This window comes from Arthrobacter sp. alpha11c (assembly GCF_054149985.1).
The window spans coordinates 914,584-1,029,926 of sequence record NZ_CP196747.1 but is presented as its reverse complement, the minus strand read 5'-3'; the positions used below and the strand labels follow the sequence as shown (position 1 = coordinate 1,029,926).

The following is a 115,343-nucleotide window of genomic DNA, read 5'->3' as shown; positions in this document are numbered from 1 at the left end:
CAACATCAATATCAGCATGGGCTTGGTCAACACCAATACGACGCCGATGCTGCTTCGCCTTGTCGCCCAACAAAAGCTACCTGCTGGGAAGTTCGCAACCCATCATTTCGCGCTTGACCAGATCATGGACGCGTACGACACGTTCTCAAGGGCGGCCGAGACGGACGCGTTGAAGGTGGTCCTCAGCAGAACCCCGCATGATTAGCGCCACGGCACGGCAAGTAGCGAAGCTTGCGGTGCGCTTTCCTTTGGTAGCGTCCACCGTCCTGACAGGGGTCATCGTTGCGGGATTGGCCGTTGCGGGATATACCGCTGCGGCCCAGGTCACGGCCACCATCTATTCGCTCTCGCTGGCCCTATATCGTACGGTGGCTATGCTCCAAGGCCTCCTTCAGGGGCGGTGGGGCATTGACCTCCTGGCGGTAACGGCGATTGGTTCCACGGTCGCGGTTGGGGAATACGTGGCCTCAATGGTGATCGTCCTCATGCTGACCGGCGGTGAAGCGCTGGAGGACTTTGCGCAGGGCCGGGCTACAAGAGAGCTACGGGCGTTGTTGGAGCGTGCACCCCGGAGCGCCCATCGCGAGGGATCGGATGGCCAGGTGGTGGACGTTGATGTCGATCTCATCCGTCCTGGCGACCTCCTCTTGGTGAAGCCGGCAGAAACGGTCCCCGTCGATGGCAGGATGTTGTCCGACGTCGGGACTCTTGACGAGTCCGCGATCACAGGGGAAAGCCTGCCGGCGGAGCGAGCAAAGGGTGACCTGCTGCTCAGTGGCTCCCTGAACGGAGCCGACGCCATACGCATGGTGGCCACTGCCTCAACGGAGGAGTCCCAGTACAGCCAGATCGTCGCCTTGGTGCGGGAAGCCGCAGCGAGCCGCGCCCCCATGGTGCGCTTGGCTGACAGGTACGCGGTGCCGTTCACACTGGTTGCGTTTCTTCTTGCCGGTACGGCGTGGCTGCTTAGCCAGGATCCCGTACGCTTTGCCCAGGTGCTGGTGGTGGCGACACCCTGCCCTTTGTTGATAGCAGCACCTGTCGCATTTCTTGCCGGCGCCAGCCGCGCAGCCAAAGCCGGAATCATTATCAAGAACGCCGGTACGCTGGAGAAGCTCAGCCGGGTGAAGACGGCTGTGTTCGATAAGACCGGGACACTCACTAAGGGCAGGCCCGTACTGTCCGGGATACGGCTTGCTGCTGGAGGAACCCTGTCCGAGGACAGGCTGCTGCAGCTGGCGGCATCGGCCGAGCAATACTCCTCCCATGTCTTCGCGGCTTCTGTCATTGAAGCGGCTCGCGAGCGTGGCCTACCTCTGTTGCCGGCGTCCGGTGCCAGCGAACACGCCACCAATGGTGTCAGCGCCGCTGTGGGGCCGCAGACGGTTCTCGTAGGAAAGCCTGCGTTCGTCAGCGCAAATACGAACGGGTTCGAACGCACACCCTTGGACGGTGGGCAGCTCGCCGTGTACGTCGGTGTCGATGGGACATATGCCGGAAGCCTGATCATGAGCGATCCGCTGCGCACCAACGCCGTTGATACACTCGCCCTGCTCCGGAAGCTCGGTGTCGTGGAGACGATGCTGCTGACGGGCGACACCGCCAGTACTGCCCGCCACATTGCCGCTGTTGCCGGGATCGGCAACGTCTTGGCGGAATGCCTGCCGGCCGACAAAGTCGCTGCCGTTGCGTCCCTGCCGATGAGGCAAGTCATGATGGTGGGCGACGGCGTCAATGACGCACCCGTCCTGGCTGCGGCCGACGTCGGAGTCGCCATGGGCGCCAAAGGCGCCACCGCAGCCAGCGAGTCGGCTGACGTCGTCATCATGCTCGATGACCTGTCCAGGGTCGCGTCGGCTGTGGACATCGGGGAGTACACGCTGCGGATTGCCCGGCAGAGTATCTGGACCGGCATTCTGTTGAGCCTGGGCCTGATGGTCATGGCATCGTTCGGGGTGATCCCAGCTGTTGCCGGAGCACTGCTGCAGGAACTTGTAGACCTGGCCACGATTCTGAACGCGCTAAGGGCACTTGGACCAATGCAGCATTTCAAGCCCGCACAGCTGGAAACCGTCCAACGCGAGCGGATTCCGCGTCAGTAACGTTCCGGCTCATCCCCAAGTTCAAAGTAACGGCCCTGGATGCTTGTCGGAGTAATTTCGACGTAGGTGTACTTGCGGGTGGCAATCCATGGTTTGAGGGGCAGCTTGTCTGCCTCGTCGATTTCGGTTTGCGACTCAATAACCCTCGCCTTGCCCTTAAGAACTACGCTCCATGCCTCTGCATCTACAATCTCCTCCACTTCGAAGGCCACCTTCTCATTCACCGTCAGTTCGGCCAGCTTCGTTCCCGGGTTGGTTCTTAGGAGCAGCCGATGGTTGTGGGCGATGAAGTTCAGGGGATAGATGTCGGGCTCACCCAAAACGCTGACGGCCAGGCGACCATGCTGGTTGCGTTCGAGGACTTTCCATGAATCGTCCTCAGACAGGACGGTGCCGGGCCGCTCGTCATTTTCCATGATCGTTGTCTCCTGCAGTGGGGGCGGGACAGGCCCGAAGGTTCCTGCCATCTGATGTCGTGATCCTATGGCTGCGGTCGTGCCTGCCAACAGAGTCCAAGGTCCTGCGGCGACCTATCCACCGTGACCTTAGGCTCTGGCGCCATGATTCGTTGTGGGAGATGCTTGGGACCAGTCAAGGCCGGCTCTGAAGGGAGGGCCCATGGTTCAAGGCGTCTACGTTGCCTCGGCGCTACCGGGCTCGGGTAAATCGCTGGTGGCTTTGGGAGTGGTCGACGCCCTTCATCGGCACTCGGGTCGTCTGGGCTTCTACCGCCCGATTGTCAACACTACCGATACGCACCGGGATCCTGTGATCTTCATGCTTCGGCGGCTCTACGAACTGGACGCTGCGCGGTGCCGAAGTGGCGTGTCATTGCCCACGGCCATGGCAGATACGATCGCCGGCCGGAAGGACGAGCTCCTTTCCCTGATGCTCACGGAATATGCGCAGATTGCCAACAATTGCGATGTGGTTGTTGTTGATGGATCGGACCTTCGCGGAAACGCCACGGGCAGGGAGTTCGATCTGAATGCCAGGCTGGCGACCAACCTGGGGCTCCCTGTATTGGCTGTGGTCGGCGCCCGAGGTCTCACGTCGACGCAAACAACGGCGGCCGTGGAAGCAGCCATCAGGCAGTATGACTCTGCGCACTGCCCCCTGTTGGCCGTCGTGGTGAACCGTGCCGAACCAACGTCTGTGGACCAGCTGCATTCGGAACTACAGGCGGCAGTCCGGGCGATGGTGGGTCCCGTTCCCTGCTATGTGATACCCGAAGTCTCTGATATTTCGACCCCGACTGTGGCGGATGTTGTGGCTTCGCTCGGTCTCCACCGTATGTCCGGCAGTGCGGAGCTGGACCGGGATGTGCGCAGCATCAGGCTGGCGGGAATGAACGTGGACAACTTCTTGCGTGTGCTTGAAGCCGGCGATTTGATCATCGTTCCGGGTGACCGTGCAGACATCATCATGACCAGCATTGCGTCGGCGCTGTCGCCCGAGTTTCCCACTCCCGCGGCTGTTATTTTGGCAGACGGACTGTCCCCGGGTCCTCACGTCACATCCTTGTTGTCGCGTGCACCGTTTCCCGTTTTCGATGAAATGGCTGATAGTTACGTCGTGGCCCAAAAAGCCGCTGGCGTCCGCAGCGAAATCCACACTGGAGAGAACCGCAAAGTGGCAGCGGCACTGGGGGTGTGGGCAAGGTACATCGATGAACCCGAACTGCTGGCTCGCTTGGCGCTGCCTCGCCCGGCAATCATGACGCCGTTGCGTTTCCTCAATGAATTGATCGAACGGGCGAGGAAGCAAAAGAGGCGCATCATCCTTGCCGAGGGGAGCGACGTCCGGGTACTTCGTGCCGCAGAGATTCTTCGACGCCGCGACGTCTGCGACGTAACGCTTCTGGGAAATGTGGCCGCGATCCAGGAGCTCTCCGCCGCGCACGGAATCGACGTCGGGGGAGTACGGGTAGTGGATCCTGCAACCTCACCTCTCCGTGAGCGCTACGCCGCCGAGTATGTGCGGCTGCGGGCCCACAAAGGCATGCTTATGGAGCGCGCCAGGGAAATCATGGTTGACGGAGCCTACTTCGGCACGATGATGGTGCAGCTTGGTGATGCAGATGGACTGGTTTCGGGAGCCGCGCACACCACAGCCAACACCATCCGCCCGGCCCTGGAATTCGTTAAGAGCCGGGATGCCGATGGGCTGGTGTCCTCCGTTTTTTTCATGTTGTTCCCCGACCGGATATTGGTTTACGGGGACTGCGCAGTCGTCCCAGATCCAACGGACTCTCAGCTGGCAGCCATCGCCGTCGCCTCCGCAGCCACTGCTGTTCGGTTCGGCGTCGAACCAAGGGTAGCCATGCTCTCCTACTCGACGGGAGGATCAGGATCCGGGACTGCTGTGGAAAAGGTGCGTCGTGCCACGGAATTGGTGAGGAAGGCACGTCCTGACCTTCCTGTGGACGGACCTATCCAATACGACGCGGCGGTGAATGAGGCCATCGCCAGTTCCAAGCTGCCTGCATCCGCAGTGGCCGGAAAGGCGACCGTGTTCATCTTTCCCGACCTCAACACAGGCAACAACACCTATAAGGCTGTTGAACAGTCGTCGGGCGCTATCGCCGTCGGGCCTATCCTTCAAGGCCTGCGCAAGCCGATCAATGATCTTTCCAGGGGATCAACTGTGGAAGACATCATCAACACGGTTGCGATCACGGCAATCCAGGCCCAGAGCCCTGACTAGCTACCGTCCTCCGTTGTGACGACCATAACCGGGCAATGCGAGTGGGCTGCGCAGACCCTGCTGACGGATCCTATGGGCTGGCTGAGGAACCCGCCAGCGCCGCGCCTGCCGACGACGAGCAGCTGCGCGTCACGGCTTTCTTCCACCAGTACCTTGGCAGGTTCCCCGAACTTGACCGTAACGGTAAGCTCCTCTGGGCGGGATGCTCCAAAGGCACGCTCCAACGCTTCGTCGGCCAATCGCCTGGCGGTATCTTCGAGCTGTGAGGTGAAGCGGGTCAATTCGGGCTCAAAGCGGGACGCCATAAAGTAGTCGGACATGCCAACACACGTGACGACGTCGATCGGCGCGTCGAAAACGGCCGCCAGGCGTCCCGCCATCTTCAGGGTATTGGAAGAGAACTCCGAGCCATCCACGCCAACGACGATTCGATGCGACCGTGATTGTGCATTCATGGAACCAGCTTGCCGTTGCGCCGGCAGCCGCGATAGGGCCGAAGGACATGCATCTCTCAGGATTCTTCAAGCGTCGTGGCCTGCCGTTGACGCAGGCGTTTGTACAGCCAATCGACGCCAAGGACGCCCGGGATGGCAAGGAACGCAACCAGCCATCCCACGGCATTCGGGGGTGCTTGTCCCAGCAGTTCGGCCACAGGCCGGACGAACACGAACACGGCCAAGGCGACCAGTTCAGCGGCAACTGCCCAGAGCAGAAGGCGGTTGGTTAGCCAACCTTGTTTCCACGGGGGAGCTGTTGCACTGCGACACGCAAAAGCGGTTGCAAGTTGTCCCAGTACGACGGCGGCAAAGGCGCCCCCTGAAGCGGACATCAGCACGCCCGGATCCAATGGTTCACCCCGTGCCCAGCCGCTTCCGAAGAGGATCGTCGAAAACGCAGCCATGGCGAACAGGGCTTCCGTGGGTCCCATGACGGCAAATACCCTGAACATGAGCCGGCGGTCCAGGAGGTGCCGCTTCTCGGGCGGGCGGTTCAGGACCCGTTTGCCGGGTGGCTCTGCGCCAAGGGCGAGGGCAGGCAGCAGGTCTGTTCCTATGTCGAGGGCCAAAATCTGGAGAACGCCAAGCGCGAGCGGGAATTGGCCGCCGGACAGGGCCCAGATGACGAAAGGAGCCAACTCAGCCACGTTGTCCGTGAGATGGTAGGTCAGGAATCTGTGGATATTCGAGTAGGTTGCCCTGCCCTGTTCGATGGCGGCAACGATGGTGGCGAAGTGGTCATCCAGGAGCACGAGGTCGGCCGCCTCACGGGCGACGTCCGTGCCGCTGAGACCCATTGCCACTCCGATGTCGGCCTGGCGCAGTGCAGGACCGTCGTTCACACCGTCGCCGGTCATCGCCACCACATGGCCGCGCATCTGCAGCGCCTTCGCCACCCGGAGCTTTTGTTCCGGAGAGACCCTGCTGACCACAATTCCATCGCGATCCAGGAGCGCTCCGAGGATCTGCTCGTCCTCGGGAAGCTCGGAGCCTTGGACAACGAGGTTGTCCGGACCCATCAGGCCTACCTCCCTGGCGATTGCACCGGCTGTTGAGGGATGGTCGCCAGTAATCATGGCAATCCGGATTCCAGCTCCCCGGGCAGCCTTGAGCACACTTTGGACGTCAGGTCGTGGTGGGTCATGCAGGCCAATAAGACCCAGTATTTGAAGGTTCTGTTCAGTGTCCTCTGCTGAACGATGTAACCAGTCTGTGGCCATCCCCGGTAATTCCCGCTGTGCTACTGCGATCACACGCAGGCCCCGTGACGCCATGGCCTCCAACGCCTGTGTGAAGCTCGTTGCGGGATCTCCGCACAAAGGAAGAACCGATTCCGGCGCACCTTTCATGCAGAGCGTTGTCCCTGAAATCACGGACTCCCGCCGCCTGTCAGCGTCAAAGGCAAAACGGCGGTTCACGGCGCCGGATTCCCTCCCGCCACCGCTCAGGCGGCGGGCGAGGGCATCGATGGCCGCTTCCATGGGATCCCCCTGCGCTGCCCATTCATCGCCTTGAAGAACGGCCCGTCCTTGGGAAGCGCTGCGTGCGGCCAAAGCAACGCCGAGCGCTGCATCCTTTGCCTCCCCTTCGATGCGGGCATCAGGTCCATAGCCCTCTCCTGCGATTGTCACCGTACCGGCTGTTGTAAAAACCTCGACGGCGTTCATCCGGTTTTGGGTCAAGGTGCCTGTCTTGTCCGTGCAGATGAAGGTGGTGGAACCGAGCGTTTCGACGGCCTCAAGATTGCGCACCAGGGCATGGCGGTCAGCCATGCGCTGTGCTCCCATCGCCAGCGAAAGCGTTACCGTCGGCAAGAGCCCCTCCGGGATGAGGGCGACTGCAACGCCGATCGCGAAAAGAAATGCGTCACGCCAGACGATCCCCACCAACAGGGAGACAATGAAGAACAATCCGGCGACCGTCAATGCCACCAAGGCGACAAGCCGGACTATCCTCCGCAGTTCCAGCGTCAATGGCGTTGGCGGGGACTTTGTGCCACTCGTGAGGGCAGCGATAGCGGCCAGTTTCGTGTTCCCTCCCGTGGCGACCACCAGGCCTTCCGCTTCGCCGTTGACCAGGAACGTTCCACCCCAGGCTGTGTCCTTGGTGGTCTTAGGCACGGCAACGCTTTCACCGGTCAGCATGGATTCGTCCACCGTGCATCCGGAGGCAGAAATGAATCGAATGTCCGCGGGCAGCTTGTCCCCAGCTGCGAGGATTACCACGTCCCCAGGGACAAGTTCACTGGCGTGGACGCTTTGGATCTTGCCGTCACGACGGACGGTCACTTCGGCCGGGAGGAGTCCTTGCAGGCGCTCCGCTGCATGCTGGGCACGTTCCTGCTGGATGTGGGCAAAAACCCCGTTGACGATGACGACAATAACGATAGCCACACATAGCTGCGGCAATCCGCCGATGTAGGCGAGCACCGCCGCAGCCCAGAGCATCAGTGCAAAGAAGTGCGTTAGCTCGCCCAGCAACTTTCGCCACTGGGAGACCTTCTTTGCTCTTGGCAGGACGTTCGGTCCCACGGTTTCCAACAACTTTGCGGCGGCATGGGAACTGAGGCCTTCAGTGCCAGCCGTCTCGGACAGCGGGGCAGGAGGTTGGTTCCCAAGGGACATCGTTACTCCAATGCGGGATGCCTGTTCGATGAAAGGCTCCACCCTGGACCTGGTTGCGTCTAGGGCCAAAGGGCATGGTCACGACAGGACCTTTTGCCCTACACCCGTTTGGCAGGACGCGTTAGGCTCGCGCCATGGAGAACACATCGATGGACCAGGACACCAAAGAGCTCAGCGTTCACGACTGCTGGAAGTATCTTCAGTCCACATCCACCTGCAGGATTGCACTCATCAACGGAAACGTTCCGGAGATCTTTCCGGTGAACTACATTCCCAATTTCGGGACGATCCTGTTCAGGACAGGGCAAGGGACCAAACACAAAGCCCTTCGTGAAGGGACACCGCTTGCCTTGGAGGCTGATGGATTTAATCGTTATGGAACCATCGCGTGGAGTGTCATCATCAAGGGTCATCCAGAGTTCGTAACCCACCCCGAGGAAATTCAGGAAGCCGTAAATGCAGGGTTGTCGCCATGGCAGCCGGGTGCAAAGGACATTCTGGTCAGGGTCACTCCCACGGAAATCAGTGGTCGGCGGTTTGTGATCACGCCGCCGTCGAAATGGTGGCCGCCCCTGGACCCGTCGGCTGCCGTGGACGACACGACGGACGGGGACTCCTCAAAACGGAACGACGACGAAAACGGCTAATTGCCATGCCGCGTGTTTGGCTCGGGCCGGGTCAGGATTGTGGGGCACTGGACATTCAGGAGAACATGCTGCGCCACAGATCCCAAAAGCACGCGCAGTCCGCCACGACCCCTGCATCCCATCACCAGGACCTGGGCTTCCTTTGCAGCAGCGACGAGTGCATCCCCTGGACGGTGGTCCAAGTCCAACTTCTCCCGGACGTTCAGGGCCGGGTAACGTTCTTTGACCCACCGGACAGAGTCGCCCATAACGTCCCTATCCTTGGGCGCCAGGGCCCCTGGACCTGATGCATGAACAATCACCACCTCTTCCCTTAGGCGTGAGGCTTCAGTAGCTGCCATGTCCAAGGCGCACAGCGAATCTGGGGAGCCGTCTACTCCGACCACCACTCCAGAACGTTTCCCTGCAGTAATGTCCGGGACCACAGCGACAGGCGCTTTGCTGGTGACTGCGATCTGGAAACTGACCGAGCCGTACCCCTGCCCTTCGGTACCTGGGCCGCGATCCGTTCCAACCACCACCATCTCCGCTTCCGAGGACAGGGAGGCAATCGTTTCCGCGGGTTCGCCGGAGAATTGTGTGGATTTGATCTCCATCGAGGGAAAGACCCCGGCAAGTCGCGCTGCTTCGCTCTTGAGGAGGTCGTTGGCACGCTCCATCGCCAAGGTACGGTCACCCGGCAGTGGGAATGCCCAATCCGGGGGAACGATGTGGATGAGATTGAGTACCAGACCGAGGGAATCTGCACGGGCGACAGCCCAGTCTGCGACACGGCTGCCCGCCCTGGAACCATCAAGGGCTGCCAGAATCTGCTTTTTCACGTACAGACGTCCCTTCGGTTCATTCCGATAGTGATCGTCTCCACTATCGGCGTGGCGGACCGTCGTGGCAAGGGTCCGAAGCCCCTCCCGCTGATCGGCAGAGTGCGTTAGGGTCCTCAGCAGAGAGTGCTTGACCTTTCACCGAAGATCGACGGGAAGGACATGAGGTGCACGTTCTTGTGCTGAACCCCGGCTCGTCGTCACTGAAGTACCACTTGAGGGACACCACGGTCCCGACCGGAAACAACAGCATCCTGGCTTCCGGACAAGTCAACTGGCCGCCGGATCACCGTTTCGATGCCGCCCGCCTCCACGGCGTTTTTGACGAAATCGTTATGGCTGTGGCCAACAGCCTGGATTCAGGTACTCCGGATTCAGTCGGGCATCGTGTGGTCCACGGAGGCGACCGCTTCAGCACCCCTGCACTTGTCACGCCAGACGTTGTAAGGGTTATTGAAGGGCTCAGCCCGCTGGCGCCGCTTCACAATCCTGCCAGCGCCGCGTGCATGAACACTGCGCAAGAGCGTTGGCCGGGCGTTCCACAGGTGGCCGTCTTCGACACCGCTTTCCACCGGTCCATACCGGAGTTCGCCGCCCGCTATGCCGTTCCGGAAGACAGCTATGTGGAACACCCCATCAGGCGCTTCGGATTTCATGGCATATCCGTGGGGATGGCCTGCCGTGACACTGCGTCCTACCTCGGGGTGGACGGTTCCGCGTTGAATGCGATTGTGGCGCATATCGGAAACGGGGCCTCAGTCACTGCCGTGAGGGGAGGTCAGAGCGTTGACACCTCCATGGGAATGACACCGCTGGAGGGACTCGTCATGGGAACCCGCTCCGGTGATCTGGACCCTTCCATCATCCTGTTGATGCAACGTGCGGGAGCGTCGGCCGACGACGTCGATGAGGTGCTCAACCACAGATCAGGCCTCCGGGCATTGGCCGGGACCGCGGACATGCGTGAGGTCTGCGCGGCTGCAACTAGGGGAGAACCCAAGGCGATTCTCGCCCTCGAAACGGCTGCCTATCGTTTGGCCAAGTACGTAGCGGCGTACTCCATGGTGGTTCAAAAGCCCGACGCTTTGGTATTCACAGGTGGGGTGGGCGAGAACTCCGATGTGTTCAGGTCGCAGGTCCTCTCGTGGCTGGCCCCCTTGGGATTGCGCATCGCGGAGGACAGGAATTCGACCCCAGTGGAAGGCATCCGTGGAGTCAGCTCCGATGACTCGTCATTTCCTGTGCTGGTGGTGCCCAGCGACGAGGAACGGGCGATAGCTGAAGCAACTTCATCACTCCTCGGTAGACATAGCTAGGAAGGAACGCGGCATGACGCAACGCACTCAAGACAGCCACCCAGGTTCGCGGGCGGAAAGCGAAGACTTCGAACTGCTCAACAAGTACTGGGCAGCGGCGAACTACCTGACTGTTGCACAGATCTATCTCCAGGAAAATCCGCTGCTCCGCGAGCCATTGCAAGCCCAGCACATCAAGCCCAGACTTCTGGGCCATTGGGGGACCAGTCCCGGGTTGTCTCTCATTTACGCCCACCTGAATCGCCTCATCCGTCGCACGAGTGCGGAAGTCCTCTTGGTGACGGGCCCCGGTCACGGAGGCCCCGCCGTCGTCGCCAACACATATCTCGAAGGCAGCTATTCCGAGGTCTATCCCGCTGTTGGCAGGGATCTTGCAGGGCTGAGACGACTGGTCAGGCAGTTTTCGACGCCGGGCGGGATCGCGAGCCATGTCGGCCCGGCCACGCCAGGTTCCATTCACGAAGGCGGTGAATTGGGGTATTCGCTGATGCATGCCACAGGTGCGGCAATGGACAACCCCGGCCTGATCGTTGCGTGTGTGGTGGGGGACGGGGAGGCAGAAACCGGGCCATTGGAGGGTTCCTGGAAGGCGCCGTCGTTTCTTAATCCGCTGAGCGACGGCGCTGTGCTTCCGATTCTCCACCTCAACGGCTACAAGATCTCGGGGCCTACTGTCTTGGGACGGCGCTCGAACCTGGAGGTGGCGTCGTTGCTCGAAGCGCATGGCTGGGAGCCTGTGATCGTCGATGGGGATGATCCTGGTCTTGTCCATCCAGCATTGGCATCAGCCATGGACTCGGCCTATGCAGCCATCCGGGCGATACAGTCACATGCCCGCCAGGAAGGCGTTACGGGGCCGGCCCGATGGCCAGCGATTATCCTGCGGACACCCAAAGGCTGGACGGGGCCGGCCACCGTTGATGGGGTCCCCGTCGAAGGTACTTTCCGTTCACATCAGGTCCCTCTTGCCGGAGTGCGGGAAAAGCCGGAGCACCTGGCACAACTGGAAACCTGGATGCGCTCCTACCGGCCCGAGGAACTGTTCGACGCCGATGGCCGGCTTGTCGCCGAACTGTCGGCGCTGGCTCCCGACGGCGATCTGCGCATGGGAGCGCTGCCGGCCAGCCGCGGCGTGGGTGGCACGGATCTCGTGGTTCCGCCGATCGAAAAGTACGCTGTGGAGACCCTTCCCCGAGGCCAAAAAATGTACCAAAGCACAAAGCCGCTGGGGGAGATGCTTCGGGACATCTATATTGACACTGCCGAGGATCCCAAATTCCGGCTTTTCTGTCCGGACGAAACCAACAGCAACAGGCTCGGTGCCGTCTTTGAAGCCACGGACCGTTGCCTTCTGGAGCCGGATGCCAGTGTGGCTGCCCCACCTGGCGGCGACCATGTTTCCGCTAATGGACGCGTCATAGAAGTCCTCTCCGAACATCTCTGCCAAGGATGGCTGGAAGGATACGTCCTTACTGGCAGGTACGGCTTGTTCGCGAGCTACGAGGCGTTTGCAATGGTGAGTGCGTCCATGACAGTCCAGCACGCCAAATGGCTCCAACATTCGCGGGACCTGGAGTGGCGGCAGCCTGTGCCGAGCCTGAATATCCTCCTGACCTCTACCTGCTGGCGGAACGACCACAACGGTTTCAGCCATCAGGGTCCGGGACTCATCGACACGGTCTTGTCGCTGTCCGGCACTGTCATACGAGTCTACCTTCCACCGGATGCCAACACCCTGCTGGTCACAGCGGAACACATGCTCAAAAGCAAGAACTATGTGAACCTTGCTGTCATCGACAAGCAGGACCACCCGCAGTATTTGACCCTCGACGAGGCCAGGAAGCACGCCGCCGTCGGTGCATCCGTATGGGACTGGGCGGGGAACGAAGTGTCCCTGGGGTCTTCGAAGGACGTTGCGAAACCCGACATCATCCTGGCCTGTGCGGGGGATGTTCCGACCCAGGAGACCCTGGCAGCGGCATGGCTGCTCCGGCGCCATGTTCCCGATCTGACTGTCAGGGTGGTCAACGTCATGGACGCCATGGTCCTACCGCCTCCGGACACGCATCCGCATGGGCTTTCCAGTGAGAAATTTGAAGAGATCTTTACTGGTGACGTGGATGTGGTGATGGCATGGCACGGGTATGCACGGGCCCTCCATCAGCTCCTGCATGGTCGCCCGCTGCCTGAGAGGTTCCACGTCCGCGGATACAACGAGCAGGGTACTACGACCACACCGTTTGACATGGTGGTCCTGAACAAAGTCAGCCGCTATCACCTCGTCATGGAATCACTTCGCCGTTCCCGCGGACATTTCGCGGGTGCAGAAGAACTCCTGGAACACTGCCGCAACCAGCTCGACGCCCACGCTGCACATATACGCGAACACTTCGAGGACCTCCCTGAAATCCGCGACTGGGTATGGACGGAGCCGGATTCCTAAAGGAGCTCGATCTCCTCGTGCCGAATGTCCGAATGCAGGGCAGCAGACCCTACGCTGGGTTCATGAGTGAGAGACCGGCTACCTGGCATAGGCAGCATAAAGCAGGTTTGAGCCGGGGCGAGCGCGCAGCGGATATCCTTCGGAATGGCATGGGTAGTTGGATTTTCGTATCGCTGTTCGTTGCATTTATGGCTGCTTGGGCTGCTATCAACACATTTGTCTTTACGTCACATGCATGGGATCCATATCCATTCATCCTTCTGAACCTCTTCCTGTCCATGCTGGCTGGGCTTCAGGGCGCAATATTGCTGATAGCTGCAAAGCGGCAAGACGCCATCGCAGCAGCTATGGCCTTGCATGACTATGAAACGGACGTGCAGGCAAAAACCGAGATCGATCGGCTGATGGCAATCAACAGCCAACAACTGGAACTTCTTGAGGAACTGAGGGCCCTGTTGTTGCGGCCCAGAACGTCGGGAGGCGACGGCGACTGGGAGCCGGGGCAAGCCGCGGAAGAGTAATCTCAATGGCCCCAGCAAGTTGCCGGTATCTCTAGCCGTACCCCACGTTTAGTGTTGGAGGGTGGAAGTACAGGGAGAACTTAAGACTGCTCAAGAGGCCGCCAATGATCCTCGTATCCTGGTTTTCGGGCGTTTGCTTGGTGCTGCTAACCGGCTGGAGTATTTGCTTGGTCGATCCTTGGAGCAGGAGGCGGGGGTCAGTCACTCACTGTTCGAACTCCTTCTCTTAGTGGGCCGTGCTGGTGACACGGGAATGCCTGTGCGCGATATTGCGCAAGCCAGGGTGCTGACCTCGGGTGGTGCTACCCGGCTGGTTCAGCGGGCATCGGCGCAGGGTTTGATCGAGCGCAGGGGTTCCATGGATGATCGTCGCGTCCAGCTGATCCACCTCACCCCTCATGGAGAGCAAGTCCTCCTTCGGGCCGCTGCCCTGCATGCCCGAAACGTGGAACGCTATGTCATCGATCCGTTGCCTGTTGATCAGGCAGAGGTCTTTGCGACAGCTATCCGGACGCTGAGTAAGAACGCCGCGAAAGAACTGCCGACCATGCCGTGATCACCGGTCGGTGCGCGGGAGGGGAATAGCTGACTAGTCAGCTTTGTTACTGGCTATGGGTGGTACCAAGCCGCCTGCCTGGACGTTCCGTGCTGTACACGAGAAGGAGCACCACCCATGTCGCTTAACTTCGAAGTCTTCGATCTGGACTTTCCCGCCGGTTCACCCAATAAGTCAGCCACTCTGGTCACAGGTCCCACCGGAGCGTTGCTTATTGATGCCGGCTTCACCCGGGCAGACGGACACCGGTTGGTGGCCGCCATTCTCGACTCCGGGAAGGTCCTGACCACGGTCTTTGTAAGCCACGCCGACCCGGATTTCTATTTCGGCCTGGAAGCTATCGCTGAGGCGTTTCCCCATGCGGCCATCGTCGCCACTCCGATCGTGATCGAGCACATCCGCGACTCCTTCGAAGGCAAGCTCAAGGCGTGGGCCACGCTGGGAGCGAACCTGCCAACGCGATTGGTCCCGATCACCCCGCTCGTCGGTGATTTCCTTGAGCTGGATGGTTACAGATTCGACGTCAGGGGAGGTTCGACCCTGCTGCCGGACCGGCATTATCTGTGGAACGCCGATTACCAGGCCGTCGTTGGTGGGGTCCTGGTGTTCCAGCAGGAACATGTCTGGACCGCCGATACCGCGACGCCGGAACAGCGGGCTGCCTGGATCGACATGCTCGATGAGATGCAATCGCTGGAGCCTCAGTTGGTCGTCGCCGGACACCGGCTCCCTGGGACCGCAAACGATGCGAGCGGCATTGATTTCACCCGCAAGTATCTGCAGGACTTCGAGCGCATTCTCGACAGTTCCCCCGATGGTGCTTCGGCAACAGCGGCGCTCGTTGAAAGCTATCCGGAATCGGGAATGCTGATCGCGGCACAAATTGGACCCAAGGTGGCCAAAGGTGAGATGACGTGGGGCTGAACGAGACGATGGACCCTGGGACGTCCATGGCGCCGCGTGACGTTGTCCGCCGGCAGTACATTGCCTCAGCGGCCGGTGACCTCGAGGCGCTTCGTGCCACGATGGCGCCCGATGTCGAATGGACTGAAATGGCGGGGTTTCCCCTTGCGGGAACCTATCGCACACCGCAGGGTGTCACGTCCAACGTCATGGAAGTACTCGGACGCGACTGGGACGGTTGGACCGCTCACGATGACAACTACGTCGTCGATGGTGAGAACGTCGTCGTCCTCGCACGATACACAGCAACGCACCGTAAAACCGGGCGGAAGCTCAATGTCCGGGTAGCGCACCACTTCATTGTCCGCGGGGGTCTCATCGTGCGCTTCGAGCAGTTCGTCGACACCGCGAAAGTCGCCGAAGCCGCCAGCGGCGAGGGGGACAATTGACGATTGCGACCGGCAACCGACTAGTCCAGCGGGTCGCCGTCTTCCTTCTACCAGAACAGGCCGTATTGGTCGATGGCGTTGCCATATTAGCCGATGTCGCCCGCTATCCCGAGCCAGGTCACGTTTGATTCATGTCACTTCGTGACGCGCGGATCGACTCCATATTGGGCCGGAACGCCAAGATGTTCGCGCAGGGTTGTGCCGTTATATTCCCGGTGGAATAGCCCGCGATCCTGGAGGATTGGCACGACGCCATCGACGAAGGCGTCAATCCCGTCCTCGTATATGTCCGGCGACACCCAGAAGCCGTCCACAGCTTCTGCTTCGAACCATTTCTGCATGTGGTCAGCGGCTTCGGCGGCCGGTCCGACGACGACGGGGTGGTAGTCGATCACACCGTGCGCGAGCACATCGCGGATCGTCCAGCCTTCACTCGCGATCCTAAGTGCATTAGCCGAGCGAGGGTCGCCCGCTGATGGCCGCGCCTTGGACAGTTGCTCCTGCGATAGTGGCTCGTCTAGCTGGGCCGGATCGAGGCCCAGGCCGAGTATCTGTCCAAGATAGGACGCGCGCTGAGGAAAGATTCGCCCACTCAGCGTAATTCGGCGATCAAGACCTTCGCGCTTGTCCCTGGCGATCGTCGTCATTAGGCCGGCAAAGAACTTGAGCTCGTCCGGATCCCGCCCGGCGCGTTCGGCCGCTTCACGAAACGCGGCGCGCTGCGCACGCGCATCGTTGATGGTGAAAGCTGCGCCGATAACGCCGTTGGCGTAACGGCCGGCGAGTTCGAGGGCGTTCGGACTGCCTCCGGCGTGGAAGATAACGGGCTGCCCTTGCTCGGATGGAGGAATGTACAGCGGACCACGTGAGGCGACGAAATTGCCACCCATATTGATGGGTGCGATCTGGTCGGCGTCCGCGAAGCGGCCCATTGCCTTATCGTGCATCCACGCTGTCTTTCCCCAGCTGCCCCAAAGAGACTGTACTAGCTGGATCGTCTCATGCGCCCTCCCGTAGCGTTCCTGGCTGGATGGAAGTCGTTGGCCATAATTTGCCGCGACATCTTGTCCGCTCGAGGTGACGGCATTCCAACCCGTCCGCCCATGACTCATGACATCCAGCGCCTTGAACTGTCGGGCGAGGTTGAACGGCTCGTTGAACGTCGTCGAGCCGGTGGCGACAAGGCCAATCCGGCTGGTTTCGCGGGCTACAGCTGCCAACGTCACCATGACGTCGAGATTGAAGTGGGGCGGCTCGTTCTCGATATCGCCGACGTGTGTGGGGCCATCCGGTAGGAACAGGAAGTGGAGCTTCCCGCGCTCGGCCGCCTGGGCATGGCGAACCTTCGCGTCAAAACTCGTATAGCTCTTGGGGTCTACTGCCGGGGCGCGCCAGGCCCCAGGCAGGTTGCCGTATCCGTTGCCCAGATGCATGCCGACAATCATTTGTCTGGTCATGATCTCCTCTTTCTGTGCGCAGATTGGGGTCGCCGACGGTCCTGTTCCGGCCCAGTTCGCCAAGGTTCCGGCTATTGCGCGTCCGCAGTATCCGGATGATCGCGAAAAATCCACCTCAGTGTCTCCGGGAGGACTGCGCCACCGTGCAGGAGCGAGTGTCCGCCCTCGCCGTACACGAATTTGGCATCGTAGCGTCGATACTCAAGGGCTGCGAACATGTCGTGGTTGGCGATCGGAATACTGCCGAAGATTACGTCAAGGTCCCGGGCTCCAGTCTGGAGCCACACCCGGATTGGTTTTCGTGGGTTCTGCCGGATTGCCGAGGGATGATTGTGGCCGCCCCGGATATTGATGAAGCTGCCGCAATGGGAGATGACGTTGCCGAAGACGTCAGGACGTGCCCAGGCTGCTGTGAACGCGCAGTTGCCGCCCGAACTGATGCCTACAAGCACTCGATCCTGGGGAACTGTGGAGACATTGAGGTCCCGCAGGACATCCGGAAGGAATTCGTCCGTGAGGAATCTGGCATAGTCGCCGTTGATGGAGTCGTACTCGATGCTGCGGTTGTCAGTTCCACCAAAGTGGGGATATCCCGGGCCTTGCTCGCCTGCTTCAATGAATATGGCCACCGTAACCGGGATCTCGCCCTTGTTGATGAGGTTGTCCAGGACGATATCCGCGCTGGCCTTCGGTGCCAGATACAGATTGGCATCCTGAAAAATGGCAAGGGCGGCGGGCTTGTCCGGGGTGTATTGAGCGGGGACGTAGAGGTAATAGCTCCGTTCCACGCCAGGGTAAACGCTTCGCCCTGTGTGACGTCCCTTTGTCAGCGTGCCTTGAGGGGTCCCTGGCTGTCGCTCGGAATCTGGACCCAGCGAATAGGTCGGCTTGGTGTCGTCGGCGAGGACATAGGCAGAAGCATCCTTGCCAGAGATTGTGAGGTCATCCTGGTAGTCGTTTTCCTGCCGGTAATCAGCATCCGGGGTCTGGCCATTGTCATCAGTCACGCGTGGTTCGGTGTCCGGGGAGTGCGTCATCGTGATCCTTTCAGTGAGAGGTGAACCCGCCGTCGATGACGAGTTCCGTTCCAGTGATGAACTTGGCCTCATCCGATGCGAGGTAGAGCATGCCATACGCGATGTCGGATGCTTCCCCCGCGTGGGGCGGCAAAGGAACGGTTTCAGGGTTGGCCAGCGATTCCCTTGTGAGCCCGTAGCCACGGGTCAGGCCGGTGTCGACCGGACCGGGATGCACTGAATTCACCCGGATGTTGTCCTTTGCAAACCACTGGGCAGTGTGTTTTGTCAGGGAGCGGACTGCCCCCTTCGAAGCGGAGTAGGCTGCACTGCCGCCATCCGAGGCGCCACCCACAATGCCAGCGATCGATGACACGTTCACGATGGAACCGGCCCCCGCGGCCTGCATGGCGGGAATGACGCTCTTCATTCCCAGCCAAGGTCCGGTGACATTGATGGCCATCACCTTATTCCAGTCGTCAAGCTCGGCTTCGAGAACACCCTTCGCCATGGCAATTCCGGCGTTGTTGATCAGGATGTCGATCGTGCCCCACTCGGCGAGTACGTCCTCGACTACACGCTTCCAGTCCTCAGCGGAGGAAACATCGTGCGTGCGTGCAATGGCCTCGCCTCCGTTTTCGGTGACTTCCCGGACGGCCTGTCGCAGTGCCTCTGCGGAGATGTCGGTGGCCGCTACCCGCGCCCCCTCGGCTACGAAGAGCTTGAGGGCGGAGAGGCCCATTCCGCTGGCTGCGCCCGTGATGACGGCGACCTTGCCGGCCAATCGTGACATGTCATCTTCCTTCCCTGATGGTTGATCTGCGAGCAGATATTGCGGACGCGGATATGAGACAGCTCAGGCTTCTCCTGACCGCTTCCGAGACCGTGTGTAGGCGTCCAGCGAGACGGCGGCGAGCACGATCACACCAAGGGCCACCTCTTGTGTTGCCTGCGGAAATGCAAGGATGTCAAAGACGTTGTTGATAGTCCCAAAGATCAGGATGCCGACGAGTGTTCGCCACATGGCGCCTTCTCCGCCGAGCAATGAAGTTCCGCCGATGATGACGATCGCGATCGAGTTAAGCGTGACTCCAACGGCCACGCCTGGCTGTCCGACGCCGATGACCGACCCCAGGACGATCCCCGCGAGGGTTGCCAGCATCGCTGTCAGCACGTAGGTACTGGCCCGGAGGGACACCACGGGCAGTCCGGCCAACCGTGCGGCTTCGTTGTTGCCGCCGATCGCGTAGATGCCCCGGCCGTACACGGTTCTGGAAAGTGCGAACCATCCTGCCGCTACGAGGACAGCAAGCAGCCAGACGGAGAGCGGCGCCCCCAGGAAGTCCTTGTCCGAGAGGAAGTCGTAGCCGCCTGCTGCCATGGGAACCGGTTTGGAGTTCGTGAACAGCAAGGTCAGCCCGCTGAACAATGAGGCTGTAGCGAGAGTAGCGATGAACGCGTTTACTTTCGCTTTTGTGATGAGGAGGGCATTGATCAGGCCAAGAAGGAATCCGATCACCAGCGTGATGAGTATCGCCAGACCCGCAGGCATCATGTGGGACAGCGTTGCGTATGACACTCCGCCGATGGCCAGTACAGCGGCCACCGAAAGGTCGAAACCTCCGGCGATAATAATGAACGTCATCCCTACAGCGATAATGCCGACAGGTGCGTTTTGGGTCAGGATGTTGACGAGGTTTCCTGGGTTGAGGAAGCGAGGATTGAGGCTGATCGCCGTCATCACGAGGATGATGAGCACCCAGACCATCCCGAGGCTCGCTGCTCTCTCCCGCAGATTGACTCTTCTCTTTCTTGTGACAGGGGGAGCAACGGTGTTATCCGGGGTGGTGTCCCTGTCGATGGTGGCGCTCATGCGTTCTCCTTCAATCCGAAAGCAGCTTTCAGTACGTCTTCCATGGCGATCTCTTGATCGCCGTTTCGCTCCAGCAAGCCCATGCTTTGGCCCTTGGCGACGACGAGTACACGGTCCGAAACCGCCAGTACTTCCTCGAGCTCGGATGAGACCACGATGACGCCGACGCCGTCGTCCGCCATTTTGCGCAGGCTCTCAAGCAACTCGCCTTTTGCGCCGATGTCTATACCGCGTGTGGGCTCGTCAGCGAGGAGCACTTTCGGGCGGTCGTACAACCACCGTGCCATCAAGAGCTTCTGTTGGTTGCCGCCGGAAAACCGGTCGCTCCGTTCACCCAGCCGGGCTATCGGGAAGTTCAGCTTTGAGGCAGCCTCGGCAACCATGGCACGCAGTTTCCTTCGCCCAATTACGCCGCCTGATGAGGCTGCGCCAAGATTGGACAGGGCAATGTTGTCCGCGGCATTTCGGGGCATAACCAGGCCCTGGCCCTTACGGTCTTCCGGGATCAGACCGATTCCCAGCTTGCGGGCCGCGCGAACTGTTCGCGGCCAGGGGGACTGGGCCCCCGACAGGCGGATGCTTCCCCGGGCAGTCGATTCCGCGCCGGCAATCGCCCTCAGCAACGTCGAGCGGCCCGAACCTACCAGACCGGCAATGCCGAGTATTTCGCCTGGCTTCACTTCAAGGTCGATGTTCTCGATGACCCCCGGCACAGTAAGACCGACCACTTCAAGGACGGGCGCGAGAGCCGGGTCAATCGATTTCTGGTGGATGCCGGCCGGCTTGTCCATCAGCACCCGGCCAAGGGTTTGGTCACCTCGCTGCTCGCCAAGCATCGCGCGCACGAGTTCGGCGCGCGAACTCTCTCCCCGCCCGCTCGTGACGATGGCCCGGCCATTCCGGAATACCGTGACTCTGTCGGCCAGCCGTTCGATTTCATCGAAGTTGTGACTGACAATCACGATGGTGACGCCGCGCTTGCGCAATCCTTCGATCGCTCTATACAGGGCTTCCCGCTCCTCCACGGCCAGGGACGCGCTCGGCTCATCGAAGAGGATGACGCGAGGATCCACCACCAGCGACCGCATGATCTCAAGCAATTGCTGCTCGGCCACTGACAGGGTGCCGACGGGCACGCCAGCCGGAACGACCTGGACCTCCAGCTGGGCACACAGCTGGACGTATTTGCGTCGCATCTCAGCGGCGGAGAGTACTCCGAACCGGGACAGGACGGAGCCGAGAAAAACGTTCGCTGCTGCATCCATATGCGGGATGATCGTCAGTTCCTGATAGATGGCCGAGACACCGCTCCGGCGTGCAGCGCGAAGGTTCCCCGGTTCAACTTGTTCACCGAAGACTTCGACGACACCCCCGTCATAGTCGACGCGACCGGCGATAGCGCCCAACGCCGTGGACTTGCCCGCTCCGTTCTCGCCGATCAGTGCATGTACCGTTCCTTCATGGATCTCAACGTCCACATCGATTAATGCGCGTGTGGCACCGTAGGTCTTCGACACCGCTTTAAGTGCGACGGCGATAACCGGGTCCGATTTCGAAGGCTCCATTGCCAGTTCTACTTTCTATGTTGGGCTGGGCGGCGTTCGAGCGAACGACGCCCAGCCCCGGGCTGGTGAGCTGCCGCGCTAGCGTAGCTCGGCGGGCAGTTGTGAAATCGTTTCCTTTGTAACTACGAAGGGATTCTTTGCAGTGCCAATGACCGAGTCATCCACAAAGCGTGTGCCGGCGTCCCCGCGTTGCGCAGCGGCAATGGAGTTGAGGTTTGCCTTCATTTGGTTGAAAGGGAACAGCATTGTGGAGAGCTGGACCGTACCGGCCTCCAATTGTTGGATCTGGAACTTGCCGAAGCCGATGTCCACGACGTGAACCTTCTCCGACAGGCCCGCGTCTTTTTCGGCCTGGATGACGCCCTGTGTGAGGTCGGGCGAGGACGCGGACATGATGAGGGTGGTTTCAGGATGGCCCTGCAGGTAGGTCTGGGTCTTGTTGTAGGCGTCGGTCGTCGTCCAGTCCGTGTAGATCGTCTCGACCGAGTAGTCGGGGTTGTCGGCCGTGAGCTTTGCCAGTGCTGCTTCTGTGACGCGGGTCTGGGTGTTGACCGCGGGGCCAAGAACAGCAATGACCTTCTGCTTGCCGGGGTTGGCCTTTGCTGCTGCCGCCAACCAGCCGTCGACATAATCGCGGGTGGTGTTGCTGCCCACGAAGTTCAATGTGCCTGGCGCCCAGACGTCGTCAACGGACTTGCCGGCCTGGTTTTTGCCGTCGTCGCACAGGGGTGAGCCCGAAATGGACGTAAGGATATTGGCCTTTGCGAAGTCATGCGTGAGCAGCTTGCAGGACATCACGCCGTCGAGGGCCATTACTACTGCTGCATCGAAGTTTCCGGAGGTCATCGCAGTCTGCATTTGGTTGAGCTGCTTGTTCGGGTCATAGCCTGCGTCGAACAAGGTCATGTCCATACCAAGTTCCTTGGCGGTCGCGTTCGCTGCCCGCTCCTGCTCCAGCCCGAACTCATTGGCAACACCCGGGATAAAAACGGCGACCTTAAGGCCCTTGCCGGTCTTCAAGTTGACCGTCATGTCATTGCCGACATCGATTGCGACCGTGCCGGCCGGGCCCTGACTGCCCGGTTTACCGGTGTCGTTCCCGGCGCAACCGGCCAAGGCCAGCAGCACCGCCGTAGATCCAGCAGCCCACATGACCAGCGACTTCGTTGTACGCATAATTCTCCTGATTACCTCGTGCCCGGCGCCGAAGACGGCCCGGGTGCATGTGATGTGTCGCGAAGCTTCATTGCTTCGCGCTCTTGATAGGGGCGGCCGGCGTTATGGTGTACGCCCCGACAGCGGTCCTCCAGGCGATCTGCGCGGCTAGCGTAGTTCGGCGGGAAGCTGGGAGATCGTGCCATTCGTGATGGTGAAAGGGCTGCTTGCAGTGCCGATGACCGAGTCATCCACAAAACGAGGGCCCGCATCTCCGCGTTGAGCCGCAGCGATGCTTTCCAGGGATACCTTTATGCCGTTGTAAGGGAAGAACAGCGTTGAGAACTGGATATTTCCCGCCTCAATCTGTTCGATTGAGAAGTCGCCGAAACCCTGGTCAACAATGTGGACCTTTCCAAGAAGGCCTGCGTCTTCTACGGCCTTGACGATTCCCTGTGAAATATCCGGCGTGTACATGGACAGGATGAGGCTGGTGTCCGCGTGGCCTTGCAGGTAAGTCTGGGTCTCATTGAACGTGCCGGTAGTCGTGTAATCGGTGTAGATCTTATCCACCGTGTACTCGGGGTTCTCCTGAGCGAACTTCGCCAGGGCAACCTCAATCACGCGCGTTTGGGCAGCGACCGCAGGACCAAGAACGGCGACGACGTTCTGCTTACCAGGGTTCGCTTTTGCTGCCGCGGAGAACCAACCGTCGATGTAAGCGCGGGTGTTGTTGCTGCCTACAAAGTTCATCGTGCCCGGCGCCCAGACCTCCTCAACTGACTTACCCGTCTGATTTGTACCGTAATCGCATAATGGGGTGACGTTGTTCACCACAAGAATGTTGGCCTTGGGGTAATCCTCGGTGAGGGTTTTGCAGACTACTGTGCCGTCGAGGGCCTGCACGACTGCTGCGTCATAGCCCCCGGATACGAGCGCGGTCTGCATTTGGTTGAGTTGTTGGCTCGGGTTATAGCCGCCGTCGAACAATGTCATGTCCATGCCGAGCTGCTTGGCCGTCTCCTTTGCGGCAAGCTCCTGCGCCTGGCCGTAGGCATTGGCGACGCCCGGGATAAAAACGGCGACCTTGAGGTTGGGGCTTGTCTTCAGGTTGACCTTCATATTGTTGCCGACATCGATTGCGACAGTGTCAGCGGGGCCTTGGCTGCTCGGGCTTTGCCCGCAACCAGCCAGGGCCAGCAGCACCGCCGTCGAGCCTGCAGTCAACATGATTCGCGACTTCATTGTTCGCATATTTCTCCTCGCGTTTTCGTCGCACGCTGTGATGCGTGCGTCCCCCTGGCCTGCTCTTATCTCCCGGCTCCAGCGGTTTCCCACTTGTAGGTCATCCAGACCTCATATCCGTCGACTTTGCTGATCATGCGACGTTGGTACACACCATCGGGGGCCAGCCAAAGGATCTGGTTGTCGATCGTCACGGCGTCAACAAACCCCGTCCGGACAGGCCGGCCATTGATTCTTATTTGCACCGTCTCCCCGGCAAGGGGAAGCCAGTCATCTTGCTTGTGATACGTCATCTGACCTCCGTCCTTGTGATGAGCCGCCTGGAGCACGTGCAGGTTCTGTTAGTGGCTGACAGCATGGACCTTCGTGGGATCGGTCTCTGTGTCGACTGCATGCAGATCAGTGATGCGCTTGGGGGCCAGCACCGCCCAGATGAGTACGAATGCAGCGATAATCACGGCCGATGCAATGTAGATGCCAGCAAAAGTTGCCTGCGGAATGAATCCGTCGGGGCCGGGAACCAGCACGTTCAAGATAATGGCGACGGCAATCATTGCTCCGACGAACTGGATGATGTTTTGCATGCCAACGGTCACCGCCATGTTGTCCTGGCGGCCGGCGGCTGCAACGAGGGTGTACCCGGTGGTCAGGCAGCTGAGGATCGTCAGTGCATAGAGGAAGACCCACAACCATGACAACCACACTTGGCCTTGGGCCAGGGCGAGCCCGAGGAAGACGAGGACCGCAGCTGAACCGGAAATGACCAGAACCGTTTTCGGGCCCAGGCGCCGCAGACCCCACCGGGTCCAGAGGTATCCAAGTGCAGCTCCCGGAATCATGGCGAGCAATACATACGAGGAATCCAATGCAGAGAGTCCGTGGCCGTACCCGGAGGAGGCCGGCGTCTGCAGCCATGCCGGCAGCACGATAAATATGCCCTGTCCTACCAAGCTGATCAAGAGGATTCCGGAGTAACCGATGAGGGTCTGGCGGATATCCATATTGCGGAATGACACCAGGGGCTCCTGGGTGCGTCGCTGCTGAATGATCCAAGCAGCCAATGTCACTGCACTAAGCAGGAATGAACCGAGCACCAGCGGTGAGGTCCAGCCCTGGCCTGGGCCTTCAGCAATTCCAATCAGGAGTGCCGTGACCCAAACGCCCAGCCCCAGCGCGCCGAACCAATCCAACTGCACAACAGCACGGGCGGCGACGGGTGTCTCAGGTGACTTCAGGGCGAGGACCAGCATTACTGCGTACAGAGTGAAGGTCACCCAGAAGACCGTTTCCCAGGGCATACCCAATCCAACGATGAGGCCGCCGGCAATCAGTGCGAGCGGTGTAAAGATTGCCATCACCGTCGAGAGCACGAGTGAGACCAGCCGGATTTGCCGGGCGGTACCCCGTGGACGCAGGAGCCCCCAACTCAGCGGAATCGTGACCGCGAGACCCATGAGGAATCGGCCCGCGACCAGAGGCCAGAAACCGCTGGCTGTTGCGCCCAGGGCACATCCCAACAGTGCCAGGACTATGAGCGTGATGAGAACTTTGCGATGCCCGAAAATGTCACCCATTCGGGCGGTCAGGCTGACGGAGATCACGCTGCCCATCATCAACGCGTTAAGGACCCAGCCGATTTCCGAACCCGTTAGGCCTGACTCGGTCGCAATCACTCCAATGAGCGGAGCGAGGATTCCGTACTGGATGTCAAGTGTTATGCCGCTCAACAGGAGAAGGGCAATTATCGCTGTGCTTTGGCCAGTGCGGGACTCGACCAATGTTGTTTGTGTCATCTTTGACCACCTTGTATATAGCCAGCAGTCGCTGGAGTCGTTCCTGACCGCGGAGAACCCGGCTTCTTTGCCAGGCCTGCGTAGGCTTCAACGGTAAGGTGGGCCGGCCCCGGCCCGGCACGGCAATCAACGCCGTCCACATGGGAATGTACGCCAACGTGTGTCCCGGTTCAGGAGTGGTTCAGGAGGGCGATACGGGCAGCACTAGGCCCTGGAGCTGACATTGTCCTTGTAATGGGAGGCTTCCCGATAGGCCGTTGGTGGCATCCCCTTCCACCGCTTAAAGGCGATGGTGAAGCTGGCGGGCTCGGTATAGCCAAGCCTGCGGGATATCCTCGCTACTGAAAGATCCGTATTCGAGAGTAAATCGGCGGCGAGATCACTCAAGGTCTTGTCCCGGAGTCGGGCGAAGTCGTCCCCAGTGAGTTCGAGCTTGCGTTGCAGGGTGCGGGGGGAAACCCGAAGTGTTGCGGCCACATTTGCCAGTTTGCGGTTGAGCTCGGGTGCAGTTCTTATGGTCTTGGCGACAGTGTCAGCCCAGTCTCCGGTCGCCCTTAGAGTATCCACAATCTGGGTATCCGCCTTGATCCATGCCGCGTGCTGAAAGGCGTTACCGAAGGGAAGTTCCTGTGCAGACGTTACGGGGTCCCACCATAGCCGCAGTGTTTCGGCGCCGCATTCAATGCCGCAGGGGACGTTGCTCGAGAGTTCGGGGGAGGCTTCCGGGAGAGGGAATTCAATCCGGGTGAAGGGGAAAGGGCTGCCATAGAGCCAGGTGAAATTTCGGGCAATGAAACAGAGGTCGCGGTAAACGCTGAATGGGATCAGCTCTTCCGGGGCGTCGGGGTAGGTGAACTCCATCCCGGTTACTGCGCCATCCGGTGTCCTCAGGGAAGTTAGCTCGAACAGGGCAGGGCCGTAATCAGTGGTACTTGCAACTTCAACCCACGCCTCGATGGTCGGCGCAGTAGCGAGGGCCAATCCTCTAACTCCGAAGGAGCCAAGTGAGTAGGCACGTGCGGCCCGCACCCAGAGATCCACACGATCTCCTGTGAGACCAACGAACTGAAGCTGGAAGGCCAACTCCTTCCTGGCGGGAATAGTACCTCCCGGGCGGTTCACCGCGTCGGGGTCTATTTCCGCATTCGCCAGGGCAGTTTGCCAATCCAGATCCGCATCCTCAAGCAACCCACGCAGTATGTGAACGCTGAAGTTTGGTACGCGCAGGTTCTGATAGGTTCCGCCTTTCACGGTCGCCACCGCCTGCCGCAGTCATAATCCGAGTACCGGAAGCCTCGTGAAGTCATGTCAGTAGCTTTGCACCTCGGGTGGCCTTCAAAGCACACGACGTCACGTTTGGCGCGGTTTCCCATCTACTTGGCGTCGCCTGTTATGCCGGTCCAGGGTTGCAGGCTCCTAACGTTGAAGCTAACCAAGGCTCCTCAGTGGAGCCGAACAACGCAACAAAGGAGAGGGAACGAGATGACACGCGAAGAAGCTTTTACACACTGCCCTTCCGACTCTTACGTGGAGCTCTACGGCAACCAGTGGCTCATCGTTCCGTTTGCACCGGTCGCACAGCCACAGTTCTTTATCTGCACACCAGGCCAGCGGAACTCCTCGGCACGCTAATTGAACCTGCCTTCAAAGCCGCAGCCGCAAGGCCCATGGGGATCATCCATCTTGTGATTGAGTGAAGCATGGCTGCGCCCATTGAGGAATATGCGCTCTTTCTGATCTCCACACCGGCCCCCTTGTTTCCCGCCAGGGCAGTGTGGATTGGCTTTGCTTCCCGCGCTTGGACTCGCCCTCGGCCTTCGCTTCGGAACAGTACGCGCGCTCTGGCCGCCGGACTGAGGCCAACAGCCTGATGGGTGCCCTGGTGGGGCTTTCAAATGACCTCGGCCTGCTCAGCGAAGAATATTCCATGAAGGAAAAACGGATGGCCGGAAACTTTCCACAGGCCTACTCCCACCTTGCCCTGATTCGGGCCGCTGACGCAATGCACAGCGAAAGCGTCTAAGCCTTGGAACCCGCGCTGTTCTTGTACCGGGATGCTTCCCTGTAGGCCGTCGGTGGCATCCCATTCCACCGTTTGAAGGCGATGGTGAAGCTCGTCGGGTCTGTATAGCCCAGGGTGCGGGATATCCGTGCCACAGAGTGGTCCGTTTTCGAGAGCAGATCGGCGGCAAGGTCACGCAGGGCTTTGTCCCGCAGTTGGGCAAAGTCGTCACCGGTTAGTTCAAGCTTGCGTTGCAACGTGCGGGAGGAGACCCGAAGTGTTGCTGCCACATTTGCCAGTTTGCGATTGAGCTCGGGCGCGGCCCTAATAATCTTCATGACGGTGTCAGGCCAATCGCCGGTTGCCCTGAGGTCGTCAAGAATCTGGTGATCCGCTTTGAGCCATGCTTCGTGCTGGAAGGCGTTACCGAAGGGGAGCTCGTGGACCGATGTTGCCGGATCCCACCAGAGCCGCAGTGCGTCGGAGCCACAGTCGATGGCGCAGGGGACGTAGGGGAGAACCTCGGGGGAGGCTTCTGCGAGAGGGAATTCGACCTGGGTAAAAGGGAAAGGGCCGCCGTACATCCACGTGAAAGTTCGGGCAACGACGCAGAAATCGCGATAGACGCTGAACGGGATGAGTTCCTCGGGGGTATCGGGGTAGGTGAACTCCATACCGGTCACCGTGCCATCCAATGTCCGAAGAGGCCTGATTTCCATCAGGCCGGGGGCGTAGTCTGTCGAACTGCCAGCTTCTACCCAGGCCTCAATGGTCGGCGCGGTAGCGAGGGCCAGTCCGCGAATACCGAAAGAGCCCAGTGTGTAGGCCTGTGCGGCCTTCACCCAGAGGTCGACGCGATCTTTTGTGAGAGCGACGAATTGCAGTTGGAAGGCCAACTCCTTCTTGGCGGGAATAGTGCCTCCCGGACGGTCTATGGCATCGGGGTCGATTTCTGCGTTTCTGAGCGCAGTTTGCCAATCAAGATCCGCGTCCTTTAACACTGCGCAGAGTCCGTGAACGCTGAAGTTGGGTAACCGCAGATTCTGGTAAGAGCTTAGTTTCACTGCTGACCCCTTTCACCGTTGACGAAGAGGCGCTCCAGCATCTCAGGTCCCAAGGCGAAGGGCCGCAGCGGCGCAGCATGTGAAGCACGTCACCAGCTTTGCATCCCACGCCATGTCTTCACAAGAGCCCTGGCTTGACGCGGTTTCCCATCTGTTTGGCATGTCTTGCCATGCCGCTGACCTCACCTACGCACCTAACGTTGAAGCCCTAAGCCAGGGCCGGCAGTGAAGCCGGCGCACTGATATCAAAGGAGATCCGGTGAGCTTATCCATCACCCAAAGCCTTGAACCTGCAGTCACTGCCGACGAATTCAAGGCGGCATTCCGTAACCATCCGGGCGGCGTCGCTGTCATCACGGCGGACGCAGGCAACGGACCCGTCGGCCTGACGGCAACTTCTGTCATTTCCGCCAGTGCCGAACCCCCGATTCTGGCGTTCTCGGTGTCGGAATTTTCGTCCAGCACCCCGACCATTCTTGCGGCAGAAACCGTCGTCGTGCATCTCCTGGGCGCCGACCAGGTGGACATTGCCAGGCTCTGCGCCACCAGCGGGATCGACCGCTTTGCTGACACCTCTCTCTGGTCCCGTCTCGAGACGGGGGAGCCCTACTTTGTGCAGGCCCACACCTGGATCCGGGGCAGGATCATCAACTCAATGGCCGCCGGTGGATCGTCCATCGTGGCCGTCGAGGCGCTTCAGGCATCGCCGGCGCTCTCAGGTGAGGCGGCACCCGCGGACCCGCTGGTCTATCACAACCGGCGCTGGCACGCCCTTGGGGATGCATCCCAAATCTGAACCGTGACCCCGCGGTCATAGCAATTCCAACCACTTCTACACGCAATTTCAATCTTCCCGAAAGGACGGCGATTATGAGCATCGCATCCAACGAAACTTCAATCGACAGTAGCGTTGATCGCGACTTCGTCGCGGATTACACAGTCGAACGTGACAAAGGCCCGATGGTCGGAGGCGACAACGCTTTCAAGGTCGCAATCTTCGGGGCGAACGTGTCCACGGGCCAAGGCGGCCTGAACTTCGCCGAAAACTCCATCAAGCTCGGCAACTGGGGCGAAGTGCAGCATCTCGCACAGAAGGCGGACCAGTACGGAGTGGACGGATTCATCCCCATCGCGCGCTGGCAGGGGCTCGCCGGTCCCGATCGGCCCTGGGGCCGTCAGTTCGAGACGTTCACCTGGGCGGCGGGGCTCGCCGCGGTGACGCAGAACATTCAGATCATCGCCACCTGCAACGTGCAGTTCATTAACCCCGTGATGGGCGCGAAAATGGTGACCACGATTGACCACATCAGTGGTGGTCGCATGGGGCTGAACGTGACAGCGGGTTACTTCAAGCCCGAGTACGACATCTTCGGCGTCGAACTCCCCGAGCACGACGTGCGATACGAGCTCGCTGACGAATGGATTGAGATCGCCGAGCGCCTGTGGGCGAACGACGAGCAGGAGTTCGACTTCGACGGCAAATTCTTCAATCTGAAGGGCGCGCAGGCGCACCCGAAGCCCATGCAGTCCCCGCGCCCGATGGTGATGAGCGCTGGTTCAAGCCCCGCAGGCCAGGAGTTCGCGTTCAAGCACGCAAACGTCCTGTTCGCATCGGTTGCCAGCGTCGAGCACAGCGGCGAGCTCACGCCGAAACTGCGGCAGAAAGCCGACGCCGCTGGACGCGAAGACCTTGGTCTGTGGGCGGGCGCGCACATCATCGTCAAGGACACCGAGAAGGAAGCACGCGCCTACGCCGACTACGTCACGGAAAACACCGATTGGGAGAGCGCGCTTCGCTATCGCGAGATCATTCGCAGCGGCACGCAGAGCTTCAACTGGGATGAGTACAAGCAGTCCGAGGACTACAAGCGTGACGAGTCCGTGAGGGCCTTTGGCCGCGCTGCGCTCATGCCAATCACTGGTACACCCGAGATGGTGGTCGAGGAGCTGCAAAAGTTGCAGGCCTCGGGCATCACGGGCATCTGCACCGGGCTCGTCGACTATGACGAGGGCCTCGACCGGCTGAACGAGCAAGTCTTCCCGCTGATGCGCGAGGCGGGCCTGCGCGCCTGACCGCGAAGCGTCCATCCACGAAGCGTCCATCCACGAAGGAGTGAACACAGATGACTTTTCCTGATCCCAAAAAATTCCAACTCGTCGTCGCGGGACCGAACGAGGCCGGTGACGCCGACTTCCTCGAAGTCGGCCCGGCAGCCGAGTTCGATTTCCCCGGCGTGGCAGCGGGTGCCTTTTACTGGGCTGTAGACGGGGGCCACAGCAAAACTAACATCGGTGCCCCGCCAAACAGGGTCGCCCTGGCGGGACCCAATGGATCCACCTTAGGTATCAGCAGCTTCCCTGCACACTCTTCCGGGGAGGTGGACGCGGCGACGCTGGACGAAAGCATGAGCGCCACGGAGGACGACGGCGACGCCGGAATGCACGCGAGCGACACCATCGACTACGAGGTGGTCATCTCGGGCAAAGTGGACCTGGTACTCCCCGGGGGAAAGAAGCGCACGCTTGTTCCGGGGGACCTGCTCGTCATGGCCGGCGTCCCCCACGCCTGGAAGAACCCGTACGACGAGGACTGCGTCTACGTCGTGGTAACTGTCGGTTTCAACACCCCCGAGGTCGCATCATGAGTCCGACCTCACCCGGCAAGGCCCTTCGCGCGGTCTTCGACAGTCCCGAGACGGCTCTGGTGCCATTCGGCGCCTTGCCGCTCCACGCGCAGATGGCGCAGCACGCTGGTTTCGGCGCGTTCCAGCTCTCCGGCGGCATGTCTGCCTGGTGGCAGGGTGTCTCGGACACTGGATGGCTCACCCTGACCGAGGTGGTTGAGCACGCAAAGCGCACTGCCCGCGCAGCTGACATCCCGATCTATTGCGACGCCGATACTGGCTTCGGTGCGCCAATCAACGTGCAGCGCACGGTGTCCGAGTTCATTGACGCGGGCGTCGCCGGAATCCACATTGAGGATCAGCGGGAGCCCAAGAAATCAGGCGGTGTAGCCGGGATCGAATTGGTTTCGGACGCCGAGGCTATCGGACGACTGAACGCCGCCGTCGATGCCCGGGACAAATTGGACAGCGATTTCGTGATCGTTGCCCGCACTGACGGCTATGGTGCCGCCGGCGGTGGCGTGGACGAAGCGATCCGCCGCGCGCAGCTCTACAAGGCCGAGACCGGCGCGGACGTCATCTTCTATGAGGGATTCCATACGTGGGAGCAGGCCGAACTCGCGCTGAAGGAGACACCCGGGCCCGCCTACGCCGTCGGAGTTCCGTTGATCGGCCGTAAGACCGTCGCCGAGATGACGACGATCGGCCAAGCCATTCAGCCTGTGGCTTTCGTGCTTCCGGGGGTCAAAGAGGTTTGGCGCTTGCTCATGGAGGTCAAGGAATCAGGCGAGGCCACGCCCATCGGCGAGTACATCGACCACTTGAATGATGATCCCGACAGCATCGGTTGGGGCGCAATGTTCGGTCGGCCCCTCACCGACTACGTGCGTGAAACCGAGGACAGGTTCCTCCCGCAGGAATCTCGCCGCAACTATGACAACAACGTCCATGTTGGAGAGAGCTACTAATGAATGAGGAGCGACTGATGATGAAGGACAAAGCCGGACTCGTCACCGGCGCGGGCTCGGGCATCGGACGGGCAGGTGCTCTGGCGTTCGCGAAGAATGGCGCGCGCGTAGTGGTTTCAGATATCGATGAGGCCTCCGGGCGCGAGACGGCGGAGATGATCACCGAATCCGGTGGAAAGGCTGTCTTCTTCCAGTGCGATGTCAGCGATGAGGAGCAGGTCAAAGGCCTCGTCGACGCGACGGTGTCGAACTTCGGTCAGCTGGATTTCGCTTTCAACAATGCGGGGATGAACGGTGTCTTCGCACCCATTGGGGAGACTGACAGCGCCACCTGGGATCGAGTCATGAAGGTGAATCTCTACAGCACTTTCTACTGCCTCAAGCACGAAGTCAACGCGATGTTGAAGACCGGAGGCGGTGCGATCGTGAACACTGCTTCTGCTGCGGGCTTGATCGGCATCGCCAACAATGCGCCATACACGGCCTCGAAGTTCGGCGTTGTTGGGATGACAAGGAACGCGGCCATGGACTACGGGCCCCTGGGCATCCGCATCAACGCTCTCACGCCGGGGTCGACGACGAGTCCCATGATGAAGAACGCTTTCGAGCAGAACCCCCCGGAATTCCAGGAAAGGATCCTCTCGGCGATTCCGATGCGCGGGCTGGCGGAACCCGAGGACCAGGCAGATGCGGTCGTGTGGCTCTGCTCGGAGCAATCACGCATGGTTACCGGAATCTCCCTGACGGTCGACGGCGGTTGGCTGGCTGGAAAGTAATGGCAACGCCCGCCAGCTTCCACAAGAAATGGAGTAACTGAAAAATGAACGATCTTGATTTCAAGGGCCGGGTGGCAATTGTCACGGGCGCAGGACAGGGAATGGGCCGCGAGCATGCAAAGATGCTTGCCTCCCGCGGGGCGCGGGTGGTCGTCAACGACGTCAACGTGGCGAACGCCGACGAAGCCGTGGCCGAAATTGCCGAAGCCGGCGGCATCGCAGTGGTTGACAGCAATAACGTCGTCACCAATGCGTCTGACATAGTCCAGACGGCACTGAACTCCTTTGGGCAGCTCGACATCGTGGTGAACAACGCCGGAATCAACGCTTTCGGCCGGTTCTGGGAGATGGAGCCCGAGACGTGGTGGCGCATCTTCGATGTGGCCGTCAAGGGCGTGGTCGGAGTCTCGCGTGCTGCCATGCCGCATCTCATTGCCTCGGGCAGTGGCCGGCTGATCAACATCTCCTCGAACGGGGTCATGGGTGTGCCGACCGACTCGGCCTACAACGCTGCCAAGGCCGCGATCTGGGGTCTTGGTATCACCCTCGCGGCCGAGGCTCGTGAGGTGGGAGTTCAAGTCACCACCCTGATGCCGGTTGCCTTGACACCGATGACGGAGGACGCCTTCCCCAATCCCGTCGTCAAGGACGCCATGCGAACCAACGTTCCGGCGAGCTCTGTGTCTGCTTTCGTGACGTGGCTGGCGCACCAGGACACGACAGTCTTCGGCGAAACGTTCGAGATTGCCGGAGTCGCTGCCGGTCGCGTGGCGATTGCCGGCATGCCACGAATGAGGGTCGAATCACCTACGCCCGAGAGTTGGGCCGACAGCGGGGAGGCGCTCATGAAGGACGGGGAGCTGCGGGCATTCCGCAACGCGAGTGAGTCGTTCCGTGACCAAATGGTGTACTTGGCACCCGAATTGGACACGGTGCTCCCGGTCGACGCAGCGGATGTATCTCGGTGACGGTCGCGGCATCAACCACCACGTAGACGCAAGATCAAGGCCAGAACCGGCTCACAAACAAGACAAGGATTCTCATGAAGATCGGCATTCTAGGAGCAGGATCAATCGGCGCAACCCTCGCCCGCAAACTCAGTGGAGCGGGCCATGATGTGAAGGTCGCGAATTCCCGCGGCCCCGAAACCATCAGTTCGGACATTGTGGCGTCGGGAGCCAGGCCCGTAGAGGCCAGCGGCGTCGCCACCGACGTCGATGTCCTCATCACGTCCATCCCGCTCAGCCGGATGCCAGAGGTCAAAACCCTTATCGCCGACCTCCCGGCCAACGCCGTCATCGTCGATACGTCCAACTACTACCCCCTGCGCGATGGGCGGGTGGAAGCCCTGGAAGACGGGATGGTCGAAAGTGTTTGGATTACCGAGCAGCTCGGGCGCCCGGTTGCCAAGGCCTGGAACGCCATCACAGCGGGTTCCTTCGAGGAGAAGGGACGCGAAGCGGGCGATGCCGAACGGATCGCCATTCCAGTGGCAGCGGACAGCGATCGTGACAAGGCGGTAGCCATGGCTCTCGTCGAGGAGACCGGGTTTGACGCGGTCGACGCCGGATCCCTGGCGGACTCCTGGCGTCAGCAGCCCGGAGCGCCCGGCTACTGCACCGACCTTACGCGCCACAAGATACCCAACGCCCTGGCTGCCGCCGAAAAGGCCCGGATCCCACAGCGACGGGACATCGTGCTGACGGCCATTACCGAACGCTTCCCGAACTATTCGGATGTTAGCGCAGAGTACATCGTCCGGCTCAACCGGGCCATCTACAGCTAAACCCGTGACAATTCGCCGTATACGAGCTGCAGCGGACAAACTGCGTGTCCTGGTTGCCAATCAGGAGCTGAACGAGAACATGATTCGCTATTGCCGGGGCATGGACCGCAAGGAACTTGACCTCATGAAGTCCACTTACTGGCCTGAGGCGACTGAGGATCATGGGATGTACGTGGGTCTGTCCCATGACTTCTGTGACTGGGCGTATTCCATGAGGCGGGAGTCCTCCCACAAGGCCAGCCACTACGTCACCAACATGCTCATTGAAATCAATGGCAACCAGGCCAAGCGCGAAACCGCGTTTATCTATCGGACCGTGCCGGCTGACAGCGGCCCTACCGATCTGCTTTTTGGCCGTTACCGGGATCTCTGTGAGCGGCGCCAAGGCCAGTGGAAGGTGCTCGCGAGGACTTGTGTTTGGGACGGGGCTCAACGGCTCGGTCCGGAAGCGGACGTAGCCGAACTGTTCGGCATCCCACCCACGTCCAATTTCGGCGACCGCTATCCCCACGACCCGACCTATGCCACGGATTGGGGAAGTACATCCCCTGTCCAGACCATGAATGCAAAGGAGCATCTCAATGACTAGCGATCGAATCCTCGCTGGAAAGCACATTCTCATTACCGGCGCCGGTCGCGGCCTCGGCGAGGCGTATGCACGCGCCGCCGCAGCGGAAGGTGCCCACGTCGTCGTCTCCGACATTAATGCCGAAAGTGCCGCGGCTGTGGCGGAGTCAATCATTCGGGAGGGCGGCGAAGCGTTGGCGGTCGGTGCCGACGTCACCGACTGGGACAGTTGCCAGCGGCTTGTCGCCACTGCCGTAGAGCGCTTTGGGAAACTTGATGGCCTGGTAAACAACGCCGGCTACTTGGAGACGGTGACTGCCGGGCAGGAGACCCAGGAGCACATCCGCCGTCACGTGGACATTAACGTCTGTGGTACCTACTTCATGTCAGTCCATGGTCTTGCCGCCATGGACGGACGGGGATCGATCATCAACGTGACGTCGGGCGCGGTTGTGGGTCTTCGGATGATGAGTGCCTATGCTGCAGCCAAGGCGGCGATCGCCTCGTTGACTTTCGCCTGGGCAACCGAGTTCGGCGCGGAAGGTGGAGACATCCGGGTAAACGCCATGGCACCCCACGCCGACACACCGATGATGACGGCCGGCACCGAGGCGTACACGAAGTTCTTCGGCGGAAACCCCATCGCGCCGCCGCCGTCCACAAACGCTCCAGTGGTGCTTTATCTCCTGTCCGACCTCAGCAAGGGAGTAAACGGCCAGGTGGTCCGTTTTGCGAACGGGCATGACCTCATGCTGCTTTCGCACCCGGCCGTCGTCGACTCCGCCCTCACCCGCGAGTCATGGACGCCCCTTGATGTCAGCGCTGCGTTCGATGACGTGCTGCGCGCCAGGATGCAGCCGTGCGGCCAACTGACGTACATGGATTCCCGCATCACGGAGCCAGAACTGACGGAGTTTGCAGGAGTCAGCCAGTGAACGAGCGGAATGAACCCGCGAGGCGCAGCGTCGACGTCCTGATTATCGGAGCTGGTCCGGTGGGACTTTCGGCGGCGATCCTCCTGGGACGGTTCGGCGTGGACACACTCGTTGTCGAGCGACGAACCGAGCGCTCGCGCCACCCCAGGTCCCGTGCGGTCAGTTGCCGCACCATGGAGGTTTTCCGCGAACTCGGTCTCACGGAAGAAGTACGGGCTGCGGCGCTTCCTGGCGGACCACGGCGCCTGCTGGGAAGCGATGCCGTATCACCGTGGCGTTCTGTAGTCACCAGCAGCGGTGCTGACGGCCCCGCCGATACCAGCCTCGGTCCGGAGACCCTGGACGTGGTGCTGTGCTCACAGGACGCCCTTGAGCCCATCCTCGTTGACGCGGCCCAGGCAGAGGACACGGTCACGATCGAGTTCGGGAGGACGGTGTCGACGGTAAAGGACACAGGGACAGAAGTCCTCGTGTCCATAGCCGATGATGATGGCTCTGTGGACGTTGCCGCAAAATATGTCATCGCGGCCGACGGCGCCGCCAGTCAGGTGCGCACTGCCCTGGGGATCGGGACTACGGGCGATCAGGACCTGCAGACGGCGGTGAGCGTGCTGTTCCGTTCGCCTGTTATCCAGCGGCGCACGGGCGATCCGTCCAGCTTTATCTATCTCGATAATCCGGACACGATCGGGGCTGTCGTGATCGCTCCCGTGGACGCGACCGATCGGGTCGCGATGCTGGGCCGCCCACTGGTCATGGACAGGGTGCCCTTCGAAGACATTGACTGGACAACGCAAATCCGGGATGCGATCGGCGATCCTCACGAGTCGGTGGAATTAATGGACGCCCGGACCTGGACTGTGGGCGCTTGGGTCGCTGACAGCTACCAGTCGGGCCGGATCCTGCTTGCCGGAGACGCGGTGCACGTCATGCCTCCTTACGGCGGCTTCAACCAAAACACCGGCATTCAGGACGTCCATAACATCGCCTGGAAGCTGGCAGCAGTCCTCAAGGGCTGGGCTGATCCTGCCCTCCTGGCCACCTATGAAGTGGAGCGGCGGCCGGTGGCAGTGTTCAATTTGGCTGAAGCCGTCCGCAACTTCCGATCCATTGTGGGCAACGCCGATGAAGGCCCTCGCTCCTTCCGGCCGGAAAACTTTTTACACCCCGGCCTGGACATTGGATTCCGCTACGACCGTGGAGCAGTAGCAGGACCCACATCGCCCGATGCCGGCTGGCCGGTGGGAACCTTCATCCCAACTGCTGCCGTGGGTGAACGCGCCCCGCATGTCTGGCTCAACGCCGAGGAGACTGTCTCAACGCTTGATTTGTTCGGACGCGAGCTCACCATCCTGGCCCGCTCCGGTTCCGAGCCAGCAAGGGCGGCCGTGCGACGCGCAAACGCCCACGGCATTCCTCACCGTTCGGTGACGTTCGGGCCCTCAGGGGACTTCGTCGCTGCCGAGGCCGAGTGGGCAGCCGCCTACCGTGTCAACGGGGACGAAGCCATCCTTGTGCGGCCGGACGGCCACGTGCTTGGCCGCCTGGACAGCGAGGACCCCGGTGCCGTGGACGAAGCCCTGCTCGCCTACGCCGGGCGGTCACCACGATGATCCATGCAGAACTCGACCTGCCACCGCCGGGAGATCAATGACAGGGTGACCGCGCAATTCCTGAGGCGCATTTTTCAATTCCCACTATTGAGAACTCGCGCTATTTGTATATTAGGTTCGTATTACGAGAGTTTGACAGTGGCTAAGCAAGTAATCGTGTAGCCGCAAACTCATCGCTCAATCACAGAAATAAGGAGATTCACGATGGCGTGGATAACGTTTGATGATTACAAGGACAAGTACCAGCACATCAAATTGGAACGTGACGAGGATGGCATTCTGCTGGTCACGTTCCATACGGATGGAAGCGACGTCGTCTGGGGTGTGGGAGTCCATGACAATGTTTCATCGCTCTGGGATGACATCAGCAGGGACCGGGGGAACCGCGTTGTCATCATCACCGGAGCGGGCGACACCTTCATCGACAAGGAAGCCCCGATTGATAACAAGAACTGGGTAACCCCTGAGATCTGGCTAGGCCTTCATCACGACGCCAAGCGCCTTGTGCTCGGCCACCTCGACATCGAGGTTCCCATGATTGCCGCAGTAAACGGTCCGGCGAGGTATCACAATGAGCAGGCGCTGTTGTGCGACATCGTCATCGCTTCCGAGGATGCCGTGTTCGCCGATCATGCACATTTCTCCCAGGGAAACATTCCCGGCGACGGCATGCAGATCATCTGGCCGCTGGTCATCGGCCTGAACCGGGGCCGGTACTTCCACCTCACCGGCCAGGAGATCACTGCGCAGCAGGCATACGAATGGGGCGCCGTAAACGAAGTCGTGCCCAAGGATCAGGTAGTCACCAGGGCATATGAACTTGCCCGAATGCTTGCCGCGAAGCCTACGCTGACGCTGCGTTCCACGCGGATGCTGATGGTGAACGAGCTCAAAAAGACCATGAATGACGCGGTCAGCCACGGAATGATGACCGAAGGTCTTGTTGCCATGGGCGAAGGCTGGAATCCGACTCCGCTCACGGGACCGGAGCTGGCCGCGGGTGTAAAAACTCCGGCCTGACGCAAATGAAAGCGCCGACGACTTGAGATGTCGTCGGCGCTTTCTGCTCGTGAATCACTTGCAACAAACTGTCAGGAATAACCGAAGTGGCGGGCCTTGCGGGCCCAGGCTGCCGCATCGATTGCTTCCATGATGGGTATGTAAGCGCCGCCTTCTGCTTCGCCCTCGAGCAACTCACCACGCGCGAGGAGGGACAGATTCTCGCGAAAGCCCGCTACGGCACCGTTCACTGTGTTGATGACCAGCAGCATCTTTACACCGGCGTCTTCGAGTTCTTGGCGCTCTTCCAGGGTGGGATTCTTTACGGTCACCATGACGTACTTGCCTGGGACGACTTCTGAGAGCTTGGGCAAGTCGAGAAGGGGGTAGCCGCACGGATAGAGCATGTCTGCGCCGGCAGCAGAATAGGCAGCCATGCGTTCAGCGAGGTTGTCGAAGCCAAAGCGGCTGGCATCCGATCGGGCCACGATCACCATATCCGGGGACGTCCGGGCTTCCACGCAGGCACGGATGATGTCACTCATCTCCTCGACGGTTCGAAGTTTGAGTTGCGGCTTCCAGCGCTCCCCGCCGTCTCTGGGTGTCCAAAAGTGCTTCGTTGCAGGCACCATGTCTTCGACCAGCAGGGCTGCGACGCCGGCTTGCTCGGCAAGTTGGACGCCACGGAACGCTTGAAGGGGTGATCCTCCTGCATCATCAAAGTCGAGAATGAGTGGCAGGTCTGTAACTGCGGTGATGCGCCTGCCGGCCTCGATGAGTTCTCCCTGGGAGATAAAACCGTTATCCGGCACCCCGTAGTGGAAGTTGGAGTAAGTGCCCCCGGCGATAAGCACGACATCGAAGCCGGCTTGCTCAATCAACTTCGCTGAGAGTGCATCGTAGGCTCCCGGCGCGATGATCATTTTGGAATCCGCGAGCAGTTCCCGGAGTCTTTGCGCGGGTTTCATGGTTATTTCCCTTCATTCCGTCCGAAATTGTGGCTAGCACGAGAAAGAAGAAATCCTCGTGGAAAGTAGCAATGTTACTATCATATCACGGTAGTAACATTCACCATTTGAAATAGCGAGATCAGCAATCCGCAGCTCTCTTCCCATCATGACGACCCAAAGGATGAACGATGCAACAAACCCAGCCTCAAGCGGGAGCAAGCAACAAACAGAGTGAGCCAAGCGTTCACGTCAGCAACTCCGGGGGAGTTCGCATCATGACGATCACCCGTCCGCACAAGCGAAATGCCATTGACCGCCCCACAGCACTGGCGCTTGCAGCTGCGTTCGATGCGTTCGACGCCGATGATTCTGCAAGTGTCGCCATCCTCACCGGCGCTGGCGGATACTTCTCGGCAGGCGCTGACCTCGTATCGGTTGCAGCGGGAGACGTCCCGGTCCTTGAAGGACGTGGTTTCGCCGGCATCACCCGTCGGCCGCCCGTGAAACCCGTCATTGCCGCCGTCGAAGGCTACGCCTACGCAGGGGGATTTGAGCTTGCGCTCGCATGCGATTTGATCGTGGCCAGCTCAACGGCCTCGTTTGCCCTTCCTGAGGTAAAGCGGGGACTGATCGCCGCAGGCGGCGGGCTACTCCGCCTACCGGACCGTATGCCGTATCACATCGCGATGGAGCTGGCGCTGCTGGGAGAGCCGATCACTGCGGCCCGCCTCGCCGAGCTCGGCCTCATCAACAGGCTGACGGAGCCGGGCAAAGCACTCGACACAGCACTGGAACTCGCCGGGAAAATCCAGCTCAACGGACCCGTTGCAATGAAGACTGCCAAACGCATAATTTCGGAGTCGCGGTATGCAGCAGCGGAGGCGCGCTTCGCTGCCCAGGAAGAAATCGTTGCTCCGTTGCGAAGCGGACCGGAAGCGCGTGAGGGTGCCCTGGCCTTTGTGGAACGGCGCGACCCCGCGTGGGCAGTCGCTGCGCAGGGCAGCGATAGCCGCTGAGTAAACAAATGGAAGTCTGGCGTGGCTTCCTACGTCATTGGCGTCCTATGCCGTGTCGCTCAGGGGCCGCCCCCTCTTAGCGTTATTTCAGAGCAAAGTTCGGTTGAAATGCCGCAGCACTGACATCCATAAACACGAAAGGCCAAGGCAAGCGATGCCCGAAAATCACCAGAAATTGCACTTCGGACCGGCGCGAACAGAACTGCACGTAGGCGTTGATCTCGAGCGGATGCGCCGAGAGCGCGCTGACCGTATGCGGGCACTGATGCGCTCCAAGGGCATACCTGCGCTGCTGCTCACGGGCGCGGACAATGTGCGTTATCTGACGGGCTTTTGGTGGGGAGAATTCTCGCTCCAGGTGGGCTATGCATTGTTTTTCGCAGATGAGGAACCAATCGTGTTCGCGCCAGCGGGATCCCTCCAGCAAATGCCCGACCAGGCTCCATGGATCACACAGTGGCGCCCAGCCATCTCTTGGCTCGGCGGTGTGGCACCCGGTTCTGCAATTGCCGAACTGTCGGCCGTTTTCGCAGCCCAGATCCGCGATGAACTTGCATCACGATCTCTCCAGGGCGAGCAGTTGGCCGTCAGCGAGATTGATGAGCCCGGTATGAATGCCCTGGCCGATGCGGGTATCCAAACAATTCCGGGGCTCCCTCTCTTGCTCGAATGCTCAACGATCAAGACCGCTGATGAAATCTCCTGCATCTCGATGGCGGCGAGTTTGAGCACTGCAGGGTTTGAGGCTACGCGGGCCGCATTGCGGCCCGGAACCAAGCAGGCCCAGATCGCTTTGATGGCCCGTCGCGCCATTGAAGATGCCGGCGCGGAAGTGGGAGCCGCCCGTCTGCTCTCCGGACCACTGTCGTTCCCCCGCGGGATCAGCGGTGGAGACCGCATCGTTGAGCATGGCGATCTCGCCTACCTCCTCACCTGCGGAACTTCCTACATGGGATACACCGCGTGTCTCTACCGCCAATACGTCGTGGGCCGCGCCCCGACCTCAGCCGAGCGCTCGTCCTATGCAAAGCTGACGGACCGTTTGGATCTGGCGATGTCGCTCATGAAACCCGGCGCGAGCACAGCTGACGTGGCCTCCGTACTCGCACCGGCGGAAGATCTTGGCTTTCCGTCCGAGGCGGAATGTTTCAGCATCGAACTGGGTCACGGGATCGGCCTGGTCAACGCAGGGTCCCGGGCAATCCACTACAACCCGCCCACCATTACGCGCTCGTGGTCGCTTGACCATCCTGAGGAGATCCAGGAAGGCATGGTCATTGCCATCGAAGGTATCGAAGGGCAACACCGCGTCGGAGGCGTACGTCTTGAGAATCTCGTTGTCGTGACGGCAAATGGCGCGGAACTGCTTGACCACTACCCGCGCCTGGACATGGTCCAAACTGCCGGGTGATTATCCCCGGCCAGACCGATTGCGAAAGCGAAACACCGAAGGTTGCCATGACCCTGATAGTTGAGAAGCACGTCCCTGTCGCAATGCGCGACGGCGTTATCCTCTCTGGAGATGTGTATCGGCCAAGTGATGGGGAACCGCGCTCCACAGTTCTGATACGAACGCCCTACTGCAAGGATGACCCCGCGCACGCCAACACGTGGATTAACGTCCTGCGCGCCGTGGAAAGCGGCTGGGCGGTGGTGGTTCAGGATGTACGGGGCCGGTTTCGAAGCGAGGGCGACTTCGTTCCTTTTGTGAATGAAGGCAATGATGGTGTGGACACCATCCAGTGGGTGCGCGGGCAGCCGTGGTCCGACGGCAAAGTGGGCATGGTGGGCGGGTCATACGTAGGTATCAGCCAGTGGTTGGCGGCGGCGAAGAATCCTGAAGGCCTCATTGGCATTGTTCCCGCTGTGACCGCCGACGACGTCCATTCCGGTTGGCTTTACGAGGACGACAACGTCGTGTTGGGATTCCTTGCACACTGGGTTTCGATTCTCCTCGCAAGCGCCGGTATGGATGAAAAAAACCGTCCGCGGATCGCAGGCCTGGAGCGGAGCGTCGCAGAGGGGAAAATCCGTACTTTTCACCAACTCATCGACGAGGCGGGGGAATTCGCGCCGTACCTGCGCGACTGGCGGGATCGTAGCCGTTCGCTGGTGGATCCGGAGCTGGCTGGGCACGTTGTGGTGCCGGCGTTTGTCATCGGAGGCTGGTTCGACATTTTCCTTCCAGGAACGGTTGCCAGTTTTGTCCGACGAGAGGCCATGGGTGCGCGGAATCTCCATGATCGCCTCTTGATAGGGCCCTGGGCGCACGGTCTCATGGGCGGCTGGTTCCCGGCGCGCTTCTTCGGTCCTGCATCATCGTTTGACAGCTTGGACCCGACCTCCCTTCAACTCGGTTGGCTGGAGGAAATACGCGACGGCCGAAACCGCGCTGACCACCCCGTCAGTGTTTTCTCCATGGGAGCTGATGAATGGCGATGCTTCTCAAGCTGGCCACCGGATGACGCCCGCCGAATGCGGCTTCAATTACGCTCCAGCACGCCGGACCGTGCTGAAACGAGTGCGGGTACCTACGGCGTGCTGTCGCTGGAGCCGCCCGTACCGACGATCGGCGGGCGAACATTCTTCCCGGGCTACAAGGTGGGCGCGAATTCAGGTCCGCGAATGGTGGACGCATTGAGTGGGCGCCACGACGTGCAGACCTTCGTTTCAGATCCACTGTTCGAAGACGTCGAGATCCTGGGGACGGTCACCTGCAGGCTCAAGGTGGCGGCCACTGGTCCCACGCCTGTGGTCATCAAGCTGGCAACACTGGATGACAACGGCTCCTCGGAGCTGCTCTGCGAGGGGTCCTCATACAGCAGTGGGGACGGTGGAAGCGGGAAGCCAATCACGGTGGATCTTGGATCCACCGCGATCCGGCTTTCGAAAGGAACCCGCTTGTGCGCTTACCTTGCCAGCTCAGATTTTCCACGGTTGGAGGACGGCCCCCGGACGTCCCTGGAAGTTTTTCATGGGGAAGGGGGGGCGGTACTGGAACTTGACGTACTACGGCTGGGTTGAGTCTCCTTCTTCTTCGTCGAGGCGACGGGCTTCCATCAGGGCATCGAGGCACACCTGGAAGTGCTCCTCGTTGGTAAATCGATGAAGCGGGACCGTAATCGTCAGAGCAGTGCGGGGGCGTTGCGAGCCTTCGAAGAGAGGAACTGCCATGCCGCAGACACCCAGGACGTATTCCTGGTGGTCCAGTGCGTAACCACGCGATCTGGTCACCTCAAGATCGGCCAAGAATTCAGGAAGGGTAGTGATCGTATGCTCGGTTCGCCGCGTGAGTTCACCGTCTACGGACCGGATCCGTTCCAGTTGTGATTCCGGACCGAAGGCGAGGAGGGCCTTGCCTGAGGCGCGAGCATGAATGTCGCCGGAAACGCCAACCCTAAGATCCGCTACCCGAACCGCGTGGCTGCCCTCCTCAACGGCGACCACAGTGACAGTGCCGCCTTGCCACGCGGAAAGGTAGGCGCTTTCGCCGGTAGCATCAACCACCATCTTCAAGAGACGCAGCGCCAGGGGCGAGGGACGCCAGTCGTCTTCCACGCGCGAACTAAGATCCAGGATTTTCCCGGCGGCGAGTTTGTAGGTGCGCTCGTTACGCTCCAGGTAACCGGCATGTACAAGCGTCGCCAGCAAATGGGAGGTCGTCGCAATGTGCAGGTTTACTGCGCTCGCGATGGACTGGGCCCGCATGGGCTCCTTCGACGCCGCAACGACATCAACGATGTTCAGGGCACGGGCAACCGACTGCACCAGGTCCTTCGGAGCTTCGCTGTCGGGGGACGGTTTGTCGACTGCCTTAGTTGTACTTGCCATGCGGAAATCATACGCACATGGCGAAAGGAGAGCTACAGCGCCATGAGAAGGAGTCGGTACCCGGGGACAGCATTTTATCCGTTGACAGCAACTAGAAAGCTAGCGTAGTTATTACATTATGAATGCAACTATCACATCAAGAGAGTTTGAGCGGGATGGCGACGCTGCCAGGCCCGCTGCGGGAGCGGAATCTGTTCAGTTCGTAGCTTCTGCTCCTATAGGAAAAGTGGGGCAGATAGGGATCCTCGTGCCGGACCTGGACGAGGCCATCGACTTGTACGGCCGAGCCTTCGGCATCGACGAGTGGACTTGTTACAGCTATGACCAGGAGTTCATGCCCTGGTCACGCTTTGGCGCCGAGGAAGGCGCTTTTGCCATGAAGCTCGCCATGGGCGGGTCCAATCCCCAGATCGAGCTCATCCAGCCATTGGCCGGTCCAAGTATTTATCACGAGTTCACCGAACAGGGGCGCACCGGCCTGCACCACTTGGGCGTCTTCGTGGACAGCTTGGATGACGCGATCACACTCATGGAAGGGTCCGGATATCGGGTTACACAAACCGCGCGTGGCTATGGCCAGGGCGGCGACGGCGGATTTGCCTACTTCGATACCGAACGTGATCTCGGCGTCGTGGTCGAGGCAATAGAAGTCCCCGCCCGCCGCAGGCCGGGGACCATCCGACGTACTGGAGGAATGTAAATGTTGGATAGCAAGGCCGTTTTGAGCCCGGTGCGCATCGATAACCCTCTGAAGGCAGAGAGTGTGGCGGTGGTTGGCCCCTCCCGGGACGCATGGAAGACCTCAGGACGGACACTGGATTACCTTGCCCGGCTCGGCTTCGAGGGGCGGTATTACGCAGTCAGCAGCGTGCACAAGGAAGTGCTTGGTGTACCCACCGTGGAGAGCCTCTCCGACCTCCCCGAGGTGCCCGACGTTGCCGTCCTCGTGGGACCGGCCGACAGGGTCATCGAGGATCTTCGCGAGTGCGTGGCGCTCGGCGTCCCTTTCGCGGTGGCCTTCGCTGCCGGCTTCGGTGAGACCGGCAGGCACGACCGCGACGAGTTGCTCCGTGCAGAATTGGCCAAGGGCACCACCCGACTTATCGGCCCCAACTGCATCGGCTTTATGCACGTGGGCCGGTCACTGACCGCAACGTTCTCCTCGGTCCTGCAGCGTAGTGCGATTCCGGCAGGTCACGTGGCGATGTTCAGCCAAAGCGGCGGACTGGGAAACGCGCTCATGCAGTCCCTTTCCGCACGCGGCGCGAGCGGCTTGAGTGCATGGGCCAGCTCAGGAAACGAGATTTCTACGGGCTTTACCGACTGGGCGCAGTGGTTGGGCGCTGATCCGGACACGCATGTCCTCACCTGCATCGTCGAGAGCTTCAGCGCAAACGACGACCTCGAAGCCGCTGCAACCGCTGCGGGGGACCGCGGAATCCCGGTCATCGTCCTGAAACTGGGACGGTCCACCCGCGGCGCGATGAGCGCCCAGTCGCATACCGGGAAGCTGGCGGGCAGCGGCCGTGTCGCTCTGAGCGTCCTGCGCCACCGTTTCGGAATGGTGTGTACCTCGCCTGAGCAACTCCTTGATTTGACCGAGACGTTCGACGTCTTCCATGGACGGCTCTCCGGCGGTGACCAGGAACTGACGGTCGTCACGACTTCCGGCGCCCAGGTGGGGCTCTGGAACGACCTGGCCGATGACCGCGGCCTGACTTTCCGGGATCTTGAACCAGATGCGCTCCAATCAATCGGCGATGCGGTTGGCAGCAATCACCTCGGCAACCCCATCGACGTCGGAGTCCAGTCATCCACTGCCGACTACCTGCGCATCCTTGAACGGGTCTTCGCCACGACGTCGGACGGTTGGGTTATCGTGACGGCGACCCGGCTCGCGCACGATTTCGATGAGTTGGCGGCCGGTATCGCCGGGATGAGCATCCCGGCGGGAGTGCGCGTCATGGTGGTCCCGTTGTCCGAGGACGACCGGGTCACGGCCGCCCAGGCCGGGATCCTGCGCAAAGCAGGAGTGCTTTCCCTGCCTACAGCGGGGCGTGCGCTGGATGCCATCGCGGCCGCATCTTCATGGGCCCACGTCCAAAGAACCCGTGCCAACCGCGGAGATCTCGTGGGGAGGGCCCTCAAGACGACGACGACTGACGGGACGTCCAACCTGACGTGGCGTGAGGTGGCTGAATCCTTGGCGGAATCCGGTGTCCCTGTGCCCGCCAGCCGCGCCGTCCGTGATGTCGACGGCGTTGTCCAGGCTGCCGAGGAGATCGGCTTCCCAGTGGCGATCAAAATTGACGACGCCGAGATCCTGCACAAGGCAGACGCCGGCGGCGTTTTCATCGGCGTCAACGACGCCGACAGCGCGCGTGCGGCAGCCACCCAGCTCGCATCCCTCCAGGGGGAGGCCGCGACGATCTCTGTCCAGGCGATGGCACCAGGGAAGACCGAAGTCCTCCTGGGGCTTCGACGCGATCCCGAATTTGGTCCGGTCCTCGTCATCGGCGCCGGCGGCGGGATGACTGAGGCAATCGACGATATAAGTATCCTTCCGCTCCCGGTGTCCCGGTCGGAGGTCCGGCAAGCCATCTCTCACGCGCGCGTTGTGGCCACCAGCCTTCGCGGTGAGGCCGGTGGGAAGACCCTCGAGGCCCTTACGAGCAGTGTGATCGACATAGTTGCCTGGGCCGAACGGCACGGGAACATCCACGAGTTCGAATTCAATCCCATCCTTGCGGACCCGGCGACAGCAACCGTCACGGTCGTCGATGCTGTCGTCTCAGTCCACACCACCTCGATAGGACCAACAACATGACCAGCGCAGCTACCGCCGTACCGGCAAAGCAGATCACCGATGAAGATGTCGCGTACATGAAGAGCTTCATCGGTGAGTCAGCCGTTATTGTGCAATGGAACGAGGAGGCCAGCACCGACTCGATCCGCCACTACGCGTGGGGGATCGGCGACGAGAACCCGCTGTGGCTATCCGACTCGTACGCGCAGACAACGCGGCACGGTACCCGGATTGCACCCCCCACCTTCCTCTACTCTGTGTGTGACGCCGAAGTCGCAATGGGCATGTCAGAGGGCCTCCAGGCCATTCATCTTGGTGCCGACCTCGACTTACGCCGGCCGATCCGGCTGGGGGAGCGGGTGCGGGCCCGCGCCTTCGTCGAGGACGTACGCGAACGGGTTGGCCGCCGGTCGGGCCGCCTCGTGGAGCAGGTGGGGCGCACCGATTACTTCGTCGGCGAAGAGCTGGTCGGGATCGTCCGTAACACGATCGTCTGCGTGGCTCGAAGTTCCAAGGCCCAGCGGATGCACGAACCGCGAGACCCCCATGTCTACACGGACGAGGAGAAGGACCAGATCCGAGCCGCGATCCTTGCTGAGGAGATCCGCGGTCAGCGCACGCGTTTTGCTGAGACGGTATCCGTCGGCGATGTCGTGCCGCAGGTGGTCAAGGGTCCGCTCGACCTCATCACCATGACTGCGTACTACGCGGGCGCAATCGGTACCGCCGGCTACCGCGGCGTCGAGACCCGAGTGCGCCAGCAGGAGCGAGTGAGGAACGGCGACCCAAACGCGCCGACGAACCTCGGTCCCGAGCACTTCCTCTCCGAGCCCTTCCCGAGCTTGGGACACCAGGACGCTGCCATGGCGCATGCGATCGGTATGCCGGGCGCGTACGACAACGGCAACCAGCGCGTGTCGTGGATGTCGCACTGCGTGACCAACTGGATGGGCGACGACGCGGATCTTGTGTCGCTTTCGGTCCGCATTAAGCAGCCGGGTGTCTTCGGTGATACCCAGTGGATCGGAGGCGAGGTCACGCGCGTGTTCCGCGATGAGACCCATGGAGCATGCGCTGAACTCACACTGAAGGCCATTAACCAGTTAGGTGTGGAGACCACGAGCGCCGTAGCGATCGTCGCCTTGGCCGAGACCCGCACGAGTTGACGCTAACCGGGTGGATGACTGGCTGACGCATTTTCCCGCCATATTGGCGTCCATTGCCATGCCGGTCCTGCCCCAGCGGCTCTTAGCGTTATTTGTGAACCGTTATTTGTGAACGAGGATCGGCAAAGAAGCCGACGCACTGACATCAAAGGAGATCCGGTGGGCTTTTCAAACGTACGAAATCAGGCAGACGGGACTGAGGAATATTCCGTCGTCGTGATCGGCGCCGGCATGGGGGGCATCTACGCCCTCCACCGTTTTGCTGATCTGGGGCACGACGTCCACGGCTTTGAGGGAGCAGACGGCGTCGGGGGCGTCTGGTATCACAATGCCTACCCGGGTGCCCGCGTGGACTTGGAGAGTCACAGCTACTCCTTCATGTTTGATCCCGAACTTTACGCGGGATGGGACTGGAGCGAACGGTACGCAGCGCAACCCGAAATTCTCCGCTACCTGAACTACGTTGCGGACCGCCTCGATGTGCGCCGAAACCTTTCGCTAAGCACCTGGGTGACGTCGGCTGAGTGGCAGCCGCATGAGAACAAATACTTGATCAAGACCAATACGGGCCGGACAGTTTGGGCCCGCTACCTGGTCATGGCGACCGGACAGCTGTCAAAACCGCGGAAGCCGGACTTCCCGGGCCTGGATGATTTCCAAGGTGAATGGCATCAAACCGGCCATTGGCCCCAAACCCCGGTCGAGTTCGCCGGCAAGCGCGTCGCAGTCATAGGAACGGGCTCTTCAGGCGTGCAGGCCGCGACTGAGATTGCCAAGACTGCCGGCAAACTCTATGTACTGCAGAGGACCCCGAACTACTCGATCCCTGCACACAACGGCCCAGCGGATAGGAGGAAGAAGGCCCGGCTCAACAAGAAAGTCCTGCAACTGCGTGATGAGTCATACAATTCCCCAGTTGGCTACGTCATGCAGGGCTTTGCGGGCAAGGCTTCAGACTTCTCTGAGGAACAGCAACAGCAGATTCTCGAGTCCAGATGGGCGTTCGGGGGCCAGACTTTGCTCGGAACTTTCTCGGACCAGGGGACGAACATCGACGTTAATAATGTCGTTGCGGAATTTGTCCGCGGCAAGATCCGCGACATGATCGATGATCCGGAGACCGCGGAGAAGCTGATGCCAACCTCCTACCCAATCGGCATACGGCGCCTCTGCATCGACACCGGGTACTACTCGATCTTCAATCAAAGCAACGTCAGTCTGGTTGACTTGAGAAGTGATCCGGTGGAGCGCATCACCAAGACCGGGATCAAGACCCGGAACAATGAGTACGAGGTTGATCTCATCGTTTTTGCCCTCGGCTTCGAGGCCTTTACGGGAGCCCTGGACCAGGCCAACGTCCGCAATGAGCACGGCCAACAGCCCAGCGACCGGTGGAACCATAAGCCGCAGACCCATTTGGGGGTCATGACGCATGGATTCCCCAACCTGTTCATGCTTACCGGCCCGCAGAGCCCCAGTGTGCTTGCAAACTTCTTCGTGGGGAACAACCAACACGTTGATTTTGTGGCGGACATGATTGCTCACGCCGAAAAGAAGGGCGCTGTCCGCATTGAGGCCAGCCTTGAGGCAGAGCGGGAGTGGGGCGAGCACTGCAATGAGATCGCGGAGCCGCTCCTGCGCCGGGCCGTGGACAACTACATGGTCCACGTCAACAAATACGACGGCTCGCGCTATTTCATTCCGTATGCCGGCGGCTTCGACAAGTACGTCAAAAAGGTCCAGGAAGTTGTCTCCGATGACTACCGCGGCTTCGTGTTTTCGAAGGCCTTCGCACCTGGTAATGCAGGACAAACCGGGAATGAAAGCCGGAGCCGCGACGCGGTTCTCTCAGCAAAGTAGATAGACAGCCAACGGGCTCCCCGGAAGCCGGACTGGTCATCCAGTTCAGGCTTCCGGGGAGCCTTTTTGTCCCTGCGGACAGTGTTCGCCAAGGACATATCTTGGCGCAGTTTCCTTCCTTGTTGGCGCCGATGGCCATGCCGTTGCAGCCCCATCCGCTCATAGCGTTGATGGTGGGCAAACTACCAGGACATGAAGGAACAACCATGGACAACATACTCAAAGGCAAGACCGCAATCATTACCGGCGCAGGCTCAGGCATGGGTTTGGCAACCGCCCGCCTGTTTCATCAGCATGGCGCAAACATTGTCCTGGCGGACTTCTCCGGGGCCCAGGAGAAGACAGCAGTCGAGCTGGGAGACCGCACGGTGCCGATCCAGGCTGACATCTCAAACTCGGTAGACGCCAAGGCCATGGTCAGCTTGGCCGTCAGCGAATTCGGTGGACTCGACATCCTGTGCAATATCGCCGGAGCAAATGCCCCAATGGTGCAGCACCATGAGGCGCTGGAATCGGACTTCGACAAGATGATCAACGTGAATCTCCGGGGTGCTTTCCTCACGATGAAGTTTGCCATTCCGGCCATGTTGGAGCGCGGTGGGGGATCGATAGTCAACGTGGCTTCAGCCGCAGCCTTGATGGGAACGCCCTTGTATGGCAGCTACAGCGCCGCCAAGACCGGCCTCCTGGGATTGACCCGCACCATCGCGCTTGAATACGCGGCACAGAATATCCGCGCGAATTCCATCTGCCCAGGCCCCATCAGGACGCCAATGATGGAAGAAGCCCTCGCCGAAAACCCTGCCGCCGCCGACTACCTCATCAATATGGTTCCGGCACGTCGGGTCGGAACCGCAGAAGAAGTAGCGAATGCCGTCCTGTTCCTCGGCAGTGAGCAGTCTTCGTACATTACAGGCGTCGCACTGCCTATTGATGGCGGCCAGACCGCTGCGTAGCGGTTCCGGCGTATTCGGTCCAGGAGTGGTTCAAGAGCGACCGCTCGACACGGGCACCGAGAGGAAGGAAATCATGAGTCAAAAATTTATGACCCGGCCGAAGGTCAGCGCATTCGGCAACGACCCCTTGGTGGTGCGAAGCACGTTCGCGCAGTTTCCCTCCGGCGTTGCAGTGCTGGCGATTGAAGCCGGCAATGAGAAGCATGCACTCGTTGCGTCATCGTTCATGGTTGGAGTCTCGCTGGAACCGTGCCTGGTTGCGGTAGCTGTGCAGAAGTCATCGGAGACGTGGGAACAGATCAAGGACGCTGCCTCGCTCGGGGTTTCGATCTTTGGCAAGGGGCAAGGGCATCTGACCCGCAAGCTCGCAGGCAAGGACCGCGCCGCACGCTTTGAGCAGGTGGCAATCGACGTCGGTGAGGACGGGGCCGTGTTCATAGAAGACGCGGCATTGTGGCTCGAGTGCTCCATCCATGAGGTTTCAGAAGCCGGCGACCACTGGATGGCGCTGCTTGAGGTGAAGAAGCTCGGAGTTGGGGAAAACGAGCCGCTCATCTGGCACGGTGCAAAGTTCCGCGAGCTTGTTAACTCCCGGTCGATCGACGTCGTGTAGCGGCCTGGGCCGGTTGCTGCACGTGGGAGGAAAATATGAGCGCCATTGATGCGGTGTCCAGTGTCGAGTTTCCGTCACTCGCTGCGCATGACATCCCGGCGGACCGTACCGTAATAGCGGCCGTCGTGCAGTGGCGGGACAAAATTGCCCTGTTCAGAAGAAGCGGAAATCTTGGTCACGACTGCGGCCTTTGGCATTGCATCACCGGTTTTATGGAAGCCGGTGCCACGCCTGAACAACAGACCCTTGAAGAGTTATTTGAAGAAACCGGCCTGCAAGACAAAGATCTCCTGGCGCTCCTGCCGGGACCGGACGTGGTGGTGGCCGACGGTTTGGGGAATCCGTGGCTCATCCACACTTTCACCGCTGTGACGTCCCGCCGGCGACTGAAGATCAACTGGGAAAACGACGCCTACCGGTGGACCGCCCCGCACAAAGCCAAGCGGTTCGCCAATCGCGTGGCATGGCTGGATAACGTACTCGATGCAACCGGCCACGTCCCCAATCCACCACTCTCGAAAGAGGAATAGATATGACCACCCTTGGAATTATTGGCACCGGGAACATCGGTGCTGCCATCGCGCGTCTGGCCGTAAATGCCGGGATCCGTGTAGTGCTGTCGAACTCCCGCGGCCCGGAGACCCTAGCCGGCTTCGTCTCAGAGCTGGGACCCCTGGCTTCCGCCGGCACCGTCGAACAGGCCGCAGCGGCCGGAGACGTTGTGGTGCTGTCCGTGCCGCTCACGGCACACACCGCCGTTCCTGCCTCCCTCCTGGAAGGGAAAGCGGTGCTGGACACCACCAACTACTACCCGTTCCGGGATGGAAGGGTGGCTGAGCTCGACGAGGAAAGGCTCACTACGAGCGAGCTCGTCCTGCGGCATTTTCAAGGAGCCGGCCTGACGAAGGCATTTAATAACATCCTGGCGCACCACATTCCGCAGCTGGTGCGTCCCGCCGGCGCCTCCGATCGCACCGCCCTTCCGGTGGCGGGCGATGACATCTCTGCCAAAACCAAGGTAATGGGCGTCATCGAGCAACTGGGCTTCGACGCCGTGGACGCTGGCGCGTTGGCCGAAAGCTGGCGTTTCGAGCCGGAAGCCGCTGCCTACACCAGGCTTTACCTGGCAGACCCCGCAACCCCGGATGAAAGCATGATCGAAGCCCCGGCCGCGCCTGTGTCGGCTGAGCGTCTGGGCGAGGCCCTGAAGCGGGCCGAACCAGTGCGGGTCGCCGCACGCACGTTCTAAAAACCCCAACGAGTGTAGTCAAAGAAGCTGCCTGACGTTTGAAGTAGAAAGTCTGGATATATGTCGCTCACCGATGCTCAACTAACTGAGTTGTATGACAAGCAAGCCCTCCACGACAATCTGATGTTGTACGCGAGGGGCGCGGACCGGCACGACCGTGAGCTGATGAAATCCACCTACTGGCCTGATTCATTCGATGATCACGGCAGCTACGTCGGAAACGGCCATGGGTGGGCCGATGCAGCCATGACCTGGCACGACAAGATCCACAGCTGCAGCCACCATATCTCCAATGTCTTGTCCGAGATCGACGGCAACCGGGCGAAGCGCGAAAGCATGTTCATCTGCGTGGTCCCCTTCAAAGAGCCCGAAGTAACAATGTTCCAGGCAGGCCGCTACCGCGATCTGTGCGAGAAGCGCGACGGCGTGTGGAAGATCCTTCATCGGACCTGCGTCTGGGACTGGATCGACGTCCGGCCCATCAACTCGGATTGGGACGTCGTAAATGTCCCTCGTGTCTCACACTGGGGAGCTTGGCATCCGGAGGACCCGATCTACCTGGACTGGGTGGACAGCCCGCCCACAGACTTCTCGCGGTAGTCACCGCATGTGCCGCGGCTGTCTTCTCTGAACCAACCTTGTCTGGCCCAGCACCAGAGCGCCTGCCGGCTCCCTCTATCGGGGCCGGCAGGCGCTTTTGGTGTGTCTTCCGGCGTTTAGTGGGCGTAGGGGTCGGCGATGCCGATGTATTGGGTGGTGGTGTATTCGTTGATGCCTTCGGAGCCGCCTTCGCGTCCGAGGCCTGATTGCTTGACCCCGCCAAAGGGTGCTGCGGCGTTGGAGATGACGCCGGCGTTGAAGCCGACCATGCCGAACTCGATCTGCTCCGCAACCCGGAGGAGCCGGTTGAAGTTGCGGCTGTAGAGGTAGGACGCGAGCCCGTACTCGGAGGCGTTGGCTAACCGGATGGCGTCCTCTTCGCTAGTGAAGGTGGTGACGGGGGCGACGGGTCCGAAGATCTCCTGGCCCAGAATCGCTGCGTCATTAGGAATATCCGCCAGGACGGTGGGCTGGTAGAAGTAGCCGGGTCCGTCCACGGGCGCACCGCCTGTAACTGCAACGGCTCCGGCGTCGACGGCGGCACTCACCAAGGCGTGGACGTCCTCCCGGGCGCCGGCGTCGATCAGCGGACCGACCTGCGTGCCGGGGTCGGTGCCGCGGCCTGTCACCAAAGCGCCCATAGCGGCGGCGAACTTGGCCGTGAACTCCGCAGCGACTGAGGAATGGACGAGGAACCGGTTCGCGGCGGTGCAGGCTTCGCCCATGTTCCGCATCTTCGCCGCCATCGCGCCTTCCACGGCGGCGTCGAGGTCTGCGTCGTCGAACACGATGAACGGGGCGTTCCCGCCGAGCTCCATCGAGGTGCGGAGGACGTTCTGTGCGGCGTCGGCCATGAGCCGCTTCCCGACGGGGGTGGATCCGGTGAAGGAGACCTTCCGCAGCCGGGAGTCCTTCAGCAGCGGCCCGGAGATCCCGGACGCGCTGGAGGATGCGACGACGTTCAGGACTCCGGCGGGCAGGCCGGCGTCGAGCATGGTCTTCGCGAAGTACTGGGCCGTCAGGGGTGTGAGTTTGGCGGGTTTGAGGACCATGGTGCAGCCGGCCGCGACGGGGGGCGACTTTGCGGGTGGCCATGGCCAGGGGGAAGTTCCAGGGCGTGATGAGCAGGCAGGGTCCGACGGGTTTGTGTTGGACCAGGATCTTGTTTTTGCCTTCGGGGGTGGTGAGGTAGCGGCCGTAGTCGCGGACGGTTTCTTCGGAGAACCAGCGCAGGAACTCGGCCCCGTAGGTGACTTCGCCGCGTGCTTCGGGCAGGGGTTTGCCCATTTCCAGGGTCATCAGCATGGCGAAGTCCTCGGCCCGTTCTGTAACCAAGTCGAAGGCGCGGCGGAGGATCTCGGCCCGGGTCCGGGGCGCGGTCCGTGCCCAGGAGGACTGGGCGGCGTCGGCGGCGTCCAACGCGGCGATCGCGTCGGCACTGGTGGCGGAAGCGAGGGTAGCGAGCACCTCCCCGGTGGCGGGATCGTGCACATCGAACGTGCCGCCGTCGGACGCGTCCCGCCATTGCCCACCAATCAACAAACCGGTAGGCACGGACGCGAGGAGCGCAGCTTCACGTTGAGATGAAACAGCAGGGGAAAGCGCAGAAACAGTCATGAAGGGAAGTCCTTAACGTGAGGGTTGGAGCGGCTCAAGTGAGCCGATGGCTGATGGGTGGCTAGTAGGCTTTGACTCTCTGCTCAACCACCAGATGGATGAGCGCAAATAGGCGGTCCTCGTCTATGGCTTTCAGCGCCGCCTTGATGGCTGCAGGAACGTCAGCATCAAGTTCCACCTTGATCCCGAAGCCGCCGAAGGCCTGCGCCATGAGCGCGAATTCCGGGTTCTTCAACTGGGTCCCTGACACCCGTTCCGGGTAGTGACGTTCCTGGTGGGTGCGGATGGTGCCGTACTCCTGGTTGTCCATGACGATGACCAAGGGAGTGGCGCCGTATTGGGCGGCTGTCGCGAGTTCCTGGCCGTTCATCAGGAATTCGCCGTCACCGGCAATGGTCACCACACGCCGACTTGGGTATTCCAGGGATGCGGCGATAGCGGAGGGGACGGAGTAGCCCATGGAGCCGTTCCGGGCACTGATCATCGAGGCATAACGTTGGGTGGGGAAGTAGCGGTGGGCCCAGTTGGTGTGCTCCCCGGCGCCGAGGGTCACCATGGCGTCAGCAGGTAGCGTGGGGACGAGGTTGGCCATCAGGGTGTCCATCCGTGCCGGACCGGCGGATGGCGTCGCCGAGGGCAGGCTGGCGAAGGCCTCCTGCTCCCTGCGCATTTTCGACGTCCAGTTCACCCATTCATCCTTGACAGGAAGATCGATCTTGGCCAGGTCACGGATAAAGACGTCCGGCTTGGCCAGGATTTGATAGGAAACCGGACCTGAGCGGCCACGGAGCGAGGGATCGATGGTGACAAGGAAGTTCTTTTTTGCCCAGTCCTGGCGGCAGAGGAATCCATTGGTAATAACATCCCCGGGAACCGTGCCCACAAAGATCAGCAGGTCGGTTTCTTCCAGCAGATCATAGGTGGGGCGGGGCCGGCCGTAGCCGATGGGGCCAACGTAGGAGGCCGAATCGAAGGGGATGGTGCCTTCGGTGCGCCATTCGGCCGCGGCCGGGATGTGATGCTTTTCCAGCCAGCGTGTGAGCTGGTCGGCGCCTTCCTGGGTCCAGTCATTCCCACCCGTCACAAACAGTGGCTTGCTGGATGCGGCCAGGGCATCGGCCAGCGCGGACGCGTCCACGGTGGTCATTCCGCCGGTGGCGACAGGAATGGCTGGATGGAGTTCCGCGGGGATCTGCTGGCGGATAACGTCTTCGGGAAGGCCGACGACGACAGGCCCCGGCCGTCCGCTCATCGCCGCGAACAAGGCTTCGGCAACGATTTCGGAAGCGCGTGCCGCGTGGTCCAGGACCATCACACGCTTCGCGCCCGTATCGAACCAGGCTTTGATATCGAATTCCTGGAAGGCCTCGCGGTCCCTATGGGCGAAGGGGATCAGCCCCACGAACAGAACCATGGGCGTTGAGTCCTGCCATGCTGTATGCAGTCCAACATGGGCATTGGCGGCGCCGGGTCCACGGGTAACCATCGCGATCCCGGGCAGCTGGTTCATTTTCCCATCAGCCTCGGCCATGTATGTGGCACCACCCTCATGGCGGCAAACGATGGTTTCGATGGGGGAGCCGTGGAGCCCGTCAAGAACGTCAAGGAAGCTCTCACCCGGCACCACATGCGCCCGCTTGATGCCATGGGCGGCCAGCGTATCAACGATGACGTGGCCAGCGGATTTGAGGGATGGCTGCAGCAGGGCCCCTTGCAATTCGTCTTGCTCGGCTGTTACTTGAGTCATGGATAGGACCTTTTCGCTGGATGCCGCGTCTTTGCGCAACACGATTCAGTTGGTGGATGGGACTACAGGAGAATGCTGAGGGGGTTCTCTATGCGCGCCTTGAATGCTGCCAGCAACTGGGCTGCCACCGCGCCGTCGATAACACGGTGGTCTGCGGAGAGGGTGCAGCTCATGACCGTGGCAACTGTCAACTGGCCGGAGCGCACCACGGCGCGCTGTTCCGCCGCACCGACGGCCAGGATCCCTGCCTGGGGCGGGTTCAGGATGGCCGAGAACTCACGTGTTCCGTACATTCCCAGATTCGTGAGGCTGAAGGACCCGCCGTCGAGTTCTTGCTGCCGGATCCGGCCGGCGGCGGCACGTTCTTTGTAGTCACCCATCAGCCTGCCCACAGAGCCGAGGGAGAGGTTTTCCAGGCCGCGGACCACCGGTGTCAGCAGGCCGTCCGTGGTCGCGATGGCTACAGAGACATCCACTGTGGAATAACGGCGGATGGCTTCACCTTGCCAGGAAGCATTTGCAGCGGGCACATCCACGAGGGCGCCTCCCAGGGCTTTCAGAACGAGGTCGTTGACGGTCGTTTTCTGTCCCTGGGCGGGCATGTCCTGATTGATCTGTTTGCGTAAGGCCAGGAGCGCGTCCATTTCGACGTCAATGGAGACATAGAAATGGGGAACGCTGGTCTTCGACTCGGTCAGCCGCCTGGCGATGGCCTTGCGCATGCCGGAGAGTGGTACGTCCTGGAAGTTTTGCGCTCCCGTTTGCCATGAAGCCATTGGGGGAGCGGGTTCTTCCGCCTCGGGGACGGGCTGTGAGCTCACTGCTTGATGCCTTCCGGCAGCTTCAACGTCCCCTCGCAGGATCCTGCCGTTGGGTCCGGAGCCCTCCAATGCTGAGAGGTCTATCCCCATTTCTTTTTGCGAGCTTTCGGGCCAGGGGTGACCCGAAGATGCGCGAGCCCGGTCCTCGATTCTTGCTGGACGCTTCAGGGCTTGAGTCCGGAGCCCCACGCCGCGGATCCCGGGTTGTTGGGGCTTCAGTGTCCGCCGGAACAAGATGCTCTGAAAGGCTGTGCGAGGCGCCGCCAGCGGAGGCGATCTCATTGTCTATTGACGCCTCGTCTTCCCCGGCTTCCACGAGCACGGCAATGGGCTCACCGACACCCACTGAAGTTCCCGGCTGTACTAACAGCCTTCCGATGGTGCCCGGAAACTCAGCCTGTAGTTCAACAGTGGCCTTTTCAGTCTCGATCTCGGCGATGGGCTGTCCAGCGGCGATGGTGTCGCCTATTTTCACGAGCCAATCCTGGAGGGCTGCTTCGGTGGCGTCTGCGACGACGGCCGGCATGGTGATGATGGTTGCCATGGTGAATATCCTTTGATGGGAGCCGGTTCAGGAACGGCCGAGGTTGCGGGCTATTTCGTCAAAGCCGGCAAGGACGTCGTCGATATCGGCATTGGCGGCAGCCTCAAGGACTTTCGATATGCTCGGCGCCGCTTCCCTGCCCGTAACTCTTTGGACGGGCTGGTCGAGGTAGTCGAAGAATCTGCGCTGGATTTCGTCGGACAGCCAACCGCCGTATGATGTGCCGCGGGCACCCTGCTCGACGATCAGGACGTTGTTGGTTTTCTTTATGGAGGCACCGATGGTTTCCCAGTCCAGGGATGCCCGGTCAAGCCACCGGAGATCAATGATTTCGGGATCGAGATCCATTCGCTGCCCGGCAGCCCGGAGGGAAACGTCCACCATGTTCAGGTAGCTCAGTACGGTGACGCCTTCGCCTGCGCGACGCACGGCAGCCTTGCCAACGGGCAACTGGTAGTCGAGATTTCCAGCGGGTATGTCTCCCTTGGTCCCGTAGAGGTCGACGTGCTCAAGCACAAGCACCGGGTCCTGGAGTTCCAGCGCAGTATTCATCAGGCCGATGTAGTCGTGCGGAGTTGACGGCGCTACGATTCGCCAGCCCGGGTTGTTGGCGAAGATACCTGCCGGGTCCATGGAATGCTGGGAGCCATAGCCAGCTCCCATTGCAACCTTGGAGCGCAGAACCACGGGCATCGCAGACTGGCCGCCGAACATGTGCCGCGCCTTGCCGATCTGATTAAATATCTGGTCAGCCGCGACCCACAGGAAGTCCGAATACATGAACTCAACAACTGGTTTGTAGCGCCCTGTCATGGACAGGCCGCCTGCGAGGCCCGCGAAGGCGTTCTCACTAATGGGTGTACCAAGGACCCGATCGGGGTAGGCGTCCTTCAGCCCGCGGGTGGCCCCGTTGGTGCCCCCCTTGAGCCGGTGAACGTCCTCGCCCAGGACCAGCACACCCGGGTCAACGTCCATCCGGCGCCCCAATACATCTGCAATTGCATCTACGAAGCGGCGCTGCTCGGTGCCGGTTTCGGTGCCTTCTCCGGAGGTTGATCCTGTCAGCACAGGTTCGCTCCTGATGTCCGTGTCCACCCCTGTGGGATCGGGCCAAAGCGTCGGGCGGATGCGGCGGGCGCCTTTGGTGCTTTCCGGGTCCTTCTCCGTAATTCCGTCTACAATCCGGGTGATGTGTTCTGTGATGTGCGAGGTGAGATCGCTCAGTTGTTCATCGGTGAGGAGTCCGCGCCGGGTCATCTCGACGGCCAGCTTGGCCAGCGGGTCGCGATCACGCCACTGCTTCTCCTCCTCCTTGCTCCGGTAGCCGAAGGCACTGCCCGGGAAGGGGCCGTTCTGATGGAAATAGCGGTAGGTTTCCGCCTCGATGAGCGTTGCGCCCTTGCCTGCGCGCATATGATCCACGGCTGCCTTCTGGGCAAGATAGACCGCGAGGGGATCCATCCCGTCCACGCGCCAGGATCTGATTCCGAAGCCAGGGCCACGAGCCGCCAGCCGAGGTTCACCGGTCACGTCGGCAACATGGGTCGAAACGGCATACAGGTTGTTCTCAATGTAGAAGCACAGTGGCAAGCGCCAGGCAGCGGCAAGATTCAGCGTCTCCAATGTCGAGCCTATGTTTGAGGCGCCATCGCCGAAATAGGTCACCGTGACGCCCATGCCGCCTGCCGGCCCGCCGCCGTCGTGGACTTCTGCGTCATGGCGCTGTGCCCAGGCATTGCCTGCGGCAAGCGGCACTCCGCCACCCACGATCGCGTTCGTACCCAGCGCTCCGGCATCAAGCCACTGCAGATGCATTGAGCCGCCCCGACCACCGCTGAAACCGGCTTTGAGACCCAAAATCTCGGACATCGTTCGTCGGATGAACTCCGTGACTTGGTCGTTCTTTATCCCGTCGATGATCGACATGCCGTTCGGGGACAGGTAAGCAAGACCCTTTGCCAGGAATTGGTGATGGCCTCGGTGCGTGCCGTTGACGCCGTCGGCGCCCCTCAGCGCCAGAATGGATCCCACGGCGGCACCCTCCTGACCGATGCTGGAGTGGGCGGGGCCGTGTACGAGGCCCTCACCTGCCAGCTGCAGGACAATTTCTTCGAAAATTCGAATGGTGTGCATCTGCACCAGCATGGATTCGAGCAGCTCCGGAGCTGCTTCATCCCAGTCTTTACGGGTTGTCCGCAGCTCTGTGCACTCTGTCGAGTAGGTCAAAGGCGTGGTGGTTGACATCTATGGCTCCCAGGTGGCGAACGTGAAATGGCTTTGAGGCGTTCGTACAACCATAGAGGGGCGAATGGATCCAATGCAATGCATACGACCACGTTTTTCACGCCAAACATCATCGAATGGATCCATTGCCGCTGAGTCCGTATGCTGTAGCTATGGCCATCGAAGCTGTTCTGTTGAAGAAGTCGGGTGCTGCAAGTCAGCGCATCGCAAACGAATTGAGTCAGAGGATTCTCGACGGCGATCTCGCACCTGGCACGAGGATCCGCCAGGAGCAGATTGCGGAAGAGTTTGGCGTGAGCAGGCTGCCGATTCGGGAAGCGTTGCGCATTCTTGAATCGCATGGTCTCGTCACGCTGGTCGCCTCCTCGGGTGCCTGGGTCAGCTCAATGAACCTCGCTGAGTGCCAGGAGACGTATCTGATTCGCGAACGAATTGAGCCGCTTGCGTTGGGGCAGGCCATTGACAGCGTCAGTGCCGAAACCATGGATCGGCTCAGCGAGCTGGCGGAGCAGATGGAAAATTGCACGGTGGTGGAGGACTTCGTTGAACTCGACCGGGAGTTCCACCTGTTGAGTTTTCAGGATGCGGGCATGCCAACCTTGTTGGAGATGGTCGAGAGACTCTGGAATACCACCCAGCATTATCGGCGCGCGTACGTACAGCTGATCGGTCCCGAGGGGCTCGGAGACACGAATTTGGAGCATCGGCTCCTCGTGGCAGCAATCCGCCGGCGTGACATCCGCTCTGCAGAGGAACTGCTGGCGATGCACGTCCGCAAAACCCGCATTGCGCTGCTTGATCACCCAGAGATATTTGATCGCTAGAGACATACGGCTGGAGAAGTAGATGAACCTGGACGCCGAACAGCAAAACGCCCCCATCGAACGAAGCGGGCTGCCGGGCATCCGTGGGACAGACCACGTTGGATTCACGGTGCCCGACATGGAACAGGCACACGAATTCCTCGTTAAAGTCATTGGATGTCAGCATGTTTACTCCTTGGGGCCCTACCCGCAGGATCCCGTGTTGATGCGGACCAAGCTCAACGTCCATCCGGAGGCAACGCTGGTGGAAATACGCTTCTACCGCTGCTTCAATGGATCCAATTTTGAAGTCTTCAACTATTCCTCGCCGGATCAACGCTTGGACCAGCCCCGCAACAGCGACATCGGAGGTCATCACCTCGCCTTCTACGTAGAGGACCTCGATGTAGCTGTCGACTACCTCAAGGGTCACGGCATCCAGGTGCTTGGGGACCCGACCCTGAGCTCCGGCGCGAGCAAGGGGCAGCGTTGGGTTTACTTCCTGGCCCCGTGGGGGATGCAATTCGAGCTCGTGTCCTTTCCGCAGGGAAAAGCCTACGAGTCGCAAACCCCGCTGCGGCTTTGGATGCCTTAACGAGGGTTTGGGCTACTGCGGTTGGCCACGCTCATCTTCGGAAAACTGCTTTCCCCGAGCTTCAACCCGATTGCAGCACTGCTTGCATCGTTCCGGGCAGAGCTCGGACCAGAAGTTGGTTGGCGCATGTTCGGGGGTTGTTGACGCGGATGGTTATGGCCTGGCGATGCGCCTGGCACTAGCCTTAAACAAGAACGGATCTGTGCGAAAAATTATCGCACTGCCATTAGTTCGCAGAATTCTTCCGTGCGAGCCGCACACGGAGATAAAGGAAATGAGTTTTCATGACGACAGAGAGTTCTGAGGGCGTCGGGTTTCGGTCTCGGCGAGGACCTATCCTCATCGCCTTGATGCTCGCAACGGGTCTGGTGGCGATTGATTCGACGATTGTTGCGACGGCGGTTCCTTCAATTGTGGGTGACGTCGGCGGCTTCACGTCTTTTCCTTGGCTCTTTTCCGCTTACCTGTTGGCGCAGGCTATCTCGGTGCCCGTCTACGCGAAGCTCTCAGACATGGTTGGGCGCAAGCCGATTATCCTTTGCGGCATCGGACTCTTCCTACTCGGGTCAATCCTCTGCGGAGTAGCCTGGAGCATGCCCGCCCTCATAGCATTCCGGGTTCTTCAGGGTCTGGGCGCCGGAGCAGTCCTGCCGATGGCCATGACCATCGTGGGTGATATCTACACCGTGGCCGAACGGTCTAAAGTGCAGGGCTACCTTGCCAGTGTTTGGGCCCTTTCCTCGGTGGTTGGCCCAACCTCCGGAGGCGTGTTCGCGTCGCTGGGCATCTGGCGTGGGATCTTCTTCGTGAACATTCCGCTTTGCCTCTTGGCGGGTTGGATGCTGATTCGCTCGTTCCACGAGAATATTGAGCGGGCCAAGCACCGTGTGGACTTCCTGGGGGCGGGCCTGCTGTCACTTTCCCTGAGCCTGCTCATTCTTGGGGCACTCGGCGGTGGCCAGTCATGGGCCTGGAACTCTCCCATAAGTATCGCGATATTTGCTGCCGGCTCTGTCCTGTTCGCTGCGTTTGTGCTCGCCGAAAGGAGGGCAACGGAGCCGATACTGCCTGCGTGGGTAGTGTCCCGTCGGCTGCTGGCGACGACGGCGATGACCTCTTTTGGCGTCGGTGCGGTCATGTTCGGCCTCACCTCCTACGTTCCCACGTACATTCAAGGAGCCACCTCGACCTCCCCAATCATCGCGGGGCTCGCTTTGGCTGCCCTGACCATCGGTTGGCCGATCAGTGCATCCCAGGCGGGCCGTTTCTATCTCCGCATCGGGTTCCGGAGGACCGCCCTGATTGGTGTCACGATCACGGTCTTGAGTACAGCTGTTCTTGCTCTGACTGCGCCTGCGCCCAACGTTTTTGTGGTGGCTGCGGGCTGCTTCGTCGTCGGGCTTGGCCTGGGGCTGGTGGCGACCCCGAGCCTCATTGCCGCACAGACCAGCGTCGAATGGAATGAGCGAGGCGTAGTTACCGGTACCAATCTTTTTGCACGTTCGATCGGCAGCTCTGTCGGCGTCGCCGTTTTCGGGGCTGTCGCTAACGCGATATACGCGCGTGTTCCCGGCGGAAATTCGGATCCCCAGACAATCGTGACGGCATCTACCGCTGTATTCATCGCCGTGCTGGTCAGCGCCATACTCACTGTGGTCGCCGTTATCGCCATGCCCTCGGTCAACGGCGAAAGCAACACACTCGAGGCATCGGCGGAGGCCAGGGCGGCCTCTTCATCTGGTTAGGAACGAGTCGCCGTATAGACCCGAATCAATTTCTTGCGCTGAGCGCCCGACCCCCCTCGTCGAGGGGGTCTTTGCTTTTAACGTGTACTCCTGATCCTGGGAACCCCAGCGGCAAGGAACGTGCAGGCCGTCCAGGCACTCGACAAATATTATGATTCGATCTACGATACGAACGTACCAAAAAACGTACTCAACAGATCAAGGGTGATCACATTGGACGTAGACCTCTTCACCGATATCAGCGGCCCCTATGTGGACGAAAGTGCGTGTGCTGCCTGGCTTCTCTGCGACCGCCATGATCCGGAGTCAACGGCCTACACGGTAGTCGAAGACAACGGAGCGGCAAAAGCGGTCACTTACGGCGAACTCCACAACGAATCGATCAGGCTTGCCAACGGCTTTCGCGACCTCGGGGTGCAGTCCGGCACCCGCGTCGCCACTCTTCTCCACAAGGGCCCCGAACTTGTGACCACAATGCTTGCGGTATGGCGACTGGGCGCGGTGTACGTGCCGTTGTTTACCGCCTTTGCAGGCAAAGCGGTCGAATTTCGGATCCATACGGCACAGGTAGGCCTGGTTATTACGGACACAGCCCAACGCGGGAAGCTTCCGGACCTCACGGGGAGCCCCATCAAGGTCGTCGTTGTCGATGGAGCCGGCGAGCCCGAAGATGTTGACTACCAAACGTTGCTGGCTAGCGCTTCCACCAAAGACCTGGAGGCTTTTGTTCAGGGTCCCGATGGCCCGCTCGTCCACATGTTCACATCCGGTACAACGGGTTCCCCCAAAGGTGTCATTCATCCGCTGCGACAGGCCGCAGGATGGCACAGCTACCTTAAATACGGGCTCGGAGTCGCCAGCGACGACGTGTATTGGTGCGCAGCGGACCCTGGATGGGCCTACGGCCTTTATGCCGGAATCGTTGCCCCGCTCGCGAATGGGACGGGGGCGATCCTGCAGGCCGGAGCCTTTGAGCCCACTGCTGCATGGAAAATCATCGAGAACCTGGGAGTCACAAACCTGACGGCGGCCCCCACCGTATATCGGGCGCTACGCACTCATTTCCCGGTCCTCCCATCGCGCACCCGTCTGAAGCGCCTGTCAAGCGCGGGTGAACCGCTCACGCCGGAGGTCAACGTATGGGCAGGGGAACAGTTGGGCCTGGAGGTCCACGACCACTTCGGCCAGACAGAAGTTGGTATGGTCTTCGGCAACGTCCACCACCCCGCGATCGCCCGCAAGGTTGTCCCGGGATCCATGGGCTACCCGCTTCCCGGATGGGCGGCGACGGTGCTTGGTGAAGACGAGGCCATGGAACTCGCGCCGGGCGTGATGGGCCGGGTGGCAATCGATGTCGCGAAGAGTCCAGCGATGACATTCCGAAGCTACCAGGACCCCTCGCAGACAGCATCGCGATTCACCCGCGATGGGCGCTTCTATCTCTTGGGCGACCTCGGCCATCGGGACGCTGATGGAGCATTCCATTTCGCATCCCGCGATGACGACGTCATCATCATGGCCGGCTATCGGATCGGCCCGTTTGAGATCGAATCGATGCTCAGCGAACACCCGGCCGTCGCCGAAAGCGCTGCGATCGCCGCTCCCGACGCGGATAGGGGAGAAGTGCTGGAAGCCTACGTCGTACTCAGTGATGGTTGGGAGCCGTCTGACGCCCTTCGGCAGGATCTTCAAGGATTTGTGAAAAGCCATTATGCCGCTCATGCCTACCCCCGATCCATCCACTTCATCCACGAGCTTCCGAAGACACCCAGCGGCAAAATCCAACGCTATGTCTTGAGGCAGCAGCGACGTTCCGAGGTGGAGAAGGCAGGGCAGTTGTGACGTCCCCGCATCTCCAAGTCGAACAACGGGGAGCGGTCCGGTGGCTCTTCCTGAACCGCCCAGCTCAGCGCAACGCTCTCAATGGCGCCTTAGTGAACGCCTTGGCCGCTCAAGTCGACGATATCGCCCATGATCCAGGGACGGCCGTCGTCGTGCTGGCAGGGAAAGGCAAAAGTTTCAGTGCTGGCGGGGATTTCCGGCATTTCCTTGCACTTGAGGACGAAAGCGAAGCGGGCGTGGTGGAATTCCTCGAACGTCTTTCGAACGTCGTCACGACTATAGAGCGAAGCTCCAAGCCCTGGGTTGCAGCTCTCCACGGACACGCAATCGCCGGCGGTCTTGAACTCGCTTTAGCCTGCGACGTCGTCATTGCTGCTGAAGGAACACTGGTCGGCGACGGGCACCTGAACAATAAGCTGACGCCCGGGGCAGGGTCCAGCGTTCGTCTGGAGCGCGCTGTTGGAAAGAGCCCGGCACGGTGGATGCACCTCAGCGGTCAGCCCATGACAGCGGAAGCATTGCGACCAACTGGCTGGCTGCATGACGTGGTGCCATATCAGCAGTTGCACCTGAGGGCCGCCGAGGTCGCCGCCCAGCTCGCCGCCAGGGACTCGCCGGCGCAGCAGAACCTCAAAAACCTGCTTTCGTCGATTGTCGAACTCGACGATTCAGACGCCCTTGATCTGGAACTCGCAGCATTCCAGGCCAATTGGCGTGACAACAATGTTCCAGATGCGCTCCGCCAGTTTCTGGCAGCACGCAGGCTCAACCAGAAGTAGGAGACACACGCCTTGAAAACCCACAAGACCCCGGTGACCGACCGATATATAGGCAGGACCGTGGCGATAACAGGGGCTGCGCAAGGCCTGGGATTGGCTATGGCCAGCCGCTTTGCAGCGGAGGGTGCTTCCTTGGCGCTGGCCGACGTCAACGACGTATTGCTCAGCGAGGCCATGAACCAGATCCAGGTCCACGGCGACGCCACCGTCAGCCAGAATGTGGTTGACGTGACGGACTCGTCCACGGTGAATGGATGGATCTCGGAAGTGGAACAAACCCAGGGAGCAGTCGATGTGCTGGTGAACAACGCTGGGATCATCCGGGACAACCGCATCGAGAAAATCAGCGACGCGGACTGGGACGCCGTGGTGGACGTCAGTCTGAAAGGTGCCTTTTACTGCTCCCGTGCCGTATTCCCGGGGATGCGGAAACGCCGCTATGGCCGGATCATCTCGTTTTCGTCGATGTCCTGGAGAGGTAACTTCGGACAGTCCAACTATGTAGCGGCCAAAGCTGGCGTGGTGGGGCTGACGAGAACGCTTGCCCTGGAAGGGGCACGTGACGGTATAACTGCCAACGCCATCGCTCCCGGGCTCATTGAGACGCCCATGCTTGCATCAATGAACGATGCAGCACGGAACCTCCTCATCAATAAGGTCCCGATGATGCACACGGGTGACCCCTCGGACATCGCGGAAGCAGCAGCCTTTCTGGGCTCCGAGGGAGCGGCATTCATCACAGGTGTAGTTCTCGATGTTGACGGAGGCATCTCGATCGGGTCCTCCATACGTTGAACAGACGCCGATGCAGGGGAAGGTGCTCGCGCACCTTCCCCTGCATACTTATTGGGGCTTAGCCGTCAATCCGTGGATGACGAGTTCGCCGATTTCCGTGAACGCCTCACCGGCAGTCAGTCCGGTCGCCTCCAGGAGCTCGCCGGACTGCACACCGTCAATCAGCAAAGAAATGGCTTGACCAGCCAAGGCTGCATCTGCGGCCCGGAACGCTCCCGAGGCCACACCATCTTCGATCATGCCTTGAACTTTTCGGGCAGCGGCACGGGAATTCAACCGATAGATCGCCGCGGTTGGCTCGTAAGTAATCATGTCGAGGTAGAAGGCGCGCGAATTACGACTCATGGCAGAGCCGACACCCGCAAGATAGCGAATTATCCGGTCTGCGGGATCCTCGACAGCGGTAATTCCAGCCTCTATGGCCTTGGTAGACCGTTCAAAAAAGTGCCTCGTAACCTTTTGGATGATCTGTTCGCGGCTGCTGGCCACTGAGTAGAGCGTAGTTTTGGAGCATCGAAGCCGGCTGCAGAGCTCCTCGATCGTCAAGCTGCTAAAACCCTCTGACAAGAAGAGAGCTTCGAGCTCCACCAGTAATTCCTGGCTCCTGGACCCGTCGTCGCTTTTCCGGGATCGACGGGCACGACCCGTGGCTGAAGTGGCATTTTGAGGCATCATATGACGAGCCCTCCTTGTCTGAACTTACGAGTACGAACGTATCATGTCCCGTACTTCTCAGTTCTTCAGGGGCTGGTAAGCGAACAGCGTTCGCCGAGCGGCCGCCGTCGAACGCTGAATGTTCGACGGCGGCCGGGCTCGGGCGGTTCTTTAGCGGTTGATGACGGGCAGGACGAGCCGGCTGGGGTGTTCGGGTCCGTGCATGATCCGGTTGGTGGCGATGACCGCCTGGTCCACAGACTCCCGGGCGATAAAGCCTCCGGTGTTCGTATTTCGGTCGTAGCGGGGGAAGTTGCTGCTGGAAATATCGAGTCGGATGCGGTGACCGGGCAGGAAGACGTTGGAGGTCACCGCCATCGGTACGGTCACCTCGTACACCTCACCGGGGGTCAGGGGCGCGGGGTTCGACAGGTCGTTCCGGTAGCGCAGACGCAGGATGCCGTCGCAGAGGTTGATTGCGCGTCCGTCGGGGAAGACGTCAACGAGTTTGGCGGTGATATCCGTGTCCACGGCGCTTGAAGAGACGAACACCTTGAGCTCCACGTGCCCGGTCACTTCAATGGGCTCCTCGAGGACGGGTCCGGTGTAGCAAAGGACGTCGGATCGTCCATCCACAACCTTCTGGTCAACTGGGCCCACCAAACCGGGCACGCTCGGAAGAAGGGCGCCACCGGCGGTGGGCAGTGGATCACGTGGATCGTACTGGAATTCGTCGTGGCCCGCCAACGAGGATGCCGCGGACTGGAGGGCACCGTCGCCGTTGCGGGTGTTGGCCGACCCGCCACTATGCAGGTGGTAATCCGTGTAGGACGTGTCGGGGAGCGGCCAATCCTGCTCATCACGCCATTGATCAATGCCCATGACGAAGATCCGCACCCTGGGCGCGGGGGACTCGGGTGCGAGGTTACGAAGCGTCTGGTTGAAGAACGTGATGTGGGCCTCGGTGGCGTCTCCAACGCCAAGTGGCCCGAAGTGCCGATCTGCATACTGCCCGGTGAGCGGCCCGTGTTCCCATGGGCCGATAATCAGGCGGGAGTCCTCACGGGCCGTTTCCGATGCGCCCTGTGTGCGGACCCTGATGAAGTCTGAGACCGTCCCGTTGATCTTGAGGTCATACCAGCCGCCGATGGCCAAGACGGGAACCTCCACCGAGCTGACCAAGGGGGACCAGTCTTGGGCGGCCCAGTAGCCGTCGAAGTCGGGGTGGGCCAGCCAATCGTCGAACCAGCGCCCCTTTCCGATCACCGGCAAATCGGCGACGGGCGTGGCGTCATTGAGTGATAGGACGTTCAGGAATGAGCCGCCGAGCCGTATCAGTGTGGCGGGGTCGCTCGCCCTGCCGCTTGCCAGATCACGTTGTTCTTCGTTGGCGTACATCATGACGTTCCACATGGTGTCAAGGCTCAAGGACAGTGCGCCACCTTTTGAATACCAAAGCTCGGAATACCAGTCGGTCGCTGCCATGGTGGGGGCAATGGCTTTCAGGCCCGGCGTTTCCTTGATCGCCAGGGCCCACTGGGTCATCCCCATGTACGAAGCCCCATACATGCCGATCGTGCCGTCTGACCATGCCTGCCGGGTGATCCAATCCGCCGTGTCCTGACCATCAGCGATCTCGTTGATCTTGGGCTCGAACTCACCTTCCGAGCCAAAAGTGCCTCGCGCGTCCTGAAGGACGACTGCGTACCCCGCGTTCACCAGTCCGATCAGGCTGGGGTGTGGAGTTCCTGGCCCACCGTACATCGTCGGCGTCTGCCTGTTGTACGGAGTTCGTACCAGAAGGGTCGGTGCGGTTCCTTCGAGCGGGCGCCAAATGTCAGCTGCCAGTGTGACTCCGTCCCGCATTGCCATCGTGACGTTAGGTTCATAAACGTGCTTCATGAGTCTCTCCTTTGAGAACTCGAACGATCAGCGCTGGCGTACGCCTCAGCTGTGTCCGCTTGGTCAGCGTTAATGTTTAGCAGTGTGCCTTGGATGAGGCATGGCGTCAGCGGGTGAAGCAGGGGAGATCAATGCAGACGCGAGTACGATATTCGATACGAACTACCCTTAAAAAGTATCACAAAGCATGGGGAGTGCAAGGGGCGATTTGGCTGGCGTGCAGGCAGTTTGCTTACCCCTGTTACACTGAATGATGGAATCATCAATCACGCGGCTCCCATCATGGGGCGAGAGGCAATCATGGATGAATTTTCCGATTTTCGGGCGCCTCTGTATGAGGTGAAGGCCAACCTCTTCAAAGGCTTGGCGCATCCGGTCAGGATCAGGGTCTTGGAGCTGCTGAGCGCGGCTCCAGAGGTATCGGTGACTGACATGCTGGCCGCGACTGGTCTGGAAGCATCCCACCTGTCCCAACACCTGTCCGTGCTGCGCCGCTACCACCTTGTCACCGGTGAACGCCGGGCGTTGCAAATGTTCTATTCGTTGGCCTACCCGCAGGTCGCAGAACTGCTGGCAGTGGCCCGGCAACTGCTACATGACATGCTGGACACCACCCGCGAACAGCTTGAACATTCAACGGCGAACCTTTCTGCGACAGCCCCTTCCGGCGCCCCGCGATGACCGCCCTTCGCGCGGCCCGGGCGCTGCTGCCGTCCTTGCGGGACTATGCGGAACTTCCCCGGTCGTGGAAAGGGGATCTCGTTGCGGGGCTTACCGTTGGAATCGTTGCGCTGCCCTTGGCTCTGGCATTTGGAGTCAGCTCCGGGGCCGGAGCGGCCAGTGGACTGATTACCGCGGTGATCGCCGGAATCGTTGCGGCTGTCTTTGGCGGGTCCAACATTCAGGTTTCCGGCCCGACCGGCGCCATGGTTGTAGTCCTCGGCCCTGTCATCGCAGCTCACGGTATCAGCGCGTTGGCCGCTGTGTCGGTCCTTGCCGGCGCAATGGTCATCGTCGCTGGTGTCCTTAAGCTCGGCCGCGTCGTGACCTTGCTGCCCTGGCCGGTGATCGAAGGATTCACCCTGGGCATCGCGCTGATCATCTTCCTCCAGCAGGTGCCCGCTGCGTTCGGGGTGCACGCCGGGTCAAGCAGCAACGCGGCCGTCTCGGCTTTCCAGGGGCTGGCGACGACGTCGCTGGCCGCTGTATGGGCTCCCGTGGTCCTGGTGGTCCTGGTAGCAGTGATCATGGTCGCCGCACCGCGGATCCATCCGCAGATTCCCGGTTCCCTCCTCGCCATCATCGTGGCCAGCGTCGCTGCCCAGGTTCTGGACCTTCCGGTGGCGAGGATCGGCGCACTTCCTGGCGCGCTGCCGTCCCCAGTCGCCCCCGCCCTTGACTGGGGCACTGTGGCAGCGCTGGCAGCCCCGGCCGCAACGATCGCAGCGCTGGCTGCGATCGAGTCACTGCTTTCTGCACGGGTCGCCGCCTCGATCTCTGACACCGGTCCCTATGATGCAGACCGCGAACTCCTGGGCCAAGGCCTGGCCTCTATCTGCTCCGGGTTTTTCGGCGGTATGCCTGCCACCGGTGCCATCGCCCGCACAGCAGTGAACATCCGCTCTGGCGGCCGGACCAGGCTGTCCGCCGTCATCCACGCCGTAGTCCTGCTGGCCGTTGTCTACCTTGCTACGGGTCCAGTCTCGCGGATTCCGCTCGCTGCTTTGGCCGGTGTCCTGATGATCACCGCCACCCGCATGGTTTCCGTGGCCACCCTGCGCAGTGTGATCGGGTCCACGCGGGCAGATGCTGTCGTTTTCTTTGTCACTGCCGTGATCACCGTGTCCTTTGACCTGATTCAGGCCGTAGCCATCGGCATCGCCGTCGCGTCCTTCTTTGCCCTGCGCACGATGGTCAAGTCCAGCGGGGTGCACCGTGAGGAAATTCCCGGTCCTGTCCAAGACGGGGATGAACACATTGCCGTGTTTCGACTGGATGGGGCGTTGTTCTTCGGCGCCGCCGAGCGTGTTCTGGAACGCGTCAGTGCTATCCGCAACGTTGACGCAGTCATTATCCGCATGTCCCAACTCCAAGTCCTGGATGCTACTGGGGCGAGGGTCATCACCGACATCGTCAATGCACTGGAACGGCGCGGAATCACAGTGTTGATCAAGGGAATCCAGGCCCGGCACCTTGCCTTGGTCACGCGGGTGGGCGTGCTGGAATCCCTACGCCACCACAAACACCTGTTCGAGGACCTGGCCCCGGCCGTCGAGCACGCGCGCAGTCATGTCGCCCGGGCGATGGCCGCCCGCGCCGCGGAGCAAGCCGGCGCACCTCCAGGACGACGGTCCGATCAATGATCAGGAACCCCTTCGCCGGCCTGAGAAGGCCTGTCCACTGAGGATCTATTCGAACGAGGCACGTCGGGCATCATTTGTTTTGGTTTGCCACACGTCGGGTGCGTTGACCTTGAACCGCCGGCCTGTCAGGGCGCGGGGTACCAGTCTGATGTAGTTATCCTTGGGGCCAGGTTGCCATGGTTCAAGTCCCAGCGCATCGACCTTCGCTGTCTCGTCGGGATCTGTCATGAGAATTGTTTCACCGCGGGCGACGACACTCCAGGCTTCCGTTGTCGCGGCATCGTACCCATCGATTTCCAAAACCCCGGGTCTGGACGCCATTGCTCCCCACAGTTTCCGTCCGGGGCTGCTGCGGAAAACGATGTGACGGTCAAAGAGAACGTAATTCACCGGGAAGATTTCGGGGTGGTCATCCACCACCAGGCCAAGGCGGCCTATTGTCGCCGCAGCCAGCAAATTCCAGCACTCGTTAAAGGACAGCGACGAGTCATGACCTTCAGAGGTTCCGTCGTCCAGCGTTGGGGAATCATTCATCTCAGACGTCACATCTTCCTGTGGTTGGTTCCGGAGCTGTCGCTTCCAACAATGCCTTGTGGGCCGGTGCTGTTCAATGGCCAGGTTCCGGCCGTTTAGTGTTCCCGTCCTGTACCGAAGAAAAGTGCGACGGCGGCACTCGCCCGAGTGCCGCCGTCGTCCGGTTCCTTCTAGCTAAGCCAGGACGTCACCGTTTGCTGGTGCGCGTCCACCCACTTTTTGGCTGCGGCCTCGGGCGTCATGCCGCCCTGGATATCCGTCGCTACTGAGTTCTGGTCTTCGTTGGTCCATTTGAAGCCCTTGGCCAGCTTGGCTGCCGGTGAGCCGCTGTCCGCGAACTTCTTGGAAATGACCTTGTTGAGGGTATAGGTCGGGTAATCGCAGGCGACCTTTTCCGCGTCGGTATCGCAGCCCTCGGTCCAGGCCGGCAGGGCGACCTTCTTAAGTGGAACCTGGGACAGGAACCACTGTGGCTCATAGAAGTAGCCCAGCAACGGCGTCTTGTTTTGCTCCGCCGTCCGGAACGACTGAATCAGGGCAGCCTCTGATCCAGAGAACACCACCTTGTAATCCAAGTTCAGATTCTTCACCAAGGCTTCGTCGTTCGTGACGAAAGCGGGGTCGCCGTCCAGGACCTGGCCCTTTCCGCCGGACTCGGAAGTAGTGAACATCGAGGCGTACTTGTTACAGGTTCTTCCCGTCCGTGATGTCCGGGTACTTCTCTGCCATCCATGGTGGTACATACCAGCCGATGTGGCCTTCATTGCCGGTGGCACCGGCGTCTACAGCCACCTTCTGATCCGTAATGTACTGCTTGGTGAGGTCAGCATGGCCCCAGTTTTCCATGATCACGTCCACCTCACCGGAGGCGAAACCCTGCCAGGAAATCTGTTCATTCAGGTCCTTCTGCACCACGGTGCAACCGAGCTGGTTTTTCGCTACGTAGCTGTACACGGCGGCATTGGCCGTATAGCCGACCCAAGCGTTCATCGCGACACTAACAGCTCCGCAGGGTGCATCCCCGCCACTTGCGGGGGCGGCGGCCACCTGGTTCACGGAAGCACCGCCACAGCCTGTCAGCAGCAAAGCGGCCGCGGCGACTCCTGCCATCAGCGGGATAGTTCGTTTCAACAGCGGTGGGACTTTTTTCATTTGTTTGGTCTCCTTGTTGGGGGTGGGAGTATGGCGGGCTGGATTGTTGGTTTGAGCGACTAGGTTGAGGGGGTCTTGGCCGAGGCAATTTTCCGTATCGGGGCTGCCGCTGCAGCCTGGGTCATCCTGTCGAGCAGGATGCCGAGGAACACGATGGCAAGGCCAGCGGCCAGGCCCTTGCCGAACAGGGAACTTTGGACAAAGCCGGCGACGACGTCGTACCCGAGTCCGCCTGCACCGACCAAGGCACCCACGACCACCATGGCAAGGACGTAGATCAACCCTTGGTTGGCGGCGAGGGCCAGGGATTTCCTGGCCATCGGCAGCTGGACCTTGGTGATGACCTGCCATGGCGTCGACCCGCTGGAAATGGCAGCTTCAAGGACGGTGGGGGAGATCGCTGCGATGCCGTCGGCGGTGATTTTGATGGCGACAGGAGCTGCATAGATGATGCCTGCGATGATCGCGGTGAAACGGGTAGCGCCGAATAGTCCCAGGAAAGGAACAAGGTAGACGAACGCGGGCATCGTCTGGCCGGCGTCGAGTATTGGCCGGAGGACTTGGTCCACCCTTTGCGAACGGCCCATCGCGACGCCGAAGACCACACCAAGGACCATGACCAGCACGGTGGCCACCAGCGTTCCTGCGAGGGTGACCATGGAATCGCTCCATAGGCCTAGGTAGATGATGACACCAAGGCAGGCGGTGGTCACGGCGGCGAGCTTCCAGCCGCCCAATGCGTAAGCCGCCAGGGCAATGACGCCCACGAGGATGTAGAAAGGCGTGTCCGTGAGCAGGGACTGGAACGGGTTAAGGATTCCAGTGGTGATTGATTCCCGCAGGGACACCGTGAACAGGGACAGGTTGTTCTGCATCCACTGGCTTGCCGAGCTTACGGCTTGAACGATCGCCGGGCCGATGTTGACGTCTTTGGGGAAAGCCGCGGCCCACAATGAGCTCCTGGACAACTGGACCATGACCAAGGCCAGGACCAGCGTGACGCCCAAGAGTATGTATCGATTCCTGCGGGAGATTCGTCCGTTCCTGGCAGCGCCGGGTTCCGCCCGGCGGCTGGCCGCAGTGGTCACCCGGTCCAGCACGATCGCCAGCAGGACGATGGAGAGGCCGGCATTTACTGCAGTGCCGACGTCGAGCGATTGCAACGCGCGGACAACAACCTGGCCAAGCCCTGGAGCGGCAATAAGTGCCGCAATAGTAACCATGGATAGAGCCGCCATGGTGCTTTGGTTGATTCCCATGACAACCGTCCGCCGGGCCATGGGAAGCTGCAGGGTAAGCAGCCGCTGGAGGCCCGTTGTACCCAGCGAGTCCGAGGCTTCCCGGGTGTTCTCGGGGATGCTCCGGATACCGTGAGCGGTGAGGCGGATGACCGGAGGCGCTGCGTAGATGACGGTAGCAATGACGGCTGAGGCCGGGCCAATGAGGAAGATGAGCGCCAGGGGGGCCAGGTAAACGAACGTTGGCAAAGTCTGCATGAAGTCCAGTACCGGCGTGATCACTGTGGCGACGCGGGTAGAGACGCCGGCGAGGATACCAAGCGGGATACCGACCAGGAGAGTCAGCAGCACCGCGGTCAGGACCAAGGCGAACGTGTAGGTGGCCTCGACGAACAGACCTTGGAAGCCGAAGAAGGTAAAGACGGCTACCGTCAGGAGGGCCACGCGGGCGTTCCCGACAGCGAACGCAATCCAGCCAAGCAGTCCTACGGTTCCAAACCAGCCAATTTCCGGCAGTCGCAGGCCCGTGGAACTTGCGGCAAAGAGCGTGATGAAGAGGTTGGCGACGTTGTCAACTACTGCCCGCAGGGGTGTAAAGACATACAGGAAGACCGGGTTGTCCGCGCGGTTGGCAGCCACCCAGGCGTTGAACTGGTTCAGCGAGCGGTGCAGATCCGTCAGCTCGGAGGCAGGCAAAGTCAGGGTCGACGTCCCGTGCAGGATCAGAAATCCCAGGATCCAGATGACGCCCGCGGCCACCAGCAGAATGGTGCGGCGACTGGGGCGGCGGCGCGGTTCCCTACCAGGGGTCGTTGTTGGCTGGACCTTTTCCTGATCCCTGACAAGCGTAGTCATCAGGCCGCTGCTTCCGCTGGCTGCAACACAGAGAGGATACTGTCACGGTCGATCTGTCCGATGATCCTGCCTGCTTCATCCTCCACGAGGACAGGGCAGGAGGAATGCATCACCGCTGTTATGGCGTCCCGGATGATCATCCCGGAACTGAGGACCGGTGCATCCAGGGGCGTTCCATCCATCAGGGGACGCATAATCCACTTCAAGGTCAGAACGTCCGCGCGGGGAACTTCGGACACAAAATCCTGAATGTACTTATCTGCCGGGGATCCCACCAACTCATCCCCGGTGCCACACTGGACCATCTCGCCATTGCGCATGATCAGGATCCGGTCACCGAGCTTGAGTGCCTCGGAAAGGTCATGGGTGACGAACACCATGGTCTTACCCATTTCCTTGTGGAGACGGATGACCTCGGCCTGCATGTCACGCCTGATGAGGGGATCCAGTGCAGAGAAGGGCTCGTCGAACAGGATGGTGTCCGGATCGCCCGCCAAAGCCCGGCCAAGGCCAACGCGCTGCTGCATCCCGCCGGAAAGTTGATCCGGATAGTGTTGTTCGTACCCCTTCAGGCCGACCAGTTCAATAATTTCCCGAGCCCGGCCGTAGCGTTCGTTCTTAGCCGCCCCGCGGATCTGCAGCCCGTAGGATACGTTGTCCAAAACCGTGCGGTGGGGCAGGAGTCCGAAGTGCTGGAACACCATGGACATTTTCCGCCGGCGCAGTTCCCGCAGCTCCCCAACCCCTGCCTGCAGGACATCCTTGCCATCCACCATTACCTGCCCTGAAGTAGGTTCGATAAGCCGGGTGAGGCAGCGGACAAGGGTCGATTTGCCGGACCCCGAAAGGCCCATGACTACAAAGACCTCACCCTTGGCGACGTCGAAACTCAGGTTGCGGACGGCCGCCACGCAGCCCGAGGCTGCCAACAGTTCAGCAGAGCTAAGGGACGAAAGCTGAGGATCACCAGGGACCTTTTCACCAGCGGCGCCAAAAACCTTCCAGAGGTTCCGTACTGAGATGTCGGGGCTGTTCATTGCTGTACTCCTGCTTATGGCGGCTCGAACCAATGGCCGGGCTTCGAGTGGACGTTTTAATGCTTGTTCTTTCGCCGAAGTCAACCCACTCGGCTTGGGGAAGGCTGGTTACGTCGGTGGAGGCAGCGCTCTCAACGTCATGCTCCAGACGCCCGTGGGCAAATCCTTGCGCGATGTCGCTACGGCACTGTGAATCTTCTTGCTGCGAACGGGCTTGATCTGCATGTGGCTGGTTGTGTATGCATCAACATCACCCGTAATACGCAACAGTGATGTATCTCACTCAACCTGTCAAGGTTTGGAAATAAATAAAAACGATGGCCAACAGCTTCGATGAGTCAGGGCCTCAGAAAGGCCCTGGGGTGCCCGGTGCGGGCGAGACTGTTGGCTGTTTGAACTAAGGCTGCCAGCGAGCAAGGTTTCAACCCGAACGTCCAGCCACCATGAGCGAGGCCTGCGCGGTCAAAATGTTTGGCGGGTTGGATGCTTACCCAAGGGAAAGGTCACCTTGAGGGAAGCTGTTTTGTGACGAAACCATCGCGTCGTATTACGGCAATGACGTAGCGACCAGTGGCCCTTCGGCGACGGCAGCAAAACCGCTGGATGGTGCACCCGTGTCCTGCACGGTAGCGGCTGCGGCTGCGCTCCACGGCTAGGTGTCTTTGGCCAGGTCCTGGACGTCGAAGGTCTCGCGTGCCTGTTCGATGTGGGGCATGTGTGCTGCGGCCCATTCCAGGAGCACGTCGATGGGGTGGCGAAGTGTCTTGCCTAATGGTGTGATGCGGTACTCGATCGCCACGGGGCGCGAGCTGAGCAGCTCGCGTTCGATGATGCCGTTGCGTTCAACGCGACGCAGCGTCGCCGTCAGGGACTTCTGCGAGAGCTGTTGTGGGTCCCCGGACTGCACTGTTGCAGCCAGGGGACCCGCAGCTGTTACTTCTTTCCGGGAAGGAACATCGACTGTTCCATCGGCGTCACGGTCAGCGACTTCAGCTGGGCGGTGCCGCCTTCTGCGAAGAGTGACATCTTGTCGGCTCCGGCGTTCGGGAACACTTGGTCGGTGATGGTCTGCAGGCCGTTACTGGTGAATACCTCTACTGATGAGCGGTCCACGTAGATCCGCAGGGTGACATTGCCCTTATTGTCCAGGGTGACAGGGGCGTCATCCACGGAAGAGAATGCCGAGTGGAAAGCGGTGTTTCCGGACTTTGTTCGGTCAACGAAGATCTTTCCGGTCATGGCATCGTAGCCAATGATGGTGGAGGAGTTGCCGTCGCCCAGTACGGTGATGCCGGACTTCTTCGCCGTGCCGGGGGCGAAGGTGATGTCCACGCGCTGGACCTGGCCCGAAGTCGTCGCCGGCAGCGACGTTGTTCCGGCCGCGACAGCGCGGCCCTTCTTATCGGCGTAGCTCGGCTTTTGCGCGAGGTCGTCCACTTGCTTGACGGCGCTCTGGGTGAGGCGTGGTCCGTCGGGTGTCTGGGTCAGCTGCACCTCGCGGGGCAGTGACATGGCGCTGCGCCACGGGTTGGTAGGGATGTCGTTGGCATAGTCCCAGTTATTCATCCAGCCCAACATGACCCGCTTGTTCTCGGGCATGTTCGCGAAGGAGACAGCCGCGTAGTAGTCGCGTCCATAGTCCAGCCAGTCATACGACTCCAGGCGGGACGTCGCTGCTGTGGAGCTTGCGGTGAACTCGTCCGCGAGTATATGCCCCCAGCCGAACCTGTTGTTATCGACAACCTTGATTTGTGCCTGCTGGCCAACGAATTCCTTGACATTCCATGAGGCCCAATCCAGGGTTTCACTGTCGTTGCCTGTGGCCGTACGGACCACCTGTCCGTTGACTACCAAGTTCACTGTTTCTTCATCAGACCTCAGGACGGCGGCGGTGTCGGTGAGCATGACGTGGTCAAGGGTCAGGTGACCCCACCCGCCGGTAGCTTGGTCAACCACCCGCAGCTGTGCATTCTGGCCCGCGAACTCCGAAACGTCCCAGCCTTTCCAGTTCAGCAGTCCGGCGTTATCACCCGCAAGGGAGCGGACGACGTTGCCGTTGATGAGCAGCTGGACGGCCAGGGTCTGACCGGAGTCCGCCGAGCGGTGGCCGCCCCCAACGAGCATGCTCATGAAGTTCTTCGTGATGGGGAACTCGGGGGATGTCAGGGTACCCTGACGGTCATCACCGGGTACGGTGCCGGTTTCGAACGTGTTGATTCGTTTGGCGCCAAGGTAAAAGTCCCCACCGCTGGTGGCCGGCTGGAAGTTGGGGGTCAGGTCTCCTGTGCCGGTCCAGCCGGCATCGGCCAGCGTTGTGCCATCCGGTACCTCGAAGCCGTCAAACTTGAGTTCTCCTGGGGGCGGGGTGTTGTCCAGCTTGTCGGAGACGCGAGGGTGCTTGCCGCCGCCAATGAGGAAATTCAGGTAGTCGTCCGTCACGGTAAAAGTTGGTGACTGCATGGTACCCAGCGGCCAGTCGCCGTCGTTGAATGAGTTGATCAATCCTGTGCCGCCAAATTGGGTCACCGGATTTTGACCGGGCAGGGAACCGGCCGCGGGAGCGTCGCCGAAAGGGCCGTTCTTCCAGTTGCCGGGTTCGTTGTTGACGGTCCAGCCGTTGTAGGTGCCGTCGTTGAAGCCGGCAAGGACAGTACCGGCCGGTGCCGCTGTGGTTGGTTTCGTGGTTTCGGAGGTGAACGTGGTGCCATCGAAGTTGCCCACGAAGTATTCTCCAGCCGAGCCTCCGGCGACACCGCCGGGGTTGATGTTGACGACCATGACCCACTTGATGTTGTTCGTATCCCCATCCACCGCGAGCGGGAACAAATCAGGGCATTCCCACTGGCCGCCGCTGGCGTTGGCGGGCCCGAACTCGCTCAAGGCAGTCCAGTCCTTGAGATTGCCGGATTTGTAGAGGAGAACCTTGTGATCTTGCGATTCGACTGCGGTCATGACCCAATATCCGCTGCCGGACGGGTTGTCGTACCAGAAGACCTTCGGGTCGCGGAAGTTTGCTGAATTGCGGTTCAGCACAGGATTGCCGGAGTACTTGGTCCAGGTCTGGCCGTCATCCAGGCTGTACGCCAGGGACTGGGCCTGCAGACCCCGGTGCGGGGAGGGCTCCTTGTAGGCGCTGGTGTAGATGGCCACCAGCGGGGGGTTTTCCTTCGTCCCGAAGCCGGTTGTGTTGTCCTTGTCAACCACAATGCTGCCGGAGAACACATCTTCCTGTGCATCGGTTGAGAGGGCGAGGGGCTGCTCCTGCCAGTGAACCAGGTCCTTCGACGTCGCATGTCCCCAGGACATGTTTCCCCACGTGTTGCCGGAAGGGTTGTGCTGGTAGAAGAGGTGGTAGACGCCCTTATGGAAAATCATCCCGTTGGGATCGTTCATCCAATTCTTCGCGGGTGTGTAGTGGTAAGCAGGTCGAAATTGCTCACTTCCCACCTCTGGTTCCGCGGATGCCGGTGTCACACCGGCCATGACGCCCGTAAGCGTCAGCCCCGCCAACGTTAACGCAGATGTTGCCATCCGCATCCTGTTGATCTTGAGTTTTTCCATCATTCTTTTCGGTCGCCCTTCATCGCGGCGTGCCCATCCCCACATAGACAACGTTGTCAGTGCTCTCAGAAGCTACGACAAGTCCAGCGGACAAGTCAACGGTTTTTTCGGCCATGTGCAGGACGATTCATTGCATTCCGAGGATTGAGACATCGTTGTCAGAATGGGCTTGCCAAAACACAAGTAACGCGGGTAACCTAAATCACATTTGCAACTAACTCGTGTTACTAGTCACTACCTAGGCAGCGCGGCGAGACAAGGAGGCTCTGCACATGCAGGACCTCAGTGACGACGTCCGTCATAGGTCTGCAGCAGACCAGGATTTCAGAGATCGTCTTCGGGCCGGGCAGTGAGAATCCGATTGGCGCTTAGCTGCAGGATGCCGAGCGACTCCTGGATCAGGGGCGATGTGATGCTGCCACGCCGCACCGCGGCGACAATGCGGCGCGAGGGCTTACCCCTGCCGGTGATACGGAGGCGAACTACGTTTTCTGCACTACGCAGCGGCGCCAGTCGCGGCAGCAGGCCCACGCCCAGCCCTGCGCCCACGAAGGCGATTTGGGTTTCCCACTCAACGGCCTCATGGGCAATTCGTGGTGTTACCCCGGCCGCGGTGAACGCCGCGGTGAAGAGGGAATGGTAGGTGGAGCCGGCGGCCTCGGTGATCCAGGGTTCTGACGCCAGCTCTTGGAGAGTCACTGTTTCCCGCGATGCCAACGGATGGTCAGAGGGAATGATCACGTCCAGGGGGTCATCGAGCAGGACGGTCTGTTCGAATCGCGGATCGTCCTCAGCGTAAGTGTCGGACTGCATGGCAACAATGACCGCGAGGTCGATTCGCTCGGCAACCAACAAGTCGAAGCAGCGGGCCGGGTTGGCCTCGAGTACCTGCACTTCCAGCTGGGGACGGGTTGAGCGAAGAGTCGCGGCGAGCGGTGCGAGCAACTGGGCGGCCGCCGTCGAGAATCCGCCGAGGCCGAAATGGGACTGCACCTGGTCGCCAGCCTCCATGGCGGCTGCACGCAGGCTCTCCCAGTCGGCAATGAGGGTGTCCGAACCCGCCACGAGAAAGCGGCCAGTGGCGGTCAGTCGCACCCCCCGGCCATCCTTCGTCAGCAGCTGCATTCCAAGCACGCGCTGGAGCTCGCGCAACTGCGCGGAGACGGCGGAGGGAGAATAGCCTGTGAGCTCCGCGGTGGCGCCAATGGTGCCGCAGCGGGCAAACACTCGAAGTGTGATGAGTCTCGCATCGATCATGCACCTATTGTGCATGGTTATCTTCTAAATGTTGCGCTTTTGTTGCAGCTCATTCGTCCCTAATCTCATGACTACAAGGATTTTGAATACAACATCGGTTGCACCCAAGCACCCTTGGTCGCCATGAATCGCACGCTAACCCAGGCCTCCCGGGAGGAAACACATGTCTGCTCCAGTCTTGCCCCTCAATTCACGCGGAAAACTCGCTTCATCTTTGCCTGCAGAGCAGCTGGCAGAGATCAGCGAGTTGTTCGAGTTCCGGCGCAAGGGATATTCCCTCGATGCGCCTTTCTACACCGATGCCACGATCTTCAAGATCGACATGGAAGCCATTTTTGGCCAGCACTGGATCTTTGCCGCCAGCATCGCGGAACTTCCGGAGCCGGGCGACTACGTCACCGTCGACTATGGTCCCTACTCCCTGATCGTGCTGCGCAATGACGACGGCGGCGTGAACGTCCTGCACAACGTGTGCCGCCACCGCGGCGCCCGCGTCTTGACCGAGCCCGCCGGGTCAACAGGCAACCTGGTCTGCGGCTACCACTCTTGGACATACTCCCCGGAGGGCAACCTGATCCATGCCTCGGCGCCGGGGGAGACGAAGTTCGACAAGGGCTGCTTCGGCCTCAAGCGCGCCCACAGCCGCGTGGTTGCCGGACTGATCTTCGTCTGCATTGCGGACGAACCGCCCACCGACTTTGACGAGACCTCCAAGATCTTCGAGCCCTACCTCGCACCCCACGATCTGTCCAAGACGAAAGTCGCTTACCAGCAGAACATCGTTGAAGAGGGCAACTGGAAGCTCGTCATGGAGAACAACCGTGAGTGCTACCACTGCGACGGCCACCCGGAACTCGCTTGTTCCCTCTTCCCCACCTGGGGCCTGACGGAGGGCCTGATCCCGGCCCACCTTGAAGAGGTGTGGGACCGCAACAAGGAAGCACAGGCATCGCTCGAGGAGCGTTGCCGCCGCTATGGCCTTCCCTACGAGGTGGTGGAAGAGCTCGACACCCGAATTGCTGGAATCCGTATCTCCCGGGAATCGTTGGATGGCGACGGCGAATCGTTCTCGCCCGATGGGCACAGGCTCTCCAAGAAGCTGCTCGGCGATTTGCCGGACTTCCGGCTTGGCCGCTGCTCGATGCACCTTCAGCCCAACAGCTGGTTCCACTTCCAGAGCGACCACGTCATCACGTTCGGGGTCTTCCCCATCAACGAGCACCAGTCCCTGGTCCGCACCACGTGGCTGGTAGCCGATGACGCCGTGGAAGGTGTCGACTACGACCTGGAGAAGCTCACCTACACCTGGAAGCAGACCAATCTGCAGGACAAGGCGTTCGTGGAGCTGTGCCAGACGGGCGCCGGCAGCCCTGCCTACGAGCCCGGCCCGTACATGAAGAGCGAATACCAGGTGGAGGCATTCATTAACTGGTACGTGCAGCGTGTCCAGGAGCACCTGGCATGATTGAACTCCTCACTGAGACGGCAGTCCAGGAACCGCAGCGCATTCGCGGTCTTGAGATGCCCTGGAACAGGGTGATGGGAAGCACCGAGGGTCCCGCCAGCGCTGCCCGCGCGTTGGGTCCTTGGCATCCGCAGGAGTTCATGGCCGAATGTGTTGAGGTGGTTCCCGAGGTGGGCGGCATGATGACCTTCGTGTTCCGCCGCTGTGACGGTGCGCCACTGGCGTTCCGTGCGGGGCAGTACGTGAACGTTGCCTTTCCCGTGAACGGCGAGGACCAGGATCCGGTGGACCGCAGCTACTCACTGTCCAGTTCGCCCACTCAGCCGTGGACCTTCAACATCACAGTCAAACGGGACGCCACTGGCCTTGTCTCTCCTTGGGTGCACGAGAACATCAAAGCCGGCACCGTCCTGGACATGCTCGGCCCGGTTGGGGCATTTCACCTGCCCGATGCCGACCGCCGGGCACGCTACCTCTTGTTGGCTGCCGGCGCAGGGATCACCCCCATCATGTCCATGGTGCGGACCATCCACTCCCTGCCCGGGCACGCGGACGTCGTCGTGCTCTATCACGGCGCGGAGGCTGGAGGCTTTGCTTTCCACAAGGAGTTGGCCTACATCGCCTCCGTGGACTCGCGGGTCAAGGTCTTCTACTCCCTTGGCGACCGCAGCAAACCCGAGGGCTGGGAAGGACTCACCGGAAGGCTGACGGCCTCCATGCTGGACGAAGTGGCCCCCGACGCCAACGGCCGCCAGGTCTATGCCTGTGGTCCAGAGGGTTACCTGAACACCGCAACGGAACTCCTTGGGAAGGTCGGCGTCGACGACACCTCCATCTACATGGAATTCTTTTCGGGAGACCGCCAGACGATCCTTGAGTACCAGGCGGAGCTCGCGCTAGCGGCGGACATTGCCGAGGAAATCGCGGAGGAAATCGCCGATTCCGCGGAGGACTACTACGAAAGCCAGCCCACAGCGTTCGGGCTCTACGAGCCAGGCTACGACGCCGAGGGAACCCTGAAGGCCGGGGGACTGCCGCTGGAAACCATCGATCCGGATGCGCCCAGTGCGGAAGCCCTCGACGGCGGTTCGGACACGGCGCCGCAGGCCGCGTCCCCGGATGCTTCAAGCTTCGACACAGTCGGAACGGGAAGCCTCACGCTGTCCTTCATGCGCACCGGAATCAATGTGCGCATCGACCCCACCGAACACATTCTGGGGGCCGCCCAGCGTGCGGGCGTCAGGATCGGGGCGAACTGCAAGGAAGGCATGTGCGGATCGTGCAAGGTCGTCAAGCTTTCCGGTGAGGTGGAAATGAACCACCAGGGCGGGATCCGGGCTAGGGAAATCGATGCAGGCAAGTTCCTGCCCTGCTGCTCCACAGCGCGGACCGACATGGTGATCGATGCCTAGCTTCTTCCGGTCGCGGCGATAGGATTCTCCACCTTTTAAGAGTCCAGCGTTCAGGGCTCGAATCGCCGTTCGGGTCCTACTTCTGGAACTGTTTTGTCCACGGTCAGGGCCTACATGGCCCCTGACCGTGGACAAAACCACTGAAGATGCTAACGCTCCGGGATCAAAACGGGGGGAATTGTCACCGTGAGGTCAGGGAGTTCAGCTGACCAGGCTTCCACCTCGACGAGCGCGTGCTGCGCGGTTGTCGCCTGTGACAGGCTTGAGGACGGCCTGTCGGCTGTGAGGACATTTGGATTCCCGTGCCTGCAAAAGGATGGGTCATTCGGTGCCGGGTCATACCAAGCTCCGGCTGAAAGCTGTACAACGCCGCGCCGTAGAGAAGGACTGATAGCCAAACCGGCTAGACAACTTCCCCGGTCATTCCGCACGAGAACAACCTGTCCGTTTTCAAGGCCGCGGGCTGCCGCGTCATCCGGGTTCATTCGTAGGGGTTCTCGCCCCTGGATCTTGGATTTCTGGCTTGTGGCCCCTACATCGAGTTGACTGTGGAGTTTTGTCTTCGGCTGGTTGGCAATGAGGTGCAGTGGATAGTCGCCTGGGGAGCCAAGCCATTCGTCAGGTTCGATCCACACGGGGTGGCCCGGGCAATCGGCATAGCCAAAACCGGCAATTGTCGAGGAGAATATTTCGATCTTTCCACTCGGTGTTCCGAGCGGGTACTTCCCGGGATCCTGACGGTAGTCCGAGAGCAAAATTTGGCTAGGTTCAATAACGGGGATCTCGATCTTTTCTGAGTCCCAGAATGTGTCGAAATCAACCACGTTGACGCCTCGTTCGCCAAGCTCGCTACTCCATTGTCCGTACAGGTGGCGGAGCCAACCCATCGTGTCACGTTTCTCCGTGAACGCGTCAGCTGTTCCAAGCTTGGCTGCAATTGCGGTGAAAATATCATAATCATCGCGGGCACTGCCGGCAGGTTCAGTCAGTGCATGCATCGGGAAAAACGTGGGGTCACTTCGGCCCGCTCCGTAGTCGTTTCGCTCCATCGACATGGTTGCCGGGAGCACGATGTCGGCATGGCGTGCTGTGCTGGTCCAGAACTGTTCATTCACGATGACAGTAGCTGGTTGGGCCCATGCCTTCCGGAATCGTGCCAAGTCCTGATGGTGATGGAATGGGTTACCGCCGGCCCAGTAAATCAACTCGATCTCTGGCAGGGTGATTCGCTTGCCGTTGAAATCTATCTGGCTTCCCGGATTGAGCAACATGTCGGCTATCCGGGCCACAGGAATATACGAAGTCTCGGGATTCCAGCCCTGGGGAAATGAAGGCGCACCGGCGACACGCAGGGGTAGTCCCACATCTGCGGAGGACCCGTAACCGTGCTGGAATCCTCCACCAGGCAACCCGATCTGTCCTAGCATCGCGGCGAGGGTCACCCCAAGCCATATTGGCTGCTCACCGTGCTGTTGCCGCTGCATGGACCAGCTCAAATTGATCATGGTCCGTGATTCAGCCATGTCACGTGCGAGTTCAGTAATTCGAATCGCCGGAATCCGCGTCCGCTTTTCAGCCCAGCTTGGATTTTTTGGAACACCGTCGACATCCCCACGAAGGTACGGCAGGAATTCACTAAGACCGACACAGTACCGGGCGAGGAACTTCTCGTCGGCGAGTTTTTCATCGTCCAGCACATACGCAAGGGCCAGCATTAGGGCGGCGTCGCTTCCAGGCAGCGGCGCGATCCACTCTGCACCGGCTTCCTTGTAGGTGTCGTCGCCTATCGGCGTCACGTCAATGAAGCGGCACCCGCGAGCTACTGCTTTCCGGATTGCGGCCCTTGCGACATGGCGCCCGACTCCTCCAGGAGCAATTGCGCTGTTCTTCTCGGAAATTCCCCCGAAAGCAATGAAGAGTTCTGTGTTCTCACTCACCACTTCCCAAGAGGTTGCCCCAGCCATGACCTGATAGGGCGAGGCAGCGATGATGTGCGGCAGAAGCACACCCGAGGCACCGTAGCTGTAGTCCGTTACGCCGGAAACATAGCCTCCCAACGAGTTCAAGAATCGGTGGATCTGACTTTGGGCGTGATGAAATCTGCCGGCGCTGGCCCAGCCATATGAACATCCGTACACAGCGGAAGGGCCTTTTTCGGAGTAGACACGCCCCAGTTCTGCACTGGCCAATTCAATTGCACGATCCCAGGAAACTTCAACAAAGGGTTCATTTCCCCGGCCAGACCCGCTTCCGGGCCCACGTTCCAGCCAGCCAGCACGAATGGCAGGGCGCAGGATACGAGTGGGGTGGTGTTGTGCAGAGGCCATGTTGTCCAAGAGGTCACTGGGGTCGGGGTCTTGGGACCAAGGTCTGACAGAGAGCAGAGCTTTCCCGTCACTTTCGGCTTCGAAGGCTCCCCAGTGTGTCAAATGCGTGCGCATGCGGCAGTTTCCCTTGGATGCTGTTCTGATGACCGTTGGCCACTCTTGTGGTCAGCATGTCCGTTTACCGGACCGCTGGTCAAGCGTTCAACTCGATTGGACCAACATGACGGTTCTTCCGGGTCTCACGCAGAACCTGCCTCAGTGTCAGATGAGGGAACGGAAAATGTCCCAACCGGTTCCAATGGTTTCGTCAGTAGGAACGAACCCGCTGTACTTGAGCAGGTCTCCGTCCCGGTTGATGGCAATGGTGTCGTTTCGGGTCACCGTGTGCCCCCAATGGATTGCCTCGCCCAGGTTGTGGGTGTAGCTACCAACACCGATGATCTCGGACATCACCTCCCAGCCAGGGCCCCAGGTACCGGCCCCTTCCCAGCCTCCTTGGCCATTGGAACGGTATTCGTGCATATAGCCGGTGTAATCACGTCCGAGGATGTCGACATTACCGTCACCGCTTAAATCGCCGGGGGAAATGATCTTGTCAAAGACCTGCCACCCAGTGCCCACAACGTGCGGTTGCTTCCAGCCGCCGTCGCCATCGCCTGGGTACAGATGGAGGTCACCTTCAGCGTCGCGGGCGAGCACATCGTTGATGGCGTCTCCGTCGAAATCGCCCGGGCCCACGATGGCGTCGAAAATGTTCCAGCCCGTGCCGACGACAGATCTTTTCAACCAGCCCCCATGGCCATCGCCCGGGTACAGATACAGGTCTCCCCGTGCGTCTCGGGCGACGATGTCGTTATTGCCGTCGCCGTCGAAATCGCCGGGTGAGAACACGATGTTGAAGACGTCCCATCCAATACCAACAAGCCTGGGTTCATCCCATTGCGCTGTCTCGTAGCTTGGGCATGTTCCCGCATCGCAGGCTCCCAGACCATAGGTATAAGTGCGTGGATAGAGGACCAGGTCGCCGTCGTCCGTTCGACCCAGCAGCTCGAAGTTTCCCCGCCCGGTCCAACCCATGGCCCGGTTGGAGGCTGCAATTGGCGCGGTCTCCTTACTGTGCAGCAGGGTGTTTTCATCGCCCCGTAGGGAGTCACCGCATTGTGGCTTTTCCGGAGTCGTGGCGTAGACGTTGAAGGAGAGGCGATTCCCGCGGTCTTCAGGCAGAATTTTGAGCGGTTCGACCTGACGTTCGGGAGGAAGAGGTGTTCCATTACTGAGCCATTCGATCGTGTAGCCGGCAGGCGCTGCCTCAGTCTTATCGCAGCCAGAGAATTCCGCTGGAGCACCCATTCGAAGCTCTGACCCTACGTACGGCATTCCAATCAGGGAGACGATTCCATCCATATCAATATGGTGGAGGGGGAGAGTATCTGCCGCCGCTGCCGGCGCAGCGCCACCACCAGCCGCGGTGGTGACAAACAATGCAGCGGTGACGCCGGCACTCGCCAACGACACCGCCTGCACAGCGGCAAGAACTCGTTTGCTCAGTGATGAGGAGATCATTTCGGCAGCGTAACAGGTAGCGTGGCTACGGCCTTGGACGAAAGACGAGTACTGACTACTCGTGCACCAAGACTGCCTGGTGGTCTTTACTAAATGCAGCGGATCCCAAATAACTGCCAATGACCCCCCAACGTTTGGCGGTTGGTGCCCAAGGGTTCCGTCGGCCTGGACCGGACAACTGCAGCCAATGCAGATGTCCGGCCCTTAGCCTAGCCACGACGGCATTAGACACCGAACTACGAACCGGCCGGGTTGCCACTATCGCAAGGATTTCGCGGACCATGGGAACTACCCTGCTGCCGCATAGCCGAAAAGTGGGAACGACTCCGTGAAGGAGCCTCTGGCCAGGATCACATCGGCCCGGCCGTTGGAGAGTGCATCAACGGTGGCAAACCGCTGGAAGACCCGCACAGGATCGTCAGAGCTGAGCACCGTAACGCCGGATCCAAGCCGGATGCGGGAGGTCTCAACGGATGGTATTTGGATGGGAACGAGCTGGCGCTAAACCGTGGCGCGTCGCGCCACGTTGTAGAAGCGGATGTTCTCGTATTCTTCGAGGCCTTCGGCGCTTCCTTCACGTCCGAGACCTGATTGCTTGACGCCTCCGAAGGGGGCGGCTGCGTTGGAGGGGACGCCTTGGTTGATGCCGACGATTCCTGTCTGGAGACTGTCGGCGACATTAAGGGCACGGTCCAGGTTCTCAGTGAAGACGTAACCGGCGAGGCCGAATTCTGTGGCGTTGGCACGGTCAATTACTTCGGCCTCGGAGCTGAAGCGCTGTATCGCGGCGATGGGGCCGAAAATCTCGGACTGGGCGACGTCGGAATCTTCCGTAACGCGGTCCAGGACGGTCGGGGCGAAGAAGTTGCCTACGGAATCGTATCCGTGGCCGCCGGTGAGCAGTGTGGCGCCCAGGGCCACGGCGTTCTCGGTGTAGCCCTGCATTTGAGCGACCGCACGGTCCTCGATCAGCGCACCGAGTCCTGTCTGCTGTCCGAGGCCGCTTCCCACCGCGACCTGGGCGAAGCGTTCGGTGAGCGCTGCTACAAAGTCATCCGCTATTGCGTCCTGGACGTAGATTCGGTTGGCTCCAATGCAGGACTGGCCGCCATTTCGCAGTTTTGCGGCAAACGTTCCATCCACTGCCCGCTGCAGATCGGCGTCGTTGAAGACGATGAGCGGAGCGTTGCCGCCAAGCTCCATTGAGCTGCGAAGTACGTTCTGGGACGCAAGCTTCAGGAGCTGCCGGCCCACCGGCGTCGATCCTGTGAAAGAAACCTTCCTGACCCTGGGATCGAGGAGGACGGCTTCGCTGAAAGCACCGGACTTTGAGGTGGTGATGACCTGGATCAGTTCTTCAGGCACTCCTGCCTCGACGGCGAGTTGTACGGCAAAGTACGTCGTGAGGGGAGTGAGGGTTGCCGGCTTGATAACTACGGGGCATCCTGCCGCCAAGGCGGGTGCGATTTTTCGGGTAGCCATGGCCAGTGGGAAATTCCATGGCGTGATCAGTACCGCCAGGCCGACGGGGGAGCGGCGTGTCAGCAGGCTCGCGCCACCATCCGGCGTTTCGCGGAAGTTCCCTGCGGGACGCACCGCTTCCTCGGCGTACCAGCGAACAAAGTCGGTGCCGTATTTGACCTCGCCGCGTGCCTCTGCCAGCGGCTTGCCCATTTCGCGGGAAATCAGGTGAGCAAGATCTTCAGTGTGGGCAACGAGCTTGTCGTACCAGGCGTGCAGCACGCTGGCGCGCTGGCGAAGGGTGCTCTTGGACCAGGCCGTTCCAGCCTTGTCCGCCGTAGCAACAGCTTCCAGTGCGGTCTGAACATCGGCGTCGGGGACATGGGCTATGGTTTCGCCTGTCGCAGGGTCCTGGACTGCGATGCCGGAGGTGGGAAGGCTGATGGATTGGATGACGGCATCCGCGTGTTGGAGGCTGGCGGGGTCTCCCGGAATCAGGGATGTAGCGACGTCGGATATGAGGCTCATCGGTTCTCTCTTTCGGTAGTGACGGTTGGCTCCCAGACCCTGGCGTTGGCAAGGACGCGGCGGAGTGGAGCATGCCTGAAGCAAATGTAGCCACGGAAAAGAGTAAACAAAAGCGAATCTTTTTGACGTTTATCTGTAAGCGGTTCTTACATGAGGACAGTCTGCAGCGCTTGGGCTATTGCTTCCCGCACGGCTATCAGGGAAGCGCTGCGCTCAGAGCCGGACCGAACCAGGAACTGGATGCTGCGCTGTTGATCTGCCGGCAGCCAGGAACTAGGCGTAATAAGGCTGCCGGCTTCACGCACCACCATGTCAGGCAGGAAGGCAGCGGCCAGACCCTGTTCAACCATGCGGAGGTGGAAAAGTAGGTCCGAAGAAACATAGGCGATAACCGGCTCGATGCCTAGCTCGCGGCAGACCCGCATGGCCCATTGTGAGGAGGCTGTGTGGAGTGGCTCTGCTACCCAACGTAGCTCCTTGAGATCGTCAAAGTCAGCGAACTCCAGGCCATGGGGGAGGTAGCCGCGGATGGGGTCCTGGCCGATCAGCGTGGTGTGCACTCCTCCGGGCGGAGTCAGTGTAGTCCCAGGAAACGCATCGCTGACCACGGCATCGACCTGCCGCGAGATTAGCTGGACCACCGCCCGCTCGGGATCCTCGCGTCGCAACCTGACGTCGAGACCGGGATAATTTCGGGCAAGCTCCGCCAGCGCAAAAGGCACCACGCTGCGGCTGATAGTGCTGAATGCCGCTATGGTCACAACCCCTTGGGGCCGTTCATGGGAGGTCGCAAGATCAGCCTCAGCGCGCTCCATCGCGGCCAGTATTGCCTCCGTATTGCGCACGAGTTCCTCGCCTGCCGGGGTGAGTCGGACATTGCGCCCCACCCGTTCGAGAAGGACGACACCAGTCTCTTTTTCCAACAAGCCAAGCTGCTGCGAGATGGCGGAGTGGCTGTAGGAAAGTTCGCGGGCGGCGGCACTCATGCTGCCATGCAGCTTGACTTCCCTGAGGAGGGTGAGGCGATGGAGGTCGAGCATGCTGGTACCTGCCTGATTGCTGACGGATGCGTTTAGCGGCGCACAGACCCAGCGGCGCGACTGGGTGTGCTCCCCATCCAATCAAACCAGTTGGGGCGACATTCGAGGATACGAGTAGATGCGGCAGATGGAGATGCCGGAGTGCGCGTGCCCCATCGGAATCGGGAAGAACGCGGTGGACATTGGTTCGCCGTGTGGATGGATCCAGGAAGTGCCGCCTGCTGTCTCATCCCCGTTGAGTAAACGTCCGGATCCGGCCTCAGCCACCCCGGCTATTTCCTGCACGCTTTCCATGCCAACGTTCGATTCCCCGTCGATGGCGGCGAAAGCGATTTTGAACCCGCGGCCAATCGCCGCGAACTCATCGGACCCGAGTTGGCGGATTATCCCGTAAGCGCACGTGCCGGTGGGGTCGGTTCCGATGGCTGTCACACGCGTAGCGGTCATTCGAACATTCGAAAAAACGAGGTCGATCTGCGGCTGTTGATCGGTGAGGAAGAACCCGCGCTGTTGGCCGCCGGAGTGGGCAGTGTCGCTAAGAATCGGATCGGCGCGGGCGAGGAGGTCGTAAGCGTCAGTCAGTGCTTGGAGGTCCTCGGCGCTCCCGGAATCAACGCCGAACGGCGATACGCCGAGGGCGCCGAATTCGCCGATCGCTTCAAAGATCTGCCCGACTCCCGTAACGTCGCGCCGCATTTCCGGGATGAACAATCCCTTGGACGCCGCAAGGAAGTTGCCGAAGATTGTCCTGCTGTCTCCGAAATAGAGATCGGGTGCCAGAAGGTCGATGGAGGGCGCGCACGCCTGCCAGATGTCGGCGACGTGGGGGAGTGGCCCACCACTTGGATAGATGCCGGGACGCTGTCCACCAGCAACAGCAAAACCCGGAAGGTCGACGTCGATATCGCTGTCCAGCCAGGCGTTGACGAACAACGGAAGGGCAGAATGCTGCCGGCCGGCATCAGCGACACGTTCGATGTGGCTTGCGATTCCGTACGCCATGAAGGCCTCGTCAGAGCGGTCGGGAGAGGGAAGTACTTCCGGCCACACGGTGATATCGGCGCCCAGTGCTTCTGTTGGTCGGCCTGCCAGGGCATCAACCACAGACTGTGGCACTGGTTTGGTGAACGCAGCATTGGCCTGACAAGAATGATCCCGTGATGCGCCAAGGAGGCCAACCTCGTTCTCCACCTGCACCATGAGGACGGTTCTGTGATCGCCGTCGATCAGCTCGACGTGGCGCATCAGCATGGCAAACGCCGTGGCATCCAACGACTCCTCGGTAAAGGGAGAAAGCGTGTCAGTGAGACGCCCATCCGCGAGAACGCAACGCGTAAAGCGGGTCCAGTCGCGCTTGACCCAGGCAGGGGCGTAGGTGGAGGCCCCATTCTTCCAGGCCCCGAACCAGAGGATGATCAACCGCAATCCAGCACTGCGGGTGGACTCAATCAAGCTCGTGACGTGGTCCAGTTCAAAGCTGCCCTCGCTGGGCTCGACGGTCTCCCACGACACCGGCGCCAGGACTGTGTTCGCGCCAACACTGCGGGCCGACTCCAGTCCAACCTGGAGTGCTGCACCAGACGAACTGGACGAGTTATGCAGTTCGACGCCGCGGACCAGGAAGGGGGAGCCGTCAACGATGAGTCGTGCCCGTCCAGTCGATCTATCCAGCGCCGGAACATGCGTCGAGCTCAACTTCACGTCGACAAGTACTTCGGTTGACACGATTCGGACCTCCATTGGTGAAATTGTGGCAAGTGCACGGTTTTAGAATAGCAGAGCACGGTAACTTTTCTAAAAATGTAGCGCATGCACTGTTTTTGAGCTAACGTCTTCCTTGTCGGACCTTCGTCCCCATGCAAAGGAGCATCGCAAATGGCAATAACTTCCTCAGCCCCAGGCCAATCCCAGGACGCTGCGGCGGCCCCACGACTAGGGCGACTGGGGCCGCTTCTCTTCCTGGCGCACGCCGGCTGGATGCTTCCGTTCAGTGCCGCCGGTGCGCTTATCCCCGCCCTCATGGCCCAGATAGATCCGGATCAAAAGGTCGCACTCTATGCCACGCTGGCATCGGCTGGCTCGATCGCCAGCATGATAGCGACGATCGTCTTTGGCGCCCTGTCCGATCGGACGCGTACCCGTTTCGGACGGCGAAATCCGTGGATTGCAAGCGGGGGTATCCTCCTCGGCCTTGCCGCCACGATGATGTCGTTCACGAGCGAGTTCGCCGTCCTGGTCATTCTCTGGGTTGTGTTCCAGATCGGGCTTGCTGTCGTCCTCGCGCCGCTGTTCGCTGTGCTGCCCGAGCGGGTGAGCGCCAAGAACCTTGGGAAGGCCTCCACCCTCATCGGACTCGGTCAGCTCCTGGCGCAGAGTCTGGGCGCAATCGTTGGTGGCGCTTACATCACCATGCCGAGGGAGGGACTTCGTTGGCTGCCGTGGCTCATTGCGGTGGCGATGATCGTCTTCGTCCTCCTCTCGCGTGAGAAGGACAACCGCGACGTCGTACGCGAACCTCTGTCCGTCGGCGCACTGTTGCGCGGCTTCGTTCCTCCAAGGGACCGGGATTTCCTCCTTGCCCTGGTCGGTCGCTTCCTTCTTCTCCTGTCGTTCATGATGGTCTTGCTGTACCAGCTCTTCGTCCTCACGGACTACATCGGACTCGATATTGCTGAGGCGGGCGGCGTTATTGGGACAGGCGGCGTGATCATGGCCGTCTCTTCAGGAATCGCCACGCTGATCTCGGGCCCGCTCTCGGATAGGATCAGGCGGCGCAAACCAATCGTCATCGCCGCTTCGTTGGTTTTCGCCGCAGCTGAACTTCCGCTCGTCTTTGCCGCGGACCTTAGTGCCTTCTACCTGTTCCTTGCCGTCGGGGGTTTTGCCTATGGAATGTATATCGCCGTTGACCAGGCATTGCTCGCTGAAGTTCTCCCGGACGCCGAGAACCAAGGCAAGGACATGGGCATTCTGAACATTGCCAATACTGGACCCCAGATCATTGCTCCGATCGTTGCCGGGATAGTCGTATCGATCGCAGGATTCCAGCTGGTGTTCGGGATGGCGGTTGCGCTTGCGGTACTGGCGGCCGTGGTACTGGTTCCGATTCGCCGCGTCCGATGACGACAGACGGGGGGTCTGCCACCTGGTTGACCCCCCGGTCCGCGTAGCATTGCCACGTGACTACTTCCGCTACGCCAACCCCCAAAAGAGCTACGCGCGGCAGCTACGCAAAAACGGAAGCCCGCCGTCGGCAAATCATCGAAGCCGCCACCGTCGAGTTCGCCACCCGCGGTTACACAGGTGGCTCTCTCCGGGAAATCGCAAAGGCCCTTTCGTTAAGCTTCACAGGCTTGATGCACCATTTTCCGAGCAAGGAACTGCTCCTCGAAGCCGTGCTTGAGCACGCGGACCAGTTAGCTGCCAGCGAGTTCGAACGCCGTCGACTTGCCGACGGCCTCCTCGAAGCGATCCTTTGGCTGGCTGAATATAACCTTGGGCATCCCCAGCTACTACGTCTCCTGGCCGTCCTCAGTGCAGAGGCATCATCACCGGGGCACCCAGCGCATGAATGGTTCACAACCCGTTATGCAAACCTCCGCCAGTCTTTCACTGCTCATATTCGCGAGGATCAAGCTAAAGGACTCATCGATACAAGCTGTAACGCTGAGCTCGCCGCTGCCTCCATCGTAGCCAGCTGGGACGGGACCCAGCTTCAGTGGCTTATTGATCCAAGCTTTGACATGATGCCCGCCTTCCGCCACTCAATCCGGAGCGCAGTACACGGCGTGGGGTAAAGCCCATCTCGAGGAATTCCCGAATGGGTCAGCCACTGGTCCCGGTGGCATCATGGGCCGCGCCAACAGGTTTGGACTCCGGCGATCCCCGTTGGCGAAGGTAAATGGAAAGGACCACCATGGATCCCACTGCAAGGAACTCCGACTGCCAGTTCTGCAGGGTACGGTTCCAAAAGTCAGGTGATACCAGGTACTCAGCCCAGGAAAGGGGCTCTTGGAAGTTGCGCAGTTGCTCTTCGTTGAAGGCGACGTGACCTGCGATGGACTGGACCAGCCAGGACAGGATAAAAATCAGTCCCATCGTTCCGGCCAGCGAGTTCGAGAATACCGTCAGGCGCCAATCTTTGGCCTTGGCCCATGCGGGGGACTTGGCGTTGGCGTGCTCACCCACGAGTTGTTCCTGGTCGGATTCCAAGCCGGGCTTGTCCAGCTCTTTTGATTCCGGCGACCCCTTCTGAAGCAGCCAGATGGTGGCTGTGATGTAGAGGAGAAACTGCAGGTACTCGGATTGCCAGTTTTCTGACACGTCAACCGCGAAGCTGGAAGACGTGATGTATTGGACGAAGGTGATTTCATCAAGGCCGGCAGTGAGTTGGTCTTCGTTGAAGATGGCCTGTCCCGTAATGGCCTGACCCGCCAATGCGAGGATGAAGATCAGACCGAAAAATAGACTTAATCCGTTGTTCCTCAAGGCTTTTTTCACGTCGCGCCCTATCCGTGAACCAGTCCAACGGCGGCCAGGTAGGCAAGACCACCGAAGATGAGAATGAGATAGAGAGTAAAGGTGACACGCATTGCTATCTGCCTCCTACTTCACAGGAATACGGGGTTTCCTCCCTTGGAGTGCATCCGGCAGCAGTGACGCGCCAACTTGAGCCGGAAACAGCTACGAAAACGGCATCCCCCTCGAACTGCACCAGTGCTTCCCGCCCATAGGCTTCGGTTTTGACCACTTCTCCGGGGGTTCGAAGATGTACGGACGCCAAGTGGGTCTGGCAGTCGGCGCCGTCCTGCTGTCCAGCCTCTTCCCGGATTGTAGGCTGGAGCAAATCACAAGCAGCAGCCCAGTCTGAGGCATTGACGGCACGATGGAAATCCTCGGCGACCTTCGTTGCGCCGGTTGTATCTACGGCGCAACCTGTCGCAGCCAGGAGGAGAAGGGTGGCGGGGATTATTCTGCGCATGCGCCCCAGCTTAAGAGACTGGACCAGGCAACCGTAGCTTCGACATGCGCCCATGCGTTCCTCCCCGCCACCGACACTAAGCAACCTGATGATCTGGTATGGCTTTAGTGTAAACCCAGGAACTGCTTAGCTACTCGCGGTGCAGGAACTCCACTTCTGCGAGGTTGGTGTTGCCGCCGTGTTCGTCGAGCACCCTGACCTGGGCGTAGTCGGCCCGCTGGGGAAGGGTGAAGGCGTACCAGTCAGCTGCCGCCATTCCAGCAATGGTCAGGAATGTCTGCCACGTGGCGCCGCCATCGTTGGATCCTTGGACAACTGTTCCATTTCCGCGGGCCACAAAACCGGTTCGCGGGTAGACACGGACGATGTCGGCGGTGATGCGTGTCGCGTCGGTGGGCCTTACCGTCACCCAGCCATTCGCCGTCGTGGTGTCCGTGTACGTGGCGGTGTTGTGATCGAACATCTTCCAGGCGTTCCCTTGCGTTGTGCCTGTTCCGGGCCATGCCCGGGTGGAGGCATTCACCCATCCTTGAACTACCGGAACCCGCTGTATTGCGGTGTTCCACAGGGCAAGCCGGCTGTTATCGGTGGTGGCTGTGAGCGTGGTCCCGGTCTTACCGGACACGGTCTGATAGTCCACGGTGAACTGCACGTCGCGGCCGTATCCGACGTCGTTGGGCAGTTGCGCGGTGGCCTTCCAGTTGATCGCATCGGCGGATGTGGCGATCGCAGGTTGTCCCTCGACGACCACCTTCAGCTCGGACAGAGGTTCTTTTGCGACGGCGACGAACGTCACCGTGTCGCCGTTGGTCGCCAGACTCTTATCCGCATTGGAGGTGGAGATGGACAACGAGGAAATAGCCATTGCCATCTCGTGGCGTTCCCCTTGGATATGGAACTCGCTGAAGGAGGAGATGCCGGGGTATGCGGGATCGGTAGCCACGCCGGGGTGGTCCACCTGGACTTTGAAGTAGCGGAAAGTTTGCGCCGCGACATCTACCCGCACAGGAATGGTTTCCATGGCAAAACCACTGGCCGTTGTATCGGTGGTTTCACGTTCGGTCAACAGGGTCCAGGTTCGTCCGTCGCGGGAGCCATAGACATTTGCCCCTTGGGAACGATTGGCGAAGTTGTACCGGGCCTGAAGGCCGAAGGAATTCGCTGAAACCTGGAAGCCTTGTCCGAAGTCGACGGTGAACGGTGCGCGCAGGTCTCCAGTGGTGGTGTCGAAGTTTCCATCCAGCAGGTTCCTGGGCTGAACGGTTGCGGGGTCGGTGGTGACGAGTCCGCGGTAGTCGATGGATCCGTCGCTCGCCAGCCGGGGTGTCAGGAGTTTGAGTGCCTTGACAGCATCCTGGAGACGAACGAGCTGATCGAGGAAGCCGGCGTCGTCGGTCGCGTCCATGGCGGAGCGGACCTCGGCCCGAACCTTTTCAAAGGCCGAAAAGGACGGCGTTTCATAAACGGCATTCCGATCGAAACCCGCTAACGCGGTGTCGACGGCGGCCTGCCGGTTCGCTGCAATGATCACTTTTGCGGGACGCGTGGCTACGGACGTACCGTCATCTGCAGTGACCTGGAACGAGTATTGGCCAGCTGCTGTGATTGGTGTGGCCCACGTGAGTTGGCCTGTGGCGGGATCCAGCCCGGCACCGGCCGGCAGACCGACAGCGGAGTATTGGAGTGCATCGCCGCCAGCATCGGTTGCAGCGAGCGAGCGTGAGAGTTCTGCCCCTGCCAGACCGATGAGGGGAGTGGTGGTGTCCTGTGAAAACTGCGGAATGGTCAGTTGCGTCTTGGCCTCGAGGTTCACGTAGTCAAAGTCGACCTGTGTATCCTCAGCTCCGCTCATCACGGTGAAGTACGCCAGGTTCTCGCCGCCAAGGCTCATGCCAGTAAGCTTCTCAGCGTCAACGTCATAGGTGACGTAGCGCCACTGACCGTGGGTATCGGGAAGGGGCACGGATAAGCGGTTTGCAGGGTCCTTACCGATGGCCAGGGTTGCGGGGCCGTTGGTGCGGAACTGGACGCCCACCGGGCTGTAGCCGCTTCGGCTGACGTACATGAGGGTTCGCACTGCGATGGTGCGGCCTGTGCCGATTGCGTTGACCTGGACATACGTCCGTCCGTCTTCGTTCAGGACCTTGAGCTTCTTACCATCCGTTGCCGAGCTGCGGGTCTCCATCTGAACTTTGGCATCCGTGGCGACGGGCCGGGCCTGGCCGGCAACTGAGGGCGGCAGGGACAGCCAGAACTCGGGGCTGTAGTCGGGGTTGCTTTCCCAGGAGTTGTACGCGCCGACGCCCCAGAAGAACTTTGGCCCGTCTGCCTTGGCGTGCAGTTCGGCGACATAGGGCGCCTCACGTTCAACATCCACTCCGAGCTGGTACTTGTAGACGTTGTAGAGCTCATCAATGGGGTTGTACATGCGGCCGCGGTATGCCTCGGAGAGTCGGCCCGGTCCACCGGTGGTATCGATCCAGGGAGTGTCGTAGCCGAGCATGTAGCCAGTGAAAGCGTTCGCGGCCATGAGCAGGCGGTTACCAAGGAATTTATACGGCGAGACCGCATTGGGAGCGCTGGAGACTGTGCCGGCAGTCGGATCGACTTTCGTGCCCTGGATTGTCAGGAACCGCGCGATTGCACCTGTGGTGTTGATGCCGTCCCAGGCGTGGGCTTGGTCGCGGCCCATCTCCTGGTGCTGAACGAAGGAATAGCCATAGGGATTCAGGGGATCGTCGGCCGATATGAGGGGGAACTGGGCTGCGATGGAGCCGTTCTGCTCCGGACGGGACGTGGAAGCGTTGACCGTGTACCACTCGACGGCCTCGGAGTAGCGATCCCGGTTTCCAGTGAAGATGTATCCCGCGATGGAACCGACCAGGGGATACGTGTGTTGGTTCAGATAGCGCCAGTTGGTGTGCAGGAAAGTTTCCGTCATCGGCACGATGAGATTGCTGCTGAGTTTGCTCGTGTCCTGGTCATGCCAGCTCAGGTCGTAGGCCGTGTAGCTGTCCGGGACACTGCTTGATCGGAAGATCTCGGCTGCCGCGACAAGCCTGTAGAGCGGGACGCCGGAGTGGATATGCGCGTCCGGATAGTAGACGTACTTGGAGGGGTCCATATTGCTCCACGTCCGGATAATGCGCATGCCGTTTTCCCGGTACACGGGATCACCGGTGATGACGTAGAGGGTGGCCTGCGTATACGCCCCGAACGCGTCCCGGATGAGTTTGCTCTGTACACCTTGGGAGTTGAAGGCCGTGGTGCCCGGCTGGTCGATGATGCTGCTGGAATTTGAGGAGCGGAAATCCCGTGCTGCAAAAGACGTCTCTGCCATCGCAGCGTAGTAACTCTTCCACGGCTCAGTGCCCGCCTTAACCATGGAACGGGCGTTGCGCAGGCTATCGGCGCTCACGCCAATTCCAGGGTGGACGAAACCGCTCGCGTCCACGCTTTCGGTAATGGTCACCTCCTGCCCGGAATCGGCAATGGCCGGGGCCGCGCTGCCAAAGACGGGGATGCCGCCAGCCGGTGCAATGAGGGCAACGGCGGCGCCAAGTGCAAGCATGCGCGCCCACCGCCTCACAGTTTGAGGATGCTTCATCGGTCCTCCTGGATCGATAAGTAATGAGAGTGATGTAATGCGGTTCTGGCATAAACTCATTCGCCTTCCACCTGCGGTAGCCCAGGGGAGATGAACGGGCCAGAGGAGTATTCGACTGCGGGCCCGAATTTGCTTGTGGCTGTGGATATCGGCGGGATCCGCAAGTGTCTTCACCACCGTTCCGGCGGCAGTGAGCCTGCCGAAACGGGCCGAATGTGGGCAAGCTTAGCTGGGGAGCGGCATTCAGGCAATCGTTTTCCTGTAGCTACCCTCATGGCACTCCAGAGATCGCCAGGCCCCTTTACGCCCCGTTCACACAGCCTCTTGACAGCCCGTCATTCAGGCCGCAATATTTAGGATAACGTTTTCCTCGCTATTCCTTCCAACCTTCACCAGTACGGAACATGCCATGGCGGCATCGTCTCCCATCACTGTGAGTCATCACCTTCTAGAGTCAAGGGAGTGTGCCATGCAACAGCGCATGACCGCCCACAAAGAGAACACCTCGGACAATGCGGTCGCTGTTCCTAAAGCACGCGCCAAGCTTTCACGAAAACACCGCAGCCGCGGTTCCGGCGTCCTGCTGCTACTGGCGGCGCCGGGAATCGCCTGGTTCCTGATTTTTGCCTATGCTCCGATGGCCGGCCTGATCGTCGCCTTCAAGAATTTCGATGTCAGCAAAGGCATTTTCAACAGTCCGTGGAGCGGGCTGGATAACTTCAAGTACTTCATCGAAAGCGGGGATGCCCCCGCTATTGTGCTGAACACGCTCGTCTTGAATGTTCTGTTCCTTGCGGCAACCTTGGGAGCCGGACTTGCCCTAGCCATCATGCTCAATGAGCTGCGCGCCCGGGTGTTTAAGAAGTTCATGCAGTCTGCGATCTTTTTCCCTTACTTCGTCTCCCCAATAGTGATCAGCATCATCCTTCAGGTCATACTTGCCGGCGCAGGCGGCCACGGGGGAGCAGTCAATGACGCGCTGGGACTGTTCAACCTTCCCGAGATCAGCTGGTACACAGAACCAGGACCCTGGCCTTGGATCCTCACCATCGTGAAGGTCTGGCAGCTGGGCGGCTACATGTCGGTCATTTTCCTGGCAGCCATTACCTCTATTCCCGAGGATGTCTACGAAGCAGCAATGCTCGACGGCGCTACCCGGGCCCGGATGGCATTGTCCATCACACTGCCCCTCTTGAAACCGACCGCCGCCATCTTGATCGTTCTTGGCGTCGGAAGGATCTTCTACGGAGACTTCGGCACCATCTTTGCCATCATCGGCGACAACGGCACGCTGTTCTCCACTACGGACGTCATCGACACCTACGTTTTTCGTTCCCTCAGGACCATCGGTGACTTCGGTACCACCGCTGCGATTGGCCTGTTCCAGTCCGTGGTCGGATTCATCCTCGTTACAGCGGCAGTGCTCATCCAACGCCGCTACTCGAAAGAAAGCAGCATCCTGTGAGCACCTCCACAACACCCGCCGTGACAGCGCACAACAATCCTGTAGAGACCGAAAAGACGCCGAAACGACGACAGTCCATGTTCTCCCGGGCAGTAAACGCAACAAAGGTTTCGCGTGGCCAAGGACCCAAAAAGACCAGGCTTGAGCCCTTCACGGCTATCAGTTACGTGGGTGTCACAATTTTTGGCCTCTTTGCCTTGATCCCGTTGTGGATGATCGTGGCAGGCTCTTTGACGGAAGAGTCCACTCTTGCCCGCAGCGGATACAGCTTCTTTCCCGAACCGTTCTCGTTGGACGCATACGTTGCCATTTTCAGCGGTACGGCCCTCTTCCAAGGCTATGCGGCCACGTTGTTCATTACCTTGGTGGGCACCGCGCTGTCCCTATGTGCCACGGCGTCGTTGTCCTGGGCCATCGCCCGCCGCATGCCCCGGATCAGCAGGCCGCTAACGGTCTTCGCCTACCTTCCCATGCTCTTCTCGGGTGGTCTGGTGCCCCTGTATCTGTTGGTAACGCAGGTGCTGCAGCTTCAGAACAGCTGGTTCGCCGTCATTCTTCCGCACATGATGGCTCCGTTCCTGGTCTTCGTTGCGGTCAGCTTTTTTCGTCAGCTCCCCGAGGAAATCCTCGATTCCGCGAAGGTTGATGGCGCCGGCGAACTGAGGGTCTTCTTTGCGATCGTACTTCCGCTGTCCAAACCCATCCTGGCTGTCATTGGCTTGTTCTATGCCGTGTCCTACTGGAATGAATGGTTCACGGCCATGCTCTTCATCTCGGATCCAGAGAAGTACCCCTTGCAGCTGATGCTGCAGAACCTCATCGCCAATGTCACCAACGCCGCGATGTTGCCCGGGTCCGGCACAGTGGCCCCCATCTACCAACTCCGTCTTGCCCTGACCGTAGTGACCATCGGCCCCATCCTCCTGGCGTATCCGTTCGCGCAGCGCTACTTCGTCAAGGGCCTCACGCTTGGTGCCACCAAAGGCTAAGCAACCCCTCAAACACCATCTCTTCGTTCCAGTCCTTAGCCCCAAAACTCTTCAGCCCCACAAAGTCTCTGGCCCAACGATGCCAGCGTACAAAGGAGTGCATCATATGATCCCCAATACAGCAGTCTCCCGGCGTGGTTTCCTTGGTCTGGCCGGCGGCCTCGGCGTCGCTGCGGCGCTTACCGGCTGCGGTACGCCAGGAGCCTCCTCCACGGGCGGAGCCGTCACAGGCACGTCGGTCGCTGTCCTGCCCAGTACTGCTCCGGCTACGTGGAATGCCGTCCTGGCCAAGGTGAACAGCAAGCTCAAAAGCGATCTCGGTTTCGAGCTGGACGCCCAGTTCATTAACTGGTCCAATTACCAGCAGCAGTCCCTGCTCAAGTTCACGGCGGGGGAGAAATTCGATTCTGCCCTGCAGGCGCTTTGGCTGAACATGGCGCAACTGCAGCAGAGCGGATCGCTGGCAGATCTCACCAACGAAGTGGCCAAATACAAGAACCTCAGTGCAACGCTGCCCAAGAAACTGTTGGACTCCAACAGCTGGGACGGGAAGCTTTGGGGGATCCCGCAGGTCAACAGTGCAGCCCGCGTCCAACACTTCGTCATTCGTCAGGACATAGCCGACTCCGTTGGCTTCTCCACGATCGCAGACTTTGACCAGCTCGAGAAGTTCTTCTATGCCGTGAAGCAGAAAAACGACGGCACAGTGGCTTATGGAGCGGCTTCGAACAGTGGCTACCTTCACGCGCTGCCCGTGCCCACTGGAATGTTCAATGCCTCCTCCTGGGAGAACCCGGACACGATTGCCCGCGCCTTCAGCGGAAAGGGTATGTTCTTCCTGCTCGCCAGGGATGCGGCCAAGACGGGGTCCTCTTCGCCCAAGGCCTTTTGGGACGACGAAGGCATTGTGGACACCCTGCACCGGATCCGCAAGTACTACAACGACGGAATCATCAACGCCGACGCACTGAACACAGACGCAGCCACCCTGAAGAGCCAATGGATCGCCGGTAAGTACGCAGCTGGATGGGCAATGACCGATGGCACTGCCAGTAACTCACTCAGCACCCTGCAAAAGGCCGTCCCCAAGGCAGCGTTGGCCAACATCATGCCCCTCACAGGTGGCTTGTCCGCCAAACCGAACCAGACATTCCAAGCCGACAATCTCGTTGTGGTCAATTCCAAGGGCGGCAACGTGGACCGGACTTTGCAGCTGCAGGACTGGCTCTCCATCAAGGAAAACCACGACCTCATCACGTACGGAATTGAAGGCACAGACTGGGAACCTGCAGACGGCAACAAATTCAAACCCCTGAACGACTACGCGTTTCCGGGTTACGCGCTGTCTTGGCGGTCAAGCCTGGAGCGGAAGTCGTTGTCCATCAGTCCCACGGAAGAGAAGATCTTCGACTGGGCACAGAACTTCGACAACTTCACTCTTGACCCCTTTGCTTCCTTCATTCCGGACACCACACCCGTGAAACAGCAGGTGGCGGCCATGTCGAACGTCATCACGCAGTTTGCCAACCCGCTCTTCTACGGTGTCGTCGACGTCGATGACCAGCTGGACAAACTGAAAAAAGCAGCCGACGGTGCCGGGGTCGCGAAATTGCAGGAAGAGATGGAAAAGCAAGCCAACGCCCATCTCAAAAAGCAAGCCTGACACCCTGACTGAAACACAGATAAAGAGAAAGGCTCCTGATGCTGTCATACCGGTTGGCACTGCCCGAGTCACCGGCCACCGCCGTCGTCATCGCCATCCACGGCTTGATGGAATCTGCGGCGTGCCTTGAAGCTGCCGTTCAGCGCTGGACCACCGGGCAATGGGCAGTCCTGACGTTTGATCTTCGCGGGCACGGCAGTTCGCCGCGCTGGTCAGAACAAGAGCTTCGGGAACACCCCGGGGATGTCATGGTCAGGGATGTCCTGGTCCTCCTTGAGTTGGACGAACTGCAGGACGTGGCACAGCTCCCGGCTCTCTACTATGGGCACTCTGCCGGCGGTGGCGTTGCAGCCGCCGTTGCCGCCAGCGCTTTGGAACGGACACCTGCCCGATTCCGCCCGGTTGGTGTCCTCCTGGAAGATCCATTCTGGAGGCTGCCAGTGACGACTTTGCAGGACCGTGATGTTGCAGAAGCCGCCTACGCTCATCTCGTTGACGTTCAATCCCGCACGCCGGAAGAACGTGTGCAGATTAGGAGACGCGAGTGGCCCAACTGGAGCGAGGCCGAGATTCAGCGTAGTTGCAAGGCGCAGGAGGATTGCGATCCAAACCTGGTGCGCAACGGCAACGTCATTCCGAGCACGCCATGGCCGGAGTTGCTGGCGTCATTCACGGCATCTGGCGTTCCTACGCTGATTATCACTGGCACCGTCAGAACCGGGATCACGCCGCAGCACCAGCAGATCGCCCGAACCGCAGGCACCGCGATTGAGGTATTCGACGGCGCGTCCCATTTCATCCGGCGCGATATGGAAGACAGATTCATGGACACCGCAACCAGCTTTTTCGCGAAGTCCCTGGAGGGGAAGGGCAAGCATCGGGCAAAGCCCGTCGCCATGGCAGTCATGGCACCGCCTGAACTCTTCTCCAAGCTCTTCTCGTCGGCCGCGATGAGCGTCTTGGACCGGTTGGTGGACCTTCGCGGGCCGGTCTTCGAAGACTTCTCGACGTCGGACGCCCGGGCAGCGCTTGCCGGGACTGAAGTCCTCATTACCGGATGGGGTTGCCCGAAAATCGATGGGGACGTCCTTTCCGCAGCCCCCAAACTGCGTGCCATCATCCATGCCGGTGGGGTCATCGCGGGAAACATAGTGCCGCTTCCCGCAGGCAGGAAAATTTCCGGTTCCAATGCTGGTGAGGCGAATGGCCGTCCCGTCGCGGAGTACACGCTGGCCATGATCCTGCTGGCCAACAAACAAGCCTTCGAAAGCGCCCGCATGTACGGGGAACGCCGCACACCGATAGACCGCGAACAGGAATTTCCCCGAGCGGGAAACTACCAGAAAACGGTGGGTCTGGTGGGGGCTTCCCGCATCGGCCGCCAGGTCGCCAAACTGCTCCGGCCGTTCGAACTCGACATAGTGATTCATGACCCCTATCTGGATGAGGCCGAAGCAGCCGCCCTGGGCGTGACGCCGCTTCCACTGCAGGCACTGATGACCCGGAGCGACATTGTGTCCCTGCATGTTCCCGTCACGCCGGAAACGACAGGGATGATCGGGGCCGCCGAACTGGCCTCAATGAAGGATGGCGCCACCCTCATCAACACGGCCAGAGGCGAGGTCCTGGACCAGGCAGCCCTCGAAAAAGAGCTGGCCAGCGGACGGATCAACGCGATCCTCGATGTGGCAGTGCCGGACGTGTTGCCACCGGAGCATCCTTTTTATGAGTTGCCCAACGTAATGCTCACACCGCACATCGCTGGTTCCATGGGCACCGAACTGCTCCGCATGGGGGACCACGTGGTGGCCGAAATGGAACGGTACGTCAAGGGAGAGCCGTTCGCCTACCCGGAAGAGCTTTCCTAGCATGGAGAAAATAGTGACCGTCATCAGCAACCCTGTCCTGCCGGGGTTCTCGCCAGATCCGTCCCTTATCCGTGTAGGTGAGTGGTTCTACCTGGCCAACAGCTCCTTCGAGTGGTACCCGATTGTCCCGATCCACCGTTCCCGCGACCTTGTAAATTGGGAGTTTGCCGGCTCGTTCAGCGGCCCGGACGCGGTTCTGGAACTCAGGGGACTGGGGGATTCGGCAGGTGTCTGGGCGCCCTCGTTGAGCTGGTCAGATGGCCTTTTTTGGCTGGTCTTTACCGTGGTCCGGAGTTTCGGCGGACCACACAAAGACATGGACACCTACATCACGCGAGCGGTTGACGTGGCCGGTCCTTGGTCGGCGCCAACCCGTGTAACCACCACGGGTTTCGATCCATCCATCTTTCACCACGAGGGCGGGCACTGGCTGCTGAACATGGAATGGGATCACAGGCCAACCGGCCGTGGAGGATTCGCCGGCATCAACCTCCAGGAGCTGAACGCTACCGGAACGGCCACTCTAGGCGAACCGAAAATCATTCATCGGCGTGCCGAACTCATCGAAGGTCCCAATCTCTATTCCTTCAACAACCGCTTCTACCTCATGCTCGCAGAAGGCGGAACGGGCCAGAACCATGGCATTGCCATGATGCGTTCCGATGCTCTTTTCGGCCCTTATGAACCCGATCCGCACGGCCCGGTCCTCACTGCCCGCGACGATCCCACCCACCTGCTGCAAAAGGCCGGGCACGGTGAAATCGCCGTCGCTGAGGATGGGACCCTTTTCCTAGCACACTTGGCTAGCCGGTGGGTCGAAAGCGAAGGCAAGCAATATTCCATTCTCGGACGCGAGACGTGCATCCAGCGGATGCGGTTTACTGACGACGGCTGGTTGCGCCTGGAGCAGGATGGCTGGCATCCGTCACTGACGGTGGAAGGTCCAAAACCAACGTTCGACGGCGCCGCTCCGGTTTCGACGTCGGTGCCGGCCGCTCGGGCTGCTGATACCAGCACCTTTGGCGGGGTCGCCACCGAAGCGGTGACCAATGATGGCCACCTGACTCTGGGTTGGCCCTGGAGTTCCCTGAGGCATCCCGTCTCATCACAGTGGGCCAGCCTTTCGGAACGGCCTGGATGGCTTCGCCTCAGGGGACGATACAGCACGGACTCGGTCCTGGAGCAGTCACTGGTGGCGCGCCGCTTGACCAGCGGCAGCCTGAGGGCGGGGGTGACAGTTGAAGCGCAACCAACCAATTTCACTCAAAGCGCCGGACTCATTTTCTACTACAACACCTCAAGTTACTTCTACCTCAGGACGACCGTAAGGGAAGCCGGGGGAGAACTGCTTGATGGCGACACACCAACTGAGCAGATTCTCGAAGTGTTCGAGAAAGACCCGTATAAGGGCCTGCATTCCTTCGGGTCCGTTGTGGTGGAATCGAGCTCTCCCCTCCGTTTGGAAGCCACTCTTGACGGCGGACGTTTGCAATTCTTCTGGTACCGACCTGGGTAAACCGCTGCAACGGATTGGGCCCGAACTCAATGCCCTCCAATTGTCCGATGATCATGGAGACACATTGCGGTTCACGGGGGCCTTCGTCGGCGTCGCCGCACAGGACCTGCGCGACCAGCGCTTTACTGCCGACTTCACGGACTTTCAGTTCCAGCCATTGGCAGGGCAATAAGGCCCATGAGCGAGAGCCCTAAGAAGCAGACCCCCATGCAACAGAAACCGCCGGTCCTCGGGGATGTCGCGAAGGCAGCCGGCGTTTCCGTTCCAACGGTTTCCCGTGGTCTTGACGAGCAGCAAGTACGTAGCCCCCAGCCTCCGGACCCGGGTACTGAAAGCAGTCAATGATCTCGGCTATCGTCCCAACGTGGCCGCTCGCGCCACAAGGTCCGGAAAGCGTTCAATGGTGGCGGTTCTGACGGGCGCTACGTCCAATTATGGATACGCCCAAACCATTGAAGGCATTGAGAGAGCTGCGCGCCAAGCGGGCATGTCCGTCATCATCGCGGTCGTGGAATCCGATGCCGAAGAAGCAGTCAACGCCGCAATCGACCTCGTCCTCTCCCAACCTGTAGCCGGCGTTATCATCCTGGAATTCGATCGCCCCGGACTCGCTGCCGTCAGGGTCTTTCCGCGCTCCATTCCCATGGTGGTGGCCGGCGGAGGAACAGGCCGTTCCACCAGAACCACCAGCGCTCTGCTCGACGAACATGGTGCCGGGAAGGATGCTACCGACCACCTTCTTTCGCTGGGGCATCGGACAGTACACCACATAGCAGTTCCCACCATGGGCAAGCAGTCCGGTCGAACAGAGGGTTGGAAGGCAGCTTTGACAGCAGCGGGGATTCCTCTTCCCCGTATCCTGCATGCGACCTGGGAACCTTCCAGCGGCTACAGCGTGGGCCAGAAGCTCGCCGCCCAAAGTGGCGTTACGGCTGTGTTCTGCGGGAACGACGATGTGGCGATTGGCGTCATCAAGGCATTCGTGGAATCCGGCAGGCGCATTCCCGAGGATGTTTCCGTGGTGGGCTTCGACGATCAGCCGCATGTGGCCATGTGGCGACCAGCTCTAACCACCATCCGCCAGGACTTCCAAGACCTCGGTTCGAGGGCCTTCCGGCTGCTGGAAAAGGCTTTGGACGGCGGTCCCAAGCCGCCGACTGCTTCCACCGTTAAACCAAAACTCATCACCCGCGGCTCCACTGCTGCCGTCGGATCCATCTTCAGCGACTGACAAAAGGAGAGCTTTACCCATGAACATTTCCTGGAGGGCACCGTGACCCTCACGCACGCCAGTTCCGAGCTTGAGAACAAGCCGCCCACCACAGGTGTTCCCCAAGGAGGGGATGTCCTGGCGTGGGGTAATGATTGCCTGACCTTGCACATTCTCCATGCGGAGCACATGGCTCCGAGGCTGCTTGCCATCGGGCACGCACAGCTTCCACTGCCAGACCTGGAAGGGTTGCGCCGGTCGTCCTTGCCCATTGTGGAGATTGCACTGGCTGGCGACGGTCGGCATGGCACCGCGGGCAAGCGGCACGTCGACGGCGCTGCTGCCCAACGTTTGCGACTCATCCAAGCGCATGAATCTGAGACCCATGGTGTGGCCCGGCTCTGCCTGCTTGCCCGCGATCCGGAGACCGGCCTTGAGGCAACTGTCTGATCATGAGCTGGCGGCGGGGTCCTCGGTCCTGCGAAGCTGGACTGAGCTACGAGCCGGGGCATCCGCCGTCGGGCTTGAATATGTGTCCTCCTTGGTTCTTTCCGGGCTGGGCCGCTCCCGGGACTGGGAAGAGGGCATGGCTCTATGGCAGGCAGCGAACCCGTGGTCCGGCGAATTTCGTTGGCGGCGTGCCAGTCTTGCCGAGCGTGGCCTGTACAACGTGGGCATGGTGGAATACGAGCAAGTCGGTTCCAAAAACCGGATCGCATTGACATCCACCGGTGCATGGTCCACGGCGGAACACCTTCCCATGGGAATCCTGGAAGATCTTGCAACAGGGGCGATGCTTGCTTGGCAGGTGGAGCACAACGGAGCCTGGCACTACGAGATGGGGGACCGGTACAACGACCTCTACCTCGCAGTGTCCGGTCCGACGGCCGCTGAACACCAGTGGGCACTGACGCTCCAACCGGGAGAGGCCTTCACCACCGTTCCGGCAGCTGTGGCCGTGGTACCCGCCGGCGGTATTGATGCTGTCACGGCAGAACTTACTGCCTACCGTCGTCGGATTCGCAGGCCGCATGAGGACAATGTTGAGCTTCCCGTCATTTACAACGACTTCCTCAATGGGCTCATGTCGGATCCCACAACCGCAAAGGAACGTCCGCTGATTGCAGCAGCTTCAGCACTTGGCGTTGAAGTCTTCTGCATCGACGCCGGCTGGTACGACGACGAAAACGGCGGCTGGTGGGATTCGGTAGGGGAGTGGGAGCCCTCCGTTACCCGCTTCCCCGACGGCGGTCTGGCCGGCCTGATTGCAGAAATCCGGGCCGCCGGCATGAAACCGGGGTTGTGGCTGGAGCCTGAAGTTGTGGGTGCGCGAAGTCGAATCGCTGAACAGTTGCCTGCCGAGGCCTTCTTTGTGCGCAGTGGCAGACGCATCAAAGAATGGGGACGCTACCAACTGGACCTGCGGCACCCCGCTGCGAGGTCACATCTGGACGGGGTGGTCGACCGGTTGATGGCGGACTTCGATCTGGCGTATCTCAAACTGGACTACAACGTCGATATCGGCGCAGGCACAGACCTGAACGGTGCCACTGGTGCAGGGCTCCTGGAGCACAACCGTGCCTATCTGGAGTGGGTGTCTGCTGTGATGGATCGGCACCCCGGACTGACTGTTGAAGGTTGCGCGGCCGGTGGATCCCGAACCGACGGCGCGTCCGGTGCCGTCTTCCCCATCCAGTCGCTGACGGATCAGCAGGACTTCGTCAAGACGCCGCCCATCTCAGCTGCCGCACCGCTTGCCATTACTCCCGAACAGTCCGGTGTTTGGGCCTCCGTGGATGGGTCAATGGGTGATGAGCAACTGGCGTTTTCGATCGCCAGCGCACTGCTCTCCCGCGTGCACCTCGGGGGCCGGATCGATACCCTCAGCCCCGCGCAGTTGGCCGTGATCCGTGCGGGCCTTGATGCCTATAAGGCCCTGCGCGCCGATATTTCATCCAGCGTGCCTACTTTCCCCTTGGGACTGCCGGGTTGGCGGGATAGCTGGATCGCGCAGGGCGCGCGGCTGGGAGAACGGACGCTTGCCGTCGTTGTTCACAGGCGGCGAGGCGATGTGGAGCAATCACTTGACCTTCCTGCCTGGCTTGGAGAGCACCCCAGCGTGACGGTGGCGTATCCGCCCTGGGGTGCGGCAGACGCCGTCGTACTTCCAGCGGCGGCCGGTGCGGCGATGCTCAACGTCACGCTCGCCGAAGAAAACAGCGCGCGACTGATCCTCCTTCACGCCTAAGAACACTTCCATGAACTCCAGAGTCAGGTACAGATATGAGCCCTTCCCAACAGGCGGCGGCCACCGTCCGAACAGCCACAGCAGTGACCGACCAGCACGGCGAAGTGGCCCAACTCCATGGGGTTGGTGTGCTGTTCCACGAGGGCCGGTACTACGCATGGGGTGAAGAAAAAGCGCAGGAGCACTCTTTACTTCCGTCGAGTGCTACTCAACCGAGAACTTCGCCGTATGGCGCCACGAGGGGACTTCCCTTCGCAGGGAAGCCGCCGGCGATCTGGGTCCACAAAGGATCGTTGAGAGGCCGAAAGTGCTTTTCAATGCCGCCACAGGGTATTTCGTGATGTTCCTGCATATCGACTCACCCGACTACGCCGAAGCCAGGCTTGGTTTTGCCCGATCAACATCACTCATAGGCCCCTATGAGTACCTGGGGAGCTCCCGTCCACTGGGCAATTTAGGCCGCGATATTGGCGTGTACCAGGAGCCCTCCGGCCTCGGTGTGCTGATGTCTGAAGACCGGGAAAACGGACTGCATCTGTACCGCCTCGCGCCGGACTATCTCAGTGTTGAGTCTGTTCTTTCCACCACTCTGAAAAATGATGGAAGTCATGGGTACGAATCGCCGGCTTTGGTGCGCGTTGATGAATTGTATTATCTGTTTGGATCAGACTTGACCGGCTGGAACATGAACGACAATAAATTCGCAACAGCCGGCTCCCTTGAGGGGCCATGGTCTGAATGGCGTGATTTCGCTCCATCCGGCAGCCGAACGTTTGATTCACAGGTCAGCGCCGTAGTCCCTGTCCTCGGATCCAGCAGTGTTTCCCACGTCTACATTGGCGACCGCTGGAACCAGCACGATCTCTACAACTCCCCTCCCCGTCATCCTTCCCATCAGCATCGGAGGCGGGCACGCCAGCCTTAGCTGGCGGGACGAGTGGGGGTTGGACTGACGGCGGCAGTTGACTCCCGGATAACGAGCTCCGGTTTGACGGCGGAGGAACCAGGCACCTCGCCAGTGGCCAATGTTGCGGCAAGAAGGGCAAAAGCCCTCGCTCCCAGGTCCCGGAAATCCTGCCGCACGGTGGTCAAGGCGGGCCGCCACATAGCCACGTGCGGCTGGTCGTCGAAACCAACCACCGATACGTCCTCCGGGACGCGCTTACCGCTGTCGAGGAGGGCACTGATCACGCCGATGGCGACATCGTCATTTCCGCAGAAAACCGCAGTGACGTCATCTCTGGCTGCAAGCTCTTTCCCGACTCGGTAACCGCTGGCTGGCTCCCACGTGGCGTGCAACACAGGAGGGACGGGGGCACCCGCAGCCGGTCAGGGCTGCCCGCCAGCCTTCGGTGCGGCCTGAGTGCTTTCCCATGGTCGGAACCGAAACGTGATGAACAGTTTGGTGCCCTAGCGACAGCAGGTGGTTGGTTACGTCCCTCCCGGAACCGCGCTCATCCAGAAGCGCTGCCGGAGTTTTTCCCGTGCGTCTGCTTCCCCCTCCGGCCGAGACCAAGGGGACAGACTTCGGGAACGCTTTCACGGCAGCCAGGCCCGACCGGTCGAACTCAAGGATGATGACGCCAGCCACGGGCTGGGAAAGAACGAGGTCGATGGCTGAGTTAACGGCGTCGTCGTCGTCGGACTCAATCACTGAAATGATCACTGAGAGGCCGGCGGCCCGAGCCGCCTTCTCGATGCCCTCGATGGTCTTGGCATAACCGTAATTCGAAGTTGCTCCAGTCAACACGGCGACCATCGATCGTTTCCCGGACCTGGTAGCCCGGGCAGCCCCGTTGGGACGGTACCCGAGCTCGGCGACAGCTTTCATTACCCGTTCGCGGAGTTCCGGTGCAACATACTTGCTGCTGGTCAGGACACGCGAAACCGTGGGAACGGACACCCCCGCTGCCTTGGCGACGTCGCCTAGCACAGGAACTTTCTGCTTCAAGGGGTAGTCCGGAATCTTGGTCACAGTCCCCAGCGTAACCGCACTTCCCGCCATGTCATGGGAAGCTCCGGGGCTGTGGAGGTAATCGTTATCTTCACGTCAGGTTGTCGAAGTCTCCTCGCGCCCAAGCTGCATGCCGTTGGGCCGAATCGTGCAGAACGGCTTTAGCTCTGGAGGCGATGATGTTGTTGAAGTTGCCGTAGATCCTGTCGAACGTGAGTTCTTCCAGCTGTGCGGCAACCCGCAACGCTACTGCCCCCGATAGCGGCAGATGATTCGGGTAGCTGCGCATGAAGGCGATGGATCGGCGGTCTGGATTAGGAAAGACGCTGTCGCCGGTCAGCAGGACCCCTTTGCCGCCCGCTCCTGCAGTCCAGTGCGCTACCGCGCTGCCCGGGAAGTGGCCTCCGGTCTGGTGCAGTGTCAACCCTTCGGTGATGGTCCTGCTGCCGGACCAGTAGGAGATGACCGCATCATCGCGCCCAACCCAGCGCCGGTCGGCGTCTGCCACAAGCACGGGGACGCCGCCGAGCAGACGTGACCATTCCACCTGCACCCCGAACATGTGGGGATGACTTGCTGCGATCGCCACAACCGGGCCTCGCTCGAGGATTGCTTTCACGGTGGTGTCATCAACGAAACCAACGGGATCCCACAGCAGCGAACCCTCTGGTGTCACTACAAGCTGGGTAGTTTGACCGATCCCGACTTTCGGCGCGGTTCTGATGCCGATAAGTCCGGGCTCGTTCTCCTCCAGCAGTAACTGCTGGCCGGCCTGCGCCAACTCTTCGAGTGAAAGCCACTTTTGCCCGTCCTCGGGCACGTATTGCCTTTCGTCGTTGCAGATCGGGCAGAGTTCGGCCGTCGGTTCGTCGCGTTCGACGGCGCAGGTTGCGCAGATCAGCATAGGTTCCCCTTCCCGGCTCAGGACCCTGCCGAATCCGGCCGGCGCCCGGATAGATTTTCGACCGCTTGCTCGATCCCCACTACCTCCCCTTCGACGTCTTCCATATACAGCCTGCCGGAGGTGATCAGGCCGTCCTCTACTTCGAAGAGCGTGACCCCACGGGCTTGGAAGGGTTGCCCGTCGGTACGATTACCGGTCCACGACCATTCTGTCCATGTGATGTTACCGTCGTCGACTGAGCGGATCATTTCTGTCCGGAAGTCCAGGATTCCAGCGAACATCGCAGCCCAGTTCGCATGCATCTGGCCTCTGCCTGTGAAAGTCCGGCCAGGGTGGGCAGGCTGCTCACTGTGGTAGTTCTCGTGGAACAGAGCAGCCATGCCCTCGGGATCGTGCGCGTTCATCGCCAGCAAGAGCCGGTCTATAACTTCACTCAACCTTGGTTTCCTTCCGCTCACTGATTGCGGCTTCAGCCCCGTTCCCGGACGCGTAGAAAAGAGGGCCGAACCTGGCGCCAATTTACGCTGAATCAGCCCCCGGCTCCAGACCCTTGCGATCCTGGAAATATATGTCGATCTATTTACGAGCGTCACAGTCGCGATATAAAGTTGGAGATGGAAGCATGCTTGGGCGCCACAAGTGGTGGTCCGCTCCACATGCCCGAACTAGGGAGACAAAGATGTCTGGTTCACGCTCTGGGGAGATCAAAGAAGATTCATAGGAACTGACCATGGGCGCACTGCTCGATGAAGAGTTCCGCTCGGTTTTCGAAGGGTCGACGCCGGTTGCTACACCGTGGGCGGGCCTCTACTTCATCTAGCCCGCCACCAAAACCCGGCACTCCAGTCAGGGAACCTGTTTGTCACTGAGTATGGCTTGTATGCCCGCCATCAGGACGGAACGTTCGCGATCTCGACCTCGTTCAGCTCCTGGGAGACGGAAAGGGTTGGGACAGCTCTGCGCCCCAACCCTTTTCCCAACGCAGCA

The 115,343-nt window shown here is 60.5% G+C and carries 98 protein-coding genes and 4 pseudogenes (1 of these 102 running past the window's edge); 57 read left to right on the top strand and 45 right to left on the bottom strand.

Annotated elements, in window-relative coordinates; all coding sequences use genetic code 11:
• Positions 1-205, top strand: the final stretch of a protein-coding gene (locus tag ACTAQJ_RS04745; protein WP_498701091.1) for a zinc-dependent alcohol dehydrogenase family protein. It extends 863 nt beyond the left edge of the window; only the last 205 of its 1,068 coding nucleotides appear in the window; the start codon falls outside the window, past its left edge; its stop codon occupies positions 203-205.
• Positions 198-2,102 (top strand): heavy metal translocating P-type ATPase, encoded by a 1,905-nt coding sequence (locus ACTAQJ_RS04740; RefSeq protein WP_442005501.1) that lies wholly within the window; start codon positions 198-200, stop codon positions 2,100-2,102. The genes ACTAQJ_RS04745 and ACTAQJ_RS04740 overlap by 8 nt, the downstream gene beginning before the upstream one ends.
• Here the strand turns inward: ACTAQJ_RS04740 and ACTAQJ_RS04735 are convergent.
• The gene (locus ACTAQJ_RS04735) at positions 2,096-2,518 is read right to left on the bottom strand and encodes a pyridoxamine 5'-phosphate oxidase family protein (RefSeq protein WP_442005500.1); all 423 of its coding nucleotides are present in this window, start codon (positions 2,516-2,518) and stop codon (positions 2,096-2,098) included. The two genes, ACTAQJ_RS04740 and ACTAQJ_RS04735, sit on opposite strands and share 7 nt — an antisense overlap.
• Before the next feature lie 202 nt (positions 2,519-2,720).
• Here ACTAQJ_RS04735 and pta point away from each other — a divergent pair, with 202 nt between their 5' ends.
• On the top strand, positions 2,721-4,808 hold the full coding sequence (pta, locus tag ACTAQJ_RS04730; protein WP_442005499.1) for a phosphate acetyltransferase: 2,088 nt from the start codon (positions 2,721-2,723) through the stop codon (positions 4,806-4,808).
• On the opposite strand, the gene ACTAQJ_RS04725 is transcribed toward pta, so the two are convergent.
• Together ACTAQJ_RS04725 and ACTAQJ_RS04720 are read right to left on the bottom strand one after the other, a co-directional pair.
• On the bottom strand, positions 4,805-5,263 hold the full coding sequence (locus tag ACTAQJ_RS04725) for a universal stress protein (protein WP_442005498.1): 459 nt from the start codon (positions 5,261-5,263) through the stop codon (positions 4,805-4,807). The genes pta and ACTAQJ_RS04725 overlap by 4 nt on opposite strands.
• A 56-nt stretch (positions 5,264-5,319) precedes the next feature.
• Positions 5,320-7,929: a cation-translocating P-type ATPase gene (locus ACTAQJ_RS04720; protein ID WP_498701089.1), complete on the bottom strand. Its 2,610-nt coding sequence runs from the start codon at positions 7,927-7,929 to the stop codon at positions 5,320-5,322.
• 134 nt (positions 7,930-8,063) lie between these two features.
• Here ACTAQJ_RS04720 and ACTAQJ_RS04715 point away from each other — a divergent pair, with 134 nt between their 5' ends.
• Positions 8,064-8,576 carry a pyridoxamine 5'-phosphate oxidase family protein gene (locus ACTAQJ_RS04715; RefSeq protein ID WP_442005496.1) on the top strand — a complete coding sequence of 171 codons (513 nt, stop codon included), beginning with the start codon at positions 8,064-8,066 and terminating at the stop codon, positions 8,574-8,576.
• On the opposite strand, the gene ACTAQJ_RS04710 is transcribed toward ACTAQJ_RS04715, so the two are convergent.
• The gene (locus ACTAQJ_RS04710) at positions 8,573-9,397 is read right to left on the bottom strand and encodes a universal stress protein (RefSeq protein WP_442005495.1); all 825 of its coding nucleotides are present in this window, start codon (positions 9,395-9,397) and stop codon (positions 8,573-8,575) included. The two genes, ACTAQJ_RS04715 and ACTAQJ_RS04710, sit on opposite strands and share 4 nt — an antisense overlap.
• A gap of 167 nt (positions 9,398-9,564) precedes the next feature.
• Between ACTAQJ_RS04710 and ACTAQJ_RS04705 the strand changes: the two genes are divergently transcribed.
• The 6 genes from ACTAQJ_RS04705 (at position 9,565) to ACTAQJ_RS04680 (ending at position 15,585) form a co-directional block, all read left to right on the top strand.
• Entirely contained in the window at positions 9,565-10,713 is a 1,149-nt protein-coding gene (locus tag ACTAQJ_RS04705) for an acetate/propionate family kinase (RefSeq protein ID WP_442005494.1), read from the top strand.
• Positions 10,714-10,726: 13 nt separating this feature from the next.
• Complete coding sequence (locus ACTAQJ_RS04700; protein WP_498701085.1) at positions 10,727-13,156, top strand: phosphoketolase family protein; 2,430 nt, start codon at positions 10,727-10,729, stop codon at positions 13,154-13,156.
• 62 nt (positions 13,157-13,218) lie between these two features.
• Positions 13,219-13,677, top strand: a complete 459-nt coding sequence (locus tag ACTAQJ_RS04695; RefSeq protein ID WP_442005492.1) for a DUF1003 domain-containing protein — start codon at positions 13,219-13,221, stop codon at positions 13,675-13,677.
• A 61-nt stretch (positions 13,678-13,738) separates the two neighbouring features.
• On the top strand, positions 13,739-14,233 hold the full coding sequence (locus ACTAQJ_RS04690; RefSeq protein WP_442005491.1) for a MarR family winged helix-turn-helix transcriptional regulator: 495 nt from the start codon (positions 13,739-13,741) through the stop codon (positions 14,231-14,233).
• Positions 14,234-14,350: 117 nt separating this feature from the next.
• Positions 14,351-15,157: an MBL fold metallo-hydrolase gene (locus ACTAQJ_RS04685; RefSeq protein WP_442005490.1), complete on the top strand. Its 807-nt coding sequence runs from the start codon at positions 14,351-14,353 to the stop codon at positions 15,155-15,157.
• Positions 15,148-15,585: a nuclear transport factor 2 family protein gene (locus ACTAQJ_RS04680; protein ID WP_442005489.1), complete on the top strand. Its 438-nt coding sequence runs from the start codon at positions 15,148-15,150 to the stop codon at positions 15,583-15,585. The genes ACTAQJ_RS04685 and ACTAQJ_RS04680 overlap by 10 nt, the downstream gene beginning before the upstream one ends.
• Positions 15,586-15,719: 134 nt before the next feature.
• On the opposite strand, the gene ACTAQJ_RS04675 is transcribed toward ACTAQJ_RS04680, so the two are convergent.
• The 10 genes from ACTAQJ_RS04675 to ACTAQJ_RS04630 all read right to left on the bottom strand — a co-directional run bounded on the left by ACTAQJ_RS04675 (position 15,720) and on the right by ACTAQJ_RS04630 (position 26,940).
• Positions 15,720-17,042 carry an NtaA/DmoA family FMN-dependent monooxygenase gene (locus ACTAQJ_RS04675; protein ID WP_498701078.1) on the bottom strand — a complete coding sequence of 441 codons (1,323 nt, stop codon included), beginning with the start codon at positions 17,040-17,042 and terminating at the stop codon, positions 15,720-15,722.
• A 71-nt stretch (positions 17,043-17,113) separates the two neighbouring features.
• Complete coding sequence (locus tag ACTAQJ_RS04670) at positions 17,114-18,079, bottom strand: alpha/beta hydrolase (RefSeq protein ID WP_442005487.1); 966 nt, start codon at positions 18,077-18,079, stop codon at positions 17,114-17,116.
• 10 nt (positions 18,080-18,089) lie between these two features.
• The gene (locus ACTAQJ_RS04665) at positions 18,090-18,851 is read right to left on the bottom strand and encodes an SDR family NAD(P)-dependent oxidoreductase (protein ID WP_442005486.1); all 762 of its coding nucleotides are present in this window, start codon (positions 18,849-18,851) and stop codon (positions 18,090-18,092) included.
• 63 nt (positions 18,852-18,914) lie between these two features.
• Entirely contained in the window at positions 18,915-19,931 is a 1,017-nt protein-coding gene (locus tag ACTAQJ_RS04660; RefSeq protein ID WP_442005485.1) for an ABC transporter permease, read from the bottom strand.
• The gene (locus tag ACTAQJ_RS04655) at positions 19,928-21,496 is read right to left on the bottom strand and encodes a sugar ABC transporter ATP-binding protein (protein WP_442005484.1); all 1,569 of its coding nucleotides are present in this window, start codon (positions 21,494-21,496) and stop codon (positions 19,928-19,930) included. Before ACTAQJ_RS04655 ends, ACTAQJ_RS04660 begins: the two co-directional genes overlap by 4 nt.
• 78 nt (positions 21,497-21,574) lie before the next feature.
• Positions 21,575-22,672 (bottom strand): sugar ABC transporter substrate-binding protein, encoded by a 1,098-nt coding sequence (locus ACTAQJ_RS04650; RefSeq protein WP_442005483.1) that lies wholly within the window; start codon positions 22,670-22,672, stop codon positions 21,575-21,577.
• A 147-nt stretch (positions 22,673-22,819) separates the two neighbouring features.
• Entirely contained in the window at positions 22,820-23,896 is a 1,077-nt protein-coding gene (locus tag ACTAQJ_RS04645; RefSeq protein ID WP_498701071.1) for a sugar ABC transporter substrate-binding protein, read from the bottom strand.
• A gap of 65 nt (positions 23,897-23,961) precedes the next feature.
• Complete coding sequence (locus tag ACTAQJ_RS04640) at positions 23,962-24,189, bottom strand: hypothetical protein (protein WP_498701069.1); 228 nt, start codon at positions 24,187-24,189, stop codon at positions 23,962-23,964.
• A gap of 48 nt (positions 24,190-24,237) precedes the next feature.
• Entirely contained in the window at positions 24,238-25,689 is a 1,452-nt protein-coding gene (locus tag ACTAQJ_RS04635; RefSeq protein ID WP_498701064.1) for an MFS transporter, read from the bottom strand.
• Positions 25,690-25,893: 204 nt separating this feature from the next.
• Positions 25,894-26,940 carry an AraC family transcriptional regulator gene (locus ACTAQJ_RS04630; RefSeq protein WP_498701062.1) on the bottom strand — a complete coding sequence of 349 codons (1,047 nt, stop codon included), beginning with the start codon at positions 26,938-26,940 and terminating at the stop codon, positions 25,894-25,896.
• Between the two features lie 231 nt (positions 26,941-27,171).
• Here ACTAQJ_RS04630 and ACTAQJ_RS04625 point away from each other — a divergent pair, with 231 nt between their 5' ends.
• A complete protein-coding gene (locus ACTAQJ_RS04625; protein ID WP_498701060.1) occupies positions 27,172-27,321 on the top strand; it encodes a hypothetical protein in 150 nt (49 codons plus the stop codon).
• 193 nt (positions 27,322-27,514) lie between these two features.
• Positions 27,515-27,712: pseudogene (locus ACTAQJ_RS04620) on the top strand (glycoside hydrolase family 15 protein); the annotation flags it as partial.
• Here ACTAQJ_RS04620 and ACTAQJ_RS04615 read toward each other — a convergent pair.
• Positions 27,709-28,755 (bottom strand): AraC family transcriptional regulator, encoded by a 1,047-nt coding sequence (locus tag ACTAQJ_RS04615; protein WP_498701058.1) that lies wholly within the window; start codon positions 28,753-28,755, stop codon positions 27,709-27,711. The pseudogene ACTAQJ_RS04620 and the gene ACTAQJ_RS04615 sit on opposite strands and share 4 nt — an antisense overlap.
• A 259-nt stretch (positions 28,756-29,014) precedes the next feature.
• Between ACTAQJ_RS04615 and ACTAQJ_RS04610 the strand changes: the two genes are divergently transcribed.
• The 11 genes from ACTAQJ_RS04610 to ACTAQJ_RS04560 all read left to right on the top strand — a co-directional run bounded on the left by ACTAQJ_RS04610 (position 29,015) and on the right by ACTAQJ_RS04560 (position 39,044).
• Positions 29,015-29,551, top strand: coding sequence for a flavin reductase family protein (locus tag ACTAQJ_RS04610; protein ID WP_498701056.1), 537 nt, complete (start codon positions 29,015-29,017; stop codon positions 29,549-29,551).
• Between the two features lie 74 nt (positions 29,552-29,625).
• Positions 29,626-30,828 carry an LLM class flavin-dependent oxidoreductase gene (locus ACTAQJ_RS04605; RefSeq protein ID WP_498701053.1) on the top strand — a complete coding sequence of 401 codons (1,203 nt, stop codon included), beginning with the start codon at positions 29,626-29,628 and terminating at the stop codon, positions 30,826-30,828.
• A gap of 50 nt (positions 30,829-30,878) precedes the next feature.
• Positions 30,879-31,400: a cupin domain-containing protein gene (locus tag ACTAQJ_RS04600; protein WP_498701052.1), complete on the top strand. Its 522-nt coding sequence runs from the start codon at positions 30,879-30,881 to the stop codon at positions 31,398-31,400.
• A complete protein-coding gene (locus tag ACTAQJ_RS04595) occupies positions 31,397-32,347 on the top strand; it encodes an isocitrate lyase/PEP mutase family protein (protein WP_498701050.1) in 951 nt (316 codons plus the stop codon). Before ACTAQJ_RS04600 ends, ACTAQJ_RS04595 begins: the two co-directional genes overlap by 4 nt.
• Positions 32,348-32,364: 17 nt before the next feature.
• Positions 32,365-33,123, top strand: a complete 759-nt coding sequence (locus ACTAQJ_RS04590; RefSeq protein WP_498701048.1) for an SDR family NAD(P)-dependent oxidoreductase — start codon at positions 32,365-32,367, stop codon at positions 33,121-33,123.
• A gap of 44 nt (positions 33,124-33,167) precedes the next feature.
• On the top strand, positions 33,168-34,091 hold the full coding sequence (locus ACTAQJ_RS04585; protein WP_498701046.1) for an SDR family NAD(P)-dependent oxidoreductase: 924 nt from the start codon (positions 33,168-33,170) through the stop codon (positions 34,089-34,091).
• Between the two features lie 74 nt (positions 34,092-34,165).
• The gene (locus ACTAQJ_RS04580) at positions 34,166-34,909 is read left to right on the top strand and encodes an NADPH-dependent F420 reductase (RefSeq protein WP_498701045.1); all 744 of its coding nucleotides are present in this window, start codon (positions 34,166-34,168) and stop codon (positions 34,907-34,909) included.
• A gap of 4 nt (positions 34,910-34,913) precedes the next feature.
• Positions 34,914-35,498, top strand: coding sequence for a nuclear transport factor 2 family protein (locus tag ACTAQJ_RS04575; protein WP_498701044.1), 585 nt, complete (start codon positions 34,914-34,916; stop codon positions 35,496-35,498).
• On the top strand, positions 35,491-36,411 hold the full coding sequence (locus tag ACTAQJ_RS04570; protein WP_498701042.1) for an SDR family NAD(P)-dependent oxidoreductase: 921 nt from the start codon (positions 35,491-35,493) through the stop codon (positions 36,409-36,411). Before ACTAQJ_RS04575 ends, ACTAQJ_RS04570 begins: the two co-directional genes overlap by 8 nt.
• The gene (locus tag ACTAQJ_RS04565; protein WP_498701041.1) at positions 36,408-38,024 is read left to right on the top strand and encodes an FAD-dependent monooxygenase; all 1,617 of its coding nucleotides are present in this window, start codon (positions 36,408-36,410) and stop codon (positions 38,022-38,024) included. Before ACTAQJ_RS04570 ends, ACTAQJ_RS04565 begins: the two co-directional genes overlap by 4 nt.
• 204 nt (positions 38,025-38,228) lie before the next feature.
• Positions 38,229-39,044 carry an enoyl-CoA hydratase/isomerase family protein gene (locus ACTAQJ_RS04560; protein ID WP_230116537.1) on the top strand — a complete coding sequence of 272 codons (816 nt, stop codon included), beginning with the start codon at positions 38,229-38,231 and terminating at the stop codon, positions 39,042-39,044.
• A gap of 71 nt (positions 39,045-39,115) precedes the next feature.
• Here the strand turns inward: ACTAQJ_RS04560 and ACTAQJ_RS04555 are convergent, their stop codons facing one another.
• Positions 39,116-39,991, bottom strand: a complete 876-nt coding sequence (locus tag ACTAQJ_RS04555) for an isocitrate lyase/PEP mutase family protein (RefSeq protein ID WP_498701040.1) — start codon at positions 39,989-39,991, stop codon at positions 39,116-39,118.
• A 257-nt stretch (positions 39,992-40,248) separates the two neighbouring features.
• On the opposite strand from ACTAQJ_RS04555, the gene ACTAQJ_RS04550 reads away from it, so the two are divergent.
• The 3 genes from ACTAQJ_RS04550 (at position 40,249) to ACTAQJ_RS04540 (ending at position 44,013) form a co-directional block, all read left to right on the top strand.
• Entirely contained in the window at positions 40,249-40,989 is a 741-nt protein-coding gene (locus tag ACTAQJ_RS04550; protein WP_498701038.1) for a crotonase/enoyl-CoA hydratase family protein, read from the top strand.
• 154 nt (positions 40,990-41,143) lie between these two features.
• On the top strand, positions 41,144-42,400 hold the full coding sequence (locus tag ACTAQJ_RS04545; protein WP_498701035.1) for a M24 family metallopeptidase: 1,257 nt from the start codon (positions 41,144-41,146) through the stop codon (positions 42,398-42,400).
• Between the two features lie 47 nt (positions 42,401-42,447).
• Positions 42,448-44,013: a CocE/NonD family hydrolase gene (locus ACTAQJ_RS04540; RefSeq protein WP_498701033.1), complete on the top strand. Its 1,566-nt coding sequence runs from the start codon at positions 42,448-42,450 to the stop codon at positions 44,011-44,013.
• Here ACTAQJ_RS04540 and ACTAQJ_RS04535 read toward each other — a convergent pair.
• Positions 43,999-44,820: an IclR family transcriptional regulator gene (locus ACTAQJ_RS04535; RefSeq protein WP_477517192.1), complete on the bottom strand. Its 822-nt coding sequence runs from the start codon at positions 44,818-44,820 to the stop codon at positions 43,999-44,001. The two genes, ACTAQJ_RS04540 and ACTAQJ_RS04535, sit on opposite strands and share 15 nt — an antisense overlap.
• Before the next feature lie 226 nt (positions 44,821-45,046).
• On the opposite strand from ACTAQJ_RS04535, the gene ACTAQJ_RS04530 reads away from it, so the two are divergent.
• The 9 genes from ACTAQJ_RS04530 (at position 45,047) to ACTAQJ_RS04490 (ending at position 54,070) form a co-directional block, all read left to right on the top strand.
• Positions 45,047-45,520, top strand: coding sequence for a VOC family protein (locus tag ACTAQJ_RS04530; RefSeq protein WP_498701031.1), 474 nt, complete (start codon positions 45,047-45,049; stop codon positions 45,518-45,520).
• Positions 45,521-47,647 (top strand): acetate--CoA ligase family protein, encoded by a 2,127-nt coding sequence (locus ACTAQJ_RS04525; protein WP_498701028.1) that lies wholly within the window; start codon positions 45,521-45,523, stop codon positions 47,645-47,647. It abuts the gene before it with no gap.
• On the top strand, positions 47,644-48,792 hold the full coding sequence (locus ACTAQJ_RS04520; protein WP_498701025.1) for an FAS1-like dehydratase domain-containing protein: 1,149 nt from the start codon (positions 47,644-47,646) through the stop codon (positions 48,790-48,792). The genes ACTAQJ_RS04525 and ACTAQJ_RS04520 overlap by 4 nt, the downstream gene beginning before the upstream one ends.
• 159 nt (positions 48,793-48,951) lie before the next feature.
• Positions 48,952-50,652: a flavin-containing monooxygenase gene (locus ACTAQJ_RS04515; RefSeq protein ID WP_498701023.1), complete on the top strand. Its 1,701-nt coding sequence runs from the start codon at positions 48,952-48,954 to the stop codon at positions 50,650-50,652.
• Between the two features lie 206 nt (positions 50,653-50,858).
• A complete protein-coding gene (locus tag ACTAQJ_RS04510) occupies positions 50,859-51,608 on the top strand; it encodes an SDR family NAD(P)-dependent oxidoreductase (protein WP_498701021.1) in 750 nt (249 codons plus the stop codon).
• A 73-nt stretch (positions 51,609-51,681) separates the two neighbouring features.
• On the top strand, positions 51,682-52,221 hold the full coding sequence (locus ACTAQJ_RS04505; RefSeq protein ID WP_498701018.1) for a flavin reductase family protein: 540 nt from the start codon (positions 51,682-51,684) through the stop codon (positions 52,219-52,221).
• Between the two features lie 35 nt (positions 52,222-52,256).
• Complete coding sequence (locus ACTAQJ_RS04500) at positions 52,257-52,751, top strand: NUDIX domain-containing protein (RefSeq protein ID WP_498701017.1); 495 nt, start codon at positions 52,257-52,259, stop codon at positions 52,749-52,751.
• A 2-nt stretch (positions 52,752-52,753) separates the two neighbouring features.
• On the top strand, positions 52,754-53,470 hold the full coding sequence (locus tag ACTAQJ_RS04495) for an NADPH-dependent F420 reductase (RefSeq protein ID WP_498701015.1): 717 nt from the start codon (positions 52,754-52,756) through the stop codon (positions 53,468-53,470).
• Positions 53,471-53,530: 60 nt separating this feature from the next.
• Entirely contained in the window at positions 53,531-54,070 is a 540-nt protein-coding gene (locus tag ACTAQJ_RS04490) for a nuclear transport factor 2 family protein (protein ID WP_498701012.1), read from the top strand.
• Between the two features lie 116 nt (positions 54,071-54,186).
• Here ACTAQJ_RS04490 and ACTAQJ_RS04485 read toward each other — a convergent pair.
• From ACTAQJ_RS04485 to ACTAQJ_RS04465, 5 genes and pseudogenes are all read right to left on the bottom strand, one after another.
• A pseudogene (locus ACTAQJ_RS04485) lies at positions 54,187-55,687 on the bottom strand (NAD-dependent succinate-semialdehyde dehydrogenase).
• A 61-nt stretch (positions 55,688-55,748) separates the two neighbouring features.
• A complete protein-coding gene (locus tag ACTAQJ_RS04480; protein ID WP_498701011.1) occupies positions 55,749-57,434 on the bottom strand; it encodes a thiamine pyrophosphate-dependent enzyme in 1,686 nt (561 codons plus the stop codon).
• Positions 57,435-57,496: 62 nt separating this feature from the next.
• On the bottom strand, positions 57,497-58,255 hold the full coding sequence (locus ACTAQJ_RS04475; RefSeq protein WP_498702150.1) for a 2-oxo acid dehydrogenase subunit E2: 759 nt from the start codon (positions 58,253-58,255) through the stop codon (positions 57,497-57,499).
• Between the two features lie 376 nt (positions 58,256-58,631).
• Positions 58,632-58,781, bottom strand: a pseudogene (locus tag ACTAQJ_RS04470) (lipoyl domain-containing protein); the annotation flags it as partial.
• A gap of 45 nt (positions 58,782-58,826) precedes the next feature.
• Positions 58,827-61,043, bottom strand: coding sequence for an alpha-ketoacid dehydrogenase subunit alpha/beta (locus ACTAQJ_RS04465; RefSeq protein WP_498701009.1), 2,217 nt, complete (start codon positions 61,041-61,043; stop codon positions 58,827-58,829).
• A gap of 152 nt (positions 61,044-61,195) precedes the next feature.
• Between ACTAQJ_RS04465 and ACTAQJ_RS04460 the strand changes: the two genes are divergently transcribed.
• The 6 genes from ACTAQJ_RS04460 to ACTAQJ_RS04435 all read left to right on the top strand — a co-directional run bounded on the left by ACTAQJ_RS04460 (position 61,196) and on the right by ACTAQJ_RS04435 (position 67,602).
• A complete protein-coding gene (locus ACTAQJ_RS04460) occupies positions 61,196-61,867 on the top strand; it encodes a GntR family transcriptional regulator (RefSeq protein WP_431115068.1) in 672 nt (223 codons plus the stop codon).
• Between the two features lie 22 nt (positions 61,868-61,889).
• Positions 61,890-62,441 (top strand): VOC family protein, encoded by a 552-nt coding sequence (locus ACTAQJ_RS04455; RefSeq protein WP_431115069.1) that lies wholly within the window; start codon positions 61,890-61,892, stop codon positions 62,439-62,441.
• Positions 62,442-62,725: 284 nt separating this feature from the next.
• Positions 62,726-64,186, top strand: coding sequence for an MFS transporter (locus ACTAQJ_RS04450; protein ID WP_431115070.1), 1,461 nt, complete (start codon positions 62,726-62,728; stop codon positions 64,184-64,186).
• A gap of 204 nt (positions 64,187-64,390) precedes the next feature.
• Positions 64,391-66,028, top strand: a complete 1,638-nt coding sequence (locus ACTAQJ_RS04445) for an AMP-binding protein (protein ID WP_431115071.1) — start codon at positions 64,391-64,393, stop codon at positions 66,026-66,028.
• On the top strand, positions 66,025-66,807 hold the full coding sequence (locus ACTAQJ_RS04440) for an enoyl-CoA hydratase/isomerase family protein (protein WP_431115072.1): 783 nt from the start codon (positions 66,025-66,027) through the stop codon (positions 66,805-66,807). The genes ACTAQJ_RS04445 and ACTAQJ_RS04440 overlap by 4 nt, the downstream gene beginning before the upstream one ends.
• Positions 66,808-66,819: 12 nt before the next feature.
• Entirely contained in the window at positions 66,820-67,602 is a 783-nt protein-coding gene (locus ACTAQJ_RS04435; protein ID WP_431115073.1) for an SDR family oxidoreductase, read from the top strand.
• A 48-nt stretch (positions 67,603-67,650) separates the two neighbouring features.
• On the opposite strand, the gene ACTAQJ_RS04430 is transcribed toward ACTAQJ_RS04435, so the two are convergent.
• Together ACTAQJ_RS04430 and ACTAQJ_RS04425 are read right to left on the bottom strand one after the other, a co-directional pair.
• The gene (locus ACTAQJ_RS04430) at positions 67,651-68,277 is read right to left on the bottom strand and encodes a TetR/AcrR family transcriptional regulator (RefSeq protein ID WP_431115074.1); all 627 of its coding nucleotides are present in this window, start codon (positions 68,275-68,277) and stop codon (positions 67,651-67,653) included.
• Between the two features lie 150 nt (positions 68,278-68,427).
• Positions 68,428-70,158 carry a CocE/NonD family hydrolase gene (locus tag ACTAQJ_RS04425; protein WP_431115075.1) on the bottom strand — a complete coding sequence of 577 codons (1,731 nt, stop codon included), beginning with the start codon at positions 70,156-70,158 and terminating at the stop codon, positions 68,428-68,430.
• Positions 70,159-70,458: 300 nt separating this feature from the next.
• On the opposite strand from ACTAQJ_RS04425, the gene ACTAQJ_RS04420 reads away from it, so the two are divergent.
• Positions 70,459-70,839: an ArsR/SmtB family transcription factor gene (locus ACTAQJ_RS04420; protein WP_431115076.1), complete on the top strand. Its 381-nt coding sequence runs from the start codon at positions 70,459-70,461 to the stop codon at positions 70,837-70,839.
• A complete protein-coding gene (locus tag ACTAQJ_RS04415; protein ID WP_431115077.1) occupies positions 70,836-72,521 on the top strand; it encodes a SulP family inorganic anion transporter in 1,686 nt (561 codons plus the stop codon). The genes ACTAQJ_RS04420 and ACTAQJ_RS04415 overlap by 4 nt, the downstream gene beginning before the upstream one ends.
• Positions 72,522-72,566: 45 nt before the next feature.
• On the opposite strand, the gene ACTAQJ_RS04410 is transcribed toward ACTAQJ_RS04415, so the two are convergent.
• The 8 genes from ACTAQJ_RS04410 to ACTAQJ_RS04375 form a co-directional block, all read right to left on the bottom strand.
• Positions 72,567-73,055, bottom strand: a complete 489-nt coding sequence (locus ACTAQJ_RS04410; protein WP_442015602.1) for a pyridoxamine 5'-phosphate oxidase family protein — start codon at positions 73,053-73,055, stop codon at positions 72,567-72,569.
• A 170-nt stretch (positions 73,056-73,225) separates the two neighbouring features.
• Entirely contained in the window at positions 73,226-73,726 is a 501-nt protein-coding gene (locus ACTAQJ_RS04405) for a glycine betaine ABC transporter substrate-binding protein (protein ID WP_498701002.1), read from the bottom strand.
• A 13-nt stretch (positions 73,727-73,739) separates the two neighbouring features.
• Positions 73,740-74,207, bottom strand: coding sequence for a glycine betaine ABC transporter substrate-binding protein (locus ACTAQJ_RS04400; RefSeq protein WP_498701000.1), 468 nt, complete (start codon positions 74,205-74,207; stop codon positions 73,740-73,742).
• Between the two features lie 59 nt (positions 74,208-74,266).
• The gene (locus ACTAQJ_RS04395) at positions 74,267-76,300 is read right to left on the bottom strand and encodes an ABC transporter permease (RefSeq protein ID WP_498700998.1); all 2,034 of its coding nucleotides are present in this window, start codon (positions 76,298-76,300) and stop codon (positions 74,267-74,269) included.
• Positions 76,300-77,337: a quaternary amine ABC transporter ATP-binding protein gene (locus tag ACTAQJ_RS04390; protein ID WP_431115081.1), complete on the bottom strand. Its 1,038-nt coding sequence runs from the start codon at positions 77,335-77,337 to the stop codon at positions 76,300-76,302. Before ACTAQJ_RS04390 ends, ACTAQJ_RS04395 begins: the two co-directional genes overlap by 1 nt.
• 652 nt (positions 77,338-77,989) lie before the next feature.
• Positions 77,990-78,244 (bottom strand): winged helix-turn-helix transcriptional regulator, encoded by a 255-nt coding sequence (locus ACTAQJ_RS04385; RefSeq protein WP_498700996.1) that lies wholly within the window; start codon positions 78,242-78,244, stop codon positions 77,990-77,992.
• A 26-nt stretch (positions 78,245-78,270) separates the two neighbouring features.
• Positions 78,271-80,901 (bottom strand): GH32 C-terminal domain-containing protein, encoded by a 2,631-nt coding sequence (locus tag ACTAQJ_RS04380; RefSeq protein WP_498700992.1) that lies wholly within the window; start codon positions 80,899-80,901, stop codon positions 78,271-78,273.
• A 321-nt stretch (positions 80,902-81,222) separates the two neighbouring features.
• Positions 81,223-82,155, bottom strand: a complete 933-nt coding sequence (locus ACTAQJ_RS04375; RefSeq protein ID WP_498700991.1) for a LysR family transcriptional regulator — start codon at positions 82,153-82,155, stop codon at positions 81,223-81,225.
• A gap of 163 nt (positions 82,156-82,318) precedes the next feature.
• On the opposite strand from ACTAQJ_RS04375, the gene ACTAQJ_RS04370 reads away from it, so the two are divergent.
• Both ACTAQJ_RS04370 and ACTAQJ_RS04365 read left to right on the top strand, forming a co-directional pair.
• A complete protein-coding gene (locus tag ACTAQJ_RS04370) occupies positions 82,319-83,620 on the top strand; it encodes an aromatic ring-hydroxylating oxygenase subunit alpha (RefSeq protein ID WP_442015597.1) in 1,302 nt (433 codons plus the stop codon).
• Complete coding sequence (locus ACTAQJ_RS04365) at positions 83,617-85,032, top strand: ferredoxin reductase (protein WP_498700986.1); 1,416 nt, start codon at positions 83,617-83,619, stop codon at positions 85,030-85,032. The genes ACTAQJ_RS04370 and ACTAQJ_RS04365 overlap by 4 nt, the downstream gene beginning before the upstream one ends.
• A gap of 149 nt (positions 85,033-85,181) precedes the next feature.
• Here ACTAQJ_RS04365 and ACTAQJ_RS04360 read toward each other — a convergent pair whose 3' ends face one another.
• The 6 genes and pseudogenes from ACTAQJ_RS04360 to ACTAQJ_RS04335 form a co-directional block, all read right to left on the bottom strand.
• Complete coding sequence (locus tag ACTAQJ_RS04360; RefSeq protein ID WP_498700984.1) at positions 85,182-87,473, bottom strand: molybdopterin-dependent oxidoreductase; 2,292 nt, start codon at positions 87,471-87,473, stop codon at positions 85,182-85,184.
• Positions 87,474-87,620: 147 nt separating this feature from the next.
• Complete coding sequence (locus ACTAQJ_RS04355; protein ID WP_498700982.1) at positions 87,621-88,922, bottom strand: FG-GAP repeat domain-containing protein; 1,302 nt, start codon at positions 88,920-88,922, stop codon at positions 87,621-87,623.
• Positions 88,923-89,225: 303 nt separating this feature from the next.
• Positions 89,226-89,396 (bottom strand): annotated as a pseudogene (locus ACTAQJ_RS04350) (LLM class flavin-dependent oxidoreductase); the annotation flags it as partial.
• A gap of 27 nt (positions 89,397-89,423) precedes the next feature.
• Positions 89,424-90,911 carry an NAD-dependent succinate-semialdehyde dehydrogenase gene (locus ACTAQJ_RS04345; protein ID WP_498700980.1) on the bottom strand — a complete coding sequence of 496 codons (1,488 nt, stop codon included), beginning with the start codon at positions 90,909-90,911 and terminating at the stop codon, positions 89,424-89,426.
• Positions 90,912-91,057: 146 nt separating this feature from the next.
• The gene (locus ACTAQJ_RS04340; RefSeq protein ID WP_498700978.1) at positions 91,058-91,951 is read right to left on the bottom strand and encodes a LysR family transcriptional regulator; all 894 of its coding nucleotides are present in this window, start codon (positions 91,949-91,951) and stop codon (positions 91,058-91,060) included.
• Between the two features lie 81 nt (positions 91,952-92,032).
• Positions 92,033-93,676 (bottom strand): DUF5597 domain-containing protein, encoded by a 1,644-nt coding sequence (locus ACTAQJ_RS04335; RefSeq protein ID WP_498700976.1) that lies wholly within the window; start codon positions 93,674-93,676, stop codon positions 92,033-92,035.
• Positions 93,677-93,826: 150 nt separating this feature from the next.
• On the opposite strand from ACTAQJ_RS04335, the gene ACTAQJ_RS04330 reads away from it, so the two are divergent.
• A complete protein-coding gene (locus ACTAQJ_RS04330) occupies positions 93,827-95,074 on the top strand; it encodes an MFS transporter (RefSeq protein WP_498700974.1) in 1,248 nt (415 codons plus the stop codon).
• A 56-nt stretch (positions 95,075-95,130) separates the two neighbouring features.
• Complete coding sequence (locus tag ACTAQJ_RS04325; RefSeq protein WP_498700972.1) at positions 95,131-95,748, top strand: TetR/AcrR family transcriptional regulator; 618 nt, start codon at positions 95,131-95,133, stop codon at positions 95,746-95,748.
• 28 nt (positions 95,749-95,776) lie between these two features.
• Here the strand turns inward: ACTAQJ_RS04325 and ACTAQJ_RS04320 are convergent, their stop codons facing one another.
• The 3 genes from ACTAQJ_RS04320 to ACTAQJ_RS04310 all read right to left on the bottom strand — a co-directional run bounded on the left by ACTAQJ_RS04320 (position 95,777) and on the right by ACTAQJ_RS04310 (position 100,539).
• Entirely contained in the window at positions 95,777-96,451 is a 675-nt protein-coding gene (locus ACTAQJ_RS04320) for a DUF6766 family protein (RefSeq protein ID WP_431115092.1), read from the bottom strand.
• A gap of 94 nt (positions 96,452-96,545) precedes the next feature.
• Positions 96,546-96,932: a hypothetical protein gene (locus ACTAQJ_RS04315; RefSeq protein ID WP_498700970.1), complete on the bottom strand. Its 387-nt coding sequence runs from the start codon at positions 96,930-96,932 to the stop codon at positions 96,546-96,548.
• Between the two features lie 130 nt (positions 96,933-97,062).
• A complete protein-coding gene (locus tag ACTAQJ_RS04310; RefSeq protein WP_498700968.1) occupies positions 97,063-100,539 on the bottom strand; it encodes a putative Ig domain-containing protein in 3,477 nt (1,158 codons plus the stop codon).
• Positions 100,540-101,008: 469 nt separating this feature from the next.
• Between ACTAQJ_RS04310 and ACTAQJ_RS04305 the strand changes: the two genes are divergently transcribed.
• The 10 genes from ACTAQJ_RS04305 (at position 101,009) to ACTAQJ_RS04260 (ending at position 112,423) form a co-directional block, all read left to right on the top strand.
• Positions 101,009-102,004 (top strand): ABC transporter permease, encoded by a 996-nt coding sequence (locus ACTAQJ_RS04305; protein WP_431115095.1) that lies wholly within the window; start codon positions 101,009-101,011, stop codon positions 102,002-102,004.
• Positions 102,001-102,993, top strand: a complete 993-nt coding sequence (locus ACTAQJ_RS04300; RefSeq protein WP_431115096.1) for a carbohydrate ABC transporter permease — start codon at positions 102,001-102,003, stop codon at positions 102,991-102,993. Before ACTAQJ_RS04305 ends, ACTAQJ_RS04300 begins: the two co-directional genes overlap by 4 nt.
• 106 nt (positions 102,994-103,099) lie before the next feature.
• On the top strand, positions 103,100-104,656 hold the full coding sequence (locus ACTAQJ_RS04295) for a DUF3502 domain-containing protein (RefSeq protein ID WP_498700967.1): 1,557 nt from the start codon (positions 103,100-103,102) through the stop codon (positions 104,654-104,656).
• Between the two features lie 38 nt (positions 104,657-104,694).
• Positions 104,695-106,524 (top strand): alpha/beta fold hydrolase, encoded by a 1,830-nt coding sequence (locus tag ACTAQJ_RS04290; protein ID WP_498700965.1) that lies wholly within the window; start codon positions 104,695-104,697, stop codon positions 106,522-106,524.
• A 13-nt stretch (positions 106,525-106,537) separates the two neighbouring features.
• Positions 106,538-108,040: a glycoside hydrolase family 43 protein gene (locus tag ACTAQJ_RS04285; RefSeq protein WP_498700964.1), complete on the top strand. Its 1,503-nt coding sequence runs from the start codon at positions 106,538-106,540 to the stop codon at positions 108,038-108,040.
• Positions 107,955-108,212, top strand: coding sequence for a beta-xylosidase family glycoside hydrolase (locus tag ACTAQJ_RS04280; protein ID WP_498700962.1), 258 nt, complete (start codon positions 107,955-107,957; stop codon positions 108,210-108,212). The genes ACTAQJ_RS04285 and ACTAQJ_RS04280 overlap by 86 nt, the downstream gene beginning before the upstream one ends.
• Before the next feature lie 105 nt (positions 108,213-108,317).
• Positions 108,318-109,271: a LacI family DNA-binding transcriptional regulator gene (locus ACTAQJ_RS04275; RefSeq protein WP_498700959.1), complete on the top strand. Its 954-nt coding sequence runs from the start codon at positions 108,318-108,320 to the stop codon at positions 109,269-109,271.
• Positions 109,272-109,313: 42 nt separating this feature from the next.
• Positions 109,314-109,700, top strand: a complete 387-nt coding sequence (locus ACTAQJ_RS04270) for a hypothetical protein (protein ID WP_498700957.1) — start codon at positions 109,314-109,316, stop codon at positions 109,698-109,700.
• Positions 109,684-111,498: a glycoside hydrolase family 36 protein gene (locus tag ACTAQJ_RS04265; protein ID WP_498700955.1), complete on the top strand. Its 1,815-nt coding sequence runs from the start codon at positions 109,684-109,686 to the stop codon at positions 111,496-111,498. The genes ACTAQJ_RS04270 and ACTAQJ_RS04265 overlap by 17 nt, the downstream gene beginning before the upstream one ends.
• 307 nt (positions 111,499-111,805) lie before the next feature.
• Complete coding sequence (locus ACTAQJ_RS04260; protein WP_498700953.1) at positions 111,806-112,423, top strand: glycoside hydrolase family protein; 618 nt, start codon at positions 111,806-111,808, stop codon at positions 112,421-112,423.
• On the opposite strand, the gene ACTAQJ_RS04255 is transcribed toward ACTAQJ_RS04260, so the two are convergent.
• From ACTAQJ_RS04255 to ACTAQJ_RS04240, 4 genes are all read right to left on the bottom strand, one after another.
• Positions 112,420-112,800, bottom strand: coding sequence for a substrate-binding domain-containing protein (locus ACTAQJ_RS04255; RefSeq protein WP_498700950.1), 381 nt, complete (start codon positions 112,798-112,800; stop codon positions 112,420-112,422). The two genes, ACTAQJ_RS04260 and ACTAQJ_RS04255, sit on opposite strands and share 4 nt — an antisense overlap.
• Positions 112,733-113,473, bottom strand: a complete 741-nt coding sequence (locus ACTAQJ_RS04250) for a LacI family DNA-binding transcriptional regulator (RefSeq protein ID WP_498700948.1) — start codon at positions 113,471-113,473, stop codon at positions 112,733-112,735. The genes ACTAQJ_RS04255 and ACTAQJ_RS04250 overlap by 68 nt, the downstream gene beginning before the upstream one ends.
• A 70-nt stretch (positions 113,474-113,543) precedes the next feature.
• Positions 113,544-114,356 carry an MBL fold metallo-hydrolase gene (locus ACTAQJ_RS04245; protein ID WP_431115104.1) on the bottom strand — a complete coding sequence of 271 codons (813 nt, stop codon included), beginning with the start codon at positions 114,354-114,356 and terminating at the stop codon, positions 113,544-113,546.
• 17 nt (positions 114,357-114,373) lie between these two features.
• The gene (locus ACTAQJ_RS04240; protein ID WP_498700946.1) at positions 114,374-114,793 is read right to left on the bottom strand and encodes a nuclear transport factor 2 family protein; all 420 of its coding nucleotides are present in this window, start codon (positions 114,791-114,793) and stop codon (positions 114,374-114,376) included.
• Positions 114,794-115,343 lie beyond the last annotated feature (550 nt).

What these genes read in the sequence shown, in the direction of transcription:
- ACTAQJ_RS04465 (WP_498701009.1), bottom strand. Translation starts at nt 61,043, where the DNA reads ATGTCAACCACCACGCCTTTGACCTACTCGACAGAGTGCACAGAGCTG.
- pta (WP_442005499.1), top strand. Translation starts at nt 2,721, where the DNA reads ATGGTTCAAGGCGTCTACGTTGCCTCGGCGCTACCGGGCTCGGGTAAA.
- ACTAQJ_RS04295 (WP_498700967.1), top strand. Translation starts at nt 103,100, where the DNA reads ATGATCCCCAATACAGCAGTCTCCCGGCGTGGTTTCCTTGGTCTGGCC.
- ACTAQJ_RS04625 (WP_498701060.1), top strand. Translation starts at nt 27,172, where the DNA reads ATGACACGCGAAGAAGCTTTTACACACTGCCCTTCCGACTCTTACGTG.
- ACTAQJ_RS04535 (WP_477517192.1), bottom strand. Translation starts at nt 44,820, where the DNA reads ATGGCAAGTACAACTAAGGCAGTCGACAAACCGTCCCCCGACAGCGAA.
- ACTAQJ_RS04590 (WP_498701048.1), top strand. Translation starts at nt 32,365, where the DNA reads ATGATGAAGGACAAAGCCGGACTCGTCACCGGCGCGGGCTCGGGCATC.
- ACTAQJ_RS04595 (WP_498701050.1), top strand. Translation starts at nt 31,397, where the DNA reads ATGAGTCCGACCTCACCCGGCAAGGCCCTTCGCGCGGTCTTCGACAGT.
- ACTAQJ_RS04365 (WP_498700986.1), top strand. Translation starts at nt 83,617, where the DNA reads ATGATTGAACTCCTCACTGAGACGGCAGTCCAGGAACCGCAGCGCATT.
- ACTAQJ_RS04520 (WP_498701025.1), top strand. Translation starts at nt 47,644, where the DNA reads ATGACCAGCGCAGCTACCGCCGTACCGGCAAAGCAGATCACCGATGAA.
- ACTAQJ_RS04605 (WP_498701053.1), top strand. Translation starts at nt 29,626, where the DNA reads ATGAGCATCGCATCCAACGAAACTTCAATCGACAGTAGCGTTGATCGC.
- ACTAQJ_RS04720 (WP_498701089.1), bottom strand. Translation starts at nt 7,929, where the DNA reads ATGTCCCTTGGGAACCAACCTCCTGCCCCGCTGTCCGAGACGGCTGGC.
- ACTAQJ_RS04340 (WP_498700978.1), bottom strand. Translation starts at nt 91,951, where the DNA reads ATGCTCGACCTCCATCGCCTCACCCTCCTCAGGGAAGTCAAGCTGCAT.
- ACTAQJ_RS04510 (WP_498701021.1), top strand. Translation starts at nt 50,859, where the DNA reads ATGGACAACATACTCAAAGGCAAGACCGCAATCATTACCGGCGCAGGC.
- ACTAQJ_RS04585 (WP_498701046.1), top strand. Translation starts at nt 33,168, where the DNA reads ATGAACGATCTTGATTTCAAGGGCCGGGTGGCAATTGTCACGGGCGCA.
- ACTAQJ_RS04540 (WP_498701033.1), top strand. Translation starts at nt 42,448, where the DNA reads ATGACCCTGATAGTTGAGAAGCACGTCCCTGTCGCAATGCGCGACGGC.
- ACTAQJ_RS04555 (WP_498701040.1), bottom strand. Translation starts at nt 39,991, where the DNA reads ATGAAACCCGCGCAAAGACTCCGGGAACTGCTCGCGGATTCCAAAATG.
- ACTAQJ_RS04665 (WP_442005486.1), bottom strand. Translation starts at nt 18,851, where the DNA reads ATGTCACGATTGGCCGGCAAGGTCGCCGTCATCACGGGCGCAGCCAGC.
- ACTAQJ_RS04355 (WP_498700982.1), bottom strand. Translation starts at nt 88,922, where the DNA reads ATGATCTCCTCATCACTGAGCAAACGAGTTCTTGCCGCTGTGCAGGCG.
- ACTAQJ_RS04290 (WP_498700965.1), top strand. Translation starts at nt 104,695, where the DNA reads ATGCTGTCATACCGGTTGGCACTGCCCGAGTCACCGGCCACCGCCGTC.
- ACTAQJ_RS04360 (WP_498700984.1), bottom strand. Translation starts at nt 87,473, where the DNA reads ATGCGCACGCATTTGACACACTGGGGAGCCTTCGAAGCCGAAAGTGAC.
- ACTAQJ_RS04415 (WP_431115077.1), top strand. Translation starts at nt 70,836, where the DNA reads ATGACCGCCCTTCGCGCGGCCCGGGCGCTGCTGCCGTCCTTGCGGGAC.
- ACTAQJ_RS04655 (WP_442005484.1), bottom strand. Translation starts at nt 21,496, where the DNA reads ATGGAGCCTTCGAAATCGGACCCGGTTATCGCCGTCGCACTTAAAGCG.
- ACTAQJ_RS04490 (WP_498701012.1), top strand. Translation starts at nt 53,531, where the DNA reads ATGTCGCTCACCGATGCTCAACTAACTGAGTTGTATGACAAGCAAGCC.
- ACTAQJ_RS04500 (WP_498701017.1), top strand. Translation starts at nt 52,257, where the DNA reads ATGAGCGCCATTGATGCGGTGTCCAGTGTCGAGTTTCCGTCACTCGCT.
- ACTAQJ_RS04420 (WP_431115076.1), top strand. Translation starts at nt 70,459, where the DNA reads ATGGATGAATTTTCCGATTTTCGGGCGCCTCTGTATGAGGTGAAGGCC.
- ACTAQJ_RS04425 (WP_431115075.1), bottom strand. Translation starts at nt 70,158, where the DNA reads ATGAAGCACGTTTATGAACCTAACGTCACGATGGCAATGCGGGACGGA.
- ACTAQJ_RS04455 (WP_431115069.1), top strand. Translation starts at nt 61,890, where the DNA reads ATGAACCTGGACGCCGAACAGCAAAACGCCCCCATCGAACGAAGCGGG.
- ACTAQJ_RS04695 (WP_442005492.1), top strand. Translation starts at nt 13,219, where the DNA reads ATGAGTGAGAGACCGGCTACCTGGCATAGGCAGCATAAAGCAGGTTTG.
- ACTAQJ_RS04675 (WP_498701078.1), bottom strand. Translation starts at nt 17,042, where the DNA reads ATGACCAGACAAATGATTGTCGGCATGCATCTGGGCAACGGATACGGC.
- ACTAQJ_RS04370 (WP_442015597.1), top strand. Translation starts at nt 82,319, where the DNA reads ATGTCTGCTCCAGTCTTGCCCCTCAATTCACGCGGAAAACTCGCTTCA.
- ACTAQJ_RS04245 (WP_431115104.1), bottom strand. Translation starts at nt 114,356, where the DNA reads ATGCTGATCTGCGCAACCTGCGCCGTCGAACGCGACGAACCGACGGCC.
- ACTAQJ_RS04460 (WP_431115068.1), top strand. Translation starts at nt 61,196, where the DNA reads ATGGCCATCGAAGCTGTTCTGTTGAAGAAGTCGGGTGCTGCAAGTCAG.
- ACTAQJ_RS04345 (WP_498700980.1), bottom strand. Translation starts at nt 90,911, where the DNA reads ATGAGCCTCATATCCGACGTCGCTACATCCCTGATTCCGGGAGACCCC.
- ACTAQJ_RS04640 (WP_498701069.1), bottom strand. Translation starts at nt 24,189, where the DNA reads ATGACGTATCACAAGCAAGATGACTGGCTTCCCCTTGCCGGGGAGACG.
- ACTAQJ_RS04305 (WP_431115095.1), top strand. Translation starts at nt 101,009, where the DNA reads ATGCAACAGCGCATGACCGCCCACAAAGAGAACACCTCGGACAATGCG.
- ACTAQJ_RS04645 (WP_498701071.1), bottom strand. Translation starts at nt 23,896, where the DNA reads ATGAAGTCGCGAATCATGTTGACTGCAGGCTCGACGGCGGTGCTGCTG.
- ACTAQJ_RS04430 (WP_431115074.1), bottom strand. Translation starts at nt 68,277, where the DNA reads ATGATGCCTCAAAATGCCACTTCAGCCACGGGTCGTGCCCGTCGATCC.
- ACTAQJ_RS04725 (WP_442005498.1), bottom strand. Translation starts at nt 5,263, where the DNA reads ATGAATGCACAATCACGGTCGCATCGAATCGTCGTTGGCGTGGATGGC.
- ACTAQJ_RS04685 (WP_442005490.1), top strand. Translation starts at nt 14,351, where the DNA reads ATGTCGCTTAACTTCGAAGTCTTCGATCTGGACTTTCCCGCCGGTTCA.
- ACTAQJ_RS04315 (WP_498700970.1), bottom strand. Translation starts at nt 96,932, where the DNA reads ATGCGCAGAATAATCCCCGCCACCCTTCTCCTCCTGGCTGCGACAGGT.
- ACTAQJ_RS04390 (WP_431115081.1), bottom strand. Translation starts at nt 77,337, where the DNA reads ATGAACAGCCCCGACATCTCAGTACGGAACCTCTGGAAGGTTTTTGGC.
- ACTAQJ_RS04545 (WP_498701035.1), top strand. Translation starts at nt 41,144, where the DNA reads ATGCCCGAAAATCACCAGAAATTGCACTTCGGACCGGCGCGAACAGAA.
- ACTAQJ_RS04410 (WP_442015602.1), bottom strand. Translation starts at nt 73,055, where the DNA reads ATGAATGATTCCCCAACGCTGGACGACGGAACCTCTGAAGGTCATGAC.
- ACTAQJ_RS04635 (WP_498701064.1), bottom strand. Translation starts at nt 25,689, where the DNA reads ATGACACAAACAACATTGGTCGAGTCCCGCACTGGCCAAAGCACAGCG.
- ACTAQJ_RS04330 (WP_498700974.1), top strand. Translation starts at nt 93,827, where the DNA reads ATGGCAATAACTTCCTCAGCCCCAGGCCAATCCCAGGACGCTGCGGCG.
- ACTAQJ_RS04480 (WP_498701011.1), bottom strand. Translation starts at nt 57,434, where the DNA reads ATGACTCAAGTAACAGCCGAGCAAGACGAATTGCAAGGGGCCCTGCTG.
- ACTAQJ_RS04580 (WP_498701045.1), top strand. Translation starts at nt 34,166, where the DNA reads ATGAAGATCGGCATTCTAGGAGCAGGATCAATCGGCGCAACCCTCGCC.
- ACTAQJ_RS04670 (WP_442005487.1), bottom strand. Translation starts at nt 18,079, where the DNA reads ATGACGCACTCCCCGGACACCGAACCACGCGTGACTGATGACAATGGC.
- ACTAQJ_RS04375 (WP_498700991.1), bottom strand. Translation starts at nt 82,155, where the DNA reads ATGATCGATGCGAGACTCATCACACTTCGAGTGTTTGCCCGCTGCGGC.
- ACTAQJ_RS04495 (WP_498701015.1), top strand. Translation starts at nt 52,754, where the DNA reads ATGACCACCCTTGGAATTATTGGCACCGGGAACATCGGTGCTGCCATC.
- ACTAQJ_RS04380 (WP_498700992.1), bottom strand. Translation starts at nt 80,901, where the DNA reads ATGATGGAAAAACTCAAGATCAACAGGATGCGGATGGCAACATCTGCG.
- ACTAQJ_RS04405 (WP_498701002.1), bottom strand. Translation starts at nt 73,726, where the DNA reads ATGTTCACTACTTCCGAGTCCGGCGGAAAGGGCCAGGTCCTGGACGGC.
- ACTAQJ_RS04650 (WP_442005483.1), bottom strand. Translation starts at nt 22,672, where the DNA reads ATGCGTACAACGAAGTCGCTGGTCATGTGGGCTGCTGGATCTACGGCG.
- ACTAQJ_RS04660 (WP_442005485.1), bottom strand. Translation starts at nt 19,931, where the DNA reads ATGAGCGCCACCATCGACAGGGACACCACCCCGGATAACACCGTTGCT.
- ACTAQJ_RS04735 (WP_442005500.1), bottom strand. Translation starts at nt 2,518, where the DNA reads ATGGAAAATGACGAGCGGCCCGGCACCGTCCTGTCTGAGGACGATTCA.
- ACTAQJ_RS04505 (WP_498701018.1), top strand. Translation starts at nt 51,682, where the DNA reads ATGAGTCAAAAATTTATGACCCGGCCGAAGGTCAGCGCATTCGGCAAC.
- ACTAQJ_RS04715 (WP_442005496.1), top strand. Translation starts at nt 8,064, where the DNA reads ATGGAGAACACATCGATGGACCAGGACACCAAAGAGCTCAGCGTTCAC.
- ACTAQJ_RS04310 (WP_498700968.1), bottom strand. Translation starts at nt 100,539, where the DNA reads ATGAAGCATCCTCAAACTGTGAGGCGGTGGGCGCGCATGCTTGCACTT.
- ACTAQJ_RS04560 (WP_230116537.1), top strand. Translation starts at nt 38,229, where the DNA reads ATGGCGTGGATAACGTTTGATGATTACAAGGACAAGTACCAGCACATC.
- ACTAQJ_RS04740 (WP_442005501.1), top strand. Translation starts at nt 198, where the DNA reads ATGATTAGCGCCACGGCACGGCAAGTAGCGAAGCTTGCGGTGCGCTTT.
- ACTAQJ_RS04600 (WP_498701052.1), top strand. Translation starts at nt 30,879, where the DNA reads ATGACTTTTCCTGATCCCAAAAAATTCCAACTCGTCGTCGCGGGACCG.
- ACTAQJ_RS04550 (WP_498701038.1), top strand. Translation starts at nt 40,249, where the DNA reads ATGACGATCACCCGTCCGCACAAGCGAAATGCCATTGACCGCCCCACA.
- ACTAQJ_RS04400 (WP_498701000.1), bottom strand. Translation starts at nt 74,207, where the DNA reads ATGAAAAAAGTCCCACCGCTGTTGAAACGAACTATCCCGCTGATGGCA.
- ACTAQJ_RS04395 (WP_498700998.1), bottom strand. Translation starts at nt 76,300, where the DNA reads ATGACTACGCTTGTCAGGGATCAGGAAAAGGTCCAGCCAACAACGACC.
- ACTAQJ_RS04570 (WP_498701042.1), top strand. Translation starts at nt 35,491, where the DNA reads ATGACTAGCGATCGAATCCTCGCTGGAAAGCACATTCTCATTACCGGC.
- ACTAQJ_RS04700 (WP_498701085.1), top strand. Translation starts at nt 10,727, where the DNA reads ATGACGCAACGCACTCAAGACAGCCACCCAGGTTCGCGGGCGGAAAGC.
- ACTAQJ_RS04525 (WP_498701028.1), top strand. Translation starts at nt 45,521, where the DNA reads ATGTTGGATAGCAAGGCCGTTTTGAGCCCGGTGCGCATCGATAACCCT.
- ACTAQJ_RS04450 (WP_431115070.1), top strand. Translation starts at nt 62,726, where the DNA reads ATGACGACAGAGAGTTCTGAGGGCGTCGGGTTTCGGTCTCGGCGAGGA.